The sequence below is a fragment of the Methylobacterium platani genome (assembly GCF_001653715.1).
GTDB classification, from domain to species: Bacteria; Pseudomonadota; Alphaproteobacteria; order Rhizobiales; family Beijerinckiaceae; genus Methylobacterium; species Methylobacterium platani.
The window spans coordinates 1-108,002 of sequence record NZ_LWHQ01000039.1 but is presented as its reverse complement, the minus strand read 5'-3'; the positions used below and the strand labels follow the sequence as shown (position 1 = coordinate 108,002).

117 protein-coding genes and 1 tRNA gene are annotated in these 108,002 nt (G+C 71.4%); 67 read left to right on the top strand and 51 right to left on the bottom strand.

Annotation, left to right across the window (positions count from 1 at the left end; translation table 11 throughout):
* Positions 1-49 precede the first annotated feature (49 nt).
* The 9 genes from A5481_RS20190 (at position 50) to A5481_RS20155 (ending at position 7,046) form a co-directional block, all read left to right on the top strand.
* Positions 50-1,501 (top strand): pyruvate dehydrogenase complex E1 component subunit beta, encoded by a 1,452-nt coding sequence (locus tag A5481_RS20190; protein WP_064504248.1) that lies wholly within the window; start codon positions 50-52, stop codon positions 1,499-1,501.
* 5 nt (positions 1,502-1,506) lie between these two features.
* On the top strand, positions 1,507-1,791 hold the full coding sequence (locus tag A5481_RS20185; RefSeq protein WP_064504246.1) for a DUF5076 domain-containing protein: 285 nt from the start codon (positions 1,507-1,509) through the stop codon (positions 1,789-1,791).
* Positions 1,792-1,799: 8 nt separating this feature from the next.
* Positions 1,800-2,393 carry a Uma2 family endonuclease gene (locus tag A5481_RS20180; protein ID WP_048437679.1) on the top strand — a complete coding sequence of 198 codons (594 nt, stop codon included), beginning with the start codon at positions 1,800-1,802 and terminating at the stop codon, positions 2,391-2,393.
* A gap of 4 nt (positions 2,394-2,397) precedes the next feature.
* Positions 2,398-3,885, top strand: a complete 1,488-nt coding sequence (locus tag A5481_RS20175) for a pyruvate dehydrogenase complex dihydrolipoamide acetyltransferase (protein WP_064504244.1) — start codon at positions 2,398-2,400, stop codon at positions 3,883-3,885.
* A 158-nt stretch (positions 3,886-4,043) separates the two neighbouring features.
* Positions 4,044-4,439, top strand: coding sequence for an endonuclease domain-containing protein (locus A5481_RS20170; protein WP_048435561.1), 396 nt, complete (start codon positions 4,044-4,046; stop codon positions 4,437-4,439).
* On the top strand, positions 4,440-5,879 hold the full coding sequence (gene lpdA / locus A5481_RS20165) for a dihydrolipoyl dehydrogenase (protein ID WP_048435560.1): 1,440 nt from the start codon (positions 4,440-4,442) through the stop codon (positions 5,877-5,879).
* Between the two features lie 65 nt (positions 5,880-5,944).
* Entirely contained in the window at positions 5,945-6,115 is a 171-nt protein-coding gene (locus A5481_RS34715; protein ID WP_167349665.1) for a hypothetical protein, read from the top strand.
* 10 nt (positions 6,116-6,125) lie between these two features.
* Positions 6,126-6,623, top strand: coding sequence for a peptide deformylase (locus A5481_RS20160; protein ID WP_048435559.1), 498 nt, complete (start codon positions 6,126-6,128; stop codon positions 6,621-6,623).
* Positions 6,624-6,761: 138 nt separating this feature from the next.
* Positions 6,762-7,046 (top strand): hypothetical protein, encoded by a 285-nt coding sequence (locus A5481_RS20155; RefSeq protein ID WP_156311967.1) that lies wholly within the window; start codon positions 6,762-6,764, stop codon positions 7,044-7,046.
* Between the two features lie 10 nt (positions 7,047-7,056).
* Here A5481_RS20155 and A5481_RS20150 read toward each other — a convergent pair whose 3' ends face one another.
* Entirely contained in the window at positions 7,057-8,004 is a 948-nt protein-coding gene (locus A5481_RS20150; protein ID WP_245239010.1) for a hypothetical protein, read from the bottom strand.
* A 206-nt stretch (positions 8,005-8,210) separates the two neighbouring features.
* Here A5481_RS20150 and A5481_RS20145 point away from each other — a divergent pair, with 206 nt between their 5' ends.
* The 3 genes from A5481_RS20145 (at position 8,211) to A5481_RS20135 (ending at position 12,104) form a co-directional block, all read left to right on the top strand.
* Positions 8,211-10,208 carry a methyl-accepting chemotaxis protein gene (locus A5481_RS20145; RefSeq protein WP_048435557.1) on the top strand — a complete coding sequence of 666 codons (1,998 nt, stop codon included), beginning with the start codon at positions 8,211-8,213 and terminating at the stop codon, positions 10,206-10,208.
* Between the two features lie 111 nt (positions 10,209-10,319).
* Entirely contained in the window at positions 10,320-10,586 is a 267-nt protein-coding gene (locus tag A5481_RS20140) for a hypothetical protein (protein WP_048435556.1), read from the top strand.
* Positions 10,587-10,706: 120 nt separating this feature from the next.
* The gene (locus A5481_RS20135; RefSeq protein ID WP_048435555.1) at positions 10,707-12,104 is read left to right on the top strand and encodes a leucine-rich repeat-containing protein kinase family protein; all 1,398 of its coding nucleotides are present in this window, start codon (positions 10,707-10,709) and stop codon (positions 12,102-12,104) included.
* Positions 12,105-12,256: 152 nt separating this feature from the next.
* On the opposite strand, the gene A5481_RS20130 is transcribed toward A5481_RS20135, so the two are convergent.
* Positions 12,257-13,168, bottom strand: coding sequence for a manganese catalase family protein (locus A5481_RS20130; RefSeq protein WP_048435554.1), 912 nt, complete (start codon positions 13,166-13,168; stop codon positions 12,257-12,259).
* A 270-nt stretch (positions 13,169-13,438) separates the two neighbouring features.
* On the opposite strand from A5481_RS20130, the gene A5481_RS20125 reads away from it, so the two are divergent.
* On the top strand, positions 13,439-13,903 hold the full coding sequence (locus tag A5481_RS20125; protein ID WP_053082485.1) for a hypothetical protein: 465 nt from the start codon (positions 13,439-13,441) through the stop codon (positions 13,901-13,903).
* A gap of 16 nt (positions 13,904-13,919) precedes the next feature.
* On the opposite strand, the gene A5481_RS20120 is transcribed toward A5481_RS20125, so the two are convergent.
* A complete protein-coding gene (locus A5481_RS20120; RefSeq protein ID WP_082173287.1) occupies positions 13,920-15,311 on the bottom strand; it encodes an MFS transporter in 1,392 nt (463 codons plus the stop codon).
* Between the two features lie 160 nt (positions 15,312-15,471).
* Here A5481_RS20120 and A5481_RS20115 point away from each other — a divergent pair, with 160 nt between their 5' ends.
* Both A5481_RS20115 and A5481_RS20110 read left to right on the top strand, forming a co-directional pair.
* Positions 15,472-16,062, top strand: a complete 591-nt coding sequence (locus A5481_RS20115) for an ABC transporter ATP-binding protein (RefSeq protein WP_048435562.1) — start codon at positions 15,472-15,474, stop codon at positions 16,060-16,062.
* A 10-nt stretch (positions 16,063-16,072) separates the two neighbouring features.
* Entirely contained in the window at positions 16,073-16,873 is an 801-nt protein-coding gene (locus A5481_RS20110) for an ABC transporter permease (protein WP_048435552.1), read from the top strand.
* Positions 16,874-16,878: 5 nt separating this feature from the next.
* On the opposite strand, the gene A5481_RS20105 is transcribed toward A5481_RS20110, so the two are convergent.
* Together A5481_RS20105 and A5481_RS20100 are read right to left on the bottom strand one after the other, a co-directional pair.
* Positions 16,879-17,595, bottom strand: a complete 717-nt coding sequence (locus A5481_RS20105; RefSeq protein ID WP_048435551.1) for a cell wall hydrolase — start codon at positions 17,593-17,595, stop codon at positions 16,879-16,881.
* A 223-nt stretch (positions 17,596-17,818) separates the two neighbouring features.
* Positions 17,819-18,142, bottom strand: a complete 324-nt coding sequence (locus A5481_RS20100) for a YjiS-like domain-containing protein (protein ID WP_048435550.1) — start codon at positions 18,140-18,142, stop codon at positions 17,819-17,821.
* Positions 18,143-18,311: 169 nt separating this feature from the next.
* Here A5481_RS20100 and A5481_RS20095 point away from each other — a divergent pair, with 169 nt between their 5' ends.
* A complete protein-coding gene (locus A5481_RS20095) occupies positions 18,312-19,028 on the top strand; it encodes an ArsR/SmtB family transcription factor (RefSeq protein WP_064504242.1) in 717 nt (238 codons plus the stop codon).
* 4 nt (positions 19,029-19,032) lie between these two features.
* On the opposite strand, the gene A5481_RS20090 is transcribed toward A5481_RS20095, so the two are convergent.
* The 3 genes from A5481_RS20090 to A5481_RS20080 form a co-directional block, all read right to left on the bottom strand.
* On the bottom strand, positions 19,033-19,344 hold the full coding sequence (locus A5481_RS20090) for a hypothetical protein (RefSeq protein ID WP_064504240.1): 312 nt from the start codon (positions 19,342-19,344) through the stop codon (positions 19,033-19,035).
* Between the two features lie 49 nt (positions 19,345-19,393).
* Positions 19,394-20,017, bottom strand: coding sequence for an acyl-homoserine-lactone synthase (locus tag A5481_RS20085; protein ID WP_064504238.1), 624 nt, complete (start codon positions 20,015-20,017; stop codon positions 19,394-19,396).
* A gap of 213 nt (positions 20,018-20,230) precedes the next feature.
* Complete coding sequence (locus A5481_RS20080) at positions 20,231-20,959, bottom strand: autoinducer binding domain-containing protein (RefSeq protein WP_064504237.1); 729 nt, start codon at positions 20,957-20,959, stop codon at positions 20,231-20,233.
* Positions 20,960-21,229: 270 nt separating this feature from the next.
* On the opposite strand from A5481_RS20080, the gene A5481_RS20075 reads away from it, so the two are divergent.
* Positions 21,230-21,706 (top strand): hypothetical protein, encoded by a 477-nt coding sequence (locus A5481_RS20075; RefSeq protein WP_064504235.1) that lies wholly within the window; start codon positions 21,230-21,232, stop codon positions 21,704-21,706.
* A gap of 31 nt (positions 21,707-21,737) precedes the next feature.
* Here the strand turns inward: A5481_RS20075 and A5481_RS20070 are convergent, their stop codons facing one another.
* On the bottom strand, positions 21,738-22,466 hold the full coding sequence (locus tag A5481_RS20070) for a substrate-binding domain-containing protein (RefSeq protein WP_064504233.1): 729 nt from the start codon (positions 22,464-22,466) through the stop codon (positions 21,738-21,740).
* Positions 22,467-22,614: 148 nt separating this feature from the next.
* On the opposite strand from A5481_RS20070, the gene A5481_RS20065 reads away from it, so the two are divergent.
* A complete protein-coding gene (locus tag A5481_RS20065) occupies positions 22,615-23,913 on the top strand; it encodes a solute carrier family 23 protein (protein ID WP_064504230.1) in 1,299 nt (432 codons plus the stop codon).
* Positions 23,914-24,151: 238 nt separating this feature from the next.
* Positions 24,152-25,585 (top strand): adenylate/guanylate cyclase domain-containing protein, encoded by a 1,434-nt coding sequence (locus tag A5481_RS20060; protein ID WP_053082466.1) that lies wholly within the window; start codon positions 24,152-24,154, stop codon positions 25,583-25,585.
* 71 nt (positions 25,586-25,656) lie between these two features.
* On the opposite strand, the gene A5481_RS33750 is transcribed toward A5481_RS20060, so the two are convergent.
* The 5 genes from A5481_RS33750 to A5481_RS20040 all read right to left on the bottom strand — a co-directional run bounded on the left by A5481_RS33750 (position 25,657) and on the right by A5481_RS20040 (position 32,038).
* Entirely contained in the window at positions 25,657-25,923 is a 267-nt protein-coding gene (locus tag A5481_RS33750) for a hypothetical protein (protein ID WP_048435399.1), read from the bottom strand.
* A gap of 775 nt (positions 25,924-26,698) precedes the next feature.
* Positions 26,699-27,676 carry a phosphoribosylaminoimidazolesuccinocarboxamide synthase gene (locus A5481_RS20055; protein ID WP_048435400.1) on the bottom strand — a complete coding sequence of 326 codons (978 nt, stop codon included), beginning with the start codon at positions 27,674-27,676 and terminating at the stop codon, positions 26,699-26,701.
* 14 nt (positions 27,677-27,690) lie between these two features.
* Complete coding sequence (gyrB, locus tag A5481_RS20050; protein ID WP_048435401.1) at positions 27,691-30,126, bottom strand: DNA topoisomerase (ATP-hydrolyzing) subunit B; 2,436 nt, start codon at positions 30,124-30,126, stop codon at positions 27,691-27,693.
* A 297-nt stretch (positions 30,127-30,423) separates the two neighbouring features.
* A complete protein-coding gene (locus A5481_RS20045) occupies positions 30,424-31,386 on the bottom strand; it encodes an aldo/keto reductase (RefSeq protein WP_048435402.1) in 963 nt (320 codons plus the stop codon).
* A gap of 10 nt (positions 31,387-31,396) precedes the next feature.
* A complete protein-coding gene (locus tag A5481_RS20040; protein WP_048435403.1) occupies positions 31,397-32,038 on the bottom strand; it encodes an MBL fold metallo-hydrolase in 642 nt (213 codons plus the stop codon).
* Positions 32,039-32,463: 425 nt separating this feature from the next.
* On the opposite strand from A5481_RS20040, the gene A5481_RS20035 reads away from it, so the two are divergent.
* Positions 32,464-33,252 (top strand): DUF2189 domain-containing protein, encoded by a 789-nt coding sequence (locus tag A5481_RS20035; RefSeq protein WP_048435404.1) that lies wholly within the window; start codon positions 32,464-32,466, stop codon positions 33,250-33,252.
* 3 nt (positions 33,253-33,255) lie between these two features.
* Here the strand turns inward: A5481_RS20035 and A5481_RS20030 are convergent, their stop codons facing one another.
* Both A5481_RS20030 and A5481_RS20025 read right to left on the bottom strand, forming a co-directional pair.
* Positions 33,256-34,476, bottom strand: coding sequence for a serine hydrolase domain-containing protein (locus A5481_RS20030; protein ID WP_048435405.1), 1,221 nt, complete (start codon positions 34,474-34,476; stop codon positions 33,256-33,258).
* Entirely contained in the window at positions 34,466-35,035 is a 570-nt protein-coding gene (locus A5481_RS20025; RefSeq protein WP_053082467.1) for a GNAT family N-acetyltransferase, read from the bottom strand. Before A5481_RS20025 ends, A5481_RS20030 begins: the two co-directional genes overlap by 11 nt.
* Before the next feature lie 121 nt (positions 35,036-35,156).
* Between A5481_RS20025 and A5481_RS20020 the strand changes: the two genes are divergently transcribed.
* A complete protein-coding gene (locus A5481_RS20020; RefSeq protein WP_048435406.1) occupies positions 35,157-36,107 on the top strand; it encodes an NAD(P)H-dependent flavin oxidoreductase in 951 nt (316 codons plus the stop codon).
* Positions 36,108-36,209: 102 nt separating this feature from the next.
* Positions 36,210-37,448: a Zn-dependent hydrolase gene (locus A5481_RS20015; RefSeq protein ID WP_048435407.1), complete on the top strand. Its 1,239-nt coding sequence runs from the start codon at positions 36,210-36,212 to the stop codon at positions 37,446-37,448.
* A gap of 16 nt (positions 37,449-37,464) precedes the next feature.
* Here A5481_RS20015 and A5481_RS20010 read toward each other — a convergent pair whose 3' ends face one another.
* Together A5481_RS20010 and ggt are read right to left on the bottom strand one after the other, a co-directional pair.
* Positions 37,465-39,123 (bottom strand): GMC oxidoreductase, encoded by a 1,659-nt coding sequence (locus tag A5481_RS20010; protein WP_053082468.1) that lies wholly within the window; start codon positions 39,121-39,123, stop codon positions 37,465-37,467.
* 325 nt (positions 39,124-39,448) lie between these two features.
* Positions 39,449-41,185 carry a gamma-glutamyltransferase gene (gene ggt, locus A5481_RS20005; protein WP_048435409.1) on the bottom strand — a complete coding sequence of 579 codons (1,737 nt, stop codon included), beginning with the start codon at positions 41,183-41,185 and terminating at the stop codon, positions 39,449-39,451.
* A 150-nt stretch (positions 41,186-41,335) separates the two neighbouring features.
* Between ggt and A5481_RS20000 the strand changes: the two genes are divergently transcribed.
* The 3 genes from A5481_RS20000 to A5481_RS19990 all read left to right on the top strand — a co-directional run bounded on the left by A5481_RS20000 (position 41,336) and on the right by A5481_RS19990 (position 45,845).
* Entirely contained in the window at positions 41,336-42,304 is a 969-nt protein-coding gene (locus tag A5481_RS20000; protein WP_048435410.1) for an MBL fold metallo-hydrolase, read from the top strand.
* A gap of 154 nt (positions 42,305-42,458) precedes the next feature.
* Positions 42,459-43,229, top strand: coding sequence for an NAD kinase (locus A5481_RS19995; RefSeq protein ID WP_048435411.1), 771 nt, complete (start codon positions 42,459-42,461; stop codon positions 43,227-43,229).
* Between the two features lie 243 nt (positions 43,230-43,472).
* Positions 43,473-45,845 carry a response regulator gene (locus A5481_RS19990; RefSeq protein ID WP_048435412.1) on the top strand — a complete coding sequence of 791 codons (2,373 nt, stop codon included), beginning with the start codon at positions 43,473-43,475 and terminating at the stop codon, positions 45,843-45,845.
* Positions 45,846-45,848: 3 nt separating this feature from the next.
* Here the strand turns inward: A5481_RS19990 and A5481_RS19985 are convergent, their stop codons facing one another.
* From A5481_RS19985 to A5481_RS19975, 3 genes are all read right to left on the bottom strand, one after another.
* On the bottom strand, positions 45,849-46,094 hold the full coding sequence (locus A5481_RS19985; protein ID WP_048435417.1) for a hypothetical protein: 246 nt from the start codon (positions 46,092-46,094) through the stop codon (positions 45,849-45,851).
* An 80-nt stretch (positions 46,095-46,174) separates the two neighbouring features.
* Complete coding sequence (gene speG / locus A5481_RS19980; RefSeq protein ID WP_048435413.1) at positions 46,175-46,729, bottom strand: spermidine N1-acetyltransferase; 555 nt, start codon at positions 46,727-46,729, stop codon at positions 46,175-46,177.
* Between the two features lie 37 nt (positions 46,730-46,766).
* On the bottom strand, positions 46,767-47,081 hold the full coding sequence (locus A5481_RS19975; RefSeq protein WP_048435414.1) for a hypothetical protein: 315 nt from the start codon (positions 47,079-47,081) through the stop codon (positions 46,767-46,769).
* 229 nt (positions 47,082-47,310) lie between these two features.
* Between A5481_RS19975 and A5481_RS19970 the strand changes: the two genes are divergently transcribed.
* Positions 47,311-48,534: a L,D-transpeptidase family protein gene (locus tag A5481_RS19970; protein ID WP_425350192.1), complete on the top strand. Its 1,224-nt coding sequence runs from the start codon at positions 47,311-47,313 to the stop codon at positions 48,532-48,534.
* Between the two features lie 171 nt (positions 48,535-48,705).
* Here A5481_RS19970 and A5481_RS19965 read toward each other — a convergent pair whose 3' ends face one another.
* Positions 48,706-49,971: an OprO/OprP family phosphate-selective porin gene (locus tag A5481_RS19965; RefSeq protein ID WP_048437357.1), complete on the bottom strand. Its 1,266-nt coding sequence runs from the start codon at positions 49,969-49,971 to the stop codon at positions 48,706-48,708.
* A 240-nt stretch (positions 49,972-50,211) separates the two neighbouring features.
* Between A5481_RS19965 and A5481_RS19960 the strand changes: the two genes are divergently transcribed.
* Positions 50,212-51,255 carry a YncE family protein gene (locus A5481_RS19960; protein WP_053082608.1) on the top strand — a complete coding sequence of 348 codons (1,044 nt, stop codon included), beginning with the start codon at positions 50,212-50,214 and terminating at the stop codon, positions 51,253-51,255.
* Between the two features lie 54 nt (positions 51,256-51,309).
* On the opposite strand, the gene A5481_RS35745 is transcribed toward A5481_RS19960, so the two are convergent.
* The 5 genes from A5481_RS35745 to A5481_RS19935 form a co-directional block, all read right to left on the bottom strand.
* Complete coding sequence (locus A5481_RS35745) at positions 51,310-52,431, bottom strand: hypothetical protein (RefSeq protein ID WP_053082607.1); 1,122 nt, start codon at positions 52,429-52,431, stop codon at positions 51,310-51,312.
* Positions 52,432-52,568: 137 nt separating this feature from the next.
* A complete protein-coding gene (locus tag A5481_RS19950; protein WP_082173600.1) occupies positions 52,569-53,846 on the bottom strand; it encodes a DUF3095 domain-containing protein in 1,278 nt (425 codons plus the stop codon).
* A gap of 193 nt (positions 53,847-54,039) precedes the next feature.
* Complete coding sequence (locus A5481_RS19945; protein ID WP_236012505.1) at positions 54,040-54,297, bottom strand: DUF2312 domain-containing protein; 258 nt, start codon at positions 54,295-54,297, stop codon at positions 54,040-54,042.
* 188 nt (positions 54,298-54,485) lie between these two features.
* Positions 54,486-54,791, bottom strand: coding sequence for a DUF1244 domain-containing protein (locus A5481_RS19940; RefSeq protein ID WP_064504226.1), 306 nt, complete (start codon positions 54,789-54,791; stop codon positions 54,486-54,488).
* 69 nt (positions 54,792-54,860) lie between these two features.
* Positions 54,861-55,637 (bottom strand): N-formylglutamate amidohydrolase, encoded by a 777-nt coding sequence (locus A5481_RS19935; RefSeq protein ID WP_064504224.1) that lies wholly within the window; start codon positions 55,635-55,637, stop codon positions 54,861-54,863.
* A gap of 156 nt (positions 55,638-55,793) precedes the next feature.
* Between A5481_RS19935 and A5481_RS19930 the strand changes: the two genes are divergently transcribed.
* The 3 genes from A5481_RS19930 (at position 55,794) to A5481_RS19920 (ending at position 58,538) form a co-directional block, all read left to right on the top strand.
* Positions 55,794-56,738, top strand: a complete 945-nt coding sequence (locus A5481_RS19930; protein WP_064504223.1) for a DMT family transporter — start codon at positions 55,794-55,796, stop codon at positions 56,736-56,738.
* Between the two features lie 74 nt (positions 56,739-56,812).
* A complete protein-coding gene (locus A5481_RS19925) occupies positions 56,813-58,108 on the top strand; it encodes a glycerate kinase type-2 family protein (RefSeq protein ID WP_064504221.1) in 1,296 nt (431 codons plus the stop codon).
* A complete protein-coding gene (locus A5481_RS19920) occupies positions 58,080-58,538 on the top strand; it encodes a DUF1036 domain-containing protein (RefSeq protein ID WP_082984939.1) in 459 nt (152 codons plus the stop codon). Before A5481_RS19925 ends, A5481_RS19920 begins: the two co-directional genes overlap by 29 nt.
* Positions 58,539-58,768: 230 nt before the next feature.
* Here the strand turns inward: A5481_RS19920 and A5481_RS19915 are convergent, their stop codons facing one another.
* The 3 genes from A5481_RS19915 to A5481_RS19905 all read right to left on the bottom strand — a co-directional run bounded on the left by A5481_RS19915 (position 58,769) and on the right by A5481_RS19905 (position 59,721).
* Positions 58,769-58,999 (bottom strand): hypothetical protein, encoded by a 231-nt coding sequence (locus tag A5481_RS19915; RefSeq protein WP_245239294.1) that lies wholly within the window; start codon positions 58,997-58,999, stop codon positions 58,769-58,771.
* 115 nt (positions 59,000-59,114) lie between these two features.
* Positions 59,115-59,426: a BrnA antitoxin family protein gene (locus A5481_RS19910; RefSeq protein WP_064504219.1), complete on the bottom strand. Its 312-nt coding sequence runs from the start codon at positions 59,424-59,426 to the stop codon at positions 59,115-59,117.
* A complete protein-coding gene (locus A5481_RS19905; protein ID WP_425350189.1) occupies positions 59,404-59,721 on the bottom strand; it encodes a BrnT family toxin in 318 nt (105 codons plus the stop codon). The genes A5481_RS19910 and A5481_RS19905 overlap by 23 nt, the downstream gene beginning before the upstream one ends.
* 122 nt (positions 59,722-59,843) lie before the next feature.
* Between A5481_RS19905 and pyk the strand changes: the two genes are divergently transcribed.
* Complete coding sequence (gene pyk, locus A5481_RS19900) at positions 59,844-61,280, top strand: pyruvate kinase (protein WP_064504215.1); 1,437 nt, start codon at positions 59,844-59,846, stop codon at positions 61,278-61,280.
* 48 nt (positions 61,281-61,328) lie between these two features.
* A complete protein-coding gene (locus tag A5481_RS19895; protein ID WP_048432615.1) occupies positions 61,329-61,730 on the top strand; it encodes a hypothetical protein in 402 nt (133 codons plus the stop codon).
* A gap of 7 nt (positions 61,731-61,737) precedes the next feature.
* Here the strand turns inward: A5481_RS19895 and A5481_RS19890 are convergent, their stop codons facing one another.
* The 4 genes from A5481_RS19890 to A5481_RS19875 all read right to left on the bottom strand — a co-directional run bounded on the left by A5481_RS19890 (position 61,738) and on the right by A5481_RS19875 (position 64,135).
* Positions 61,738-62,760: an alpha/beta fold hydrolase gene (locus A5481_RS19890; protein ID WP_048432616.1), complete on the bottom strand. Its 1,023-nt coding sequence runs from the start codon at positions 62,758-62,760 to the stop codon at positions 61,738-61,740.
* Positions 62,761-62,773: 13 nt separating this feature from the next.
* The gene (locus A5481_RS19885) at positions 62,774-63,403 is read right to left on the bottom strand and encodes a tetratricopeptide repeat protein (RefSeq protein WP_197514215.1); all 630 of its coding nucleotides are present in this window, start codon (positions 63,401-63,403) and stop codon (positions 62,774-62,776) included.
* Positions 63,404-63,479: 76 nt separating this feature from the next.
* Positions 63,480-63,605, bottom strand: a complete 126-nt coding sequence (gene ykgO, locus A5481_RS19880) for a type B 50S ribosomal protein L36 (protein ID WP_012334921.1) — start codon at positions 63,603-63,605, stop codon at positions 63,480-63,482.
* 236 nt (positions 63,606-63,841) lie between these two features.
* Positions 63,842-64,135, bottom strand: a complete 294-nt coding sequence (locus A5481_RS19875) for a hypothetical protein (RefSeq protein ID WP_048432618.1) — start codon at positions 64,133-64,135, stop codon at positions 63,842-63,844.
* Between the two features lie 189 nt (positions 64,136-64,324).
* Here A5481_RS19875 and A5481_RS19870 point away from each other — a divergent pair, with 189 nt between their 5' ends.
* The 5 genes from A5481_RS19870 (at position 64,325) to A5481_RS19850 (ending at position 69,935) form a co-directional block, all read left to right on the top strand.
* Positions 64,325-65,857, top strand: coding sequence for a phytoene desaturase family protein (locus A5481_RS19870; RefSeq protein ID WP_048432619.1), 1,533 nt, complete (start codon positions 64,325-64,327; stop codon positions 65,855-65,857).
* A gap of 62 nt (positions 65,858-65,919) precedes the next feature.
* Positions 65,920-66,672 (top strand): lysophospholipid acyltransferase family protein, encoded by a 753-nt coding sequence (locus A5481_RS19865; protein ID WP_245238694.1) that lies wholly within the window; start codon positions 65,920-65,922, stop codon positions 66,670-66,672.
* Positions 66,669-67,784, top strand: a complete 1,116-nt coding sequence (locus A5481_RS19860; RefSeq protein ID WP_048432621.1) for a glycosyltransferase family 2 protein — start codon at positions 66,669-66,671, stop codon at positions 67,782-67,784. The genes A5481_RS19865 and A5481_RS19860 overlap by 4 nt, the downstream gene beginning before the upstream one ends.
* A gap of 18 nt (positions 67,785-67,802) precedes the next feature.
* The gene (locus tag A5481_RS19855; RefSeq protein ID WP_048432622.1) at positions 67,803-69,218 is read left to right on the top strand and encodes an amidase; all 1,416 of its coding nucleotides are present in this window, start codon (positions 67,803-67,805) and stop codon (positions 69,216-69,218) included.
* Between the two features lie 195 nt (positions 69,219-69,413).
* Positions 69,414-69,935: a hypothetical protein gene (locus A5481_RS19850; protein WP_048432623.1), complete on the top strand. Its 522-nt coding sequence runs from the start codon at positions 69,414-69,416 to the stop codon at positions 69,933-69,935.
* A gap of 281 nt (positions 69,936-70,216) precedes the next feature.
* Here A5481_RS19850 and A5481_RS19845 read toward each other — a convergent pair whose 3' ends face one another.
* Genes A5481_RS19845 through A5481_RS19835 form a run of 4 tightly spaced genes read right to left on the bottom strand, consistent with a single transcriptional unit; the run spans position 70,217 to position 71,633 of the window.
* Positions 70,217-70,444, bottom strand: coding sequence for a hypothetical protein (locus tag A5481_RS19845; RefSeq protein ID WP_048432624.1), 228 nt, complete (start codon positions 70,442-70,444; stop codon positions 70,217-70,219).
* Positions 70,445-70,463: 19 nt separating this feature from the next.
* Positions 70,464-70,919, bottom strand: coding sequence for a lysozyme inhibitor LprI family protein (locus A5481_RS19840; protein WP_048432625.1), 456 nt, complete (start codon positions 70,917-70,919; stop codon positions 70,464-70,466).
* Between the two features lies 1 nt (position 70,920).
* Positions 70,921-71,076, bottom strand: a complete 156-nt coding sequence (locus A5481_RS33745) for a hypothetical protein (protein WP_156311744.1) — start codon at positions 71,074-71,076, stop codon at positions 70,921-70,923.
* A gap of 14 nt (positions 71,077-71,090) precedes the next feature.
* Positions 71,091-71,633: a Ros/MucR family transcriptional regulator gene (locus tag A5481_RS19835; protein WP_048432626.1), complete on the bottom strand. Its 543-nt coding sequence runs from the start codon at positions 71,631-71,633 to the stop codon at positions 71,091-71,093.
* A gap of 490 nt (positions 71,634-72,123) precedes the next feature.
* Between A5481_RS19835 and A5481_RS19830 the strand changes: the two genes are divergently transcribed.
* Positions 72,124-72,197: transfer RNA gene (locus tag A5481_RS19830), tRNA-Gln, on the top strand.
* A 99-nt stretch (positions 72,198-72,296) separates the two neighbouring features.
* Here the strand turns inward: A5481_RS19830 and A5481_RS19825 are convergent.
* The 12 genes from A5481_RS19825 to A5481_RS19775 form a co-directional block, all read right to left on the bottom strand.
* A complete protein-coding gene (locus A5481_RS19825; RefSeq protein ID WP_053082270.1) occupies positions 72,297-73,349 on the bottom strand; it encodes a tyrosine-type recombinase/integrase in 1,053 nt (350 codons plus the stop codon).
* A gap of 15 nt (positions 73,350-73,364) precedes the next feature.
* The gene (locus tag A5481_RS19820) at positions 73,365-73,610 is read right to left on the bottom strand and encodes a hypothetical protein (RefSeq protein WP_156311745.1); all 246 of its coding nucleotides are present in this window, start codon (positions 73,608-73,610) and stop codon (positions 73,365-73,367) included.
* Positions 73,611-73,641: 31 nt separating this feature from the next.
* Complete coding sequence (locus A5481_RS19815) at positions 73,642-74,355, bottom strand: hypothetical protein (RefSeq protein ID WP_053082271.1); 714 nt, start codon at positions 74,353-74,355, stop codon at positions 73,642-73,644.
* Complete coding sequence (locus A5481_RS19810) at positions 74,352-74,825, bottom strand: hypothetical protein (RefSeq protein ID WP_048432628.1); 474 nt, start codon at positions 74,823-74,825, stop codon at positions 74,352-74,354. The genes A5481_RS19815 and A5481_RS19810 overlap by 4 nt, the downstream gene beginning before the upstream one ends.
* The gene (locus tag A5481_RS19805; RefSeq protein ID WP_048432629.1) at positions 74,822-75,292 is read right to left on the bottom strand and encodes a hypothetical protein; all 471 of its coding nucleotides are present in this window, start codon (positions 75,290-75,292) and stop codon (positions 74,822-74,824) included. Before A5481_RS19805 ends, A5481_RS19810 begins: the two co-directional genes overlap by 4 nt.
* Positions 75,289-75,669 (bottom strand): hypothetical protein, encoded by a 381-nt coding sequence (locus A5481_RS19800; protein WP_048432630.1) that lies wholly within the window; start codon positions 75,667-75,669, stop codon positions 75,289-75,291. The genes A5481_RS19805 and A5481_RS19800 overlap by 4 nt, the downstream gene beginning before the upstream one ends.
* Positions 75,670-75,672: 3 nt before the next feature.
* Positions 75,673-76,875: a hypothetical protein gene (locus A5481_RS19795; RefSeq protein WP_048432631.1), complete on the bottom strand. Its 1,203-nt coding sequence runs from the start codon at positions 76,873-76,875 to the stop codon at positions 75,673-75,675.
* A gap of 114 nt (positions 76,876-76,989) precedes the next feature.
* A complete protein-coding gene (locus tag A5481_RS19790; protein ID WP_048432632.1) occupies positions 76,990-77,799 on the bottom strand; it encodes a BRO-N domain-containing protein in 810 nt (269 codons plus the stop codon).
* A 181-nt stretch (positions 77,800-77,980) separates the two neighbouring features.
* Positions 77,981-78,640, bottom strand: coding sequence for a helix-turn-helix transcriptional regulator (locus tag A5481_RS32670; RefSeq protein ID WP_082172983.1), 660 nt, complete (start codon positions 78,638-78,640; stop codon positions 77,981-77,983).
* A 410-nt stretch (positions 78,641-79,050) separates the two neighbouring features.
* On the bottom strand, positions 79,051-79,686 hold the full coding sequence (locus A5481_RS32665; protein WP_197514214.1) for a DUF4145 domain-containing protein: 636 nt from the start codon (positions 79,684-79,686) through the stop codon (positions 79,051-79,053).
* Positions 79,687-79,973: 287 nt separating this feature from the next.
* Positions 79,974-80,285, bottom strand: a complete 312-nt coding sequence (locus A5481_RS32660) for a hypothetical protein (RefSeq protein ID WP_082172985.1) — start codon at positions 80,283-80,285, stop codon at positions 79,974-79,976.
* 342 nt (positions 80,286-80,627) lie between these two features.
* The gene (locus A5481_RS19775) at positions 80,628-80,894 is read right to left on the bottom strand and encodes a hypothetical protein (RefSeq protein ID WP_048432634.1); all 267 of its coding nucleotides are present in this window, start codon (positions 80,892-80,894) and stop codon (positions 80,628-80,630) included.
* A gap of 272 nt (positions 80,895-81,166) precedes the next feature.
* Between A5481_RS19775 and A5481_RS19770 the strand changes: the two genes are divergently transcribed.
* The 10 genes from A5481_RS19770 (at position 81,167) to A5481_RS33735 (ending at position 88,290) form a co-directional block, all read left to right on the top strand.
* Positions 81,167-81,526 carry a hypothetical protein gene (locus tag A5481_RS19770; protein WP_156311746.1) on the top strand — a complete coding sequence of 120 codons (360 nt, stop codon included), beginning with the start codon at positions 81,167-81,169 and terminating at the stop codon, positions 81,524-81,526.
* A gap of 3 nt (positions 81,527-81,529) precedes the next feature.
* On the top strand, positions 81,530-81,844 hold the full coding sequence (locus A5481_RS19765; protein ID WP_048432635.1) for a hypothetical protein: 315 nt from the start codon (positions 81,530-81,532) through the stop codon (positions 81,842-81,844).
* Positions 81,844-82,146 carry a hypothetical protein gene (locus A5481_RS19760; RefSeq protein WP_048432636.1) on the top strand — a complete coding sequence of 101 codons (303 nt, stop codon included), beginning with the start codon at positions 81,844-81,846 and terminating at the stop codon, positions 82,144-82,146. Before A5481_RS19765 ends, A5481_RS19760 begins: the two co-directional genes overlap by 1 nt.
* An 86-nt stretch (positions 82,147-82,232) precedes the next feature.
* Positions 82,233-82,496 carry a hypothetical protein gene (locus tag A5481_RS19755; RefSeq protein ID WP_048432637.1) on the top strand — a complete coding sequence of 88 codons (264 nt, stop codon included), beginning with the start codon at positions 82,233-82,235 and terminating at the stop codon, positions 82,494-82,496.
* Positions 82,493-83,134, top strand: coding sequence for a helix-turn-helix domain-containing protein (locus tag A5481_RS19750; protein WP_048432638.1), 642 nt, complete (start codon positions 82,493-82,495; stop codon positions 83,132-83,134). Before A5481_RS19755 ends, A5481_RS19750 begins: the two co-directional genes overlap by 4 nt.
* Positions 83,131-85,383: a DEAD/DEAH box helicase gene (locus tag A5481_RS19745; RefSeq protein ID WP_053082273.1), complete on the top strand. Its 2,253-nt coding sequence runs from the start codon at positions 83,131-83,133 to the stop codon at positions 85,381-85,383. Before A5481_RS19750 ends, A5481_RS19745 begins: the two co-directional genes overlap by 4 nt.
* Entirely contained in the window at positions 85,364-86,290 is a 927-nt protein-coding gene (locus tag A5481_RS19740; protein ID WP_048432639.1) for a DUF7146 domain-containing protein, read from the top strand. The genes A5481_RS19745 and A5481_RS19740 overlap by 20 nt, the downstream gene beginning before the upstream one ends.
* A gap of 35 nt (positions 86,291-86,325) precedes the next feature.
* On the top strand, positions 86,326-86,745 hold the full coding sequence (locus A5481_RS32655; protein ID WP_082172986.1) for a Ros/MucR family transcriptional regulator: 420 nt from the start codon (positions 86,326-86,328) through the stop codon (positions 86,743-86,745).
* A gap of 27 nt (positions 86,746-86,772) precedes the next feature.
* Entirely contained in the window at positions 86,773-87,654 is an 882-nt protein-coding gene (locus tag A5481_RS33740; protein WP_156311747.1) for a transcription termination/antitermination NusG family protein, read from the top strand.
* A gap of 354 nt (positions 87,655-88,008) precedes the next feature.
* The gene (locus tag A5481_RS33735; protein ID WP_156311748.1) at positions 88,009-88,290 is read left to right on the top strand and encodes a hypothetical protein; all 282 of its coding nucleotides are present in this window, start codon (positions 88,009-88,011) and stop codon (positions 88,288-88,290) included.
* Positions 88,291-88,484: 194 nt separating this feature from the next.
* Here the strand turns inward: A5481_RS33735 and A5481_RS19730 are convergent, their stop codons facing one another.
* Positions 88,485-88,784, bottom strand: coding sequence for a hypothetical protein (locus tag A5481_RS19730; protein ID WP_048432662.1), 300 nt, complete (start codon positions 88,782-88,784; stop codon positions 88,485-88,487).
* 322 nt (positions 88,785-89,106) lie between these two features.
* On the opposite strand from A5481_RS19730, the gene A5481_RS19725 reads away from it, so the two are divergent.
* From A5481_RS19725 to A5481_RS19635, 19 genes are all read left to right on the top strand, one after another.
* Positions 89,107-89,739 (top strand): hypothetical protein, encoded by a 633-nt coding sequence (locus A5481_RS19725; protein ID WP_048432641.1) that lies wholly within the window; start codon positions 89,107-89,109, stop codon positions 89,737-89,739.
* A gap of 34 nt (positions 89,740-89,773) precedes the next feature.
* Entirely contained in the window at positions 89,774-91,774 is a 2,001-nt protein-coding gene (locus tag A5481_RS19720) for a phage terminase large subunit family protein (protein WP_245238692.1), read from the top strand.
* A 2-nt stretch (positions 91,775-91,776) separates the two neighbouring features.
* Positions 91,777-92,031, top strand: a complete 255-nt coding sequence (locus A5481_RS19715; RefSeq protein WP_048432643.1) for a phage head-tail joining protein — start codon at positions 91,777-91,779, stop codon at positions 92,029-92,031.
* A 62-nt stretch (positions 92,032-92,093) separates the two neighbouring features.
* Positions 92,094-93,647: a phage portal protein gene (locus A5481_RS19710; RefSeq protein ID WP_048432663.1), complete on the top strand. Its 1,554-nt coding sequence runs from the start codon at positions 92,094-92,096 to the stop codon at positions 93,645-93,647.
* A gap of 11 nt (positions 93,648-93,658) precedes the next feature.
* Positions 93,659-94,810 carry a head maturation protease, ClpP-related gene (locus A5481_RS19705; RefSeq protein WP_048432644.1) on the top strand — a complete coding sequence of 384 codons (1,152 nt, stop codon included), beginning with the start codon at positions 93,659-93,661 and terminating at the stop codon, positions 94,808-94,810.
* A gap of 3 nt (positions 94,811-94,813) precedes the next feature.
* Positions 94,814-95,194 (top strand): head decoration protein, encoded by a 381-nt coding sequence (locus A5481_RS19700; protein ID WP_048432645.1) that lies wholly within the window; start codon positions 94,814-94,816, stop codon positions 95,192-95,194.
* 6 nt (positions 95,195-95,200) lie between these two features.
* Entirely contained in the window at positions 95,201-96,256 is a 1,056-nt protein-coding gene (locus tag A5481_RS19695; protein WP_053082274.1) for a major capsid protein, read from the top strand.
* Positions 96,257-96,381: 125 nt separating this feature from the next.
* Positions 96,382-96,621 (top strand): hypothetical protein, encoded by a 240-nt coding sequence (locus A5481_RS19690; RefSeq protein ID WP_048432665.1) that lies wholly within the window; start codon positions 96,382-96,384, stop codon positions 96,619-96,621.
* Positions 96,618-96,980, top strand: a complete 363-nt coding sequence (locus tag A5481_RS19685) for a head-tail joining protein (RefSeq protein WP_048432646.1) — start codon at positions 96,618-96,620, stop codon at positions 96,978-96,980. Before A5481_RS19690 ends, A5481_RS19685 begins: the two co-directional genes overlap by 4 nt.
* The gene (locus A5481_RS19680) at positions 96,977-97,642 is read left to right on the top strand and encodes a DUF6441 family protein (RefSeq protein ID WP_048432647.1); all 666 of its coding nucleotides are present in this window, start codon (positions 96,977-96,979) and stop codon (positions 97,640-97,642) included. The genes A5481_RS19685 and A5481_RS19680 overlap by 4 nt, the downstream gene beginning before the upstream one ends.
* Positions 97,642-98,076, top strand: coding sequence for a hypothetical protein (locus A5481_RS19675; protein ID WP_048432648.1), 435 nt, complete (start codon positions 97,642-97,644; stop codon positions 98,074-98,076). The genes A5481_RS19680 and A5481_RS19675 overlap by 1 nt, the downstream gene beginning before the upstream one ends.
* 19 nt (positions 98,077-98,095) lie before the next feature.
* On the top strand, positions 98,096-99,037 hold the full coding sequence (locus tag A5481_RS19670) for a phage tail tube protein (RefSeq protein ID WP_048432649.1): 942 nt from the start codon (positions 98,096-98,098) through the stop codon (positions 99,035-99,037).
* 242 nt (positions 99,038-99,279) lie between these two features.
* Positions 99,280-99,696, top strand: coding sequence for a hypothetical protein (locus tag A5481_RS19665; RefSeq protein WP_048432650.1), 417 nt, complete (start codon positions 99,280-99,282; stop codon positions 99,694-99,696).
* A gap of 65 nt (positions 99,697-99,761) precedes the next feature.
* Complete coding sequence (locus A5481_RS19660; protein ID WP_048432651.1) at positions 99,762-99,947, top strand: DUF7697 family protein; 186 nt, start codon at positions 99,762-99,764, stop codon at positions 99,945-99,947.
* On the top strand, positions 99,937-103,893 hold the full coding sequence (locus A5481_RS19655) for a phage tail length tape measure family protein (RefSeq protein ID WP_053082275.1): 3,957 nt from the start codon (positions 99,937-99,939) through the stop codon (positions 103,891-103,893). Before A5481_RS19660 ends, A5481_RS19655 begins: the two co-directional genes overlap by 11 nt.
* Positions 103,893-104,267, top strand: coding sequence for a hypothetical protein (locus A5481_RS19650; RefSeq protein WP_048432652.1), 375 nt, complete (start codon positions 103,893-103,895; stop codon positions 104,265-104,267). Before A5481_RS19655 ends, A5481_RS19650 begins: the two co-directional genes overlap by 1 nt.
* Positions 104,268-104,271: 4 nt before the next feature.
* A complete protein-coding gene (locus A5481_RS19645; RefSeq protein WP_048432653.1) occupies positions 104,272-104,823 on the top strand; it encodes a DUF1833 family protein in 552 nt (183 codons plus the stop codon).
* Positions 104,820-105,218 carry a hypothetical protein gene (locus A5481_RS19640; RefSeq protein WP_053082276.1) on the top strand — a complete coding sequence of 133 codons (399 nt, stop codon included), beginning with the start codon at positions 104,820-104,822 and terminating at the stop codon, positions 105,216-105,218. Before A5481_RS19645 ends, A5481_RS19640 begins: the two co-directional genes overlap by 4 nt.
* Positions 105,219-105,224: 6 nt before the next feature.
* Positions 105,225-108,002: host specificity factor TipJ family phage tail protein (locus A5481_RS19635; protein WP_245298649.1), on the top strand; the 2,778-nt coding region annotated here is incomplete at its 3' end.

Here is a 108,002-nt window from a genome sequence, read left to right as displayed (position 1 = left end):
GCCGGCGCCCGACCCGGTGCGCCCCACTCCCGGATCGACAGAGTACCCCATGGCGACCGACATCCTGATGCCCGCTCTCTCGCCGACGATGGAGCAGGGCAAGCTCGCGAAGTGGCTCAAGAAGGAGGGCGACCCGGTCAAGGCCGGCGACATCCTGGCCGAGATCGAGACCGACAAGGCGACCATGGAGGTCGAGGCGGTCGACGAGGGCGTGCTCGCCAAGATCCTGATCGCCGACGGCACCGACAACGTCGCCGTCAACACCCCGATCGCGGTGCTCGCCGACGAGGGCGAAGATCCGGCGAGCGTCGAGGCCGGCGGGACGAAGCCGAACGGCAAGGGTCGGGAGGAAGGCCAGAAGGCGCCCGCCCCAGATATGCACGCCGAAGGCCAGGCCGAGCGCCCCGCTCCCGCCGCCAAGACCGGCGACGACAAGCCGGTCGAGACGCCCGCCTCGCCGGCGGTGATCACCAATCGCGGCCAGGATCCGGCGATGGCCGAGATCCCCGAGGGCACCGAGATGGTGACCCAGACCGTCCGCGAGGCCCTGCGCGACGCGATGGCCGAGGAGATGCGCCGCGACGACAAGGTCTTCGTGATGGGCGAGGAGGTCGCCGAGTACCAGGGCGCCTACAAGATCACGCAAGGGCTGCTGCAGGAATTCGGCGCGAAGCGCGTCGTCGACACCCCGATCACCGAGCACGGCTTCGCCGGCGTCGGCGTCGGCGCGGCGTTCACGGGCCTGCGCCCCATCGTCGAGTTCATGACCTTCAACTTCGCCATGCAGGCGATCGACCAGATCATCAACTCGGCGGCCAAGACCCTCTACATGTCCGGCGGCCAGCTCGGCTGCCCGATCGTGTTCCGCGGCCCCAACGGCGCGGCGGCCCGGGTCGGCGCCCAGCACAGCCACGACTACGCCGCCTGGTACTCCAACGTCCCGGGCCTGAAGGTCGTGATGCCCTACACCGCCTCCGACGCGAAGGGCCTCCTGAAGAGCGCGATCCGCGATCCGAACCCGGTGGTCTTCCTTGAGAACGAGATCCTGTACGGCCAGTCCTTCCCGGTGCCGAAGCTCGACGACTTCACGGTGCCGATCGGCAAGGCCAAGGTGCACCGTGAAGGCAAGGACGTGACGATCGTCTCGTTCGGCATCGGCATGACCTACGCCCTCAAGGCCGCCCACGAGCTCGCCGAGGCCGGGATCGAGGCCGAGGTGATCGACCTGCGCACCATCCGGCCGATGGATTCCGAGACGGTGGTCGCCTCGGTGAAGAAGACCGGCCGCTGCATCACCGTCGAGGAGGGTTTCCCGCAATCCGGCATCGGCGCCGAGATCGCCGCCCGCCTGATGGTCGACGCCTTCGACTATCTCGACGCGCCGGTCCTGCGCATCACCGGCAAGGACGTGCCGATGCCCTACGCGGCGAACCTGGAAAAGCTCGCCCTGCCGAACGTCGCCGAGGTGATCGAGGCGGCCAAGGCCGTCTGCTACCGGTGAGCGGCATGACCGACGACGCACCCCGCTTCGAGGCCCTCGACATCCCGCCCGACGCCCTGGAGCAGGGCGGCATCGAGGTCCTGCGCGCCGCCGTGGTCGACGGCGCGGTGAGCATCGCGCTGCGCCGCTCCTTCGACGACCCCGCCACCTGGGGGCGCCTGTTCATCGACCTCGCCCGGCAGGCGGCCGTGGTCTACGCCCGCGAGACCGAGATGTCCGAGGAGGAGGCCTTCGCGCGCATCCGCGCCGGGATGGAGGCCGAGAGCCTCGATCCCGAGAGCTTCAACTGAGGCTCCCGATGGCCGAGGCCGCGCCGCGCTGGGCCACCTATGCCGACCTCGAGGCGGTGCCGGACCACCTCGTGGCGGAGATCGTCGATGGGGTGCTGGAGACCCACGCGCATACGCTGCCGCGACTCGGGGCCACCCTCGCGGCTCTGGCCGGCGAGTTGGGGGCGCCGTTCTCTCGCGGACGCGGCGGCCCTGGCGGCTGGCTGTTCATGCCTCGGACCGAATTCCACTTCGGACGGCAGGTCCTGGTACCCGACTATGCCGGCTGGCACCGCGAGCGCCTGTCCGTCGATCCGGACGCCGCCTTCATCGAGACCCCGCCGGACTGGGTCTGCGAGATCATGTTCCCCGCCACCGACCGGCTCGATCGCGGGCGGAAGCGACGGATCTACGCCGAGGCCGGCGTGAGCCATCTCTGGCTGCTCGATCCCACGGACGGCGTGCTCGAAGGCTTCGCCCTCACCGGCGGCCGCTGGCTGCTGCTCAATACCGTGGTGCGCGGCGAGACAGTGACCCTGCCGCCCTTCGACGCCGTCTCCTTCCCCCTCGACGACCTGTTTCCCTTCGACGATCCGGCCGCCCCTCCTCCCGCCGAGACCTGAATCCATGCCGATCAACGTCCTGATGCCCGCCCTCTCGCCGACCATGGAGAAGGGCAACCTCGCCAAGTGGCTCAAGAAGGAGGGCGATACCGTCAAGTCGGGCGACATCCTGGCCGAGATCGAGACCGACAAGGCGACCATGGAGGTCGAGGCGGTCGACGAGGGCGTGCTGGCCAAGATCGTGGTGCCGGAGGGCACCGCCGACGTGCCGGTCAACGACCTGATCGCCCTCATCGCCGGGGAGGGCGAGGATCCGGGTAGCGTCCAGGCCGGCGGCAACGGGCAGGAGAAGACGGCGAAGGCCGAGGCGCCGCCGACCGGCAAAGCGGACGGTGGCAAGGCGGACGGTGGCAAGGTTGAGGGCGGAAAGCCCCGGGCGCCCGTCGGCAACGAGACGCCCGGCGGCGGCACGATGTCCTACGAGCGCGTCGACACAGCGCCGGAGGGCGCGCGGCCGGCAGCGGGCGGCGCCCCGGCCGGGAAGCAGGAAGGAGGGCGGCTGTTCGCCTCGCCGCTCGCCCGCCGCATCGCCAAGCAGGAGGGCCTCGACCTCGGCGCGGTGACCGGCTCCGGCCCGCATGGCCGGATCATCGAGCGCGACGTCCGCGCCGCCATCGAGGGCGGCACGGCCAAGGCCGGTGCGGCGAAGCCGGCGGCCCGGCCGGCCGAGGCGGCGCAGCCCGCCAAGCAGGCCGCCGACGCGAAGCCCGACCAAGCGGCGCCGAAGCCCGCCGCCGCCCCGCCCTCCGGCCTCACCGCCAAGCAGGTGATGGGGATGTTCGAGCCGGGCTCGTTCGAGGAGGTGCCCCTCGACGGCATGCGCAAGACCATCGCCAAGCGCCTGGTCGAGTCGAAGCAGACCGTCCCGCACTTCTACCTGTCCCTCGACGTCGAGCTCGACGCGCTGCTCTCCCTGCGCGAGCAGGTCAATGCGGGGGCCTCCAAGGACAAGGACGGCAAGCCGGCCTTCAAGCTCTCGGTCAACGACTTCGTCATCAAGGCGCTGGCGCTGGCCCTGCAGCGGGTGCCGGCGGCGAATTCCGTCTGGGCCGAGGATCGTACCTTACGGTTCCGCCACTCCGATGTCGGCGTCGCGGTGGCGATCGACGGCGGGCTGTTCACCCCGGTGATCCGTAAGGCCGAGCAGAAGACGCTCTCGACCATCTCGGCCGAGATGAAGGACCTGGCCGCCCGCGCCCGCACCAAGAAGCTCAAGCCCGACGAGTACCAGGGCGGCACCACCGCGGTGTCGAATCTCGGCATGTTCGGCATCAAGTCGTTCGGCGCGGTCATCAACCCGCCCCACGGCACCATCCTGGCGGTCGGCGCCGGCGAGGCCCGGGTGGTGGCGAAGAACGGCGCTCCCGCGGTGGTCCAGGCGATGACGGTGACGCTCTCCTGCGACCACCGGGTGGTCGACGGGGCGCTGGGCGCCGAATTGCTCGCGGCCTTCAAGGGCCTGATCGAGAGCCCGATGGGCATGCTGGTGTAGCACTTTCCCCTCCCCCTTGTGGGGAGGGGTCAGGGGTGGGGGTGGTGCAGGAGGCACCGCCGAGGTCTATCCGGCACCACCCCCACCCCTAGCCCCTCCCCACAAGGGGGAGGGGAAGGCGCTCTACTTTCGTCCCGATCAGGGGAAGTGATTGCTCCATGCCCTGGAACGGATCGCCCGAGCAGTCGGCATCACCGCGGGCAAAAGCGAACGCCAAGGTCATGCGGCACGCCCTCACGCCAGCGGAGAAGCGGTTGTGGTGGCACCTGCGCCACCGGTTGCCGGTCGAGGGATCGCACTTCCGTCGGCAGGTCGCGCTCGGTCCTTACGTCGCCGATTTCTGCTGTCTCGGAGCCCGGCTGATCGTCGAAGTCGACGGCGGCCAGCACGGCTTCCCCGACCAGCAAGCCTACGACGCCGCGCGCAGTGACGCCCTCGAAGCGCGAGGCTTCCGGGTCCTGCGCTTCTCCAACGCGGATGTCGTTCGCGCGATCGACGGCACGCTCGACACGATCATGGCGGCCCTGGCCGCCCCGCCCTCCCCGGAGACCTGAATGTCCGACACCTACGACGTCCTCATCATCGGCGCCGGTCCCGGCGGCTACGTGGCGGCGATCCGGGCCGCCCAGCTCGGCTTCAAGACGGCGGTGGTGGACCGCGAGCACCTGGGCGGCATCTGCCTCAACTGGGGCTGCATCCCCACGAAGGCGCTGCTGCGCTCGGCCGAGATCTACCATTACATGCAGCACGCCAAGGATTACGGCCTGACGGCGGAGAATGTCGGGTTCGACGTCTCGGCCATCGTCAAGCGTTCCCGCGGCGTGTCGGGCCGGCTCAACGGCGGCGTCGGCATGCTGCTCAAGAAGAACAAGGTCGACGTGATCTGGGGCGAGGCCGCGATCGAGGCCGCGCCGAAGGGCAACGAGGCCGGCCGGGTGGTGGTGCGGGAGACCAAGCGCGCGGAAGCCCCGAAGGGCGCCAAGGCCGCGGGCACCTATGGCGCCAAGCACATCGTCGTGGCGACCGGCGCCCGCCCGCGGGCGATCCCCGGCATCGAGCCGGATAAAAAGCAGATCTGGACCTACTACGAGGCGATGGTCCCGGAGCGCATGCCCAAGAGCCTGCTGGTGATGGGCTCGGGCGCGATCGGCATCGAGTTCGCCTCGTTCTACCGCACCATGGGGGCCGAGGTGACGGTGGTGGAATTGCTGCCGCAGATCCTGCCGGTGGAAGACCACGAGATCGCCGCCCACGCCCGCAAGCGCTTCGAGAAGCAGGGCATCAGGATCCTCACCGGCGCCAAGGTGACCAGGGTCGAGAAAGGGGCGGACTCGATCACCGCCACGGTCGAGACCGAGGGCGGCAGGACGCAAGGCATCACCGCCGAGGTCCTGATCTCGGCGGTCGGCGTCGTCGGCAACATCGAGAATCTCGGCCTGGAGAAACTCGGCGTCGGAATCGAGCGCGGCATCGTCGCCACCGACGGGCTCGGGCGGACGAACGTGCCGGGGATCTACGCCATCGGCGACGTCGCCGGCCCGCCGATGCTCGCCCACAAGGCCGAGCACGAGGGCGTGCTCTGCATCGAGACCATCAAGGGCCTGCACACCCACCCGATGGACAAGGGCAAGATCCCGGGCTGCACCTACTGCCAGCCGCAAGTCGCCTCGGTCGGCCTCACCGAGGCCAGGGCCAAGGAGCAGGGCTTCGACGTGCGGGTCGGCCGCTTCCCCTTCGCGGGCAACGGCAAGGCGATCGCGCTCGGCGAGCCCGACGGCCTGGTGAAGACGATCTTCGACCGCAAGACCGGCCAGCTGCTTGGCGCCCACATGGTCGGGGCCGAGGTCACGGAGCTGATCCAGGGCTACGTCGTGGCGATGACCCTCGAGACCACCGAGGAAGAGCTGATGCATACGGTCTTCCCGCATCCGACCCTCTCGGAGATGATGCACGAGAGCGTGCTCGACGCCTACGGGCGGGTGATCCACAGCTAGGCCGGCCTGCGCCGATCCCTCGCGCCGGGCGAGGATCGCCCCGAAGATCTCTCCAAGGATCTGCCATGGACATCGCCGTCTCGGTCATCTCCCTGCTGCTGGTGCTCGTGCTGATCGCCCGGGGGGTGCCGGGCCGCAACCTGCTGGTCGCGCTCGCGATGGCGCTCGCCGTGGTGGTGCTGGTCGTCGGCATCGAGCGGGCCGGCCTGTGGCCCGCCTCGTTCCACACCCGCTAAGGCCGCCCGGATGCCCGCCCGCCCCCTGGTGCTCTACCCCGACCCGCGCCTGCGCCGGCCCGTGCCGCCGGTCGCCGCGTTCGACGCCGCCCTGCGGGCCGTCGCGGACGACCTCGCGGAGACGCTGCTGTCGGTCTCGGCGCTCGGCCTCACCGGGCCCCATATCGGCGCGCCGGTGCGGCTGACGATCATCCGGGCGGGCCTCGACCTCGCGCCGCGGACCTACGTCAACCCGACGCTGGTCTGGACCTCGCCCGAGACCGCCCGCCACCGCGAGGGCAGCGTCTCGATGCCGGGCGTCGACGAGGAGGTCGAGCGCCCGGCCCGGGTGCGGGTGCGCTTCCACGACCTCGAGGGCGAAGCGCACGAGGCCGAGGAGGAGGGCTTTTCCGCTGCCTGCCTGCAGCACGAGATCGATCAGCTCGACGGCCTGTTCTGGATCGAGCGGCTGTCGCGGCTCAAGCGCGAGCGGGTGCTCAAGCGCTACGCCAAGCTGCGGCGCGGGTGAGCGCGGCCGCCCGAAAGCCTTAACCGGCCCCGTCGCAGGGTGGCGCGTCCGCCGCGGCGGAACGGCGGGCCCAGCCTGGCCGTTACCCCGGCAACCCGGCCGCCTTGGCGGCCTCCATGCCTCTCGGAAAGGATGCCGATGCGCCCCCTCCGGACCGTCCTGATCCCGGCCGCCCTGCTGGCGACCACGCTCGCCGCCGTCGCCCAGCCGGGCCCGGCCTACCGCGCCGGCCCGCGCGACATCGACGCCACCGGCACCGTCGGCGGCCGCGCGCCGTGGTCCGCCCCCTGGGTGTACGATACCGGCGGCGACAACGACCGCCGCCCCGAGCTGCCCGCCTACCAGCAGGGCGGCGGCCAGCAGACCGGCGGGCCGGCCCGCAACCTGCTGCCCGACGACGGGCTGCACCTGTTCCCGCGCTGAGCCGGGCTCCCTACTCCGCGTCGGCGGCGGGGTCGCCGGCGCCCGGCCCGGCCGCCCGCCGGCGCATGCTCGCCCGCTCGCCGGCCTCGGCGGCGCACTTGTCGACGTGGATCGCCCGGTTGACCACCTGGAGGTTCGGCAGGCCCCAGTAGCCCAGCAGCGCGGGCCAGGGCCGCGCCCGCTCCTCGCGCCAGATCCGGTAGAGCGGCACCCGGTGGTCGACCTCGGCGGTCCGCAGCAGACGCTTGCCGGACTGGGCGCAGCGGTGGCCCTGGCGGCGCTTCAGCTCCTTCACGTGGTCGGCCGGCGCGATCCAGAACTTCCAGGCCGCGACGCAGGCGGCGTGCCACGCGGCGTTGCGGTTGGGCGTGCCCGTCCCCCACAGGTCGCGGTGCCAGCCGAAGCGGTAGACCGGCTGGCCGCAGACGCAGCAATGCCCCTTCCCCAGGGCGTGCGGCGCCTCGCGGAACGGCGCCGGCGGCACCCGGAAGCTGAACGGCAGGCCCTTCTCGGCCAGGTCCTCGTCCGCGGCGGCGCCGCGGCGGGTGTCGGGGCGCCCCTCGCCGAGGCGCCAGGTCCAGCCCTCGGGCTGGCCCGACCGCGCGGCCAGCGCCCGCGCCAGCCGGTCGGCCCGCAGGATGTGGTGGCGCCAGTAGCTCTCGACGGCGAGGCGCGGCGTCGGGGGCGCCAGCGGCCGCGCCAGGGCGTGGCGCAGCACCGAGGTCGGGAAGATCGCCGGCAGGGACTTTTCCAGCCGCGCCCGGGCGGCGGCGTTGCGCGCCTCCCGCCACGAGGAGGCGGCCGAGGGCGATGCGTCCCCCGGCCCGGTCCCGGGTGCCGCCAGGGCGGGAAGCCGCTCCGCCAGGGTCGGCCTGGCGGCCTTCGCCGCCTTCGCCTTTGCCTCGACCGGTCCCGCCTCGGCCATGTCCGTCTTCACCCTGGCCGCCCGCTTCGCCATGCCGGTCCCGAATCGGCCCGAAGCGGCCGCCGCGAGGGCATAACGCCGGAGCGCCGCCGCACCAACCGGCGATGCGCCCGCCGGCGATGGACCCGCCCGGGCGGCCGGGTCCGGTGCGAGACTATTCCGGACGACGGTCAGCAATCATTAACCGTCCCGCAACGGGTGTCGCGTTAGCCTTTGCCCGCATCGAGGAGATCTCTCCAGTGAAGACGGGTATTCGCACGCGCCTCTACGGCGGGTTCGGGGTGCTGGTGGCGCTCTCCGCCGGGCTGGGTGCCTACGCGCTGAGCAGCGGCCGCGGGACCGCGGCGCGCTACGAGGAGCGCGCGACGCTGGAGCGCGTCGCGCTCCGGGTGTTCTCGGTCAACGGGCTCACCCACCAGCTCGCCGGCCAGGCCGTCACCTACCGCTTCACCCAGGATCCGGAGAGCCTCGCGGCGATGGGCCGGACCCTTGCCAGGGTCGACGAGATCAGTGCCGAGCTCGAGCGCACCGCCATCGACCCCGAGCGCAAGGCCCTCTACGCCGCCATCCTGGCGAATGCGCGCAGCCTCAAGGCCGATGCGGCCCGCCTCGGCGAGCTCGGCGCCCGCATCCGCGACAGCCGCACGAAGCTGTTCTCCGGCGGCGACGCCCTGGCCAAGGCCTCCGCGGCCCTCGTCGCCGCGGTCAAGCTGGACGGCACCAGCGCCGACGTGAGCCGCGCCGCCGCGATCGAGACCGCGGCCCTGCTGGTGCGGGTCGCCAACTGGCGCTTCCTCGCGGTGATGGACGCGGCCGGGCCGGCGACCTTCCAGGCCAATGTCCGCACCGCCGAGACCGCCCTGAAGGCGCTCGCCGACCAAGACGTGCTGGGCTCCTTCACCAAGCCGATCGCCGCCGTGCGCGGGGCGCTCGGGCTCTACAAGGAGCAGTTCGAGGCGACCGCGACGGCGCTCACCGACAGCGCCGCGCTCTACGACCAGGGCTTCCAGCCGAAGATGGCGGCGATCGAGAAGGCCGGCGACACCGCCCGGGGCTCGATCGAGACCGCCGTCGAGGCGATCGCGGCCTCGACCACCGCGGCGGCCGCCGCCGCGCAGGCGCTCCTGGTCGGGCTCATCGTCGCGGTCGTCGCCCTCGGCTTTTGCCTCGCGCTGCTCATCGCCCGCGGCATCCTCCGGCCGATCCGCGGCATGACCGGGGCGATGACCCGGCTGGCGCAGGGCGACCTCGCGGTCGCGGTGCCCTCCCGCGACGCCGTCGACGAGATGGGCGACATGGCCAAGGCCGTCGACGTCTTCCGCGCCAACGCGGCGGCACGCCGGGAGATGGAGGCCCGGGCGCTGGCCGACCAGTCGGACCGCGACCGGCGCGTGGCCGCCGTCGACCGCCTGGTGCGCGGCTTCGAGGCCGACATCGTCGCCTCCCTCGACGTCGTGGCCGCCGCCGCCAGCCAGCTCGACGCCACCGCCCACGCGATGACCGGGGTGGCCGAGGGCACCAACCGGCGCGCCGTCGCGGTGGAGGCCGCCTCCGAGGAGACCGCCGCCAACGTGCAGACCGTGGCGGTCGCCGCCGAGGAGCTGGTGGCCTCGCTCCGGGAGATCGAGCGCCAGGTGACGCGCTCGAACGAGGTCGCGGGCCTCGCCCGGCAGGAGGCCGAGGCGACCGGCGCCGCGATGGGCGACCTCGCCCGCGCCGCCGACGAGATCGGCACCGCCGTCACGATGATCTCGGCCATCGCGGGCCAGACCAACCTGCTGGCGCTCAACGCCACCATCGAGGCGGCCCGGGCCGGCGAGGCGGGGCGCGGCTTCGCGGTGGTGGCCGCCGAGGTCAAGCAGCTCGCCGGGCAGACGACCCGGGCGACCGACGCCATCGCGAGCCAGATCGCCCGGATCCAGGTCGCCGCCGAGCGGGCCGGCGGGGCGATCCGGCAGATCGGCGAGACCATCGTGTCGGTCGACGAGATCTCCGGCGTCATCGCCGCGACGGTGAGCGAGCAGACCGCGACCACCAACGCGATCTCCCGCACCGTCGCCGAGGCCGCCCGCGGCACGCAGGAGGTCTCGGGCACGATCGGCCAGGTGACGGCCTCGGCGAGCGAGACCGGCCACGCCGCCGGCCAGGTGCTGGACGCCGCCCGCAGCCTCTCGGCCCAGTCGATGACCGTGAAGGGCCAGGTCGACCGGTTCCTCGCGGCGATCCGGGCGGCCTGACGCCGCCCGGCGCCGAATGGCCGCGCCCCGGCGCCGGAACCTCGGCCGGGCCGTCGTGGTTCGTCTCGACATCTCGGTCCAGACCAGTCCACGCCACGCAGGAGGCGTCCCATGCGCGCTCTCACGATCCGGGTCTCCGCCGTCGCGGCGGCCCTCGTCCTCGGCACGGCGGGCACGGCGCTCGCCCGCAACAGCGATTCCGGCAGCGGGCTGTCGCCCTACGCCGCGCTGAACGGCAACGACCGCTCGGCCGGCATCAACAACGGCAATTACAGCCAGCCGCGCTACGACCCCTACCTGCGCGCCTACGGCCGGCCGCCGGTGCGGTACTACGAGCGCCGGGTGCCGCCGCCCTACGACTACGGCTACCCCTACTGAGGCGGGCGCGCGGCCCTTGATCCGGCCGCGTTTCCCGGCGACCACCGCCCGGCGACGACGCGGGATGCGCCGCCGGGAGACGACCATGACGACATCACGCTGCGCCCCGGACCCGAGGGCATGACCCCGCAGGAGGTGGCCGCCCCGGGCGGGACCCGTCCGTCGCCGCAAGCCGGAACCCGGCTGGCGGCCCTGCGCCGGGGCGATCTCGCCGGGGCCCGGGAGCTGCGGCTTCTCGGCGGGCCGGACGCGCGTCTCACCGAGGTACCGCCCGAGATCCTCGGCCTCGCCGACACGCTCGAGGTCCTCGATCTCGGCCACAATGCCCTCACCGCCCTGCCCGGCTGGTTCGGCCGCCTGCGCTCCTTGCGGGTCCTGTTCTGCTCCGGCAACCGCTTCGACCGGCTGCCGCCGGTGCTCGGCGAGTGCGCGGCCCTGAGCCAGGTCGGCTTTCGCGGCTCCGGCCTCGCCGAGGTCCCGGCCGAGGCGCTGCCGCCGGCCCTGCGCTGGCTCACCCTCACCGACAACCGCATCGCGACGCTGCCCGACGCGATCGGCGCCCGGCCGAGACTGCAGAAGCTGATGCTCGCCGGCAACCGCCTGCAGGCCCTGCCGGAGAGCCTCGCCGGGGCGGAGAACCTGGAGCTCCTGCGCATCGCCGCCAACCGCTTCGAGGCTCTGCCCGCCTGCCTCGCCGCCCTGCCCCGGCTCGCCTGGCTATCCTGGGCCGGCAACCCGTTCGAGGACCGCGCGGCACCGCCGGCGGCTGCGGCGCCGCCGGCCGCCTGGGGCGACATCGCGGTCGGCCCGCTCCTCGGCGAGGGCGCCTCCGGGCGGGTGATGCGGGCGGTCTGGCGGCCGGACGGCGCGGGCCTGGAGCGGCCGGTCGCCCTCAAGCTGTTCAAGGGGACGATGACCAGCGACGGCCTGCCCGAGCGCGAGATGGCGGCCTGCCTGGCGGCGGGCGCGCATCCGCACCTCACCGGCGGCCTCGGACGACTCGTCGACCATCCGGACGGGACGCAGGGCCTGCTGATGCCGCTGCTGCCGGAAGGATGGCGGGTGCTCGCCGGGCCGCCGAGCCTGGAGACCTGCAGCCGCGACGTCTACGATCCGGCCTCGCGCCCGACGCGGTCGGCCGCCCTGCGCCTCGCCCGGGGCGTCGCCGCCGGGGCCGCCCACCTGCACGCCCGGGGCTTCGGCCACGGCGACCTCTACGGCCACAACGTCCTGTGGGACGGGGGAGCCGGCGCAGCGGTGCTGAGCGATTTCGGCGCCGCCTCGGCCCTGCCGCCGGGGCGGGACGGCGCGTTCCTGCAACGGCTCGACGTGCGGGCCTTCGGGATCCTGGTCGCCGAGCTGCGCGGCCTTGCCGCCCTCGGCGCGTCGCCCGTCGACGATCCTGCCCTCGACGCCCTGGTCGCCGCCTGCACCGGACCCGATCCGGCCGCGCGGCCCGCGATGGCCGAGGTGCTGGCCGCCCTCGACGGGATCGTCGGGGGGTCGGGGCCGGCCTGACCGGCCCCGACCCCCCGGGGTCTTACCGACGCACTCTCGAACGAATCCGTTCGAAGGTGCCGGCTACGCCCGCAAGGTCCCCTTTTCCTCGCGCCGGCGCCGATGCGCCGGACGCCTTCGCATCGACGTGTCGATGCGAAGGCGCGAGGGTATCAGCGGCTCTTCTTGTAGAGCTTGCTGGCGATCTCGAAGATCTCCTCCGGCTTGTAGTTCGGTGCGAAGGCGCCGTAATTGCCGTCGAGCTCCGGGATCTTGCCGCCCTCGGGCGCGCCGTCGACCACCTCGAGGTGGCCCGGCGGATCGCCCGGCAGCGCCACCTCGTCGTTCGACCACACGCCGGCCGATTCGGGGTAGTCCTGCGAGAAAGTGTAGAGCCGGCGGTGGCTGCCCTCCTGCAGGTACTTCTGGCATTCGGGGATGCGGTCGAGGTTGATGTTGGGGGTCGGCAGCATCTGCTCGATCGCCACCCCCGTGAGCTTCTTGAGCGCCAGCGCGTAGGCGTGGGCGTGCACCGAGCCGCGCACGAGCAGGTAGCCGCAGACCTCGCGCCCGGTCGGGTCCTTCAGGGTCTCGTAGACCCTGAGCTTGTGCAGGCGCGCCCCGCATTCGAGGTGGAAGTTGTGCAGGAGGTCGATGATGATGTTCCCGGTCGTGGTGACCATGTCCATGTTCCACGACGCGGCGTTCGAGTTCATCGGCATCGCGCCGCCGCCGTTGCTGAGGAAGCTGCCGGCGAGGCGGATGTCCTGCATGTCGTGGAACGGGGCCTTCGACACGTCGACGTCCGGCGTCGGGTCGCCCGGGCCGTTGTTGAGCATCGCGATGCCGGTCGAGACCAGCTCGACGTGGCCGAGCTCCTCGGTGAAGATGCTCGAAACCAGGCTGTAGAACGGCCGCAGCTTGGACTTGTCGCGAAAATTGAAGCTCTGGAACATGTAGTTGCCGAGCGTCGACATCTCGCCGTACTTGCCCCCGAGCAGCTCCTGCAGCGCGGCGGCGGCGTTCGGGTCGGGCCTCTTGGGCTGCGGCAGCTCGGCCTGCAGGCGGTCGATCCTCATGAACATGGGCACGGCACCTTTCTGTCCGGGATACTCCCCGCATCCATCGGGGATAGTCCCGGGGAGCATCGATCTGAGCCGTGTCGGGTTCCCGTGCCGGGGGGCGGCCGGGCGCATCGGTCGCAGGGGCGTCGGGCCGGGCGGGACCTTCCGTGCCGCAGAGTGCCGAGGCGTGTGGGAAGCGGTGCAATGGCGCTTGACCGCGGCCGCCCGTCGGGCGCCCCTAGGGAATCGCGGTCCGAATCCCGGAAACCGGACCCACAGATCCCGGACGCCATGGCCACCCCGATCGACACCGGTACCATCCTGACCCTGCTGCGGCGCGCCACCGAGACGGTGCGCGCCACGACCGCCCGCGCCGTCGCGGCCGAGGCCCGGGCCGATCGGCTCGGCCGCGAGGTCGGCGCCCTGCTGGGCCGGGTCGAGGAGGCGCTGCGAGCCGCCTCCGCCGAGGCGGCGGAGGCGCGTCAGGCCGCCGCCGAGGCAAATCAGGCCGCCGCCGAGGCGCAGGCTCGAGCCGGCGCCGCCGAGGCCGGTCTGTCGGCCGAGCGGGCACGGGTGCGGCGGCTGGAGCAGCGCCTGGCCGAGGTGATGGCCGACACGGCGGCCGCCCGCGAGGCCGCCGCCGCCGCGGAAGCCGGCCGCGAGGCGGCGGAGGCCCGCCTCGCCCGCATCCGCGCGGCGCTCGTCGACGAGGCGGCGGTGTCGCTCGACGCGGAGCGCCCGGCGGCCCTGCACTGAGGCCGCCGGTCTTCCCTCACCCCGCCTTCGACAGCGGATCGGCGATGCTCTCCAGCGACTTGCCCTCCGCGTCGACCCCCAGCTTCCACTCGGTCACCGCGGCGAGCACCAGGAGCAAAGCCGCCCCGGCATAGCCCCCGGCGAGCGCCCAGTGCTGGCCGGATTCGATCAGATGGGTGAAGAGCCACGGCGCCATCACGCCGCCGGCGCCGGTGCCGAGGGCGTAGAACACCGCGATGGCGAGCGCCCGGGTCTCGAGCGGGAAGATCTCGCTCGCCGTGAGGTAGGCGGAGCTCGCCGCCGCCGAGGCGACGAAGAAGATCGCGATCCACGCGAAGGTCTGGGTCCAGGCGGTGAAGAGGTCGAGGCCGAACACGACCGCGGTCGCCATCAGCAGCACGCCGCTCAGCGCGAAGGTGCCGGCGATCATCCGGCGCCGGCCGATCGTGTCGAAGAAGTGGCCGAGCAGCAGCGGTCCGAGGAAGTTGCCGATGGCGAGCGGCACCAGGAACACGCCGGCCTTGTTCTCCGGCACGCCGTAGAACTTCGCCAGCACCAGCCCGTAGGTGAAGAACACCGCGTTGAACAGGAAGGCCTGGGCCACCATCAGCACGAGCGCCAGGATGCTGCGGCCGCGGTGCTTGTGGACCATCGAGGCGAAGATCTCGCCGAAGCCGAAGCTCGTCTTCGGGTGGACCTCGAGGATGCCCTCGGCCTTGGGGAGCTTTTTGCCGGTCTCGGCCTCGACCGTGCGCTCGATCTCCGCCACCGTGCGCTCGGCCTCCTCCTCGCGGCCGTGGGTGACGAGCCAGCGCGGGCTCTCGGGCACGTAGCGGCGCAGGAACAGGATGCCGAGGCCGAGCACGCCGCCGATGCCGAAGCCGAGCCGCCAGCCGAAATCCGGGTCGAGGAGGTTCGGATCGAGGAGCAGCAGCGAGGCCCCGGCGCCGGCCGCGGCGCCGACCCAGAAGCTGCCGTTGACGATGAGGTCGACCCGGCCGCGATACTTGGCCGGGATCAGCTCGTCGATCGCCGAGTTGATCGCCGCGTACTCGCCGCCGATGCCGAGCCCGGTGACGAGGCGAAACAGCGCGAAGCTCCAGAAATCCCAGGCCAGCGCGCTCGCGATGACGCCCGCGACATAGATCATCAGCGTGGCGTAGAAGACGAGGCGGCGCCCGAACCGGTCGGTGAGCCAGCCGAAGACCAGGGCGCCGACCACGGCGCCGACGACGTAGAACGAGGCCGCCCCGCCGATCTGCTGCAGGGTGAGGCCGAGCGCCCGCTTGTCCTGCAGCACCGGGCCGATCGCCCCGACGATGGTGACCTCGAGCCCGTCGAGCACCCAGGTGATGCCGAGCGCGACGACCAGCAGCAGGTGGAAGCGGCTCCACGGCAGCCGGTCCATCCGGGCCGGCACGTCGGTGCGCACGGTCCCCGTCCCGGCGCCCCGCGCCGCTCCCGCTGCTGCCGCCACGTCCCATCCTCCCGCATCGTCCGTGGGAGGGTGAACCGCAGCGCGGCCGTTGCGTTCCGTGAACGTCTCCGGCACGCTCCCGGCGCCGTCCATGCTCCGCATCGAATCCCTCCGCCGCGACCGTTTCGGGCCCTTCGACCTCGCGCTGGCACCGGGCGAGGCCTGCGCGGTCACCGGACCGTCGGGGGCGGGCAAGAGCGTGCTGCTGCGCATGATCGCCGATCTCGATCCGTCCGAGGGCCGGGTCAGCCTCGACGGGATCGACCGGGACGCGATCGCGGCGCCGCTCTGGCGCCGGTGCGTCACCTATCTCGCCGCCGAACCGGGCTGGTGGGCCGAGACCGTCGCCGGGCACTTCTCGGCCGATGCGCCGCAGCGCCTCGCCGGCGAGCGGGCGGCGCTGCGGCTGCCGCCGGAGGTGTTCGGCTGGCCGGTGGCGCGGCTCTCCACCGGCGAGCGCCAGCGCCTCGCCCTGCTGCGGGCGCTCGCCGGCGGGCCGCGGGTGCTGCTCCTCGACGAGCCGACCGCCTCCCTCGATCCCGACAGCGTGCGCGGCGCCGAGGCGGTGATCGCGGCGCGGCGCGCCGCCGGGCTGATCGTCGTCCTCGTCTCGCACGACCCCGCCCAGGTGGCGCGCCTGACCACGCGCCGGCTCGCGGTGGCGGGCGGGCGCCCCGCATGATCCGGCCCTCATGACCCCCGCGCTCGGCCCCCTGACGCCCGGCCCTCTCGACCTCGCCCTCGGGGCGGGCTTCGTCCTCCTCAATGCCGGCCTGTCGGCGGCCCTCGGGCTCGGGCTCGCCCGCACGATGCTGGTGGCCTCCTGCCGGCTGGTGGCGCAGCTCACCCTGGTCGGGCTGGTGTTGCGCACGGTGTTCGGCCTCGGCGCGCCGGGTCCGGTGGTCGGGGTGGTGGCCGTGATGGCGCTCGCCGCCGCCTACGAGATCGGCGCCCGGCAGGAGCGGCCCCTGCGCGGGCCCTGGCGCTACGCGCTCGGCGGCCTCGTCTCGGCCGGGGCGACGGTCGTCGCCGTCGCGGTCGGCCTCGCGGCGTTGCGCCCGCATCCGTGGTGGGACCCGCACGCCCTGATCCCGCTCGCCGGCATCGTGCTGGGCTCGGCGATGAGCGGGATCGCGATCGGGCTCAACGGCTTCACCGGGGCGGTGCGGCGGGAGCGGGCGGGAATCGAGGCGCGGCTCGCGCTCGGCGCCACCCGGGACGAGGCCCTGGCGCCGCTCGTCCGCAGCGCGATCCGGGCCGGGCTGATCCCGGTGCTCAACCAGATGGCGGCGGCGGGGCTGATCACCCTGCCGGGAATGATGACGGGCCAGATCCTCGCAGGGCAGGACCCGCAGGGGGCGGCGGCCTCCCAGATCCTGATCCTGTTCCTGCTGGCGGGAGCGACGGGCCTCGGGGTGACGGGCGCGGTCCTCGCGGCGTCGCGCCGGCTCACCGATGCCCGGCACCGCCTGCGGCTCGACCGGCTGGCCTGATCCGGTCAGCCCGGGCTGCGGCCGGTCTCGGCGGCGGCGACGCGGCAGACGTTGCGGGCGGGGCCGAGTTCGGCGAGCGGGGTCTGCTGGGTGCTGCGCGCGACACGGACCGGCTGCGAGGTCCAGCGGGCGCTGCCGGCCGAGCCGGACTGGACTTGAGCGAGCTGGGTCGCGGCGGACGGGCTGCGGCGCGCCGTCGTGCCCTCGCGGTCGTGCCACGGGCGCTTCTCGTAGAAGGCGTTGCCGCCGGCGAGCGCCACGTAGTGCATGTTGCGGTAGGAGAAGGTGTAGCCGGCGGTGTGGAAGAACATCGCGCCGCCGACCTTCTCGTGGCGCTCGCCGGCCAGGATCGCGTCGGCGACCTGCACGGCCTTCTCGCGCTCACGATCGCGCATCGGCTTGTGCAGCACGCCGGCGGCGAACTGGCGCTTCTGGCCGACGACGCCGCAGATCGAGTTCGGGTAGGCCGGCGCCTCGAGCCGGTTCATCACCACGGTGCCGACCGCGAGCAGGCCCTCCTCGCTCGAGCGGTTGGACTCGAAATACATCGCCCGGGCGAGGCAATCCCGGTCGGCGCCGGTGACGGCGGCGAGCTGCTTGCGGTCCGGAAGGCTTCCCGTCGTCTCGATCCCACCCGGCATCATTCCGCAGGCCCCGAGCTGGGGCGCCGTGGCGAGGACCGCGAGGGCGGCGGTGATGGGGAAAGTCCGGTTGCGCGTCATGCAGGCCCCTCTCGTGCACTGGCCGGGCGCGACCGGTACGGCCGCGCTCGAGGTCAAGCTTGGGGCGGAATGTGGCGAAGGCGGGGCACGGATACGGTTCGTAAACCAATCCGCGAGCGTGGCAGTAAGATAACGAGGGCGTGATGCAACCGGGAAACACCGCCGGCGCATCGCCCCACCACCGTGCGGCGTGCGCGGAGATGACGGCGCGATCACGGCCCGATCATGGCCAGTCGATGGCACCGTGGCCGGTGGACGACGTCGCCGCGCGCCCGGTCCCGGCGCGGTCCTGGCAGTCGTCCGGCGACGAGGCGGGTCCAGCCGTCCCGGTGGAAGCGGCCGACGACAGCGGCAGGAAGTCGAATCCGGCGCCGGAGACCTCGCGCCGCAGTCCCAGGTCGCGCAGCAACCTGTCGTCGAGGTCGGCCAATCTGGTGCGGTCGCGGGCCTGCCGCAGGAATCGCGCGACCGCGCCCTCCCCGGGCGGGCCGCCCCAGGGTGCGGGCGGGCGGCGGAGGGCGAGGAGGCGGCGAATCAGCGGCGGCATGGCGAGGGTCGTCCCGTGGCGGTCGGGACGACCCTCGCTCCGATGCCGGGCGCCGTGGTTCGGCCTCGGCCGAACCGTCGGACGTCACGCTTCGGCCCTGGCCGAAGCGTTCGCGGCCCGTCCGGTCTACAAGGGCGATCCGGACAGGCAGACGCCCGGGGAGACCGCCATGGTGACCGTCACCGCGCTGGCCCGCATCGCCGCCCTGGTGGGCGATCCGGCCCGCGCCGGCATGCTGGCCGCGCTGATGGACGGGCGCGTGCTCACCGCGGCGGAGCTCGCCCGCGCGGCGAGCGTCACGCCGCAGACCGCGAGCGGCCACCTCGCGCAGCTCACGCAGGCCGGGCTCCTCGCGGTGGCGCGCCAGGGGCGCCACCGCTACCACCGCCTCGCCTCGCCGGCGGTGGCGCGGATGCTGGAGGGGGTGATGGCGGTGGCGGCCGGGCCGCCCGCCCCGCCCCGAGCGCCGGCGATCCGCCTCCCCCGGGACGCGGCGTTGCGCGAGGCCCGCACCTGCTACGACCACCTCGCCGGCCGCCTCGCGGTCGCGATGGCGGAGTCCCTGGTGGCGCGGGGCGCGGTCGAGCTCGGGGAGGACGGCGGCGCCGTCACCCCGGCGGGGGAGGCCGTCCTCGCCGGCCTCGGGATCGATCTCGCGGCGGCCGCGTCCGGCCGGCGGATGTTCTGCCGCCCCTGCCTCGACTGGAGCGAGCGCCGGCCGCACATCGCCGGCGCCCTCGGGGCGGCCCTGCTCGCGACCTGCCTCGAGCGGGGCTGGCTGCGCCGCACCGAGGGCAGCCGGGCGGTGGCGGTGACGCCCGGCGGGCGCCTCGCCCTGCGACGGGCCTTCGGCGACGGGGTGGGCTGCGCTTGCGGACCGGACTGAACCGTCACGCCGCCGGCAGGGCCTCGCCCAGAGGTCCGTCCAAGGGGCCGTCTCCCCCGGCCCGCGACGGCAGGGTGACGCTGCCGCGGCCGTGGCGGCGGCGGTCCGTCGCCTCCTGCATCAGCGCGTGGGCGTAGTCCGTCAGGGTGTGGCCGAGATCGGCCAGGCTGTCGGCGGTGCTCTCCTGGAGGTTGGTGGCATGGCAGGCCACGTCCACCAGACCCTCCATCCTCTCGACGACCTCGCCGAGGGCGCGCACCAGGGGCGGCAGGAGGTCGGCCATCTCATCGATCGTCGGCGGGGGGCGGCGGCTCATGATCTCTCTCATTCTCGGTCTCCCTCACGGGTGTTGCGCGGCGGCCGTCTCAGGCCATCAGGTAGGCCGGCGAGGTCGGGGCCAGGACCGAGGCGGCGGTCCCGCGGGTCTCGTGCAGCTTGCGCAGGGTGCGGGCGTCGAAGCGCGCCTCCACGGCGATGATCCGCTCGCCGTCGATCTCCGCCGGCACGCCGAGGGGTACCGCCCGGAAGTGGAGCTGGAGGACGTGCAGCAGGTAGACGATCGGCATCTGGGCGAGGAAGCCGGTCACCCCGTTCTCCAGGCCCCACTCGACGATGCCGGTCATCACCTCGAGGGAGACCGGGTGGGTCTTGCCGCGGGTGCGGCGGCTCGGCGCCACAGCCTGGCGGGTCCATTCCCAGATCTGCGGGCCGGACGGCCGGTCGCCCTCGCACAGATGCGGCAGCACGTCCGAGAGCAGGTGCGGCCGGGTCGTCGGCAGCAGCCGGCTGTAGCCGATCACCTCGCCGTCCTCGATCGCCAGGAAATGGGCGGCGTGGGGCGTGTCGAACTGGTCGATCTCGCGCCCGTCCGGGCGGCGCAGGGCGGTCCAGCCCTTCTCCTCGACGAAGACGCGGTGGCGCAGGCGCCAGACCTCCTCCATCTCGGCGGCGTAACGATCCCGGTTGGCGGCAGTGACGACGTGGATCATGGGAATGGGCTCCTGTCTCGGAACCCTTTGTCCATGGTCTGACGACCCCGCCGTACTGGGGAATTCCCTAGCCCGGGCGCTGCTTGTAAGAGCTTATACCGTCAGCGCCTTCGAACGGATCCGTTCGAAGGCGCTGGATGAGCCCAAACGGGCGTCCGGCGCTGATACCCTCGCGCCCTGGCATCGACACGTCGATGCCAGGGCGCGAGGGTATCAGGTGATCAATCCGCGCCGGAGCGCCACCGCCACCGACTGGGTGCTGTTGAGCGTGCCGAGCTTGGTCCGCGCCGAGCGCAGGTGGTGCTCGACGCCCTTGGAAGAAATCGACAGGATCTCGCCGACCTCCCAGTTCGTCTTGCCCTCGGCCACCCATTGCAGCACCTCGCGCTCGCGCGGCGACAGGCGGATCTCGGCGCCGGCCTCCGAGCGCAGCAGCACGAGCTGGGCGAAGGCGTAGGTCGCCACGAGCTGCAGCGTGCCGAGATCCTCCGGCGAGACCTCGATCCGCCCGCCCGAGAAGCTGAACCCCGCGAGCTGCCCGTCCAGGGTCAGGAGCGGCACGGTGACCCCGGCGCGCAGGCCGTGCTCGCCGGCCTCGTTCATCACGCGCAGGGCCGCCGGGTCGTCGCGGTAGCGCGGGGCGATCTCCGACCAGGCGAAAGGCGTGCTCGTCCCGGCAAGGTGGCGCACCGTGGCGTCGCGGAAGAGGTAGCCGCGGGACAGGTAGCGCGCCTTCCAGTCCGACGGCATCGCGTCGAGGAGGGCGTGCTCGTATTGCTGGCGCGGCTTCGCGCCGACGATCGGCAGGGTTCCGGCCAGCGCGTGCTCGATCCCGAACCGGTCGAGGAGCTTCAGCAGCAGCTCGGAGACGTCCTGCGCGCTCGCGGTCCGGTCGAGGGAGCGCAGGAAGGCGAGGGTCAGGTCGAGGCGCTTGCGGCTCATGCAACCTGCCTAGCGCGGCAGGAGGGCGACGAAATCCCTGATTGCAGCCTCGGACACAATGACATGTTGACGCAGGGGGGCTCCGGGGCGGCCGGGGGCCGTCCGCACCCGCCCCAAGGGGAGTGGCTCGACCTTCCGGCAGGTCCCCCAGCGTTTCGGCGAGCGGTCGGCGCGTGTCGCAAGACGATCCGCCGGACAGACCTTGAATCGCGCCCGGCCTCCCGCCATCTGCCGGTTGCGCCTGCGGTTGGGCGCCCTTCGGAGAAGATCATGCCGCACCACGACACCACCGCCCTCTCGGGCACGATCCAGCACGTCTTCGCGCACCGCTTCACCCTGGAGGCGGACGGCGCGGTTCATCTCGCCGATCTCGGGCCCAAGGGCGCCGAGGCGTTTCCCCTCGCCGCCGGCCTGCACGTGACCCTCGAGGGCGAGCGCCGCCCCTCCGAGATCAAGGTCGCGCGGATCGCCGCTCCGGGGCGGGACCCGGTCGAGATCCACCACAAGAAGCCGCACCATCCGGGCAAGCCCGGCCCCGACGCGGCGGTCGATCCCGCCGCCGCCCTCGCCGCCGTGACGGCGGCGGGCTGGACGCCCGCGGGCGAGACGCGGCGCAAGCCGAGGCATGTCGAGGTGCTGGCGCGCCGGGGCGACGGTCCCTGGGCCGAGCTGCACGTCGACGCCTCCGGGACGATCACCCAGGAAAAGGCGCCCGATTCCGGGAAGTGGGGCTCGGCCCTCGCCTGATCCAGGCCGGGCGCGCGCCGACCGCGCGCCCTCACGCCTTCCAGCGGACCGGCTCCATCCCGGTCCGCCGGATCGCCGCCGCGGCCTCATCCGAGGCGAGGTGGGCGATCAGCCCGCGCGCCGGCGCGAGGGCGGCGGAGCCCGCGACGATCGCCGCCGTGAAGGTCTGGACCAGCTGGACCTCGTCGGGCAGCGGCCCGACCACCGCGATTCCCGGCACGTCGACGAGCTCGCTCACCGGCCCGAGGGCGAGGTCGGCCTCGCCCGCCGCCAGGGCGGCGGCGGAATCGGTGCCGCGGGGCAGCATCGTCACCCGCACCGCCCCGGCGAGGCCGAGCCGCGGAAACACGCTGTCGCGGATGAACAGGCCGCTGGTGCTGCCCGGCATCACGACGTGGCGGGCCTGCGCCAGGGTGCGGGTCAGCCCTGCGACGGTGTCGATCGGAGGTCTCGGCGCGCCCGTCCGCACCGCGGCGGCGAGCGGCGCGGTGGCGAGCTCCACCGCCGAGCCGTCCGCGATCCGGCCGTCCTGCGTCAGCTCGTGCAGGCCCTCGTTGGAGAGGATCACCACGTCGACCCGGGCACCATGCGCGAGCTGGTGGCGGATCGTCCGCGGTCCCTGCCCCTGCGAGGCGCCCGACAGGGTCCGGACCGCGAGCCCGGTCGCCCGCTCGAAATCCGGCAGCACCGCCCGGTAGGCCAGCGCGAAGCCGCCCGAGATCATCACGGTGAGGTCGGCGGTCTGGTCCGAAGGGGTCATCGCGGTCGCTCCCGGTGGGGGCCGGATCCTTGTGCGCGACGGCCCGTCGGCGCAAGCCCGGCCACGAACCGCACCCCGCCGCTATTCCCGGACCCGCATCCGATCCTCTAAGGCCCTCCCGGGACACACGGATCAATGGGGGGACACGATGGAACCGGCGGAACGGATCGAGGAGCGGGGCTTTCCGCGCTGGCGGCTCGCCCGCGGGGCGGTGGTGCTGCCGGACGAGCGCCCGCCGCTGGGCCAGGCGGTGGTGCTGGCGCTCCAGCACGTGGTGGCGATGTTCGGCTCCACCGCGCTCGCCCCGCTGCTGATGGGCTTCGACCCCAATCTCGCGATCCTGTTCTCCGGCATCGCCACGCTGCTGTTCTTCGTCGTGGTCGGCGGCCGGGTGCCGAGCTATCTCGGCTCGAGCTTCGCCTTCATCGCGGTGGTAATCGCGGCTACCGGCTATTCCGGCAGCGGCCCGAACCCGAACCTGCCCGTCGCCCTCGGGGGCATCGTGGCGGCGGGCGCGGTCTACGCCCTGATCGGGATCGTGGTGATGCGGGCGGGGGACGCCTGGATCGGCCGGCTGATGCCGCCCGCCGTCACCGGGGCGATCGTCGGGGCGATCGGCCTCAACCTCGCGCCGATCGGCGTGAAGGGCATCTCGGGGTCGGGCCTCGACATCGGGGTCGGGCTGTTCACGATCCTGGCAGTCGGCCTCTCCGCCTCGTACCTGCCGGGCGCGGCGCGGCGCCTGCCGCTCCTCATCGGGGCTCTCGCCGCCACCCTGCTCTACGGCGTGCTGGCCAACGGCTTCGGCCTCGCCAAGCCCCTGGACGTCGCGCGGATCGCCGACGCGCCGTGGTTCGGCTGGCCGCACTTCACGACCCCGGTCTTCGAGCCCTCGGCGATCTGGCTGATCGCGCCGGTCGCCCTGGTGCTGGTCGCCGAGAATCTCGGCCACGTGAAGGCGATCGGGGCGATGACCGGGCGCAACCTCGACCCTTGGCTCGGCCGCGCCTTCCTGGGCGACGGGCTCGCCACGATGCTGTCGGGGTCCTTCGGCGGCACCGGCGTGACGACCTATGCCGAGAACATGGGCGTGATGGCGGTGACCCGGATCTACTCGACCCTGGTCTTCGCCGTCGCGGGCGTGGTCGCGATCCTGTTCGGGCTGTCGCCGAAGTTCGGCGCCGCGATCCTGCTGATCCCCGGCCCGGTGATCGGCGGCCTGTCGGTGGTGGTGTTCGGGCTCATCACCGCCGCGGCGGGGCGGATCTTCGTCGAGAACCGGGTCGATTTCTCGCGCACCCGGATCCTGCTCACCGTCGGCACCGCGCTGGTGCTCGGCGCCGGCGACTTCACGGTCGGCCTCGGCAGCTTCAAGCTCGGCGGCATCGGCACCGCCACGGCGGCGGCGATCCTGCTCTACCACCTCCTGCGCGACGAGCCGGCCTGACCTGGTCGGGCCGGCAAGGCCCTCACCTGCCAGGGCCCTCACCTGCCAGGGCCTTCACCTGCCAAGGCCCTCACCTGCCAAGGCCCTGACTTGCATTGCAGGTCCGTCCACGACCCGTCCGCCAGCTTCGAGGAAAGCTCGTGGACGGGCGGGATCAGTCCAGCCGAGTAGCCGTACGATCGCGACCATGCTCTAATCAGGCCTTCTCCCCTCGATCCCGGGGCGTCAGGAGGCCGGCATGCAGCCAGGACTGCGCGCCCAGCACGGTTTGCCCGGCGCGGCGGCGCGGCTCATCCGTCCGTCGGCCGGCTCCGCGGCGGATCTGCTGGCCGATCCGCTGGCCGCCCCGCTCGCGGGCGACCTCGTCGACGGGCTGATGCGCCGCCACGAGGTCGCCGCCGAGCGGCTGATCGGCTGGCTGCGCGTCGGGATCGGCGCCTGCGTCTTCGTCACGGTGATCGTCGCGAGCGAATTGCTGCACGATCTGGCGGGCGTGTCGCTCGGGGTGTTCCAGCGCAACGCCTGGATCGCCGCCCTCGGCTTCCTCGGCGTGGGGGCCGTCAGCATCCTGCTCGCGGTGCCGCAGCGCTGGCATCACGGCTACGCCTACCTGTTCATGGGGCTCGACGTCGGGTTGGTGCTCGCCATCACGGTCCTCGCCCTCGGCGAGCGCGGCCTGCCCGGCAACGCGGTACCCTCCGCGCCGATCGCCTGGGCGATCCCCCTGGTCCTGGCGGTGGGCGCCCTGCGCTACGACGTGAAGGTCCAGCTCGCCGCCATCGCGCTCCTCGCCCTCGGCCTCGTCGGGATCGCGGCCGGGCTCGAGCATCCGCTGGTCCTGGATCCGGCCGCCGCCGGACGGCCGGCCTGGACCCAGCTGTTCTCGATGCCGGTCAACGTGATGCGCCTGACGCTGCTGCTGCTCGCCGGCGCGGCCACGGCCTTCGGCATCGTGCGCTCGCGCCGGCTGCTGACCTCGGCGGTCCGGGACGCGGTCGGGCGCGCCAGCCTCTCGCGCTTCCTGCCGGCGGAGATCGCCCCTCGCCTCGCGGCGGGCGACGCCGCCCTGCGCCGCGGCCGCCGCCAGCGGGCGGTCATCGCCTTCGTCGACATCCGCGACTCGACCGGGATGGCGGAGGGCATGGATCCGGAGGGCCTGTCGCGGTTCTTCACCGCCTTCCGCACCCGGATCCTGGCCTGCGTGCGCCGGCACCACGGCTTCGTCGACAAGTTCATCGGCGACGGCGCCCTGATCCTGTTCGGGGTGCCGGACGAGGGCGGCGACGACGCGGCCCGGGCGCTCGCCTTCGCGCAGGACCTCGTCGGCATCGTCGAGGCCTGGAACGAGAGCCGGGAATGGCCCCGGGCGGTACGGATCGGCATCGGCATCCATGTCGGCGAGGTTTTCTGCGGCATCGTCGGCGACGAGGAGCGGATGGAGTTCACGGTGCTGGGCGATGCGGTGAACGTCGCCTCGCGCCTCGAACAGGCGACCAAGCGCTACGGCGCGGTCGTGCTCGCCTCCGAGGCCGCCGTCGCCGGCTCGTCGGATCCCGCCGCGTGGCGGGAGGTCGGCCGCGAGCCGCTCGCCGGCCGCACCCAGCCGATCGCGATCTTCGCGCCCGTGCTGCCGGCCGGGACGGGGCCGGATCGCGGATCCGGCGAAGACTGAAGTCCCGGAACGAGGAAGGCCCCGCGACGGCGGGGCCTTCCTGTCTCCGTCGTCTTATCGCTCCGGTGCGGTCAGCCGTGCCGGGGCCGCAGCCGCACCGCCTGGGCCAGGCGGATCAGCTCGCGCGCGCTCAGGCCGCGGCTGGCCTGCGCGGACCAGATCTCCCCCACGGGCCGGATCTCGCGAACAGGCTCGGCCGCTTCGGGGGCCGGCCGGCCGTGCCCGCGGTCCCTGCCCTGTGCCGCGTCCTGCGCCGCGCCGCTGCGCGTCGCGCAGGACCGATCGGCCCGGCGGGGCCGTCCGTCGACGAACCGGTAGGCTCTCGCTGCCGTTCTCATGCGTGCTCCCAGGCGAACCCTCAAGCGAACCGGCGCATGGTTAGCGAAGCGTGACGGTTTCCGACATTCTTGAAGTGGTGCGGCGGTGCGCTAGCGGGCCCGGCGCGCCGGCTTTTCGGGCGCTGGCAAGGGCACTCGGGCAAGGGCACTCGGGCAAGGGGCGAATGTGTGGGCCATCAGCCGACGACGCGGTTCCTGTTCCCCGCTGCGCCGACCCTCCCGCGACCACCCGGCCCACTGAGCCTCACAGGCTGGCGGGGAGAACTGGTCCACCGCCAACTCGTCGTCGCGAGCTCCCTCACGGTCCAGCCTGCCGGCGGAGCCGGAGCGCCACAGGATACGTCCACGAGGGAGAAGGGTCGTCTAACAGGTCGCCGGGCGGGAACAAGAGGCGGTTTGCCGCCGCGTCCGGCCGTCGCCCCCTCCGCCATGCCCGGCAAGCATGGCCGTCGTGCAAGCCGGCCGATTGCCGTGTGCGCTGCAACATGAGAAAACGTTTTCGCACCGCAGCGATGGCGTCGCGGCGGTGCAGCCCTCTTTGGGCGTTTCCTCCCTAGACTTCGGGCCGCCTCGCAAGGGCGGCCTTTTTTCTGTCCGCCGACCGGCCTCCGCCGCGCCGCTCCCCCCGGGCACGCCGATGCGTCGTGCGAGCCGGGACGGCACCGTCATCCGGCATGTTTCCGCGCCGTGGCCCCGGTCGACCGGGTGCGCTGCACCATGCCGGGCCGTCGATGCGCGCCCCCCGCGGGCAACCCCGCGGCGACGGGCTTTTCGCTCACCGCCCGAGATACGCCGCCACGTTGCGCCGGATGCGCGCCAGCGGCGGCTCGCTCGTGTCCGGCAGAGCGAAGGGCTCGCCCGTGATGGTCTCGAAGGCGCTGACATAGGTGGCGGCGGTCTGCAGCACCACCTCGGGCGGGATCGCCGGGACGGGATCGCGGTAGGGGTCGCAGCGGGCCGCGACCCAGTTGCGGACCACGTCCTTGTCGAAGCTCTCCGGCAGGGTGCCGGCCTCGAGATGCGCGGGGTAGCTCCCGGCGAACCAGTAGCGGCTGCTGTCGGGCGTGTGGATCTCGTCGGCGAGCACGATCCGGCCCTCGGCATCCGTGCCGAACTCGTACTTGGTGTCGGCGAGGATCAGGCCGCGCTCCGCCGCCATCGCCTGGCCGCGGGCGAACAGCGCGAGCGCCGCCTCCGACAGGGTGTGCCACTGGTCCTTCGTCAGCAGCCCCCGCTCCAGGATCTCCGTGCCTGAGAGCGGCGCGTCGTGGTCGCCGTGGCCGGCCTTGGTGGTCGGCGTGATGATCGGCTGCGGCAACGGCTGGTGCGGGCGCATCCCGTCCGGCAGACGGTGGCCGTACATCTCGCGCTGCCCGGTCTTGTAGAGGGTCAGGATCGAGGTGCCGGTGCTGCCCGCGAGGTAGCCGCGCACCACGATCTCGACCGGCAGGATCGAGAGCCGCCGGCCCACCACCACGTTCGGGTCGGGATAGGCCAGCACGTGGTTGTCGCAGATGTCCCGCGTCGCCTCGAACCAGTAGCGCGCGGTCTGGGTCAGGACCTGGCCTTTCAGCGGGATCGCGGCGAGCTCCCGGTCGAAGGCGCTCAGGCGGTCGGAGGTGATCAGGATCCGCCGCCCGTCGGGCAGGTCGTAATTGTCCCGCACCTTGCCGCGGTAGTGACCCGGCAGTTCCGGCAGGGTCGCCTCGGGCAGGATGTAGTCGGTGAAGGGCGCGAGCGCGGCCGCCTTCATGGTCGTGCTCCTCATCAGACGTCGAGATTGGCCACGTTGAGCGCGTTCTCCTGAATGAACTCCCGGCGCGGCTCGACCACGTCGCCCATCAGCTTGACGAACAGGTCGTCGGCATCGGTCGTGTCCTTGACCTTCACCTGGAGCAGCGAGCGCACGTCGCGGTCGAGCGTCGTCTCCCAGAGCTGCTGGGCGGTCATCTCGCCGAGGCCCTTGTAGCGCTGCAGCTGCAGGCCCTTGCGGCCGAGCGCCATCATGCCCTCGAACAGGGCCACCGGGCCGTAGAGCGTGGTCTGGTCGCCCCGGCGCACCAGGGTGACGGGGGCGCCGTAGATCTGGCTGAGGTTCTCGGCCCGCTCGTCGAGGCGGCGCGCCTCCTGCGAGGAGATCAGCGCCTCGTCGAGCACCGCGACCTGGCGCACGCCGCGGAGCGTCCGCGACAGCACGTAGCCGCCGTCACGCGCCTCGCCCTCCCAGCCCTGCTCGATCTCGTCGGCGATGGCGTTGAGGCGCCGGGCGATCTCGTCGGCCACCACCTCGGCCTCGGCCGGGTCGCCGGCGACCGAGGGGCGCAGCGCGCCGGCGATCGCCGCCTGCTCGACCACGACGCGGTCGTAGCGCGAATGCATCCCGTGCAGCACCTGGCGCACGCCGCGCGCCTCGTCGACCAGCGTCTTGAGCTGCTGGCCGCCGAACTCGGTGCCGGTGGCGAGCTTGAGCACCGCCCCCTCGACGCCGCCGTCGATCAGGTAATCCTCGAGCGCCCGGTCGTCCTTGAGGTAGATCGCGGTCTTGCCCTTCTGGGCTTTGTAGAGCGGCGGCTGGGCGATGTAGAGGTGGCCGCGGTCGATCAGCTCCGGCATCTGGCGGAAGAAGAACGTCAGCAGCAGGGTGCGGATGTGCGAGCCGTCGACGTCCGCATCGGTCATGATGATGATGCGGTGGTAGCGCAGCTTGTCGGGGTTGAAGGCGTGGGCGCCGTCCCGGCCGATCCCAGTGCCGAGCGCGGTGATCAGCGTGCCGATTTCCTGGCTCGACAGCATCTTGTCGAGCCGCGCCCGCTCGACGTTGAGGATCTTGCCGCGCAGCGGCAGCACCGCCTGGAAGGTGCGGTCGCGGCCCTGCTTGGCCGAGCCGCCGGCGGAATCACCCTCGACCAGCAGGATCTCGCATTTCGAGGGGTCGCGCTCCTGGCAATCGGCCAGCTTGCCGGGCAGCGAGGCGATGTCGAGGGCGCCCTTGCGGGTGGTGAGGTCGCGGGCCTTGCGGGCCGCCTCGCGGGCGGCCGCCGCGAGCGCCACCTTGGCGGCGATGATGCGTCCCTCGTTCGGATGCTCCTCGAGCCAGTTGCCGAGGGTCTCGTTCAGCACGCCCTCGACGGCGGGGCGCACCTCCGAGGAGACGAGCTTGTCCTTGGTCTGGGACGAGAATTTCGGGTCCGGCACCTTGACCGAGACCACCGCCGTCAGCCCCTCGCGGCAATCGTCGCCGGTGAGGGACACCTTCTCGCGCTTCGTCACCCCGCTCGAATCGGCGTAGCCGGTGATCTGCCGCGTCAGCGCCGCCCGGAAGCCGGCCAGATGGGTGCCGCCGTCCCGCTGCGGGATGTTGTTGGTGAAGCAGAGCACGTTCTCGTGGTAGCTGTCGTTCCACCACAGGGCGACCTCGACGCCGATGCCGTCGCGCTCGTGCCGCAGGACGATCGGGGCTTCGATCAGGGCGGGCTTCGCCCGGTCGAGGTAGCGCACGAAGGCCTCGACGCCGCCGTCGTAGACGAGTTCGTCGCGCTTGTGCTCCGCGTGGCGGGCATCGGTCAGCACGATGCGCACGCCGGAATTGAGGAATGCGAGCTCGCGCAGACGCTTCTCGAGGGTAGCGTAGTCGAACTCGACCTGCGTGAAGGTCTCGGTCGAGGGCAGGAAGCTGACCTCGGTGCCGCGCCGGTCGCCGGCCGGCCCCGCCACCGCGAGGGGCGAGACCGCGTCGCCGTGGCGGAACTCCATCGCGTGCTCCTGGCCGGCGCGCCAGATGCGCAGGCGCAGCCAGGTCGAGAGGGCGTTCACCACCGAGACGCCGACGCCGTGCAGGCCGCCCGAGACCTTGTAGGAATTCTGGTCGAACTTACCGCCCGCGTGCAGCTGGGTCATGATGACCTCGGCCGCCGAGACGCCCTCCTCCGGGTGGATGTCGGTCGGGATGCCGCGGCCGTTGTCCGAGACCGTGCAGGAGCCGTCCGGGTTGAGGGTGACGGTGACGAGGGTCGCGTGGCCGGCCAGAGCCTCGTCGATGGCGTTGTCGACGACCTCGTACACCATGTGGTGCAGGCCCGAGCCGTCGTCGGTGTCGCCGATATACATGCCCGGACGCTTGCGCACCGCGTCGAGGCCCTTGAGGACCTTGATCGAGTCGGCGCCGTAGGTGTCGGGGGTCAGATCGCGGGCGGGTTCGGCCATGTCGGTTCCTGGTGCGGGCGGGCGCGCGTCGCGGGTGGCGCGGCCGGCGCCGGCGCCGGTTCTCGCTCCGGCGCCGTCTGGTCTCTCGTGTCTCAAGGGGCGCGGTCCGTGGACGGGACGGCCCGGCAGATCCCTGATGTAAGCATTCCGCCTTGAAATTGCATCGGTTTTCGGCGCCGAAAGACGCGCATTTCCGGTGCCCGGCGGGAGTGGGCGGCCGTCCCGTCCACTCCCGCCGGATCATAACCGAGGTTACGTTTCGCCGCACCCCGTTAAGGATCCGCCAACGGCCGCCTGTCAGCCCTTGAGCGACCCCCGGCTCGCCGCCTCCAGCCGCGCGACCGCGTCCGGGTCGAGGGCGAGCCGCACGCCCCCCAGCAGCTCGTCGAGCTGCGCCACCGAGGTGGCGCTGGCGATCGGCGCGGTGAGGCCGGGCCGCGCGATCAGCCAGGCGAGGGAGACCTGGGCCGGGGTGGCGCCGTGCGTGCGGGCCACGTCGTCGAGGAGGTCGAGGAAGGCGAGCCCGCGCGGGTTGAGGTAGGGCGCGACCCGGGCCTCGCGGGCCCGACCCGCGGCGGCGCCGGCCTGCCGGTACTTGCCGGTGAGGAAACCGGCCGCGAGGGAGAAGTACGAGATCACCCCGATCCCCTCCTCCCGGCACAGGGGCTCCAGCTCGGCCTCGTACTCCGCCCGGTCGGCCAGGCTGTAGCCGGGCTGCAGGCACTCGTAACGCGGCAGGTTCTCGCGGGCCGCGACGGCCAGAGCCTCGCGCAGGCGGGCGGCCGTGTAGTTCGAGGCCCCGACCGCCCGCACCTTGCCGGTGCGGATCAGCCGGTCGTAGGCCGAGAGCGTCTCCGCGAGCGGCGTGTCCGCGTCGTCGGCGTGGGACTGGTAGAGGTCGATCCGGTCGGTCCCGAGGCGGCGTAAGGAGGCCTCGACGGCCGTCTCGATGTACGAGGCCTTCAGGCCCTTGCGCCCGTCACCCATGTCCATGCCGACCTTGGTGGCGATGGTCATGCGGTCGCGGGTCCCCCGGGCCTTGAGCCAGCGCCCGATCACCTCCTCCGATTCGCCGCCCCGGTGGCCCGGCGCCCAGCGCGAATAGACGTCGGCGGTGTCGACGAAGGTGAAGCCGGTCTCGAGCAGGCGGTCGAGGAGCGCGAAGGAGGTCGCCTCGTCGGCGGTCCAGCCGAAGACGTTGCCGCCGAAGCAGAAGGGCGGGACCGAGAGGCCGGAGCGGCCGAGGGGGCGCAGGTCCATGGGGGCGATCCTACTGAAGGAAGGGATTCGACAGCCGCTCCTGGCCGATCGTGCCGGTCGGGCCGTGGCCGGGGATGAAGGCGACGTCGTCGCCGAGCGGCAGGAGCTTGTCCTTGATCGAGGCGATGAGCGCCGCGTGGTCGCCCCCCGGCAGGTCGGTGCGGCCGACCGAGCCGCGGAACAGCACGTCGCCGACCTGTGCGAACCGGGCGTCGCGGCTCACCAGCACGACGCTGCCCGGCGAATGGCCGGGGCAGTGCAGCACGTCGAAGGTCAGCTCGCCGACCGTGACGGTGTCGCCCTCGGCGAGCCAGCGGTCGGGCGTGACGACCTTGGCGCCGTCGATGCCGTAGGCCGCCCCGGTCTCGGGCAGGCTGTCGAGGAGCGGCTTGTCGGCGCGGTGCGGCCCCTCGACCGGGACGCCCAGGGCGTCGCGCAGGTCGGCCGCTCCGCCGGCATGGTCGATATGGCCGTGGGTGAGCAGGATCTTCTCGACCGTGACCCCGGCCTTGGCGATCGCCGCCCGGATCCGGTCGAGGTCGCCGCCCGGATCGATCACCGCCGCCCGCTTCGTCGCCTCGCACCACAGGAGGGTGCAGTTCTGCTGGAACGGCGTCACCGGGATGATCGCGGCGCGGGGCGTGCTCGGCATGGTCGGCCTTGGGTGAGAGAAGGTGGCTTCTTCTAGCGTGGAAGCGGGCGGTGCGGCACCCCGGGGGCGCCGCCCCCCGCGACGCAGGCTCCCGGGCGGCGGCACGGTGCGGCGGGAGATCCGGCGGCCTCGCCCCTCCCGGGAGCAGGACCGGCGCCCGACCGGCTCTCCGGGCCCGGGTCCCGGCGGCGTCGCGCGATCGTGCGCGGGTTCCCCCGCAGGTTCCCCTTGGCGGGCGGGCCCGGCCCGCGCTACCGTCGCGCGGTGCGGCGGGAGCCTCCCGCCCGGTGCGAGTAGTGCAGGTTTGATGCGACCGATCTGTCCGGTGCCCGCGCGGGCCGGACCGGGCGCCTGAGGACCGCCGACAGACGGCCCGAACGCGGCCCGGCCCTCCCGTCGCGGGTGCCTCCCCCGGAGGACACGCGATGACGAGTTCGTTCCCCCTGTCCCACGGCTTCTCCGCCGCCCGCCCCGCCGTGCGGCGGATCGGCGTCCAGGACCTCAAGGCGGCCCTGTCGCGGGGCGTCGACGACTTCCTGGCGATGCCGACCCACGTGCTGTTCGTGGTGCTGATCTACCCCATCGCCGGCGTGGTCATCGCGGCGGCGACGTTCGAGCAGGACCTGATCCCGATCCTGTTCCCGCTGGCCGCCGGCTTCGCGCTGATCGGGCCGTTCGCGGCCCTCGGCCTCTACGAGATGAGCCGGCGGCGGGAATGGGGCCTGCCGTCGACCCTGGCGGATGCCTACGCCCCCCTGCACGGCCGCTCGGCCAGGGCGGTGACGGCGGTCGGCATGGTGCTGGCGCTGATCTTCCTCGCCTGGCTCTCCGCCGCCATGGGGCTGTACTGGGCCCTCTACGGCGGGGTCACCGAGCCCTCGCTGCTCGCCTTCCTCGACGACGTGCTCACCACGCCCCGGGGCTGGACCCTGATCGTCGCCGGCAACCTCGTCGGGGCCGCCTTCTCGCTCCTGGCGCTGGCGGTCAGCGCGGTCTCGATCCCGCTCATCATCGACAAGGACACCGATGCGGGGACGGCGATCGAGACCTCGCTGGCGCTGATGCGCGAGAATCCCGGCCCGATGCTCGCCTGGGGCGCCATCGTGGCCGGGATGCTCGTGCTGGGCATGGTGTCGCTGTTCGTCGGCCTCGCGGTGGTGCTGCCGGTGCTCGGCCACGCCACCTGGCACCTCTACCGCCGGGCGGTGGGCTGACGCTCAGCCGGTGATGGCGGCGTAGGTGAGCACCCGCAGCTCGCGCCGGATCGGCCAGGTCGAGGACGGCATGAGCTGCGTCAGCATGATGACGAACAGGTCCTCGGCGGGGTCGATCCAGAACGCCGTCGAGGCCGCTCCGCCCCAGGCGACCTCGCCCGGGGTGCCGAGGATCTGGGCCTTGGCCGGATCGAGCATCACCGAGAAGCCGAGCCCGAAGCCGATGCCGCTGTAGCTCGATTCCGAGAAGCGCGGCTGGCCCATGTCGGCGAGGTCGCCGCGCAGGTGGTTGGCTCTCATCAGCTCGACCGTCTTGCGGCCGAGAAGCCGCACGCCGTCGAGCGCGCCGCCGCCGAGGATGAAGCGGCAGAACCGGGCGTAGTCGGCGGCCGTCGAGACGAGGCCGCCGCCGCCCGACGGCACGGTGCGGGCCTTCGCGTAGCGGCCGTCCCGGGCGTCGTCGATCAGGGTCAGCCGGCCGCCCTCGCCGAGCGCGTAGTTCGAGGCGAAGCGAGAGATCTTGTCGGCCGGGACGTGGAAATCGGTGTCGACCATGCCGAGCGGCCGGATGATCCGCTCGCGCAGGAAGTCGTCGAAGGGGATCCCCGAGATCACCGCCACCAGGTGGCCGAGCACGTCGGTGGCGATGCTATAGTTCCACTCCGCGCCGGGCTGGGCGAGCAGCGGCAGGGTAGCTGCCTTCGCCACCACCTCGGCGAGCGAGGTCTCGGCGGTCTGGAAGTCGACGCCCTCCTCCCGGTACATCCGGTCGACCAGCGTCGCGTCCATGAAGCCGTAGGACAGCCCCGCGGTGTGGGTCAGGAGATCGCGGAAGGTGATGTCGCGCTCGGCCGGCACCGTCTCGGGCTTGAGGCGGCTGCCGCCGACGAGCACCCGCATGTCCCGGAATTCCGGCAGGTAGCGGGTAATGGGGTCGTCGAGCTGGAACCGGCCCTCCTCGTACAGCATCAGGATCGCCGTCGAGGTCAGCGGCTTCGTCATCGAGTAGATGCGCACGATGGTATCGTGCTCCATCGGCAGGGCGCGGGCGAGGTCGCGCAGGCCCTCCTGGCGGGAGAACACCACCTGGCCGCGCCGGGCCACGGTCACCGACAGGCCCGGCAGCTTGCCGGCCTCGACGTAGCCCCGCATCCACGGGACGAGCCGTTCCAGCCGCTCCGACGAGAGGCCGACCGCCTCGGGGGTTCCGATCTCAGGCTGCACGCGGCGACTCCGGGTCGTGAGGATGGGTGGGTTCTAACGCGGGTTCGGGATGCGGGGAATCGTCCGCGAGGACGAGTTCCATCAGCACCTCGTCGTGGTAGCGCTCCCCGATCTTCAGCGCCCGGCGCTCGCGGCCATAGGCACGAAAGCCGAGGGAGTCGTAGAGCCGCAGGGCCGCGCCGTTCCCGGCCTCGACCGTCAGCCGCAGGGCCTCGACCCGCGGGCGGGCCTCCGCGACGAGCCGGCCCAGGAGGGCGGCGCCCAGGCCGAGGCCCCGCGCCGCGGGACGGATGTAGACCGCGACCACGTCGCCCTTGTGCCGCAATTTCGCACCCTCGTTCAGCGCCAGGGTGACGGCGCCGACGAGCGCTCCGTCCCGGAACGCGCCGAGCGTGATCCCGTGCTCCAGCCGCGCCCCGAACCAGTCCGGCCCGTGCCCGGCCACCTCTTCGAACGCCGTGCCGAAGGAGGCGGGGTGCCGTTCCAGCGCCTCCAGGCGCAGCGATCGGTAGGCCGGGCCGTCGGCAGCCCCCAGGCGGCGGATCTCGAAGGTGTCCATGGTCGGCATCCGGGCCCCAGGGCGCCATCACCGTCAAGGCCCGTTGACCGCAACCCGGACCCGATGCGATGCCGGAGCCCAACGATAGCGCTTCGACGCGATCCCGGGAGCCACGCCGCCGATGTCCCTGCCCGACAGCCTCCGCCACGCCCTCGCCCTGCCGGTGATCGCCTCGCCGATGTTCATCGTCTCGGGGCCGGAGCTGGTCATCGCCCAGTGCGTGAACGGCATCGTCGGCTCGTTCCCGGCGCTCAACGCCCGGCCGAAGGAAGCCCTCGACGAGTGGCTGACCCGGATCACGGACGCGCTCGGCCAGGCCAAGGCCGCCGATCCCGACCGGATCGTCGCGCCGTACGCCGTCAACCAGATCGTCCACGCCTCGAACGACCGGCTCGAGCACGATCTCATGGTCTGCGGCAAGCACCGGGTGCCGATCATCATCACGTCGCTGCGCGCGCCCGACGCCGTGGTCTCGGCGGTCCACGGCTGGGGCGGCCTCGTCTTCCACGACGTCACCACCGTGCGCCACGCCGAGAAGGCGCTGGAAGCGGGCGTCGACGGCCTGATCCTGGTCTGCGCCGGGGCAGGCGGACATGCCGGAACGCTCTCGCCCTTCGCGCTGGTGAGCGAGGTGCGGCGCTTCTACGGAGGACCGCTGATCCTGTCGGGCGCGATCACCACCGGCGACTCGATCCTCGCCGCCCAGGCGATGGGCGCGGACCTCGCCTATATGGGCACCCGCTTCATCGCCACGCAGGAGGCCAACGCCGCCCCGGCCTACAAGGAGATGATCGTCGGCACGAAGGCGGCCGACGTACTGTACACCCCCTACTTCACCGGCGTGCCGGGCAACTACCTCACGCCCAGCGTCACCGCCGCCGGCCTCGACCCCAACGCCCTGCCGGAGGTCGACAAGACCAAGATGAATTTCGGCTCGGGCACCACCAAGGCGTGGCGCGACATCTGGGGCGCCGGCCAGGGCGTCGGCACCATCGACGACGCGCCGGCCACCGCCGTGGTGATCGACCGGCTGAAGGCGGAATACGCGGCGGCCCGCGCGCGGCTCGGCTGACGCCCCGCCCGGACATCCCACCCCCGCGCCCGGCGCCCGGCCGTCCGGCACGGCCCTCGCATCCGGGCGCGCGTGACTTCCCCGCGTAGCGTGAGGCCCGCGATGACCACCAACCTCTCCGTGAACGGCTCCCGGCTCTGGGACACCCTGATGGTGTCGGCCGGCATCGGCACCGGGCCCCGCGGGGGCTTGCGGCGCCTGACCCTGACCGAGCCGGACCGGGTGGTGCGCGACCAGCTTAAAAGCTGGGCTGCGGCGGGCGGCTATCCGCTGACCGTCGACGGCCTCGGCAACATGGTGCTCAGGCGGGCGGGCACCGAGCCCGGCCTGCCGCCGGTGGTGATCGGCAGCCACCTCGACACGCAATGGGCCGGCGGGCGCTTCGACGGCATCCTCGGCGTGCTCGCGGGGCTCGAGGTCCTGCGCACCCTCGACGATCTCGGCATCGCGACGAAGCGGACCATCGAGGTGGTGAACTGGACCAACGAGGAGGGCGCGCGGTTCTCGCCGCCGATGCTGTGCTCGCTCGCCTGGTCCGGCCAGGCGACGCCGGACTGGGTCGAGAACCGGCGCGACCGCGACGGCATCCGCTTCGGCGACGCCCTCGACGGCATCGGCTATCGCGGCCCCGAACCCGTCGGCGGCCGCACCATCGACGCCTATTTCGAGCTCCACATCGAGCAGGGCCCGGCCCTCGACCGGGCGGGCGTGCCGGTCGGCATCGTCACCGGCGGCTATCCGAGCTGCGGCATGCGCATCGCCGTCGAGGGCGCCACCGCCCATACCGGCCCGACCCCGATGGGCGAGCGCCACAACGCCCTCGTCGGCGCCGCCATGGTGGCGGTGGCGGTCAACGACATCGGCTGGGCGCATGCCGACACCGACGCCAAGGCCACCGCCGCCCGCCTCGACCTGGTGCCGAACCTGCCCGGTACGCTCTCGGAATACGCGGAACTCTTCATCGACATGCGGGCGCCCGAGCGCGAGACGCTCGAGACCATGAAGGCCGCTTTACGCGCCGCCCTGCCCGATTGCGCCGCCCGCTCGCTCACCCAGATCTCCGTCGCCGAGGAATGGGGCTTCGGGGTCTTCTCCTTCGACGACGGGCTGATCGGCCTGTTGCGCGACACCGCGGAGCGCCTCGCCATCCCGACCATGGACCTGCGCTCCCAGGCCGGCCACGACGCCTACCACGTCGCCCGGGTCGCGCCGGCCTGCATGATCTTCACCCCCTGCCGGGACGGCATCACCCACAACGAGGCCGAGGACATCGCCCTCGAACCGACCCTGCCGGGCGTGAACCTCCTGCTCCACGCCGCCCTGGCGCGGGCCAACCGGTAGGCCCCGTCGGGGCGCGTCAGGCCGCGGATTGCAGGACCTCGATCCGCGCCTTCTCGGCGGCGATGTGGTGGGCGAGGCGGACCGCGAGCGTGATCACCGTCAGGGTCGGGCTCGCCTGGCCCGAGCGCGGCAGCACGGCGGCGCTGGCCACGTACAGGTTGGGCGCGTCGAACGCCCGCAGGTTGCGGTCGACGACGCCGCGTCCCGGCCGGTCGGCCATCCGGGCCGTGCCGATCTGGTGGGTGCCGTGCCCGAAGAGCCGCATCACCGCCTCGACGTTCCGCTCCGCCGGCTGGCGGTACTCGAGGTGGCCGAAGCCGGTCCGGGCGAGCCAGCCGGCGAGCAGCTCGTGCGATCGCACGATCGACCGGGCGTCGTTCTCGTGGACCCGGTAGTCGATGTGCAGGCGCGGCAACCCGGCGGCGTCGGTCCGGTCGTCGAGCCGCACGCGGCTCTCGGCCCAGGGCGACTGCTCGGAGTGGTAGGACAGGCCGTAGCGCCGGCCGGAATTGCGCACGAACAGCCCGGGCAGCCGGGTCGCCGCGCCGTAGCGCTGCCAGGCGACGCGCGCCCCCGCCCCCAGCGCCCCCGGCAGGTTGCGGCAGACGTTGCGCAGGTGCGGCCAGCGGGCGACCGATCTCGGGACGTGGCGCAGCCGCAGGGCCTCCGGCAGCAGGGCGCGGCCGACGGGGTCGAAGGACAGGGCCAGGAAGGTCAGCGACAGCAGCGGGTCGCGGTGGGCCGCGTCGGCCATCCGCGGGATGACCGGCCAGAACGCGACGTTCAGGAGGCCGTGCTCGGCCTGGAGCGCCGGGCTCGGCACGAAGCGGCGGCGCACGTACCAGCCCTCGCGGTCGCGCTCGAAGGCGAAGGCGGCGTCGAGGGCGTCCGACGCGAAGGTGATGTCGGCGATCTCGCCGATCACGTGGCCCATGTAGTGGCGGCCGAGCGGCCCGTCCGGCCCGCCGAACAGGGCCGGCCGGCGCCGCTGCAGGCTGAGCAGGAGGCGCGTGGTCTCGAGGCCGCCCGCCGCCAGGACGAGGCGCGAGACCGGCACCGTCATCCGCTCGCCGGAGGGCCGCACCACCACCACCGCGCGGGCGGCCCCCGCCTCGGTGAACAGCACGTCGACCACCGTCGCGTGCAGCCGGATGTCGATCCCCGGGTCCGACGCGAGCATGTCGGCATGGGAGACCTGCAGCCGCGGCCGGCCGCTCCAGCGCTCCAGGCTCTCGAACGTGAAGGCGTCGTCGTCGGCCCGGATGCCGGGGATCGGGGCCTCGAAGACCGGTTCGCCGCAGGAGGCGAGCCGGCAGGCCGTCGGCAGGAAGGGCGTGAGATCCGAGAGCGTGATCGGCCAGTCGGGCATGCCGAGCCGGGGGCGGAAGTCGACCGGATCGAACGGCAGGCAGCGCCCGCCCCAGAGGTTCGAGGTGCCGCCGAAGCGGCGGGCCACCGCGATGCTCATGTCGTCGTGGCGGGCCGGGTCGGCGAGGTCGGCGCCGGAGAGGGCCTGGGCGAGCTGCTCGGGCCGCTTGCCGCCCGATTCCAGCACCAGGGCGGAGAGGCCGAACCGTCGCAGCTCCAGCGCGAGGGACAGGCCGGCCGGGCCGGACCCGATGATGCAGACGTCGTGACGGGAATTCTCAAGTCCTTCGCAGTGGTCTGCGATCATGGTCATTGCTCCAACGATGAACAATGCCTGCCGTTCACGACGAGAGGTCCGGCAAAGCTGTCTGATGCGGCTGACTTTTTCGATTTTAGCCGCTTGAAAAAATAATATAAGACAGCGATGAGCGGGCAAATGGGAGAGAGGCGAATGTCTATCTTAGGCGATCGTCACCTCGAATGAAGCGGGCATCTGGTCGAAAGCATGACTTGCCGGCATCGGACAGCCTACGGAGGAAGGCGTAGATCGGTCCGGGTCGGGGCCGGAGGCCGGCCCACTCGCGCGCATCGCGGACGGTCGTGCCCGCCCGCGATGCGCCGGTGGCCTCCGCTCAGTAGCCCTGCGCGCTCCCGGTATTCCGGCGCGGATCGTTGGCGCCGTAGTAGCGGAAGGCGCCGACCGGCTGGCCGCCCAAGGTCGGCGCGCCGATCAGGATCGCCGCGAGGTGGTTCGCCGGCTGGGCCTGGCCGAACTTGTGGCCCATGCCCTCGAGGATCCGGCGGGTGTCCGGCGACAGGGCGAAGCGCTCGACATTGGTGATATCGGGCATCCACTGGTTGTGGAGGCGCGGCGCGTCGGCGGCCTCCTGCACGTTCATGCCGTAATCGATCACGTTGAGGATGCTGTGCAGAACCACCGTGATGATCCGGCTGCCGCCGGGCGTGCCGGTCACGAAGACCGGCTTGCCGTCCCGGGTGACGATGGTCGGGCTCATCGAGCTCAAGGGCGTCTTGCCGGGCGCGACGGCGTTCGCCTCGCCCTGGAGCAGGCCGTAGATGTTCGGCACGCCGACCTTGGCGGTGAAGTCGTCCATCTCGTTGTTGAGCAGAACGCCCGTTCCCTCCGGCATGATCCGCGCGCCGAACCAGTCGTTGAGGGTGTAGGTCACCGAGACGGCGTTGCCGGCGGAATCGACGATCGAGTAGTGGGTGGTGTTGCTGCCCTCGTGCGGCGGCACGCCGGGCTTCAGCTCGGCCGAGACCCCGGCCTTCTGCGGGTCGATCGCGGCGCGGATCTTGGCGGCGTAGGACTTGTCGGTCAGCCGCGCGACCGGGTTCTTCACGAAGTCGGGGTCGCCGAGGTAGCTGTTGCGGTCGAGGTAGCTGTGGCGCATCGCCTCGATCTCGTAATGGACCGCCTGCGCCGAGCCCCAGCCGAGCTTGGCGAGGTCGTAGCCCTCGAGGATGTTCAGCATCTCGCAGATCACCACCCCGCCGGAGCTCGGCGGCGGGGCCGAGATCACCCGGTAGCCGCGGTAGTCGCACTCGATCGGCGGCAATTCGCGGGTGGCGTAGCGGTCGAGGTCGGCCTGGACGATGAGCCCTCCCTTCGCCCGGCTCGCCCCGGTCAGGGCGTTGGCGACCGCGCCCTTGTAGAACCCGTCCCTGCCCTGCCGGCTGATCGCCCGCAGCGTCCCGGCGAGGTCGGTCTGGACGAGGGTCTCGCCGACGGCGTAAGCGCGCCCCCGGTTCAGGAAGATCTTTGCGGAAGCCGGGTCCTTGCCGAAATCCTCGGTGCCGGTCGCCAGCATGTCGACGTCGCCCTGGTCGAGGGTGAAGCCCTCCTCGGCGAAGCGGATCGCCGGGGCCATCAGCTCGGTGCGGGGCTTCGTGCCGTATGTCTCGCGCGCATATTCGAGGCCGGCGACCGTGCCGGGGACGCCGACCGCCAGGAAGCTCTTGGTGCTCGCGCCCTTGACGACGTTCCCGTCCTTGTCGAGGAACATGTCGCGGGTGGCGGCGAGCGGCGCCTTCTCGCGGAAATCCAGGAAGGTCCGGCTGCCGTCGGCGCGCTGGATCGTCATGAAGCCGCCGCCGCCGAGATTGCCGGCGGCCGGGTAGACCACCGCCAGCGCGTAGCCGACCGCGACCGCCGCATCGATGGCGTTGCCGCCCTGCTTGAGCACGTCGACGCCGACCTGCGTCGCGTAGTGCTGTGCGGTCACGACCATGCCGTGCTCGGCGGCGACCGGCGCCCGCGAGGCGGCGCGGGCCGGTCCCGGCGGGACCATGACGACGAGGAACGCGGTGAGGAACGTGGTGCCGATCGCGGCGATCCGGTAGCGCATGGCGGCGTGAGGCCCTTCGTTGAGTCGCCCGCCACGGTACACGACGACGGCGCGCGGCTGTATTGCGCGCGTGACGTATCCGTGCGGGACCCATCCCCTTCCGCCGCGCGCGCACTAGCTGCGCAGGGCAGACGCACCAGGGAGGCCCCGATGTCGATGTCCCGCCGCACCCTCATGGCCGGAGGCGTCCTCGCCGGCCCCGTCCTCGCGAGCGCGCCGGGCCTCGCCGGCGGCGCCGCCGCGCCCGCCGCCGACCTGCCGGGGGTCTACCGCTACGGGATCGGCGAGACGGCGGTGACCGCCCTGCACGAGGGCGGGGTGAAGCGCCCGCTCGATGCCGGTTTCGTGCGCAACGCGCCCCTGCCCGAGGTGCAGGGCGCCCTCGCCCGGGCCTTCCTGCCGACCGAGACCCTGCCGATCACCTTCACGCCGCTCCTCCTCGCCCTCGGGGGCAAGCGGGTGCTGGTCGATGCCGGCTTCGCCGATAACGGCCCGCCCGGCACCGGCGGGACCTTGCGCGGGCTCGCGCTCGCCGGGATCGAGCCGGGCGCGATCGACGCGGTGGTGATCAGCCACTTCCACCCCGACCACATCCTCGGCCTCAAGCGCAAGGACGGCAGCCCGACCTTCCCGAACGCCCAGGTCCTGGTGCCGGAGGCCGAATGGCGCTTCTGGATGGACGACGGCCGGATGGCGAACCCGCCCGAGGCCCTGAAGGCCACCCTCGGCGCCGCGCAGAAGACCTTTGGCAGCGGCCTCGAGATCGAGCGCTACGCCTGGGACAAGGAGGTGCTGCCGGGCCTCACGGCGCTGGGCACGCCCGGCCACACCCCGGGCCACACCTCGTTCCGGCTCGATTCCGGCGGGCGCCGGCTCCTGATCGCCTCCGACATCACCAACCACCCGGCCCTGTTCGTGCGCCACCCCGACTGGTCGGCGCTGTTCGACATGGATGCCGATCAAGCCCGCGCCACCCGCCACCGGATGCTGGCGCTGATGGCCGACGAGCGGATGCCGGTGGCGTTCTACCACGCCCCCTTCCCGGCCGCCGGCCACATCGCGAGGGCGGGCGGGGCCTACGAGTTCGTGCCGCTGCAATGGGGGGTGGACCTCGCCTGAGGCCGGCGCCCCGCCCGCCTCGGGGACGGTGGTGTAGACGAGACGCGGACCCGCCGTGCTATGCCTCTCCCGACGCGGGCGGCGACGGCCCGGCGGCCGTTCGCGTCGGGAGAGGCGCGGCGGAGCTCATCGTTCGGCGGTCGGGACATCCCACATGGCGCGGCGCTTCAAACAGATCGCCTTCATCGCGAGCCCGACGCCCGACGCCCGCGAGGCGGCCGAGCTCCTGATGCAGCGCTACGACCACGTGCCGCCCGAGGAGGCCGACGTGGTGGTGGGGTTGGGCGGCGACGGGCTGATGCTGCAGGCGCTGCACCGCTTCATGGGCTCGGGCAAGCCGGTCTACGGCATGAACCGCGGCACCGTCGGCTTCCTGATGAACGAGTTCCACCTCGACGACCTGATCGAGCGCCTGGAGGTCGCCCAGCGCAGCGTGGTCCACCCGCTGCTGATGGTCGCCACCGACGTGCTCGGCCTCACCCACACGGCGCGGGCGGTCAACGAGGTCTACATGCTGCGCCAGACCCACCAGACCGCCAAGCTGAAGATCTCGATCGACGGCCAGGTCCGCCTGCCCGAGCTGATCGCCGACGGGGTGCTGGCGGCCACCCCCGTCGGCTCCACCGCCTACAACCTCTCGGTCGGCGGGCCGATCCTGCCGATCTCGTCCCAGCTCATCGCGCTGACCCCGATCTCCGCCTTCCGGCCGCGGCGCCAGGGCAGCGTGCTGCTGCCGAGCCACGCCCGCATCCGCATCGAGGTGAAGGACCCGGAATACCGCCCGGTCGCCGCCGTGGCCGACCACACCGAGTTCCGCCGCGTCGCCCGGGTCGAGACCCAGCTCGACCGCTCGACCGACCTCGTCATGCTGCACGATCCCGGCCAGGGCATGGACGAGCGGATCCTGCGCGAGCAGTTCGGCTGATCCGGCCCGAAGCATCTTTCGGCGCGGCGGACACCGGTTCGTCGCGAAAAATGCGGCGAAATCAAAGAACTGGAGCAGGACTCGATCGCGTTGCGATCGAGTCCTGCTCCAAGGGCATCGGGGCGCACTGGAAGCCGGCCCGGAGGCGCATAGATCCGTCGCCGGGCCCGGTGTCAGGCCCTGCCACGGAGCCGCCCGGATGCCCGACCGCCTGCCCTCGCCCCCGTCCCGGGTCTGCATCCGATGAGCGAGGCGACCCTGCGGGAGGACGATTACCGCAACCTCGCCGAGTCGCTGCCGCAGCTCGCCTGGATCGCCGAGGCCGACGGCCAGATCTTCTGGTACAATCAGCGCTGGTACGACTACACCGGCACCACCCTCGACGCGATGCGGGGCTGGGGCTGGCGCGCCGTCCACCACCCCGACCACCTCGAGCGGGTCGAGGCGCGTTTCCGCCGCGCCTTCGCCACCGGCGAGCCGTGGGAGGACACCTTCCCGCTGAAAGGCGCCGACGGGGTCTATCGCTGGTTCCTGTCCCGGGCCCGGCCGTTCCGCGACGCCTCCGGGCAGATCGTGCGCTGGTACGGCACCAACACCGACATCAGCCGCAGGCGCGCCACCGAGGAGCGCCTGCGCCACGCCCAGGAGCGCTTCCGCGCCCTCGTCGACAGCGCCGCGGCGATCATCTGGTCGGCGGACGCCAACGGCGAGCTCTCGATCGGCCAGTGGCGCTGGACCGCCTATACCGGCCAGAGCGACGAAGAATGCCAGGGCTGGGGCTGGCTCGAGGCGGTGCATCCGGACGACCGCGCCCGGGCCGCCGATGCCTGGTCCCGCGCCGTCGAGGCCCGCTCGCCGTTCGAGATCGAGTACCGGATGCGCCGGCGCGACGGCGCCTGGCGCCACATGGAGGTGCGCGCCGCCCCCGTCACCGCCGAGGACGGCGCCGTGCGCGAGTGGGTCGGCATGCATGTCGACATCACCGACCGCAAGGAGGCCGAGGCCGAGATCGACCGCGCCCGCCACGCCGCGGAGGCCGCCAACCGCGCCAAAAGCCAGTTCATCGCCAACATGAGCCACGAGCTGCGTACCCCGCTCTCGGCGGTGATCGGCTACTCGGAGATGCTGGCCGAGGAGCTGGAGGATCTGGGCCAGGCCGAATTGCTGCCGGATCTTCGCAAGATCGAGGCGTCGGCGCGCCACCTGCTCGGGCTCATCAACGACGTCCTCGACATCTCGAAGATCGAGGCCGGGCGCATGACCGTGGCGGCGGAGGACTTCGCCGTCCGCGCCATGCTCGACGACGTGGTGGCGGCGACCGAGTCGCTGATCCCGAAGAAGCGCAACCGCCTGGTGCTCGATCTGCCCGACGATCTCGGCGCGATGCGCCAGGACCAGGGCAAGGTGCGCCAGTGCCTGGTCAACCTCATCGGCAACGCATCGAAGTTCACGGAAGCCGGCACCATCACCCTGTCGGCCCGGCGGGAGACGGATGACGGGACCGACTGGCTGACCTTCGCGGTCGCCGATACCGGCATCGGGCTGACCGAGGAGCAGGCCGGCCGGCTGTTCGAGCGCTTCGCCCAGGCCGACGAATCGACCACCCGGCAGTTCGGCGGCACGGGCTTGGGCCTTGCCATCACCCGCGCCTTCTGCCGTCGCATGGGCGGCGAGATCGCCGTCGCCTCGACCTACGGCGAGGGCGCGACCTTCACCATCCGGCTGCCGGCGGTCCTGACGGCGCAGGACGAGGAGCCCTCGCCGGAGGAGGTGCGGGCGCTGGTCGAGGCGAAGGCGGAGGCCGCGCGCCACGACGTGGTGCTCCTCGTCGACGACGACCCGGCGGCCCGCGAGCTGCTCTCCCGCTTCCTCGAGCGCGAGGGCTTTCGCGTGCGCACCGCCAGCGACGGCAAGGCGGGCCTGGCGCTCGCCCGGGCGCTGCGGCCGCGGGCGATCCTCCTCGACATCGAGATGCCCCGGATGGACGGCTGGTCGGTGCTGCACGCCATCCGCAGCGACGCCGACCTCGCCGCGACCCCGGTGATCATGACCTCGGTCGTCAACGAGCAGGGCCTCGGCCGGGCGCTCGGGGCCACCGACTACCTCGTCAAGCCGATCGACTGGGACCACCTCAAGGGCCTGATGGAGCGCTACCGCCCGGCGGATTCCCCCGGCACGGTGCTGCTCGTCGACGACGATGCCGACGCCCGCGAGCGCCTGCGCCGCAGCCTCGCCCGCGACGGCTGGACCGTGCGCGAGGCGGAGAACGGCGCCGTCGGCCTGACCCGCCTCGACGAGGGCCGGCCCTCGCTGATCCTCCTCGACCTGATGATGCCGGTGATGGACGGCTTCGCCTTCCTGACGCAGCTGCGCGCCCGGCCCGACGGCGGCGACGTGCCGGTGGTGGTGCTCACCGCCAAGGACATCACCCCGGCCGAGAAGGAACGGCTGGGCCGCGACACCGAGCGGGTGATCGTCAAGGGCAGCGTGTCCCTCGCCGAGATCGGGCGGATGCTGCGCACGATGTATGCCGAGCGCGTGCCGGACGCGGTGCCGGCCTCGATGCAGGGCCTGATCGACGAACTGGCGGCGCGGACGGGGCCGGAGGGGGGGTGAGGCTCAGCCCCGCCCGCGCCCCGGCCCGGTCCCCTCGTCCCACACGCTCCAGCGGAACACCTCGGTGCCGGCGCCGTCGACGATGCGCACCGCCTCGGCGGCCGGCCCCGAGCGCTGGGGCACCCGGGCGCGGCGGAACAGGCGCAGCGCCCGCTCGCGGGCGACGTCGAGGCCCGCGGTGCGGATCGAGGCGCGCTGGACCGGCGCATCCTCGGGGCCGACGATCTCGATGTGGTAGGTTTCGCGCAGCAAGGCTCTGGGGGCTCCCGGTCGGCCCCCTCAATAGGGGAGCCGGGCCGGGATGCACCAGGGGTGAACCGTCGCGGTCGTCAGGTCTTCAGCACCGGCTCGTTCACGTCGCCGCCGCCGCGCCGGGCGAGGTAGGCGGGCTGGAACATGCACATCCGCACCGCGTCGCGGTACTTGCCGTTGACGAAGAACTCGTCGCGCAAGGTTCCCTCGGTCTCGAAGCCGCAGGCCTCGTAGATGCCGATGGCGCGCCGGTTGTCCTTGTCGACGTGCAGGTAGAGCTTGTGGATGTTGAGCACCTTGAAGGCGTAGTCCATCGCGATCTGGGTCGCCCGCAGGGCGTAGCCGCGGCCCTGGAACGACGGATGGATCGCGATCTGGAACTCGCAGGAGCGGTGCAGGTGGTTGATCTCGACGAGCTCGACCAGCCCGGCGCGCTCGTTCTCTGGAGTGGCGATGATGAAGCGCCGCTCGGTCTGGTTGTGGATGTTGCGCTCGTAGAGCTGCGCCAGCTCGGCGAAGGACTCGTAGGCCTCCTCGAACCAGTAGCGCATGATGCTGTCGTTGTTGTTGAGCTGGTGCACGAAGAGCAGGTCCTCGCGTTCCAGCGGTCGCAGCTTGATGGTCGGGGCCATGGTCGTCCGAAAAGGGTGCCCGCGGGAGGCCGGAACCTTACTCCTCCGGCGCCCTCCCGTCACCCGCCGACAGGGCGGCGACGGCCGCCGCGAGGCGATCCCAGCCCTCGGCCAGGCGCGTCACCTCGACGGTCAGCCGCTCGAGCGCCGCGGCGGCCTCGGCGCCCTCCGGCGTCGCCCGCACCTCGGCCGAGACCGGCGCCTCCCGCAGGGCGGCGAGCTGGTTGCGCAGCTGCCCCCGCAGGGCGGCGAGGCGCCGCCTGCCGGCCTCCCCCGGCAGCGGCCCGTCCGCTGCCGCGTCGGGCGCGTCCTCGTCCACCAGCCGCAGCCAGCGGGGTCCGGTCTCGGGCATCGCAGCCTCCGTCTTCCGGTGAGGGGCCGATGCTGCGCGCCAGGCGCGAACAAGCCGTTAACGAAACCTTGAGAATGCCGCCCTCGCGAAGACGAGGCCGGGCAGGCGCGGAAAATTCACGCTCCGTCAGCAATCTCGACAGTATTTCCCGGGCAGGATCCCGCGCGAAAACCGCCACATTGCGGTGGCAGGCGTGGTCCGGGCGAGGATGGAGCGGCGGCGGATGGGCATGCGGGGGAGGACGATCCTGTGCCTGGCGGCGTGGCTCGCCGCCGCGCCCGCGACGGCCGCCCCGAAGCACCTCGCGCCGGTGCCGTCCCCCACCCTCGCGGTGATGGCGGCGCGCGGCATGGCGCCCTCGGCGCCGGTGCTGCTGCGGGCCTACAAGCAGGAATCCGAGATCGAGGTGTGGAAGCGGGCGGCGGACGGCCGCTTCGCCCTGCTCAAGACCTTCCCGATCTGCCGCTGGTCGGGCCAGCTCGGCCCCAAGACCCGGGCCGGCGACCGCCAGGTGCCGGAGGGGTTCTACGCGGTGGCGGCCCGGCAGCTGAACCCGAACTCGGCCTATTACCTCTCCTTCGACGTCGGCTATCCCAACGCCTACGACCGGGCCCATGGCGGCACCGGCTCGGCCCTGATGGTGCACGGCACCTGCTCGTCGGCCGGCTGCTTCGCCATGACCGACCGGCAGGTCGGCGAGATCTACGCGCTGGTGCGCGACGCGCTCGCCGGCGGGCAGGCGGCGTTCCAGTTCCAGGCCTTCCCGTTCCGGATGACCGCCCGCGCCCTGGCGCGCCACCGCACCGACCGGAACATCGCCTTCTGGCGCCAGCTCAAGGAGGGCTCGGACCGGTTCGAGGCGACCGGCCGCGAGCCGCTGGTCGGCGTCGAGGGCGGGCGCTACGTCTTCTCGCCCTATCCCGACCCGGCGGTCGAGGCCCTGGCGGCGGTGCGGCGCACCGAGGAGGAGGCCCGCATCCAGGCGCTGGTCGCCGACGGCACGGAGGCCGTGCGCACCACCTACGCCGATGGCGGCCAGCATCCGAGCTTCACCGCCCTGATCAAGCGTGCCTCGGCCTTCGCCGCCCTGGCCCCGGTCGGCGCGGCCACGGTGACGAGCGCCACCGCCTACAGCGCCGAGGGCGGCCAGGCCGCCGTCCCCTTCCAGGCGAGCCCCGTCCCGGCCTTCGTCGTGCCGGCCGGCCTCGGCGACGTCAGCCGGCCCGAGGCCCTGGCGCTCGCCGGGCGCGAGGTGGTGCTGATCCCGGCCCGCCGCCGCCCGCCCCCGCCGATCCACCCGATCCAGGTCGCGGCGGCCTTCGTGCCGCTGCCGGTGATCGAGACCGAGCCGTCGCCGTTCTCGCGCCTGCGCCTCGCCGAGGAGCCGTCCCGGCTCACCCTCGCGGCCTCGGCGGAGCCGAGCCGGCCGCGCTTCCTGGCGGCCAGGTTCTGACCGCCGGTTCGCGGCGATGCCGTAGCGCCTGTTCGATCGGGCTTCCTGTTCGATCGGGCTTGCCGAATCGACGTCCTCCATCGTCGTCCCGGGTTCTCGGCTGCGCCGGGCCCCGGGACGACGAAGGAGGATGTCACGCTCGTCGAGCGGCTTGCGGCATCGATGCCTGTTCTACCAGTACAACTGCGCCCGCCCGATGAACGCATCCGCGTCGATGGTGCGGCGGTTGAAGTTCAGGCTCGCCGGCGAGGGTGAGGTGTGGGAGCGGACGTAGTCGAACACGAAGCGGATGTTGCGGTCCGGGTACCAGTTGATGCCGGCGGTGAAGTCCTGCTCGATGCCGCCGCGGATCGCGCGGTCCTGGAGGTCGATCGCGCTGTAGCGCAGGCCGAGCTCGAACACCCCGGTGCCGCCGCGGCTGACGCGCTGCGCCTCCTCGACCTGCACGCCGCCGAACACCGCGTACTCGGTGGCGTAGTTGGGGGCGAGCACGTAGCGACGGCCCTTGCCGTTGAGGAGCAGGCCCGCCTGGATGTAGCCGCCCTGGAAGCTCAAGGACGGCGCCCCGCCTGAGCGGCCGATCTCGGTCAGGATGTACTCGGCCTGGAGCCGGAACGGCCCGATCTGCCACGCCGCCTCGAGCCCGACGCGGCCGATGCTCGCCGCGTCGCGGATGCTGCCGGTATTGACGAATTGCCGGGCGAACAGGAACGCCTCGGAGCGGCTCGACAGGGTGAGCGCGCTGCCGTCGTCGGGCAGCGAGCGGTAGCTGCCGGCGAGCCCGACATGCAGGACGTCGTACCCGTCGTCGCTGAGGTAGGGCGCGTAGGTGACGCGAATGGTCGAGGCGACGCCCTGCGCGCCGATGCCCGCATTGTTGATGTTGCCGCCGAACACGCTCGTCACCGCGGTCCAGTTCTTGCCGTGGGTGCCGACCGCGAAGCCGAAATTGCGCGCCGGGGCGAAGGCGTCGGCGAGCGAGCGCTCGGTGAACAGGGTGTTGTTGTCGGAGATCAGCTGGTCGAGGCTGAACGGCTCCTTCATGTTGCCGAGCGCGATGATGACGTCCTTGAAGCCCTTGTAGGCGACGACCGCGTCGTTGATCGGCCGGTTCGGCTCGGCGAAATCGTACTGGAAGGCGAGTTCGAGTTCCTTGCCCAGGGTCAGGGTGCTCTCGATCCAGGAGCGGCGCACGGCGATCGGCGTGTCGAACACCGTGCCGAAGCCGCGCTGCTGCACCCGCCCGGTGCCGAAATCGAGCTGCAGGCGCCCGCCGATCCGCAGGGTCGCGGCATCGTCGGGAAACTTCAGGGTGATGCCCTTCTCGTCGATGCTCAGGCGCTCGCCGAACGGGCCGGGCATGCCCTCGACCGCGGCGGCCGGGAGGCTCGCGGAGACCAGGAGGGCGGCGGACAGCCAGGAGCGGGTGGAGGGCATGACCGGATCCTCGCGACGGATGCGCCCGTACCTGCCCGTTCCCGCGTGACGGTGCTGCGACCTTCGGCGGGGCCGGCGACGATCGCCGGCGGCTGTGGCCGGGCGGCCACGCCGCCGCGCAGGCGAACCCACGCCGCCGCGCAGGCGAACCCACGCCGCCGCGCAGGCAATCCCACGCCGCCGCGCAGGCGAACCGTTACGTCGGCGCCGGGTTGTGTCGGGGACGATCGAGGACCCTTCATGCCCCCCGCCATCGACCGCCGCACCTGTCTCTCCGGCCTCGCCGCCCTCGCCCTGACGGCGCGATCCGCCCGGGCCGAGACCGCCGGGCAACCCCAGGCCACCGGTCAGGCCGGCCGCTCCGACACCCTCCTGGTGATGGAGAAGGGCGACCGCGCCCTGAGCTTCTACGAGCTCGCCAGCGGCCGGCGCACCGGCCGCGTCGAGCTGCCCGGGGAGTACCCGCACGAATTCGTCGTCGACCGGGCCGGCGCCCGCGCCTACGTCGCCCTCTACGGCGCCAAGTCCTCGACCACGCCGGGCCCCGGCGGCGACGCGGTCCACGTCGTCGATCTCGCCGCGCGGAGCCTCGCCCGCACCATCGCCTGCGCGCCGTTCCGGCGCCTGCACGGGATCCGGCTCGACGCGAAGGACCACCTGTTCGTGCTGAGCGAGGACCGGGACGTGCTGCTCGGCTTCGACGCGCCGGAGCGGGCCGAGCGGCCGGACCGGGCGGTGACGACCGGCGGCATCAAGGGCCACCTGTTCTCGCTGTCGCGCGACGGCGAGACGGCCTACGTCGCCAACATCCTGTCGAACACCGTGAGCCGGGTCAGGCCGTTGGCGCCGGCGGAGGCGCCGCGCCTCGCCGCGACCGGTCTCTGGCCGGAGGGCAACGCGCTCTCCCCCGACGAGGCGACCCTCTACGTCGCCAACCGGCGCAGCGCGACGCTGACCGCGCTCGCCACCGAGGCCATGACGGTGACCCGGAGCCTGCCGACGCGGGGGGACGTGGTGCGGGTCGATTGCGGGAAGGAGGGCGACCTGATCCTGGCGAACTACGCCGAGAAGAGCCTGTCCCTCCTCGATCCCGCCCTGAAGGAGATGGCGGTGGTGCCGCTCGCGGGGGCGCCGGTGGCGCTCGCCCGCCATCCGTCGAGCCCGCTCGCCTTCGCGGCCCTGGAGGACGACCGGATCGCGGTCGTCGACCTCGAGGGGCGGCGCGTCCAGGGCATGCTGCCCACCGGGCGCGAGCCGGACGTGATGGTGGTGCTGCCCGGCTGAACCGGGCCCCGCAGGGGTCCGGTACCAGGCTGTCGGGGCCGGCGTGCGGGGGCGTTACGCCGCCCGCATCGGCCGCTTCGGCGGCTCGAACACCGTCGCGTAGTGGGTGCGGCACCAGCGCTTGCCGGTGAGCACCCGGCAGCCGCAGACGCGCTTGGTCTCGATCGCGGTGCCGTCGCCGTCGGCCCAGAGCGGGTAGGTGCAGTCGAGGAGGCCGGCCTTGAGGAACAGCACGCCCTCGCCGCCATCGGCCGCGGCCGCCGGCACCCGGCGGGACATCGGCAGGGCGACGACGCTGCCGGTCTCGGCCGCCTCGGGTGCCGCCACCGGGGCCGGCTCCGCCTGGACGATCGGAGCTTGGACGATCGGGGCTTGGGCGATCGAGGCTTGGGCGATCGGCGCGGCCGGACGGGCGGGCGCCTCGACGGGACGCGGCATCGCGGCCGGGGCCCGCGGCGCCTCCGCCGCGACCGGCGGCCTCACCGCCGGGGCCGCCTTCGCCACGGGGGCGGCGGGCTTGCGGACGGGGGCCGGTGCCTTGTTGGCGGCGAGGAAGGCCCGCGTGGCCTCCTCGAGGGCGCGCGCGCTCATCACCGGCGCTTCCGTGCGGGCCTCGACGCGGGGCGCCGGCTTCTCGGCCTGGGGGGCCGCGGCGCGGGGCTGGGGCGCCGCCGCCGGCTTGGCAGTCACGGGCTTGGCAGCCACCGGCTTGACCGGTTCGGCCTTGCCGGCCAGCGCGGCCTCGGCGGTCAAGCGCGAGGGCAGCACCTTGGGCGCCGGCGCCGGCTTCGCGGCGGCGGTCTCGGCGGTGAGGATCCGGGAAGGCAGGATCCGGGGCGCCGGAGCCTTCTCGGGCTCGGCCTTCGCCGGGGCGGCGGCGACAGGATTGGCGACCGGCGCCGCCGCCGGCCGGGCCGGGATGACCTTGGCGACGGTCTCCGCCGGGACGACCGGCCTGGTCACGGGAACCGCCGGCTTGATCACCGAGGCGGCAGGCTTGTCGGCCCGGGCCGCCGCGGCGGCCTGCTGGCGCGCCAGGGCGGCCTGCGCCACCCGGCCGATCACGTCGGCGACCGTCGTCCCGACCACGCCGGCGATCTCCGCCGGATCCCGTCCCTCGATCCACAGCGCGACCGCCTTCTCGGTCGCCTCAGCCGTCCACACCGCGTCGTTCATTTCCAAAGGGGCTCTGTTCCAGTTCGAATCGGAAAGGCGGGATATACGGTGAGTCGCGTCACCAAGTCCCTTCTCTTGACGCAAGGGTGGGATGCGACCGATCGCCTGCCCGCGCGGGCCGGGGCCACGCTCCCGCCTCAAACCGCCGCGCGGGCCGATTCGCCGCCGGATTCCCCGGCCGCGCGGCCGCGCACGGGGTCCCGGCCCGTCTGCCTGGCCGGATCCTCGGCCGGAATCGCGACTGGAATCGTGACTGGAATCTTGGCCTTGAGCGCCTGGGCCGCGCGGGCGTAGCCGCCATCCTCGCCGTCGACGAAGTGGACGTGGTCGCGCAAGGCCGCGACCGGGGTGATGCAGGTGGTGAGCGCCGCCGCCTGGCGATGGAGGCCGAACCGCACCAGGCCCGCCGCCTCGGCCGCCTGCAGCCGCGCCTCGATCCGCGCCGCGAGGTCGGGGCCGCAATCGATCGTCATGCGCAGGCCGTCGTCGTATTTCCGGAAATCGGCGTTCGCCACCAGCTCGTCGAGGTAGCGCGGGGCCGAGAACCCGCCGAGTCGCAGGCCGAAGCGGAAGATCAGGTGGGCAAGCAGCGTCCGGCCGAGCACCTGGAGCCGGCGCAGGGCGAGCGAGCCCCGGAGCGGGCCATGGGCCCGGACCTCGTGGGCGAACCCGGCCGGCGGCCAGCGCAAGGGCGGCGCGCCGGGCGGAAGCGGATGGCCCTTGCCCGGCGCCTCGGCGGCGAGCCGCACCACGTCGGCGATCGCCGCCCGGGCCGCGTCCCGGTCGGCGCCCTCGGCCGCGACCACAAGGATCGACAGGATCAGGCCGTTGCGTGCCCGGGCCGGCTCGAACCGGCAGGTCAGCCCGCCGAGGTCGGGCTGGGCTCCCTCGGGCGCGGCCGCTATGGCGTGGAGCCCCTGCTTCAGGGCGCGTTCCGCGAAGGCGAGGCCGCCGCCCATGAACATCGCGTAGGCGACGTCCGGCGAGGGCGCGTAGCGGGCGACTTCCACCGCGTGGCCGGCGGCCCGGATCGCCGAGACCGGCACCAGGGCGGCGCGCAGGGACAGCCCCATCGCGTCCCGGGCCCAGGTCACCGTCGCGGCGAGCGCGGTCCGTGCCGCCTCGGCCTCGCCGGGCGCGACCAGCACGCTCGCCCCGTCGCCCCCGAACACGAACGGCAGATCGCGCCGCCCCAGGGCGTTGCGCAGGGCCGCGATCACCGCCGCCCCGACATAGTTCACCGCCCGGTAGCGCCCCGCCGCGATGGCGCCGGTGGAATCGACCACGTCGGTGACCGCCACCCACCAGCCGTCCGGCACCGGGCGGTACTGGGCGTCGTCGAGGACGCTGAGGAAGTCGGTGGCCGGAATCAGGTCGGCGTAGCGGAAGCCGTCGGCGGGCCCCGGGGGCGTCATCGTCTCCATCCGTGCCAAACGTCCGGGGCCGGGGCGCCGGTTCCGCGCGCGGGCGGGGGTTGGGGGTTAGCCGACGAAAGCCGGGGGATCGTCCCTGGCTCGCCGCAGACGGCGACGCACGGGGATGAGGCGCGGGAGACCCCNNGGGGTCTCCCGCGCCTCATCCGATGAAGGTGGTGGAGAGGGGCGTGGCCTACGCCATGCCCAGCGCCTGCATGTACAGCTCCAGGATCGCCTCTTCCTCCTGGCGCTCCGAATGGTCCTTCTTGCGCAGGCGCAGGATGGTGCGGACCGCCTTGACGTCGAAGCCGCGGCCCTTGAGCTCCAGCATCACGTCCTTGATGTCGCCCTGGAGGCCGGCCTTCTCCTCCTCCAGGCGCTCGATGCGCTCGATGAACTGCTTGAGCTCCTCGGCGGCGACGCCCGACGAGGCGACGTCGGCGTCCGGCATGCTGTGCGCGTTCATTCACGGTCTCCTGGCCGATGGGTCTGTCGTGCCGCCGCGGGCGGACGCGGCCATCAGGCACCCCAACCCACTTACGGATGGCGGCCTTCGCGGCTCGCCCTCCCGGATCTTGATAGATGCGCAACCTTACCGAGTTCTTGCACCGGGTCCTTGCGCGCGCCGGCCCGATCCCGTCAGTGCGTCTCGGCCTTGGCGGCGAACGCCGCCGCCTGCTCCGGGGTCGCCTCGCTCTGGTGGCGCGCCTTCCACTCGTCGTAGGGCATGCCGTAGACGTGCTCGCGGCTCTGGTCCTTGCCGAGGGCCAGGCCGCGGGCATCCGCCGCGTCCTTGAGCCAGTTCGACAGGCAGTTGCGGCAGAAGCCCGCGAGGTTCATCAGGTCGATGTTCTGCACGTCGGTGCGCCCCTGCAGGTGCGACACCAGCCGGCGGAAGACCGCGGCCTCGAGCTCGGTGCGGGTGGTCTCGTCGATGCCGTCCATCGGGGTCTCCTTCGAACAATCTCGTGCGAACGATCGTAGGGCGAGAGGTCGGGGCGGGTGGCCGCCCGGTCAAGCACGGGCGACCAACGGCCCCAGGAGCGCCGCGAACCGCGCCGCCCACTCCTCGGCCCCGGCCGCGTCGCCGATCAGGTCCTGGCGGATCTCGATCAAGGCGTTCGGCAGCCCCCGCGCCATCGCGTGGCGGTCGATCGTGTCGCCGGGAAGGCCGCCGCCGTAGGGCTGGTTGTCGCCGACCGTGAACCCGGCCGGGTCGGCGCGGAGCCCCGCGATCAGCGGGCCGGCGAGGCGGTCGTCCCGGTCCCACAGGATGCCGACCTGCCACGGCCGCGCCACGCCGCGCCAGGCCGGGGTGAAGCTGTGCACGGTGACGATGGCGGGCGGCGCCCCGGCGGCGAAGGCGGCGGCCACCGCGGCGTCGATCGCCCGGTCGTAGGGGTCGTAGAAGCGGGCGAGCCGCTCGGCGACGCCGGCGGGCCCGATCCGCGCGTTGCCGGGCACGATCGCCCCGTCCGAGAGGCGCATCACCAGGGTCGGGTCGGTGCGGCCGCGATTGGGATCGATGATGAGGCGCGAGAAGGTGGTCAGCAGCGCCGGCGCCCCGAGCCGGCGGGCGAGCGCGCGCGTCACGGCCGCCGCCCCGATGTCGTAGGCGATGTGGCGCTCGAAATGGGGCGCGGCGACGCCGAGCCGATCGAGGTCCGGCGGCACCGCGTTCGAGGCGTGGTCGCACAGGAGGACGAGGCCGCAGGCCGGGTCGCCGGGAATCGCCTCGACGGGCTGGGGCGGATGGGCAAGGGGGGGGTGGGACGCTGTGGCGGCGGTCATCGGGGGCTGCGCTGGTGTCGGTCCGCCCCCTCATACCCAAATGGCGGGGCCGCCTCCATCGTCTCCGCACGGTGACGCCGGCCGCGTCTTGCCCTACCACCGGCGTCGGATCCCCGCGCCGGGCCCGCGAAGGTCTCGCCCCCGAAGGCTCTGCCGATGTCCCGCACGCCCCTGCCCGATCTCGCCGCCTCCGGCCCCGCCGGCGATTCCCTGCCATCCGGTCTCGGTCCCGCCTTCGCCGCCCTCGTCGCCGGCGCGGTGGCGATGGGCCTGTCGCCGGTCCTGGTGCGCTTCGTCAGCCCGGAGGTCGGGCCCTTCGCCAGCGCCTTCTGGCGCGTCGCCCTGGCGCTGCCGGTGCTGTGGGCCTGGATGCGGTGGGAGGAGGCGCGGGCGCCGCACCTGCGCCGCGGCCTCACCGCCTCGGCCGTGCTCGCCGGCCTCGCCTTCTCGGGCGACCTCCTGTTCTGGCACCTCGCCATCCTGGGTACCACGGTGGCGAACGCCACCTTCTTCGCCACCACCGCGCCGGTCTTCGTGGTGCTGTTCGCCTGGGCCGGCCTGCGCCGCCGGCCCGCCGGCCGCACGCTGCTCGGCCTCCTCGTCTGCCTCATGGGCGGCGCCACCCTGGTCGGGCAGTCGGTGCAGGTCGATCCCGCCCGCCTCGCCGGCGACCGGGACGGGGTGGTCACCGCCTTGTTCTTCGCCCTCTACTTCCTGACGGTGGAGCGCGCCCGGGCCCAGGGCCTGGGGGCCGCCCGCGTCACCTTTACGGCGTCCTGCATCACCGCCCTGGTGCTCCTCGGCGCGGTCGCCCTCATCGAGACCCGGCCGGTGCTGCCGCACAGCCTCGGGGCGGCCGGCGGCCTCGTGGCGCTGGCGCTCGTCAGCCATGCCGGCGGCCAGGGCCTGCTCTCGGTCGCGCTCGGGCGCCTGCCCGCCGGCTTCTCCTCCCTGGTGATCTTCCTGGAGGCGGTGGCCGCGGCGATCCTGGCCTGGCTCCTGCTCGGCGAGGCCCTCGGGGCCCTGCAGGTGCTCGGCGGCGGGCTGATCCTGGCCGGCATCGCGGTCGCGCGGCCAAGGCGCTCCGCCCGAACGGCCTAGCTCTAACAGCTTAGAACGAGGCCGGCACGAAGCCGGTCCGAAGCACGACCATACTCTTCGCAAGGAGCCGCCTCGTGACCGACGCCCCCGTTCCGGAGACCCGCGCCCTGCTGCTGCGCCTGCTCGATGCGGGCGTTACGGCCGCCCATCCGCGCGGCTGCCTGGTGCCGCACCTGCCCCCCGCGCCGGCCGGGCGCCTGGTGATCCTCGGCGCCGGCAAGGCCGGGGCCAGCATGGCGGCGCTCGCCGAGCGGCACTACCGGGCGCAAGGGGTCGACCCGTCCCGCATCGACGGCCTCGCGGTGGCCCGCCACGGCTACGGCGAGCCGGCGGGCGTGATCGAGGTGGTGGAGGCCGGCCACCCGGTGCCGGACGAGGCCGGCATCGCGGCGACGCAGCGCGCGCTCGACCTCGCGGCCGCCGCCGGCCCGGACGACCTCGTGCTGGTGCTCCTCTCCGGCGGCGGCTCGGCGAACTGGATCGCCCCGGCCGGCGCCCTGACGCTCTCCGAGAAGCAGGGCATCACCCGGGCGCTCCTGCGCTCGGGCGCGGCGATCGACGAGATCAACTGCGTGCGCAAGCACCTCTCGCGCATCAAGGGCGGGCGGCTGGCGAAGGCCGCCGGCCGGGCCGGCCGGCTCCTGACGCTCGCCATCTCCGACGTGCCCCGCGACGACCCGGCGGTGATCGCCTCGGGGCCGACGGTACCGGATCCGACCACGCTGTCCGACGCCCGGGCGATCTGCGCCCGCCGCTCCATCCCCCTGCCGCCCTCCGCCGAGGCCTTGCTGAACGACCCCGCCAACGAGAGCCCGAAGCCCGGCGATCCCGCCTTCGCCCGCAGCGAGTTCCGGATCATCGCCCGGCCGGTCGACGCCCTCGACGCGGCCGCCGCGGCGGCGGCCGAGGCCGGCTACGAGCCGGTGCTGCTCGGGGCCGACCTCGAGGGCGAGGCGCGCGAGGTCGCGGCGGCGCACGCGGCGCTCGCCCGCGAGATGGCGGCTGCGGGGCGCAAGGTAGCGCTGCTCTCCGGCGGCGAGCTGACCGTGACGATCCGCGGCGAGGGCCAGGGCGGTCCGAACCAGGAATACGCCCTCGCCCTCGCGCTGGCGCTCGACGGCGCGCCCGGAATCTCCGCCCTCTCGGCCGATACCGACGGCACCGACGGCGGCCGCGGCGAGGCCACCGACCCGGCCGGGGCGACGATCGACCCCACGACGCTCGCCCGTGCGGCAGCGGCGGGGCTCGACGCGCGGGCAAGCTTGGGGGAGAACGACTCGACCCCGTTCTTCGACCGGATCGGCGACCTCGTCCGGCCCGGGCCCACCCGCACCAACGTCAATGACCTCCGCATCATCCTGGTTGGCTGACTTCCCCTCCCTCCGCCGCGCCGCGCTGCTCTCGGTCCCGCTCCTCGCCCTGCTGGGCGCCGGGCCGGCGCGGGCGGACCTGCGGATGTGCAACATGACCGGCAGCCGCATCGGCATCGCGCTCGGCTACCGGGATTCCGGCGGCTGGGTGACGGAGGGCTGGTGGAACCTCTCGGCCAAGGGCTGCGAGACCCTGCTCAAGGGGGCGCTCGCCGCCCGCTTCTACTACGTCTTCGCGGTCGACTACGACCGCGGCGGCGAGTGGAGCGGCCGCTCGCTGATGTGCACCCGCGACCGCGAGTTCACCATCCGGGGCGTCGAGGATTGCCTCGCCCGCGGCTACGACCGCAACGGCTTCTTCGAGGTCGATACCGGCGAGCAGAAGAGCTGGACGATCCAGCTGACGGATCCGGGGCGGGCGGGGCCGTGAGGACGGCTCGCGGGTCGTGCGTTCTGCCGCTCGGCTGGCCCTGACGGCGTTTCGCGCTCGTCGAGGCGCATCGCATCGTCGCCCATGGCGTGGATGGCGAGGGGAAGCCCACGGAGGCGCAGACGGTCAGAGAACCGGTCAGCCCGCGTGCCGGGCCCGGTAGGCGACGCCGCAGCCGACGGCGAGCGCCATCGGCGGCGTGACGATGAAGGCGACGATCTGGATGTCGGTCACGGCTTGAGCCCCTTCGGAACGGTGCGAGCCAGAAGGTGGAGGCCGACGCTGCACCCCAGGACGATCGCGACGCCCCCGACGAGTGTCAACGCGGAGGGACCGCCCACCGCGCCCGAGACGCCGAAGGTCGCCGCCGCCACGGGCGCGATGACGCCGGCCGTGAACAAGCCGCCCGCTGCCGTATTCAGGTAGGTCGCCGTCAGCTTCGTGCGCTCGTTGTGGATCATGCTCATTCGCGACACGGGTTCTGTGCGGCGGGGCGCAGTCTCAGGTGGTTCCTGCGCGTGTGATCGAGGCGCGCGGAGCGCGTTTCCCCGATGCCGCCGGGAGGGGCCATCGACCTCACGCCGCCCGCAGCTTCCGCGCCGCCTCGGCCAGCACCTCGTTCATCCGGGTCTGCCAGCCCGGCCCCGTCGCCTTGAAGGTCTCGATCACCTCCGGGTCGAGGCGCAGGCTGACGAGCTGCTTGGGCCGCTCGGCTCTTGGCCGGCCGCCGCGGCTCGGGAGGGCCGCGTAGATCTCGGGAGGAAGAACCTCGCGGGCCGGGCGCAGCTGGGCCAGCTCCTCGTCCGTCAGCTCGGGAGAATCGACGTCGTCCCAATCCTCCTGGGTGTAGGCCGGAGGCGCCGGGTCAGTCTTCGAGGTGCCGGGCATAGGCGTTCCTTTCCTTGGGGCTCGCATGGCGCAGGCTCACGAGGGACAAAGCCTCGCTGCCGAGCGGCGACACGACCGCGAGGACGACGATCTGGTCGTTCCAACGACCGATGAGGTTCAGACGCGGCCGTCCGACGAGGCTCGGGCGGGTCGGCACGGTCATCGCACCCTCGCGGTGGAAGCATCGCTCGAAATCGGCGAAGTCGAAGCCGTGCTTCGCGAGGTTCGCCTGCCGCTTCGATTCGTCGAACACGATCTTCATGGTTTTTGTATCTACAAAAATCGAGTCGGGCAAGGTGGAGCACAGCCTACCCTAATCCGTCCCCCGCCCCCTGCCCCGGCCCCAAATCGCCAATTGACCCGAGCGCGCCGACCGGCTTTGCGTAGCGCGATCTCTCCCATCCGGACGACACCCCCATGAAGCGCGCCCGCCGCACCAAGATCGTCGCGACCCTCGGCCCGGCCTCCGAGGATCCGGCGGTGATCGAGGCGCTGTTCGCGGCCGGCGCCGACGTCTTTCGCATCAACATGAGCCACCTCCCCCGCGAGCGCCTGAGCGAGCGGGTGGCGACGATCCGGGGCATCGAGCAGAAGCTGAAGCGGCCGATCGCCGTGCTGGTCGACCTCCAGGGCCCGAAGCTCCGGGTCGGGCGCTTCGCCGAGGATGCGGCGACGATCGAGAACGGGCAGAGCTTCGTCCTCGACGACGACCCGGCGCCGGGCGACGCGACCCGGGTCCACCTGCCCCATCCCGAGATCCTCTCGGCGCTCGAGCCCGGCCACGCGGTCATCGTCGACGACGGCAAGCTGCGCCTCGTCGTGACCGAGGTCGAACCCGGCCGGGCGGTGACCCGGGTGGTGACCGGCGGCCGGATCTCGAACCGCAAGGGCGTGTCGCTCCCCGACACCACGATTCCCGTCGCGGCGATGACCGAGAAGGACCGCCTCGACCTCGATGCCGGCCTCGCCGCCGGCGCCGACTGGATCGCGGTGTCGTTCGTGCAGCGCCCGGAGGACGTCGTCGAGGTCAAGGCGGTGGCGCAGGGGCGCGCCCTGGTGATGGCCAAGATCGAGAAGCCGCAGGCGGTGGCGGCCCTCGACGCGATCATGGCGGTGGCCGACGGGCTGATGGTCGCCCGCGGCGATCTCGGGGTCGAGATGCCGCTGGAGCAGGTGCCGGGCGTGCAGAAGCGCATCACCCGCGGCGCGCGCCGCCTCGGCAAGCCGGTGGTGGTGGCGACCCAGATGCTCGAATCGATGATCTCCGCGCCCGTGCCGACCCGGGCCGAGGTCTCGGACGTGGCGACCGCGGTCTACGAGGGGGCCGACGCCGTGATGCTCTCGGCCGAGAGCGCGTCCGGGGATTTTCCGGTCGAGGCGGTCTCGACCATGAACCGCATCGCCGAGCAGGTCGAGCAGGACGGGATCTACTGGTCGATCATCGCGGCCCAGCGCAACCAGCCGGAATCGACCGCCTCCGACGCCATCGCGGCCGCCGCCCACCAGATCGCCGATACGCTCGGGCTCAAGGCCGTGATGGCCTGGACCGCGTCGGGCTCGACGGCCCTGCGGCTGGCCCGCGCCCGGCCCGACGCCACCGTGATCGCGCTGACCCCGAAGCGCGAGACGGCGCGGCGGCTCGCGCTCGCCTGGGGCACCCACCCGATCGTCACCAACGACGCCAGCGACATCGACGACATGTCGTTCCGCGCCTGCAAGTTCGCGGTGCGGGAGAATTTCGCGGGGGTGGGCGACCGGGTGATCGTGGTGGCGGGCCTGCCCTTCGGCACGCCGGGCGCGACGAACCTCGTGCGGATCGCCACGGTCACGCCGGAGCACGCGGCGAAGGCGTGAGCGCCGGTGTGCCGCTATCCTGGATCGGCTGCGACGACGGAGGCCGAGATGTCAGCCACCCTGCTGCGGAACCGGGATATCCCCGCCCGGACGCCACCGGACGATGTCGCCGAGGACGTGGACGTCGAGATGACCAATCTCGGCCGGAAGCATACCAATATCCCGGGGGTAATCTCCGTCTCGTCGCGCCTCGGCGCCCACGGCCCGCGGGTGAAGTGGTATGCCGACACGCCGAAGGGCAACGCACCCTGCGTCATCGTCTCGATCGGGCCCGACCCGGTGGTGCGCGACGACTTCATCGGTACCGTCCAGTCCCGTCAGGCCGCCGACCTGGTCCGGGCTTGGGTGCGGCTCAACCACGCCGAGCTGCTGGATTTCTGGAACACCGGAACCGGCTGGGACATCGACGAGCTGACGGATTTTACCCGCCGGCTCAGGCCGCTGCCGTGAGGGGGGCTTACTCCGCCCCTACCCTCTCCCGCGCCGCCAGCGCCTCGATCTCCGCCACCACCGTGTCGGCGGCGACGTATTGGAGCATGTGCCCGACGCCCGGCAGCACCACGAGCTTGGCGCCGGGCACCGCGCGGGCGAGCGCCCGCGCGTGCACGTCGGTCTTCACCACCGGGTCGATGTCCCCGGCGACGATCACGGTCGGCGCGGTGATCGAGGAGTAGCGCGGGCTCTGGCGCTCCAGGAAGGCGTAGAGCCCGTCGAGGTCGCGCAGGTTGGCGGCGAAGGTCGAGGGGCGCAGGACAAGCGGCACCCGGGCGCCGTCGAGATAGCCCGCGGGCAGCCCCTGCGGGCGGAACACCGCCTCGGCGAACCGGTCGAGATACGTGTATCCGAGGGGGGCGGCGACCGTGTAGGTGGCGAGCGTGAGGAGCATCCGCCCGGGGAGCGAGCGGTACCAGCCGGCATAGCCGCCGACCGACCCGCCCGGCCAGGGGTGGCTCACGGGCGCGAGCAGCGCCAGGCCGGCGACCCGCTCGGGGTAGTCGAGGGCGATGGCCGTGGCGAGCGCGCCGGACCAGGAATGGCCGACGATCAGGGCCGGGCCGACCTTCAGGCTCGCCAGGGCCTCGCTGATCAGCCGGGCCTGTACCGCCGGCGAGGCGGCGTCCGGGGCGATGCGGTCGCTGTAGCCGAAGCCGGGCCGGTCGACGGAGAGCACCCGGAACCCGTCGCCGGCGAGCCGCCGGCCGATCGCCAGCATCGGGTCCATGGCGTTGGCCGAGGCGCCGTGCAGCAGCACCACCGTGCCGCGGCTCAAGGCCCCCTCGCCGGGGCCGGCCTCGATCACCGCGAGGTGCCCGCCCTCGACCGCGACCCGCCGGCCCGCCGGGGGATAGCGCGCCTCGACCACCAGGGTGATGATCCAGGTCGCCAGCAATCCCGCGGCGACGAGCGTCAGCACGGTGCCGGCCGCGAGGCCGGCGATCAGGGTCAGCACGCGGGAGATCCGTCTCTTGCGCCGGCGCATCACGCCCGGTCGGTCACAGGTCGCGGCCGTCGACGTCGGGAGCGAGGCGCTCGATCGCCTCGTGCACCTTGCCCATGCGGGGATAGATCGCCTCGGCGCGGCGGAAGGCGGCGAGCGCCCGGGTCTTGTCGTCGCTCGCCATGTAGATGTGGGCGAGGGCCGCCCAGGCCTCGAAGTGGCGCGGTTCGAGGGTCAGGGTCTTGTGCAGGTCGGCGAGCGCGCTCGCCTGATCCTCGAGCAGGTAGAAGGCGGTGGCGCGCCGGCTCCAGCCCTCGGCCCAGCCCGGCTCCAGCACGGTGACCCGGTCGAGGAGCTCCACCGCCAGCGGATAATCCTTGGCCTGCATCGCCTCCGCCGCCCGGCTCGCCAGCAGGTCGACGGTGTCGCTGCCGGAGCGGTCGAGGCGGCGCTCGATCAGCTGGGCGATTCCGCGGGCCTCGGCATCGTCCTTGGCCGCCTTCAGCCGGGCGTAGAGGTCGTCGAGGGTGACGGGCGCCCGCGGCGCCTCCTTGGCCGCGTCCTTGCGCGGAGCGTCCGGCGGGGCCGCCGCGACCGCGACTGCGGGGGCGATCGCCGAAACGACGAAAGCCGGCGCTCCGAGGAGGCCGGCCATCAGGCGGATCGAAGGAGAGAGACGGCGCATGCCGGCACTGTCCGGCGCCGGCACGGTCCCGTCAACGCGATGGCTTGCCGCGGTCCGCGCCAAGCCGCCCGCGTCCTCAGCCCTGGCGGGCCTTGTAGCGCTTCTGGGTCTTGTTGATGACGTAGACCCGGCCCTTGCGGCGCACGAGCTGGTTGTCACGGTGCCGGCCGCGGAGCGACTTCAGCGAGTTGCGGATCTTCATCGGTCTGGTCTCACGTCGGTGCGCCGGAACGCCCGGGCGCGGATGGGAAAGCGGGCTCGCGGCGAACGTCCGGGACGAGACCCGTCTTGGACGAACGCCGACGCCGGGCGATGCGGAGCACCGCCCGTGCGGAGGCGCGTGACTTACCCGGCGGGGGCCTGAAAAGTCAACCGGACCGGGGCGAAATCGTCGCGGCGCCAGGTCTTCCTGGCGCCGAGTCTTCCTTCAAGCCTGCCTCAGGGCCGGGCGAAGGGCGCGTCCGGGGTCGCGGCCGGCGAGCCGGGGGCGAGCGGCTCGTCGTCGCCGATCACGCTGGTGGTGCCGCCGGGCGGTCCGTCCCAGCCGACGACCCCCATCGGGTTGCTCGGCGTGACGTTCGGGTTCGGGCGCAAGGGGCGGACGCTGCCGGTCGACAGCGGATCCGCTTGGGTCGCGCGCGGGCTGACGGTGATGTCGAGGGCTTCCTGCGCGAAGGCCGGGCCAGCGAGGCCGAGGCCGAGGAGGCCGACGAGGGCGAGGGTCGTCTTCATGGCGGGGGATCTCCGGTGCGGGGTGACCGCTCTTCAGCAGGGTCAACCCGCCGGGTCCGGGTCCGGGTTCCTGACCGCGCGGCATGCCTGCGGCGCGGCAACGTGGACCGCTCGCCGCGCGTTGACCCCACTGCACCCGAGCCTAGCTTGTCCGGAACGGGCGCTTACGCCCGCTCGGGAGAGGCTGTGATGGCGGGGTCCTCGGTCGCGGTGGTCGGCGGCGGGTTGGGCGGTCTGGCGGCGGCCTGCGTGGCCGCCTCGCGCGGGCACGACGTCACCCTCTACGACAAGAATCCCTGGATCGGCGGCAAGGCGGCGGTGCTGCACGAGGGCGGCTTCCGCTTCGACATGGGGCCGACCATCCTGACGGTGCCCCGCGTGCTGGAGCGCATCTTCGCCGAATCCGGCCGCTCCGTGCACGACTACATGGACCTGCGCCGGCTCGATCCGCAATGGCGCTGCTTCTTCGACGACGGCAGCCGCATCGACCTGATGGAGAACGTCTCGACCATGGCGGCCGAGATGGACCGCTTCGCCCCCGGCCAGGGGGCCGGCGAGGGCTACCGGCGCTTCCTCGCCCTGTCCGAGCACCTGCACGGCGTCTCGGAACGGTTCTTCTTCTGGAAGCCGGTGCAGGACCTGTTCGACACGATCGACATCCGCGCCAATCTCAATCCCGGCACCCTGCGCGACGTGCTCTCCCTGCGCATGCACGCCTCGGTCGCCGGCACCATCCGGGGCAAGGTGCGCGACGCCCGCCTCGCCCAGATGCTCGATCACTTCGTGCAATATGTCGGCTCCTCGCCCTACGGTGCGCCGGCGGTGCTCTGCGCCATCGCCCACATGCAGACCGCCGACGGGGTCTGGTACCCGATGGGCGGCACGCGGGCGGTGGCCGAGGGGCTGATGAAGCTCGCCGGCGATCTCGGCGCGACGCTCAAGGCCGACAGCGAGGTCGAGGGCGTCGCCATCGAGAACGGCGCCGTGAAGGGCGTGCGGGTCGGGGGCGGCGTGGTGCCCTACGATCGTGTCATCTCCAACATGGACGCGGTGCGCACCTACCGCGAGCTCGTCGGCGGCGAGGTCGGGCGCGCTTACGAGAAGCGCAGCTTCGAGCCGGCCTGCTCGGGCGTGGTGCTCTATCTCGGCCTCAACAAGCGCTACGACCACCTCGCCCACCACGACTTCGTGTTCTCGCGCGACCCCGAGGAGGAGTTCGACGCGATCTACCGCAAGGGCGAGCCGGCGCCGGACCCGACCGCTTATATCGCGGCCCCCAGCATCACCGACCCGTCGGTGGCGCCCGAGGGCGGCGAGGCGCTCTACGTGCTGGTCCATACGCCCTACCTTCGTCCGCACCACGACTGGTCGAAGATGCTGCCGGCCTACCGGCAGAAGATCCTCGACAAGCTGAAGCGTACCGCCGGCATGCCGGACATCGAGGAGCGCATCGTCGTCGAGCGCCACCTGACCCCGGCCGACATCCATTCGCGCTACAAGGTGCTCAACGGCGCGATCTACGGCCTCGCCTCGCACGGCCGGATCATGGGGGCGTTCAAGCCCGGCAACCGCTCGCGGGAGGTGCGCGGCCTCTACCTCGCCGGCGGCGCCGCCCATCCGGGGCCCGGGATGCCGATGGTGATGATGTCGGGCTGGATCGCCGCCGACGCCCTCGACCAGGACGCCCGCGGCGGCACCGAGGATCTGAAGGCCGCCTCGTGAGCGGGCGGGCTGCCCTGCCGCCGGATCCGGTCGCGGCCCGCTCCCCCCTGATCTGGCGCTTCATGGGCGTGTACTTCGCCCGCTACGTGAGGCGCCACCTCAACGCCGTGCGGCTGGCGCAATGGGGCCGGCCCCCGGCTCCGGACCGTGCCGTCGCCGGCCCGGTGGTGGTCTATTCCAACCATCCGGCCTGGTGGGACGCGGCGCTGATCATCCTGCTGGCGCAGCGCTTCTTCCCCGACGACGAGAGCTACGCGCCGTTCGACGCCGCGATGCTCGCCCGCTACCGCATCTTCGCCCGCATGGGCGCCTTCGGGGTCGATCTCGAGTCGCCCCGGGGCGCGGCCGCGTTCCTGGCCGCATCGCGAAAAGTCCTCGAGCGGCCGGGGCGGGTCATGTGGATCACCGCGCAGGGGCGCTTCAGCGACGTGCGCGAGCGGCCGCTGGCCTTGCGCCCCGGCGTCGCGCGGCTGGCCGAGCTCGCGCCCGAGGCCCTGTTCGTGCCTCTCGCCCTCGATTACGCCTTCTGGGAGGAGCGCGGGGCGGAGGCCTGCGCCGCCTTCGGGCCGGGCATTCCGGCCCGCGACCTCCTCGCCCTGCCCCGCCCGGACCGCCTCGCCCGCCTGGAGGCCGACCTGACCGCGACCCTCGACCGCCTCGCCCTCGACGTGCGGAGCCGCGACCCCGCCCGCTTCGCCTCCCTGCTCGACGGGCGCCGCGGCGTCGGCGGCGTCTACGAGGCCTGGCACCGGGTGAGCGCGGCGCTCACCGGGCGCCGCTTCGTGGCGGGCCACCGCGAGGGGCGGGCGCCATGACGATCCTGGCGGCTCTCGCCCTCGCCCTGGCCCTGCTGCCGGCGGTGCTCACGCTCGCCAACCTGCTGGCCCTGCGGACGAGGCCCGCGGCGCCGGCGCCCGGCGGGCCGGTCTCGATCCTGATTCCGGCCCGCAACGAGGCCGGCAATATCGGCCCGACCCTGGCCGCGGCGCTGGCCAGCACCGGCGTTCCGATCGAGGTCATCGTCGCCGACGACCACTCGACCGACGCGACGGCGGCGATCGTCGCCGAGATCGCCGCCCGCGATGCGCGTCTTCGCCTGATCCCGGTGCCCCCCCTGCCCCCGGGCTGGACCGGCAAGAACCACGCCTGCCACGTCCTCGGGGAGGCGGCGACCGGGCGCCACCTGCTGTTCATCGACGCCGACGTGCGGCTCGCGCCCCACGGTGCCGCTTCCCTGGCCGGCGCGGCCGAGGCGGCGGGCGCGGCGCTCGTCAGCGGCGTGCCCCGGCAGGTCACCGGCACGATCGGCGAGCGCGTGACCGTGCCGATGATCAATCTCCTGCTGCTCGGCTACCTGCCGATCCCGCTGATGCGCCGTCTCGCCGATCCCGCCCTCGGGGCGGCCTGCGGCCAGCTCGTGCTGGTGGAGGCGCAGGCCTACCGCCGGGTCGGCGGCCACGGGGCGATCCGCGCGAGCCTGCACGACGGCGTGCGCCTGCCCCGGGTCCTGCGCCGCGCCGGCCTGACCACCGACCTCGTGGCGGCCGCCGATCTCGCGACCTGCCGGATGTACACCGATTTCCGCCAGTCCTGGGCCGGCTTCTCGAAGAACGCCCACGAGGGGATGGCGACGCCCCGCGCCCTGCCGGTCTGGACCCTGCTGCTCGGCGGCGGCCACGTCCTGCCCCCGCTCCTCGTCCTCGCCGCCCTCCTCGGCGCCGGCAGCCTGCCGCTCGCGGCCGCCGCCCTCGCCTTCTCCCTGGTCACGCGGACGGCGATCACGCTGTTCAGCCGCGAGGACCCCTGGACGATCCCGCTCCATCCCCTCACCGTGGCGTTGGCGCTGGCCTTGCAATGGAACGCGCTCCTGCGCCCGGCCCGGGCCGGGGTCGCCACCTGGAAGGGGCGCACCTATCCGGCCGGGTGAGCTCACGAGGGAGACAGCATGACCGAGATCCGCGACCTCGACGGTACCGCGACGCTCGCCGCCTACCGCGACCGCAGCCTCTCGCCGCGCGAGGCGGTGTCGGACGCCCTGGCGCGCATCGACCGGTACGGCCCGGATCTCGACGCCTTCGTGCTGGTCGACCGCGACGGCGCGATGCAGGCCGCCGCGGCCTCCGAGGCGCGCTGGGCCCGGGGCGAGCCCCGCGGTCCCCTCGACGGCCTCGCCTTCACGGTCAAGGACAACATCGCCTGGGCCGGCCATCCGATGCGCCGCGGCTCGCTCACCACCTCCGACACGCCCGCCGCCGAGAACGCCCCGATCGTCGACCGCCTGCTCGAGGCCGGCGCCGTCCCGCTCGGCAAGACGACGATGCCGGAATACGGCTGGAAGGGGCTGGGCGACTCGACCCATACCGGGCCCACCCGCAACCCCTGGGACACGGGCACCACCACCGGCGGCTCCTCGGCCGGGGCCGCGGCGGCGGCGGCGCTCAATCTCGGGCTCCTCCACATCGGCACCGACGGGGCGGGCTCGATCCGCATCCCGGCCGCGTTCTGCGGCGTCTACGGCCTGAAGCCCAGCTTCGGCCGGGTGCCGGCCTTCCCGCCCTCGCCGTTCGGGCCCGTCGCCCATCTCGGCCCCCTCACCCGGACCGTCCGCGATTCCGCCCTGATGATGCAGGCGATCGCCCGGCCCGATCCGCGCGACATGGCGGCCTCGCTCGTCGAGCCGCCGGACTACACGGCCGGCCTCGAGGACGGCGTGCGCGGCCTGCGCATCGCCTGGAGCCCGCGTCTCGGCTTCGCCGCCTCGGTCGATCCCGAGGTGGCGCGCCTGACCGAGGCGGCGGCACGAGCCTTCGCGGATCTCGGCGCGACCGTCGAGGAGGCCGATCCGGGCTTCTCCGATCCGGTCGAGACGCTGAACGGCATCTGGCTCGTCGGCGCCTGGTGCGTGCTGCGGGGGATTCCGGAGGAGAAGCGGCACCTCGTCGAGCCGGCCTTGCGGGCGGCCGCCGAGCGCGGGCGCGGGATCGCGGCGCCGGACTTCGTCGCCGCCCTCAACGCGCGGGGCGCCCTGTTCACCGCCATGGCGCGCTTCCACCGGACCTACGACCTGCTCCTGACCCCCTCCCTCGCCGTGCCGGCCTTCGCGGTCGGCCATCTCACCCCGCCGGACGGACGCTACGGCGACGACTGGCTCAACTGGACGCCGTTCTCCTACCCCTTCAACCTCACCGGCCAGCCAGCCGCGAGCGTGCCCTGCGGGCTGACGGCGGCAGGCCTGCCGGTCGGCCTGCAGATCGTCGGCCCGATGGGGGCCGATGCCCGGGTCCTCGCCGCCTCGCGCGCCTTCGAGGCGGCCCGGCCCTGGCCGGTCCTCGCCGCGCCGCGGGTGACCCACGCCGGGTAAGGCGAGCGGAACGGGATCGAGGCGCGGCCGGCGCCGGACGAGTGCCGGCCGCCGGTCGTGAGGAAGGGGCCGGACGCGCCCGCCTCACGAAGTCGCGAGGGATGCCTGCGCGACGAAAGGGCTCCGAACCGCCCTACTCCGCCGACGTTGTTCGGCCCTGAGGAAACCCTTTCTTCACGAACAGGAGATGGTGCCATGAGGCATCTCGTTCTTGCGTCCGCGCTCGCCGCCGGCGCTCTCGCCTTGTCCACGGCCGGGGCCGATGCCCGCGGCTTCGGCGGCGGCGGCTTCCATGGGGGCGGCTTCCACGGCGGCGGTTTCGGCGGCTTTGCCCGTGGCGGCTTCGGCGGGGCCGGATCCCGGGGCGGCGCCCTCGGCGGCGGCTTCCGGGGCACGGGCCTCGGCGGCGGCTATCGCGGCGTCGGCCTCGGCGGCGGGTACCGCGGCGGCTTCGGCGGCTATCGCGGCGCCGGGTTCGGCGGCTATCGCGGCGGGTATGGCGGCTATCGCGGCTACGGCTATCGCGGCGGCTACGGGCGCGGCGTCGGCTACGGGCTGGCGGGCGTCGGCCTCGGCCTCGGTCTGGGCTACGGCCTCTCGAATGTCGGCTATTACGGCGGTGGATACGGCTACGGTGCCACCTATGGCGGCTGCGGCCCCTACGCCTACTACGACGACGTCTACGGGACCTGCGCCTCCTACGGCTACGGCTACTGAGGCCGCCCGCGGATCCTCCGCGATCCGACAGCCGGCCGGGCGGACCGCCCGGCCGGCCCGGGGCTCACGGGAGCGACTCATGGCTGACCCCCGGCCGATCCGCCCGAACCCGGCGGCAAGGCCGATCCCGGCACGGGCGAGAACCTCCGCCCGCGCTGCGCCGGCACCGGGACGGTGATCGGGCCGATCGGCGGGGCCTGAACGCGCCTCTCGGGCCGCCGGGCCCCGAGCGCCCCGTCAGGGCGCCGGACAGCGCCCGTCAGGGCGCCGGACAGCGCCCGTCAGGGCGCCAGGATGATCTCGGCCAGCGCCAGCGCCTTGGCCAGCGCCGCTTCGGTCTTCGGCGTCGGCGGGGCCGGCGCCTCGGCCTCGCGCCGCAGCGCCTGCAGCACCGCCGCCCGCGCGTCGGGATCGCGCTCCGCCCGTTCGCGCAGCAGGGCGGTCACGATCAGCTCGAGGGCGCCCAGGCGCGCCTCGACGTCGTCCTCGAAGGCCAGCGGCGCGCTCATCGGCAATCCCCTCGGTGGCTCACGGCGCCCGCTCCCGGACCTCGTCGATCCGCGCCGCGAGGAGGCGGATCTTGCACGACGAGGCGAGCTGCCCCGCCGCCGAGCCGCCATGGTAGTCGAAGTCGTAGAGGCTGTCGCAGTGGCGTCGGAGATACTCCTCCCAGGCTCCCTGCGCGGCCAGGAAGGCCTTGCGCCAGGCCTCGGCATCCTCGCGGCCGGCCAGGCTGCCGGGGCTCGGCGCCCGGGTGGCGACCGCCGCGATGGCGGCGAGCTTGCGCTCCACCGCCGCGTCGAGCCGCACCCGCAGCGCCTTCGCGGCATCGTCGAGGCAGGCGCCCTTCTGGTATTCCGGGCGGGCCTTGCCGGTGCAGGGCCGGATCGCCGCCGCGGCCGAGACGGGCTTGTCCGGCGCGCCGGCCGCGGGCGCCGCCGCGACGGCGAGCGCGAGGCCCGCCGCGCACAGAACGCGCCGCATCTCAGCCGATCCCCCAGAAGCCCGCCCCGAACAGCTCGCGGCCGGCCAGCACCAGGCCGACCGCCGCGATCGCGACGGCGGTCAGGGCCAGCAGGACCCGCTCGCGCGACGGCAGGCGCCGTCCGCGCACGGGCCGCCAGGGATTGGCAAGGCCCATCCTACTCGCCCATCCTACTCGGCCGCGGCCTTGCGCGCGCGCCGGCGCGGCGCGGGCTTCTCCTCCGCCGCGGCGGGAGCGGGCTCCGGCTCGGCCGCCGTGACGTGGGCCGCAGCGACTTGGTCAGCAGCGACTTGGGCCGCCGCATCGCGCCGCCGCTGGCCCAGCCCCAGGCTCTTGGCGAGCGCCGAGCGCTGGGCGGCGTAGCTCGCCGCGACCATCGGGTAATCGTGCGGCAGGCCGAACTTCTGGCGGTAATCGGCCGGGGTCAGGCCCTGCGAGGTGAGGTGGCGCTTGAGCGAGCGGTAGGGCTTGCCGTCGACGAAGCTGATCAGGTGATCGGGCGTGACCGACTTGCGGATCTGCGCCGCCGTCGCCCGGGTCTCCTCGACCGCCGGCACCGGCGGCTGGCTGAGCGCCGCCAGGGAGGCGTGCACCGACGCGATCAATCCCGGCAGCTCGGCGATCTGCAGATTGTTGTTCGCGACATAGGACGAGACGATATCGGCCGCGAGGCCGACGAACTCAGACTGCTGCTCGAGGTTGACGTCCGACACGAGGTTCCATCCCGATCTGAGCAACCCGGCACGATCCGAGTCGTCCCGGCATATCGGGAAAATCATCGCTTCATCAAGTGAAACCGTGCAGTTTTCAAGGAAATCCTGTGTATCGCGTCCGCACTATGGCTTGGCCGTCCCGGATTTCTTGGCGGCGCCGGCGGTCGCTTCGTTGGTGACGCGGCCCGTGCCGCGCCCGTTGCACCGCACCCGTCCCCGTCTCAGCCTTCAGGCGCGAACGGCGAGACCGGAGCGGCCGATCGGCCGCCGGTCGAAACCTTCCGGACGACCGGCCCGGCGACGCGCGAGTTCCGCTCCCGAAGCCGGCCCTCCCCGCCCACGATCCCGCCGCTCCGCCGATCCGCGGCGGCCGCGCAAGAAAGCCTTGACCGGCCCGGCGAACCGGCCTATCTGCACCTCACCCGAGGCGGTGACGTGCCACCCCGGACGGACGGATAACTCCTCTGGTCCTTCGCACGCAGCGCCTCGTTGGGGGATAGTTTAACGGTAGAACAGCGGACTCTGACTCCGTTAGTCGTGGTTCGAATCCACGTCCCCCAGCCACCTTATTCTTCAGGCACTTAGCGATTAAATCGTCCCCATCCGTGGGCCCCTCGTCGCTGTTCTAGACACATGCTCTAGACACCTGACCTAGGGACCTGTTCAGCGATCGGGCGCTCCGCCCTCCCCGTCAGGGCCCTCCTTCTCCCCATACAGATCGTCGATCACGCGCTTGTTCGAGCGCCGCATGTCCGCGCTCCGGGCATAGGTCGGGACCGCGTAGGTTGTCCTCTGACCCAGGATGTCGGCGATCTCGCGCTCGGTCTTGCCGAGCTCGCGCAGGTCCGTCGCCACCGAGTGCCGGAGCCCGTGAGGTGTCAGCCCGGGCTTGACCTTCCCTTCCTTCTCCAGGCGCAGCCGCACCCGGCGCCAGCTCGCGTGAAACCCGCCCTCTGACCACGGCGATCCGTCCGAGCTGCAGAACAGGTGCGTGGCGTGCTCCGGCTGCGCCTCGAGGATCCGGGCCAGCGGCTCCGGGCACGGCACCGTGACCTCCACCGCTCCCTTGCCGGTGACGAACGAGATCATTCCGTCCTGGTAGGCATCGCGCCGCATCCCGCGCACGTCGCCGAGCCGCACGCCGAGGTAACGCATCATCGCGAACGGGCCCCGCAACGGCGCCGGCACCTCGGCGAGCACCACGTCGCGCTCCGCCGAGGTCCAGGGCCGGTTCAGGCTCTTCTCGCCAGTCGCCTTGCGCACCTTCTCGACGTGATCGACCGGGTTCTCCTTCAGCAGCCCCAGCCCGATCCCGATGCCGCAGGCCCGCGAGAGCACCTGCACGACGTAGTTCGCGAATCGCCGCTTGTGCTTCGCATAGGCCTTGTTGCGCAGACCGACCATGAACGGCCGATCCAGCCGGTCGAGAGGCATCGCCCGCAGCGGCTCGAGGAAGTCGAACACCTTGTCGTAGTCGGCCCGGGTACGCTGTTTCAGGCGGGTGAATTCCGGTGCGGCGCGGTACTGGTCGATCAGGTGGCCGAAGGTGCCGTCCTGCACCTTCTTCTCGCGCCACGCGCGCTCCGCCTTGTCGAGTTCGACGGCGAAAGCGGGGGTGCCCCACTCCGCCTTGATGGGCGTTCCGCTCGCGCGGTGATACGCATAGGTCTTTCCGGCCTTCGGCTCGAAGAACCGCTTCACGCCGCGCAGCGGCATCCGAGTGGTCATGGCTTAGAGCTTGGCGAGCCAGTCCTGGGTGTCGGCCTTCGCGGTGCGCCCGCCGGCCATGTCGATCCACTCGTCCAGTGCGAGGACGTCGTAGCGCAGCAGGCGACGATCTATCCGATCGCCCAGCGCGATCGGCGTGACGGGACAGGCCCGCTCGAACACCGGGACCGTGCAGCGGCAGTAGTCCGCCGCCTCGGTCAGCGTCAGGAGGCGCCGGCTCATGCCCGGGATCGCGGACTGCGTCCTCATCGGATGCGATGCTCTTCAGGTTCGGGGTTCATCACTGCGCGCTCGCCGTCATGGAGGCCTGTGCGACCGCTCGTGGAATCAGGCAGACAAGCTGTTGGTTCGATGGAGCTTTCGACGTCGGGAAGCCTGAAATCAAGGTTGTGGATTCACTCCCCCTCAGGGCGGTTGCGAGGTGCTGCAGGTACTGACCACCCGCGCACATCGGCTCGAACTCCTCGCTCTCCCGGGCATAGAATTCAGCCAGGGCGAACAGCCCGGCCCGGGTGGTGGGTGTGACCGTTGTCAGCGCCTCGAAGGCTGCGGAGCTTGCATCGGCTGCAGCGTTGGCGTGCCGCATCTGCACGTCGTCGTTCTCGTCGAGGCCCGACAGCGCGGCGGAGTGGGCCGCCTCCGCGGCCTCGGCAGTGGCGATGGCCCGGTGGATCGGATCTTGGCTTAGCGTTTCCGTCGGCCAACACGCGCAGGCGAGCATCGTGAGATCGGCGACGCGGACCGCGGCGGCCCCGTAGGTCGGCTGGTGGGCGTCGGCGAACTCGGCCTCGTCGGCAAGCCACCAGCGGAGATGCTCGAGGAGCTTCAGCGCGCCGGTGGCCGTGGTGCACGCTGTCGTGACCAGGAGGTCACCAGCCCCTCGGTATCCCTCCTCGGCGAGGATAGAGGCCTCGCCCTCGGGCGCGACCTGGAATGCGTCGTAGGCAGCGCAGTGTGCGGTAATCGCCGCGAGAATGGGATCGGGCGACGTCATGCCCGGCCCCCTTCCGGTACGCCGTCCATGAACAGGTCGGGCTTCAGTTCTGCCGCTCGCGCCCAGACCTCCGTCACGACCTCGTGGCTCAGTAGCTGCTGGGCGGCGAGGATGAAGGCACGCCGCCGGCCGTCCTTGGCGGAGGTGGCGGCCAGGGTGTCGGCGGCATGCGCTTGATCCCGCTCGGCCCGCCGCAGTGTGCCGATCCGCTCCTGTAGCCGAGGGCGAATCCGGCGCTTGCGTTTGTGCGCAGTGGTGGCGCGCCGGCGCCACTCCGGGTCCCCGCCGCGCAGATCGGCGACGGACAGCTGGTCTTCGATCCGGGCAATCTCGCCGTCGAGGACCGCCAGCAGTTGCCGCCCCTCCTCGGCGGTCGGGATGTCGTCGAGGTGGATGACGCGCCCCTCGATCAGCAGGACGTCGATCCCGACGAGGCCGCGGGTGGGCGGAATGCGACCGATCGCGTTCATGCCCGTGCCTCCACCAGGAAGTCGGCATCATCCGGCGCAGCCTTGCCGGCCTGGGCCCAGGCGGGCAGCGAGCCGCTGCCGGTCCAGGCCGCTCGGTCACGGTCATCGTAGTCCGGCTCGTCGCCGAAGCCGATAAACCCCGGCGGCAGCTTCTCCTGGGTGGCGCTGAGGATGGCGCAGGCGGCCGCAACATCGGTGTCGCCCTCGACGGAGGTCCCCTCAAGCGACAGCGCCAGGGCCAAGCCGAAGACGCGCAGGCCGTCCAGCGTCTCAGGAGCGGGCAAGGCGAAGATGCGAGCGACCTCCCGACGCTTTGCGCTGTTCACCGCCTGCGCCGCATGATGGGCGGAAGAGGTGGGATTCGAACTCCCCTCGATCGGCCGGGCAGCCACGAACCAGGCATACGCGGTCAGGAGGCGGTGCCGGCAGGCAACGTGCGGATCGGCGTTGGTCTCAGAGGCGTTCACGACAGCACCCCTTCGTTCGAGATGGTCAGGCGGCCAGCGCGGTAGTCCTCGACCCAAGCCGGGTTCTCGCCGGCCGGGCCGAACAGCGTCGGCAGGGCGGCGGCGACGTCGTCGTAGATCCGGTTCAGCAGACGCTCGGCCCGCTCGATGGCGGTGCTGCGCTCGCCATCATCCGTGAGCACGCGGTCCTCCTCGGCGTAGGCGGCTCCCGAGAGGAAGTCCTGGAACACGAGGTCGACCAGCGTGGTGCCGAGGGCGTCCCGGGTCTCGGGCGGTAGGCCGGCCCACGCGGTGGCCGGATGGAGCGGAGGGAGGGCGAGCCCGGTGGGGCCGGCAGCGCGAGGCTGCCGGATCTGGAGAGCGATGGCGCTCGGCATCGGTCAGACCGTCCAGTCGCGTGCGATGTCGACCAGCAGCGCGTTGTCGTGGATGCGCGCGTTGCACCGGAATTCCTGTTGCGTGCGGACCATCAGGATTTCGTCGCGCTGCTCTTCGTCCTCCGGCTTCCGGCTCACGATTTCTTGCTCAAGCCGGTGCATGATCCAAGAAGCGCGCTCTTCCTCGAACCTTGCAATCTTGCCCAAATCCGTCAGGTGACGGAGACGATCTGTCCCTCGTTCGAAGCTGTACGGGCGTTGTTCAACACCTTCCCACGAAAATCTTGCGACTTGATACGCCTCGAACAGCCCTGAAAGCTGGAACACGTCGAGGGCTGACAGGTCGATTTGTTCGGCCGAGAGGCGGGCGAGGTCGACGTTGTCAGTCTTCGAGCGTGCTTCGGCAGTGGCTACGGGGTCGGCGCTGGCGGCCTCAAGCCGGAGGGACATCACACCGGCGCGCAAAGCATCAAGCGCGGCAAGCGCCTCCGCTTCCGTGTCGGGGTTGGATTGGCGCATCACGTCCGGCAGGTAGGAGGCGAGGGCCGCGAAGCCGGCCGGGGTGGTCGGGCGGGTCGTTAGGATCGCGCGGAAGGCATCGCGCTCGCGCAGGCGGGCCGTGGCGCCAATCGTCTCCGCTGCTTCGTATTCCGGCGTACCGGCGAGCGTATCGCTCCAGGCGAGCATGAGCAGGTGCCAGGCGGCATAGGCGGCGCGGTGCGCATCGATCGCTGCGAGGATCGGATCCTCGACACGTTCGGCCTTGCGCCCGACGTGGCGCATCGCTTCCGGCTCCCGGGCGTGCTCGCCGAGGCGGATGTTCCGGTAGGCAACCGCGAGCGGATGATCCCGACCGCTGATGACGCCGTCCCCGAGGGAGTGCATCTGCCGCGAGATGACGGCCGCGGCGTAGGCGGCGCGGTCCGCGTCCGACTGCAACGGCGTGTGCAGCAGCGCCCGGAAAGCCTCCTCCTCGGCCTGCCGCCGCTCGGACAGGTCCGGCAGGCCGTAGGCCTCGGTGTAGAGGGCATAGCCGTAGGCCATCTCGTGCGCGTCGAGGAGCGCGGTCAGTTCCTTCGACGGCGTGCCGGCTCCAACAAGTGCCAGCGGGGTGTAGCGCTCCGGCTGGGCCGGAGACGACACCGGCAGGTGCTCCGGCGAGAATGAAACGTGAACGCCTTCGGGCATACCGGGGACGTGAAGCATGGCAGCCTCCTGATGGGTCTGGCTGTGTGGGAAGAATGCGGGCGTGATGACCCGCGGGGTGACCCGTCCGGGCCGGCTCTCAGCCGACGAGGGCGGGAACTGGGAAGAAGAGGATCAGGCTACGGGCGCGTCGGCCGCAGTAGCCTCGCGCAGGGCGGCGACGATGTCGGCCGACCACTTAAGCTGGCGCACCGGCGTGCCGTCCGAATGCTTCTTGCTCGTGTCGAGGAAGACGGCGAAGCGCTCGCCCGCGGCGGTCGGAACCCAGTAGGGCCGATCCTTGGCGTCGCGCCGCCCCTCCTGGAAGCCGCGCTCGGCTAGCATGTTGTTGGTCGCGATGGCCGAGAGGCCGCCGATTTCCTTGCCGAGGTCGGTCGGGGTGAGAAGCGGGGCCTGCTGCGGCGCCAGGAGATGGGTCGCGCCCATCAGTGCCAGCGGATCGATGCCGGTGGTGGTCCGCGTCGCGCGGTTGGCTGCCAAAGCCGCTTGGTTGCGGTCGAGGCCGATCAGCTCGCCGATGGTGAAGTAGGAGCGGAAGGCGGTGGCGACCCCGGGCGCATCGGAGGGCTCGGCCGGCGCGTATGTGCCGGTCCGGCGGAGGCTCGGCAGCACGTCATGGAAGACCCAGCGCTGGAAGCGGGTAATGGCCTGCCGGATCTCGGCCGGGACAGAGTTCGTCGCCCGGCGCTGGAGGATGGCTCGATACAGGCCCGCCTCGCTGATGATGGCGACCGTCTGCTCGCCTCCAAGGGTACCCACCGTGTGGGTACCCTTCTCGTCATCGTCGAGCGTGCGGGTCAGCTTCTCAGCGTCCCGCTGACCGAGGATCGCCGCAGCGTCGGTGGCGACGAACCAGCTCTCGCCGTTCCGGTCGACCAAGCGCAGCGGCTTAGTCTCGAAATCGAAGGTGGTGAGCGCTCCCATCTCTCAACCCTCCATCTGTCGGGTGAGCGCATGGTCGGCGCACCGGAGTGCGGCCACGGCGAGGATGGGGACGAAGGGTGTGAGGTTGGGCAGCACGGGCGGCCTCCAGCGCCTCAACAGGAGGCGACAGAGAAATATAGCCATGCGGCTAAATCACCGTCAAGCACTCATAGCCGATCGGCTATGAATCTGGGACCCACTCCGGTGCCACCGGCCCTCCTTCGTCAAATACAGCAGCGTTGAATAGTGCCATCGATATAAAACCTAATTCCTCAATAATAATATCTTTTACAACGCTGCCTCCAACCACATTTACGTCGTATGTACCAATATTTTTCCCTCTCGAAAGAAACCCTAGAATCAATCCACTCCTGTCCTTGGCTCCAACAAGACACATTCTGCTGATAAAATCGTCTGCAGCGTCGTTGTCCTGCCATGTGACTTGAACAACGTCTCCTGTTTGAAAGAATGGAAAGCCGGCATCATCTTCAATAACAAACCAACTAGTTTCAGCTCTAGTGAACAGATCAATTTCTATATCAAGCGGATGCTCATATCTTTTTCCCTCCGCAGTGCTATAGAAATATCCTATTCCACCATTTTGCACATAGCCTGATACAAATATGTTTCTCCTGGTAATCTTATTCTTGTATATATCAAATTCACCAACGCCGAGAGCTTTGCCGATCCGAGCAGCCCACTCGTAAGTGAGCGCAATCTTTCCTCTTTCGAGTTTGGATATTGTAATCCAATGCGCTCCGACCGCTTCAGCGAGCTGCTGTTGCGTCATGCGCTTCTGCTTGCGGAGTTCCGCGATGCGATTCGGGGTTTCGGTGCTCATATAGCCAATTGGGCTAAATCCGCGGCTGGGTCCATATGTGGCAACGCTATGTCGCCCTTGACGCTATCATAGCCGATCGGCTATATCCGTAGTTGCGATGAGTAGCATTCTGTCACCCCGCGAATGGCGCGTTTCGCAAGGGCTGTCCCTTGCGGAGGCAGGTAGGCGAGCGGGCTCGGGAGGCATCAATCCCTCTCGCTCTTGGCAACGTTGGGAAAGAGGGGAGCGGTCTCCTCCTGCTTCCGTGATCGCTGAAGTAGAGCGCCTAAGTGAAGGTCGCGTCCGGGCAGTGGCGTGGGTTTATATCCGATCGCAGTACATAGAGACGTCGAGAGGGGCGAGATGAAGATGGGAATCTCCCCCGCGATCCAGAATGTGAGTGCGCCATGATACGCGCGCCTCGCATCCGCTCAGGCTCCATCGGCAGGCTCGGTCAACTTCCGCCTGATTTCGATCTCTTTAGGCAGCGTCACAGCGTAGCGAAGGAAGGCATCAGTGAAGTTGCGCGTCATTTCCATGTCAGTTTCAGTCATTGGCCCGTCGTCATGTACGGCTTCATTTCGAATGATGCGAACAGTTGTCGCCCAATCGCCTATTGTCGTCGGCAGGACATGGCGGCTGACAAGAGATTTGATGCGCTCGTTCAATGTGCCCTTGGCTTCGAAATGACGCTTGAGGGCAGCGTCCAGCGTCTGTCCGTACATAATCACGGCCATGTCCGCGTGGCGCTTGGCGTACGCATGTTCAGCCTGGACAAGCAACTGCTCCACTCGTGCGTCCAGATGCTCAGGAATGCGCGGTTTTTGCGGTTCAGGCCAAGCTTCGGCGACGTACATAGCGAAATGATCGCTGCTGCGTGTGTTTCCAGAAAAATCTACAATGATATTGTTAGCATCAGTGTGAGTTATTTCTTTCGTAAAACCAAATTTGATTGCCGTTGGTTCATGGCATTTGGGGCATATGGCAGCCCCGCTCGCGAAACGCTTTCTCAGGAGGTTCCCTTCTCCTGGTCGCAAAGGCGGCAGAAATATTCCGAATACTCTCATGGCCGGCATTTCAGTACCACAGTGAGAGCAGGGGTATATTACGATGCCCACTGAGCTTTCCTCCACGCAACGACACATGATTAACGCCGAACGGCAAGTTCGTGAGGCCCTGTCGTATCACAGTTCTGGCGAACGCCTTTCCGAACTTATGAGGGTTTGGCGCATGACAGCCCCTACTGAGCGCGACGCGCTTTTCGCCGTACTGGCAGCTCGACACACGCTCATCTCCAACCTTGACGGGGAAAACCCGTGATAATCCGCTCCCTCCTCTCCTGGCTGGATCAGCGTCACCCCTTCGGCATTCGCCCGCTTGGATCGTGCATCCGCTTTTCGCTGTGGCCGCAGGCCTCGCAAGTGTGGGTTCTCATCTGCACGCCCATGTCCCCAAAGGTGCGGTGCAGATCGACCTTGGTGATCTTCAGCGGTTTTTCGCAAAGCGGGCATGGGTCTGCAACTGGCACAGGGTTTTTTGCCTGTTCTTCCAAAACTGAGACACGTTCTTCTAGGGCCTTCACCTGCTTTGGAAGCGCTGACACTGTCTTCCAAATCGGTATTTGATCGAGGAGCTTGATGATGTCTCCGACTGAAATCCCGATCATATTTGAACCCCATAAGATCCTCAGGGATGACCAAGGCCTCACCTCGTGGCGCCCCGTCCTGACGAGCTTGAGTGTGCACGGCGTCGCGCAAGATCACAACGCGCGGCACCTTGTCGTGCGCGAGGATGGCGAGGAGCGATACCGCTTTCGCCTTGGTCGGGAGGATGCCGATCATCTGGCCCGCCTTCTCACCGGGGGGACGGCGTCGTGATCCGCCTCCTGTCCTGGCTGGATCGGCGGATCGATGCGCGATGTTCCGCGCATCGCGGTCGCGGCGCCGGACGGTGCGCGCGAATCGTTCGCCGCCCGGCGCTCGCACTTCTGAACAACCTCGTGTCGGGGTCAGGCCATGCCTCCCTTCCACGCCCTGGTCTGCTCGGTCAGCTTCGCCACCACTTCGTGCAGCAGCACCATCGCGGCCCGGATCAGATCGACTGTCGGCACGCTGTGGGCCAGCAGCCAGACCGTGATGTCGAATCCTCTGCCCTCCCGCTCGACCCGGAAGGTGATCACGTAGGTCTCCGGGCCGAAGGGGTCGTCGTCCTCGAACTCGACGCGCGTCAGTTCGATCGTGAAGTCCTGATCGGGGTCGGTCTCGCGTCCGGTCATGGCCGGCTCCTTTCATCGATGCCGGCGGCGGGATTGGAGCGCGCTTCGCTCCCAGGGCGCGTGCCGGCGTCGGCGCTGGCGCGCCCGTTCCTTGTGTTTGCGTCTCGTCTCGGCGGCCCGCGCCGCGCCCGGTCCTGCCAGGGTGGTGCGCGGCGTGGCCTCCGTCTCCGTCAACTCATCCTCGGGGCATCTCCTCATCTGGCACCTCCGTCACGACCCGGATCGTGGCGGAGGTGGATTGGGAGATGTCCCAAAAGTCTTGGGAGCAGCGCGTGACCGCGTTCCTGCTTGAGGCGGCCGAGGGCCTGCGCGAGATCGCGCAGCCGGTCGGCAACGACAGCATCAAGGTTCAGATTGGCCGTGCCGCTCGGCGGGCCGGGCTCTCGTACTGGCGGGCCTTCGACCTCTGGTACCGCAAGGCCCGGTGCGTCCAGGCCGCGGAGATCGAGGCGATCCGAGCGGCGCGTGCGGCCCGCACTCGGGAGAGATCAGATGAGTACGCCTCGTTGGCAGCAGACTTCGAAGCGCTGGCGGAACGCATGTCCCGCCTCTCTGCGGGATCGGCTCGGGCGGATGCTGCTGCGTTCCGGGCGGTGGCTCGCCGCACTCGGCGTCTGGCTGATGGAGAGTGACCCGTGACCGCTCCTGCCCCTGCTCTCGCCCCTGACGCGCCGGATGCCGGGTTCGCCCCGGCCCGCGACTATCGGGACCGGCTGTTCCGGGCCTGGGTCGACGCCAAGCGGATCGCCGCCGACAGCGACGACCCGGCCGACCACGCCGCGGTCGGTACGGCCTACACCACGTTCATGCGGGCTCACCTCGCCCGCGACGAGCGTGACCACCTGGCGCTCGAGGATGAGGTCTCCCGCTTGACGACCGAGAACCTGCGGCTGCGGGGTGCGATCCTCGCTGCGGCCGCGGCAGTCGCCCTGCCCGAGGCCGCCGAGTGATGGCCGAGGACAAAGCCATCACCATCCTGGCGAGCGATCGGCCGATCTCGGGCTCCCGGCTCGACCAGCTGATCCGCTGGTATGACGCCCAGGCCCGATCGGAAGATCGGCTCGCCGACGAACTCGCTGGCACTGACCTGACCGAGGCCGCCGCGCGGAACCGGTCCCGGGCCCGCGCCCACCGTGACACGGTCCTGGCGCTCTCGCTGCTGCAGCCGACACCCGAGCCACCGGCCCCCGAGTTCCGGGGCCACCTGACCCCCAGGGAGCGGCCGAGGGCGCAGGTGCGCGCCCCGCCGTGACCGCCCGCGCCTGAGGGCGCCCCTACCCGTCCCATCCGCCGAAACCTGCAACCGACCGCATCAGCGGTTCTCGGAACGGTCTCGCCATGCCCGAACTCAAGACACAGCTTCGCGCCGACCCGAGCCTCTACGCCGCCGCCGACGCGGCGCTGTATGCCCTCCGCCAGGATTTGGTCCGTCGGGCCCGCGAGGCGGGCGACTACCGGATGGTGGTCGATTTCGGCGACTGCCTGCTCCGCTACGGCGGCTCCACCATTGCCAAGGCCTCGAGCATGCCGGCCGCCGCCGAGCATGCCTACCGTGTGGCCGATGATCTGGTCGCCGCCTCCATGCAGGGAGGCGACCAATGAGCGTCGTCGCAGCCAGATGGGCCAAGCGCCAGCGCGTGCGCACCACCTGCCGGGTCGTCCTCAACGCCCTGGCCGACTACGCCGACAAGGCGGGCCGGTGCTGGCCTTCGCAGGCCACGCTGGCCGTCGAGACCGGCCTTGCGGTCCGTACCATCCGCCTCGTCCTGGCCGAATTGACCGCCGCCGGGATCATCGCCCGGACGCACCGCGGCAATGGCATGGGCGGGCGCGCCACGGACCTGATCGTCCTCAGCCTCGAGGGGGACTTCGACCTCGTCGCGGTGCCGGTCGAGCCTCTGGACGAGCCCGAACCGGCCCACTCCGCAGCCTGCGATTTACCGGCAGACGATGCCGCTAAGTCCGGGGACAGTTACCGGCATATCAAGGACGGGTTAGCGGCATCTCACGGTCGGGTTAGCGGCACCACGTGCCGGGGAAAGAACCTACCAAGAACTACCATGAACCTTATTCCTAGCCGTGAGAAGAGGTTTCAGGATGTGGAGCAGGTAGGCGCGACCCGCCGCCCCGGACCCCCCTTCGACCCGTTTGGCGACGACGCTTTTGGCCCAAGCTCCCCCCTCGGCTTGGACAGCCCGGCCTGGGATGACCTCGACGTCGCCGCAGGGAGCGACCGATGAGCCGGCAGCTTCGCCCCCATCAGGTCGCGATCATCGACCGCCTCCGGGCCTCGCTCCGCAGCGGCCGGCGCCGCCCCATGGTCCAAGCTCCAACAGGTGCGGGCAAGACCGTCGTGGGTGCGGCGCTGGTGAAGGGCTCCCTGGCGAAGGGCAAGCGGATCCTGTTCGTTGTTCCTGCTTTGTCCCTCATCGATCAGACCGTCCGGTCGTTTTTCAGCGAGGGGATCCACGACGTGGGGGTGATCCAGGGCAGCCACCCGATGACCGACGCGAGCAAGCCGGTGCAGGTCGCGTCGATCCAGACCCTGCAGCGCCGGGCAATCCCGCCGTTCGACATCGTCGTGGTCGACGAGGCGCATCGCTGGTTTGAGATGCTGGGCGTGTGGATGGCCGATCCGGCCTGGCAGCGTGTCCCGTTCGTCGGCCTCTCGGCGACGCCGTGGACGAAGGGCCTGGGCAAATTCTACGACGACCTGATCCAGGTCACGACCACCGGCGAGTTGATCGAGGCCGGGTACCTCTCGCCCTTCCGGGTCTACGCCCCGTCGCACCCCGATCTTTCCGACGTCCGCACGGTCGCCGGGGACTACCACGAGGGCGACCTGGGCGAGGCGATGAACCAGGCCAGCCTCGTCGCCGACGTCGTCCAGACTTGGCTCCGGCGGGGTGAGAACCGCCCGACCTTCATCTTCGCCGTTGATCGGCCGCACGCCAAGCACCTCCAGGCGCAGTTCCAGGCGGCCGGTGTAGCGACGGGCTACATCGACGCCTACACCGGCAGCGAGGAGCGCGAATCGCTGTTCCGGCAGTTCACCCGCGGCGAGCTGAAGGCCATCGCGAGTGTCGGGTGCCTGACCACCGGCGTGGACCTCGACGTGCGCTGCATCGTGCTGGCGCGGCCGACCAAGTCCGAGATGCTGTTCGTCCAGATCATCGGGCGCGGCCTGCGGACGGCGCCGGGCAAGGCCGATTGCATTGCTCGCAGCGCTCTCATCCTGACGGATCGCGGCGAGGTGCCGATCGAGCAGGTGACGCTCGCTGATCGTGTCTGGGACGGCGTGGCCTTCGTCCAGCATGCCGGGGCCGTCTGCAAGGGCGTGCAGCCCGTGATCACGTACGATGGCCTTACCGCAACCCCCGACCACGAGGTGATGACCGATGATGGCTGGCTCCCGCTCGCGGAGGCGCATCGTCGACGCCTCCGGATCGCTCGCACCGCTGTGGGTGGGTACCCGGTTTGGTTCGCTGGTGATCGCGTCGGTGGCGACGGAAGGCAAGGCTTCGGACCTGCGGGTCGAGGTGCGCTGCGACCGGTGCGGAATGACGCACATGGGGCGCTTTCACAACCTGCGGAAACGCCCTGGAACGCAGGCATGCCCGCATTGCAATGGCAGGGAGACGGTCACGGTACCGGGATGGCTGTATCGGCGCTGCCAAGCGCAGCAGGATCGCTGCAACAATCCGCGATCCACCTCCTTCGAGCGGTACGGCGGGCGTGGGATCGAATTTCGGTTCGCTGGTCCGAACGAGGCCGCGCGCTGGATCGAAGAGAATCTGGGCATCGCGGATCGCACGATGCAAATCGACCGGATCAACAACAATGGGCATTACGAACCCGGAAATCTCCGATGGGCGACATCCAAGGAGAACATGCAGAACCAGAGACCCAAGAGGCGGAGGTCTGGGACATACTCAACGCAGGTCCAAGGCAGCGATTCACCGCGAATGGTCTTCTAGTACACAACTGTATTATTTTAGACCACTCGGACACGCACCTGCGGCTCGGGTTCGTGACCGACATCCACCACGACCGGCTCGACGATGGCCGGGAGCGGCAGAAGCGCGACGCGAGGGAGCGTCCGGAGCCTCTGCCGAAGGAGTGCTCTGCCTGCAGCTTCCTCAAGCCGCCGAAGGTTCACGTCTGCCCTGCCTGCGGCTTCAAGCCGGAGAAGCAGAGCGAGATCCAGTGCGAGGACGGCGAGCTCGTCGAGGTGCGGCCGCTCAAGGCGAGGGCCAAGACGCTCGAGAAGGCTGACCTGTTCGGGCAGCTCAAGCTCGTGGGCCGGCGCCGGGGCTACTCGGCCGGCTGGGCTTCGAACCAGTTCCGCGAACTGACGGGCGTCTGGCCCAACCACTACCGCGACGCCCCGGAGGTCGAACCCACCCCCGAGATCCTGAGCTGGGTCAAATCGCGCGCGATCGCCTTCGCCAGGAAGCGGGAGGTCCACCATGTCCAGGCCGCTGAGTGAACGCGCCAGTGGCCGGTGGTCCGAACTCCTGCCGCTCCTCGGGGTGGATCGGAAGTACCTCACCGCGAAGCAAGGCCCCTGCCCGCTCTGCAACGGCAGGACCCGGTTTCGCTTCGACGACCTCGAAGGTCGCGGCACCTGGATCTGCAACCACTGCGGGCCCGGCGACGGCCCGACGTTGGCGATACGGGTGCTGGGCATCTCGTTCAGGGAGGTGGCCGAGCGCGTCGATGCCCTCATCGGCACGGTCCCAGCGCGCCCGGTGCGGGCAAAGCGCTCCCCCGACGACTGCCGGGAGCGGCTGAACCGCCTGTGGCGGTCCTCGAAGCCGGTGCAGCCGGGCGACCCTGTCGCACGATACCTCGCGCGGCGCGTCGGCCTGGCGACCGTCCCGGCTTGCCTGCGCACGGTCCGCCGCCTTCGCTACCAGGACGAGACGCCCTCCTGGCACCCGGCCATGCTCGCCATGGTCACCGGGCCTGACGGCGCACCGGCCACGATCCACCGGACCTATCTAACTGAGGACGGCAGGAAGGCCCCTGTCGAGGACCCGCGCCGTATGATGCCCGGTACCATCCCGGCCGGCGCCGCGATTCGCCTCTTCGACCCCGGCCCGGTCCTGGGGATCGCCGAGGGGATCGAAACCGCATGCGCCGCAGCATCCCTGTTCGGCATTCCGTGCTGGGCCGCGATCAACTCCACCCTTCTCGCGAAGTGGGAGCCACCACTGAATGTCGATCAGGTTGTCATTTTTGGAGACACAGATGCCGCTTACGCAGGACAGGCCGCGGCATACGCGCTCGCTCATCGACTTTCCCGCACATTTTCCAGTGTGAGAGTTGAAATGCCTCGCGAGGTTGGTAGGGATTGGTGCGACATCTTAGCGGACGAACTGGCCGCCGCTTGATTCATCATACCGTGACCCAGTGCAGGAATATTTTCATGAGCGACAACGGTGCCCCCTTGGAGGATTTTGTCAGCCTCGCTGCCGACATCGTGTCAGCTTATGTGGCGAAGAACAGCGTGCCTCCGGGTGAGTTGGCGGATCTGATCGCCTCGACATACGCGGCGTTGGCGAAACTGGCCGCGCCGTCGAAGCCAGAGCCAGTGAAGCTTGAGCCGCCGGTGCCGATCAGGAAGAGCGTCACCCCGGATTACCTGATCAGTCTTGAGGATGGTCGCCAGTACAAATCGCTGAAAAGGCATTTGACGAGCCGTGGTCTCACCCCCGACGATTACCGTCAGAAATGGGGACTGCCGCGCGATTACCCGATGGTTGCTGCTAATTATGCAGCTTCCCGCTCCGAACTTGCCAAAAGCAGCGGCCTCGGCCAATCCCGGCGTAAGGCGCGCCCTGCCTGATCTGCGATCCAAGCAATCGCGTAATGCATGATCACACGGCGGAAGGACGAGCCTGATCGGCGCCGTTTCCGCACCAGCCTCGACACGTACCCATGGCGCACCGGTCATCTCATGGCCGGTGTTTTCGACGACGGCAAAGCGGGCGACTTCACGGCCGTGGAACTCGGGCTCATCACCGGGCCGGTCACCCAACCTTTGCCGTCTCTTACAGCCAGTTTCGAGATGGGAGCGTGTCATGATCAAGAAGCAGCAAACCGTTCTTCACGAGGTCGGGCTGACGAGCGAGGCGGCCTGATGTCCCGCCGCTCAATCGCTTTTGCCCAAGCTGCCGGTGAAGCGACCGACGCGCCCCTGCTGCCGGCCGAGCCGGCCCTGCGCCTCGGTGCCCGCTGCCGGTGGCCGCGGGACAGCCGTCGGGAAACAGCCGTGGCCCAGGCCGCCGGCGAGCCCAACCCGGTCCGCTGGCACGCCGCCGTGACCAATCCGGGGTGCGAGGTCATGGTGCGCGACGCCATGGCCCGCAGGGGCGTGGACACGGTGCTGCCGATGCTCCGGTTCTGGCGGGTGCGGCATCGCAAGCGGATCATCGCCGAGCGTCCACTGATGGCCCGCATCGTGGTGTTCGGGCTCGATCGCACGACACAGCACATCGCCGGCATCTACGGCCTGGAGCGGATCGTCAGGGGGGCGTCGGATCGGTGGGCGGTTCTGAGCCTGGACGAGGTTCAAGATCTGCGTCTGCGCATCCTCCGGGGCGAGTTCGACGCCACGCTGAGGCAAACTGATCCGCAGATGGAGGTGCCGCCACTGATCCGTCACCTCGTTTCGATCGGCGCCCTACCCTACTCAGCCACCTGCACCCATAAGGCCGCGCGGAACTTGGGCTTGAAATTCAAGGATGTAGCGTGATATCGGGAGGTGTCCGCACGGCAGTGGCTTCGCACCTGCTGTGCGTTAGCTTTGGCGGCGGTGCATTCGTCGGGTGCACAAGATGTGCCCTGGTTGAACCCCCAGCCAATCAGGGGATCTGCAGATTGGACCCCGGCATACGGAGGTGCACAGCACCATGGCGAGGCGGCCAGCGTAGCTATCCCCGTTCGTTAGTTTCCTTCGGCCCTACTGGAAGCCGTGCATGGGACAGGCCGGGCGCGTGTCATCTACATCCCGCCTCCCCCCAGCTTCACGGCTTGCCAACCATGGGGAAGCAACGCCGAGAACCTTGAGCCGCCTCGCCGCTTGTCCCGTCGGAAGGGACAGACGCAGATGTTCTTCATCGCAATGGCAGCGTTCGGGACAGGGATGGCCGCAGGGGCGTGGCTGATAGGTGAAAGCCTCACCGCAATAGCAGCCGGGATGGGACTTGCGGGCACTATCAGCGGCCTTGGCGCTCGCTTGTTGCTGACGATTGCTACTCGCGAGTGTCAGTCGCTCAAGGATGATGGCCAAGAGGAAGCCATCTCAGTTTGCCAGTTTTTCCCTTTTGCCCGTTCCATGCTACCGCCCTTGGGTCGCTTCGAGTATCGCCCCCGCGACCTCACGCGATAGGCAGGCCGGGCCGGCGCAGTCTGAACAGCTTCCCGTTGTGCCCTGGCCTGCCGCCCGCATCACTCATTCCTCCCAAGGCGCGAAACCGTAAGTTCTTCGCCCACACCGCTACTGCGCCTAAGGTGTCAGGGTCTCTGACCGGCCATTCCATGCCGCAGACCGCCTGGCATGGAATGACCGCACAAGATGCCCTTTCAGGAGACCTTCTCACCGTGGAAGGTCTTTATGGAATCCATGACCTTGTCGGCGTTCGCGTCATCGACGTGGACCGAAACCCTCACCTTCCCGTGAAGCGCGGGCTCACCGTCCGTATCGGCCTTCAGGTGACCCTTCTCGACATCCGCTCGTGCCGCCTCCGTCCCGGCCGTGTTCTCGCTTGAGGCCGGTCCGATGCTGACGGCCTTACGGTCAAGGTCGTGCTCCTGCACGATGTGCTCGACTGCCATCTCGGCATCGCGTCTCGATTTGAAATCGGCAGTGATGGTCTTCGACATGGGGAACTCCCGGGGTTCGTGGATGCAGGTCGGCAACAAGCCCCCGGAGGGAAAGTTCAGCCCGACACCTCGCTCGGTCAGGCCCACCACGACAGCAGCTCGTCCTGGGGTGGGTCGAGCGGCAGCGGGTCGTGCTCCTCGTCCTCGGACAGTGGCTGGTCGAGCGGCGGTAGGTCGGACTGACCCCGCCCCGAAGTGCCAGGGCCCCTGGGGGGTATGGACCTATACGGGTGGTCGGGGCCCCCGAGTTTCCTAGCGCCAGGACCCCAAAACCCGTGAACGGTGTACGGTGAACGCCCCAAGTGAACGCCCCGCCGCGACGATGACCCAAGCCGAGTTCGCCCGGCACCGCGGCGTCTCGAAGGCGATCGTCACGAAGTGGAAGGGGCAGGGACTGCTGGCTCTGGCCGCGGACGGCCGGGTCGAGGTCGAGGCCACCGAATGGAACCTCGACCAGCGCCCCGCCATCAATCGGGGCGGCACGACACACCGCCCGATCCGCGCCATCCCGCGAGCCGAGCCCGATCCTCGGGAGCGCCAGGCATCGCGGCCGAGCAAGGCGGACCATCGGGGCTGCGTCCCGCAGCCGAGCCGGCTCGAGCCGGACGGCAACGACGAGCCCCCGGAGTTCGACCCGGAGAACCCGAACCTCTCGCTCGCCGCGGCCGCGCAGCGGAAGGAGAACCATCTCGGCCTGCTCCGCCGGCAGGAATACCTGACCAAGCAGGGCAAGCTGGTCGACCGCGCCGAGGCCGAGGCCGCTTTCTTCGATGAGGCTCGGGCGATGCGGGACGCTTGGCTCGCCTGGCCGGCCCGGGTCGGCATCGAGATGGCGGACGCGCTGAAGGTCGATGCCCGGACGCTGACCCAGGTCCTCGCCACCTATGTCCAACAGCACCTCGCCGAGCTTGGCGAGCCCAGCAGCCCCAATCTCGGCTCCCCCGAGCCCGGCTGATACGGCCAGCCTACGCCGGTCCTGGCGGCGCGGCATGACCCCACCGCCGAACCTCGACGTAGTGCAGTGGGCGGAGCGGTACCGGAAGCTCAGCAAGGAGAGCTCGAACGGCGGCAAGTTCTTCGTGTCGCGGGTGGAGGTCGCCCGCGGCCCGATGCTCTGGGCCACCGAGCCCGGGGTCAGCAAGATCACGCTGATGGCGTGCACCCAGCTTCTGAAGACGACGCTCATCGAGAACGTCATCGGCCGCTTCGCCCACGTCGATCCCTGCCCGATGCTCGGGGTGTTCCCGAAGGACGACGCGGCCGAGACCTTTTCGAAGGACCGGCTGGCGCCGATGATCCGGGACACGAAGGTGCTGACCGACCTGTTCGGCGAGGCCAAGTCCCGGGACGCCGGCGCGACCCTGTCGCACAAGCAGTTCCCGGGCGGGCACATCACCCTGGTGGGCGCGAACAGCCCGACCAACCTCGCGATGCGGCCGATCCGGCTCCTGGTCTGCGACGAGATCGACAAGTACCCCCTCTCCGCCGGTGGAGAGGGGCCGCCGATCGACCTCGCCGAGGAGCGGCAAGCCGAGTTCAAGGCGAACAGCCTGACGGTGGTGGCCTGCTCGCCGACGATCGCCGGGCGCTCGGCCATCGAAGCGAGCTACGAGGAGAGCGACCAGCGCAAGGCCTTCGTCCGCTGCCCGCACCCGGGCTGCGGCGCTTGGCAGTCGCTGGAATGGGAGCGGGTCCGGTTCGAGAAGGACGAAGCTGGAAAGATCCGCTCCGAGACGGCGCGGTACGAGTGCGAGGCCTGCGACCAGCCGTGGACCGAGGCCCAGCGCCTGGCCGCGCTGAAGCGCATCGAGTGGCGGCAGACCCGGCCCTTCACCTGCTGCGGTGAGCCGCAGACGCCGGAGCGGTGGGCGCCCCTGGCGCACGGCGTGCGGCGGGCGCTCTGCCGCCACTGCGGCGCGCAGGCGGTGCCGAACGAGCATGCTGGCGGCGTCGCCTCGAAACTCTATGCGCCCAAGCAGACGATCCGGGAGACGGTGGCGAAGTTCGCCCGGGCGCTGCGACGGGGGCCGGAGACGTTGCGGACGTTCTTCAACACGCAGCTCGCCCGCACATGGAAGGAAGGCGCCGACGCGCCGGACTGGCACGACGTCTACGCCCGGCGCGACACCTACCTGTCGGGCACGGTCTGCCGGGCCGCGCTGATCCTGTTCGCCGGGGTCGACGTCCAGAAGGACCGCCTCGAGGTCGGGGTCTGGGGCTTCGGGCGGAACCGGGAGCGGTGGCTGGTCGAGCATCGGGTGCTGCCCGGACCGACGAACCGCCCGGAGGTCTGGGCCGACCTGGAAGCCATGTTCGAGGAGACATGGCAGCACGAGGCCGGCGCCGAGATGGCGGTGCGGGACTGGGGCATCGATTCGAGCGGCTTCACCGCCGAGGTCTACGCATTCGTCCGCTCCCAGGGCGGGCGCGGCAACGTGCACGCGGTCGATGGCCAGGACAGCTATGCGTCGGCCTTCCTCGGCGTGGGGGCGAAGGACACCACCCCCGCCGGCAAGAAGCTGCGGCGCGGGCTGAGGACGATCCGGGTGGGCGCGTCGTTCGCCAAGCAAGAAATCATGGGCTGCCTCGCGCTGCAGCGTCCGGCCGAGGGCAACCCCTTCCCGGCCGGCTTCGTCCACCTGCCGCGCGACGTGCCAGAGGATCAGGTCAAGCAGCTGACCGCCGAGGAACTGGTCACCCACGTCACGCGCGGCCGCACCAGGCGCGAGTGGGTGCCGATCGGCGGCCGGCGCAACGAGGTGCTGGACTGCGCGAACTACGCCCGCGGCCTCGCCGCGATGCGCGGGTGGGACCGGTGGCGGGAACTGCACTGGCGCGACCTCGAGGCGGCGCTGGGCATCGAGCGGGTCCGCCCAGCGGCCGAGGAAGCACCGCTGACGCCCGCGGTCGCTGCCGGCACCCTGGCCGCTCGGAACCTGCAACGACGCGCCGTCCGGCGCAGCCGGGTCAACAACCGGCCCACGAGGTGAGCATGGCCGACACGCCGGAACTGCAACTCGCGAAGCTCCGCGCCCAACTGGTGAAGCTCGACGCGGCGATGGCGAGCGGCGTGCTCACCGTCGAGGGAGCCGACAACACTGGCCGGGTGACCTATCGCATCTACGCCGAGATGAAGCAGGCGCGGCGCGACCTCGTGCAGCGCATCAACGCGCTGGTGGTCGCAACCGGCGGCACGGTCACGCGGCGCGCCAGCCAGGTCGTGATGACGGGGCGCAGCGGGTGGTGAGCGCCACGCCGCCCGTCCGGTTCCGGGTCAAGGGCACCGGCCAGTACGTCGCGCCGGTCGCCATGGACCTCGACGGCGAGCCAGCCGGTACGATCGAGGCCCCGGCCTACGACGTCGCGGGCGGGCGCGGCCGGCGCTCCCGCGCCTGGCGGGTCGGCAGCTACGGCCCGAACAGCGCGATCACCTACGCACTCGACGAGCTGCGGCGGAAGAGCCGCGACCAGACCCGGCGCAACCCCTACGCCGGCGCCGCGGTCGACCGGCTGGTGTCGAACATCGTCGGCACCGGCATCGTGCCGCGTTCCACCGCGGCCCGCTCGACCGAAGGGCTGTCGAAGGCCGAGGCCCGCCGAATCAAGAAGGAGGATGCTGCGTTCCGGGCCGGGCTGCAGGCGCTATTCCTGGCCTGGACCGACGAGGCCGACAGCATCGGCGCCCACGACTTCTACGGCCTGCAGGCCATCGCGGTGCGCGGCATGGTCGAGGGCGGCGAGAGCTTCACCCGCTTGCGTACCCGGCTGCTCTCGGACGGGTTGTCGGTGCCGCTGCAGCTGCAGGTCCTTGAGGGCGACCACTGCCCGCACCTCAAGACCGAGCCCGGCAACAACGTTCGGCAGGGCATCCGCTACAACGCGATCGGCCGGCGCCAGAGCTACTTCCTCTATCGGGAGCACCCCGGCGATGGCGTCATGGTGCCGGCTGGCCTCGAACTCGCCGAGGTGCCGGCGACCGACGTGGCGCATCTCTACCGGGCGATGCGCCCCGGGCAGGACCGCGGCGAACCCTGGCTCGCCCGGGCGCTGCGCACGCTTTACGACCTCGACGGCTACCTGGACGCCGAGCTCGTCCGCAAGAAGAACGCGGCGCGCCTCGTCGGATTCATCAAGCGCGTCATGGACGAGGGGGCGGACAGCCCGGCCGGCTCCGGGCCGCTCGGCACGGACGGCGCTGACGACGATGGTGCCGTGTCGCTGGAGTTCGAGCCCGGCACCCTGCAGGTGCTGGCCGACGGCGAGGAGGTGCAGTTCTCCGACCCGAAGGACGTCGGGCCGAACTTCGACATGTTCGTCCGCGAGGCCAAGCGGCAGATCGCGGCAGCCTGCGGCCTGCTCTACGAGATCCTGAGCGGCGACTACAGCACGCTCGACGATCGCACGCTGCGCGCCGCACTCAACGACTTCCGCCGCGGCGTCGAGGCGCTGCAGCACCATCAGGTCGTGTTCCAGTTCTGCCGCCCGATCTGGCGCCGGTGGATCGACCTCGCGATCATGTCGGGCGCGATGAAGCTGCCGGCCGGCATGCCGCGCGCCGCGGCCTACGCCGCCAACTGGGTGCCCCAGGCCTGGCCGTACATCCACCCGGTGCAGGACGTCGAGGGCAAGACGAAGGAGATCCAGGCAGGCCTCTCCTCGCGCGCCCGCAAGGTCGCCGAGGGCGGTTTCGACGCCGAGACCATCGACGCCGAGAATCAGGCGGACAACGAGCGGGCCGACGAAATGGGCCTCGCCTACACCAGCGACGGGCGGAACGCGGTCGACACCGCGCCGGCCGGGGAAGCGGCGCCGCCGGCTGACCCCGTGCCGCAGCCCAAGACCAAGCTCAAGCCCACAACCTGACAGGATCCGATATGGCCGTGCTGGTCAACGGGAACGAGATCGTGCTCTCGGGCACGGTCGGCGACCTCTATTGGGACGAGTGCTTCACCGCGTCCGACGTCATCGTGGCCCTGGCCCAGGTCGGGCGCGGCGCGGACGTCACGATCCGCCTCAACAGCGGCGGTGGAATCGCCACCGAGGGCGCGGCGATCCACTCTGCGCTCGCGGCGCACACCGGCCGTAAGACGATCGTCGTGGAAGGCATCGCAGCCTCGGCGGCCTCCGTCATCGCGATGGCCGGCGACGAGATCGTCATGGCGCTCGGCGCCCTGATGATGGTGCACGATCCCTCTGGCTTCACCTTCGGCACCGTGTCGGATCACGAGGCCTCCGTCCGCAGCCTGACCGCGCTCGCGACGGCGATGGCCGGCATCTACGCCGACCGCACCGGGCACACCGCCGACGAGGCGCGCGCCGACATGCGGGCCGAGATCTGGATGACCCCCGAGGAGGCGGTCGAGCGCGGCTATGCGGACCGCGTCCAGGCCAAGGCCGCCAACGACGATGCGGCGCCGGCCGAGCCGACCGCCTTCGACTACCGCCTCTTCACCCATCCGCCGGAGCGCCTTGTCGCCCTGGCCGATCAGCGCGCGTGGACGAACCGTGTCCGTGCGACCGCCGCGGCGCCCGCCGCCCCACCCCGTCAGAAGGAGAAGCTGATGGCGACCGAGAAGGCGGGCAACGAGCCCGCCGCCACCACCAAGTCCTCACCCCCGCCGGCGGCTACCCCGACCGCCACGGTATCCCGTTCCGACGCGGCCGAGATCGCCAAGCTCTGCGTGGACGGCGGCGTGCCCGCAATGGCGTCGACCCTTCTGGCCGAGGGCGTGACGATCGATCAGGCCAAGGCCCGGATCGGCGCCGCCGGCGAGATCAAGAACCTCGTCGCACTCGCCCGCCGCAAGGATCCGACCCTGCCGGGCGACCTCGACGCAACGATGCTCGCCGAGGGCAAGACCGTGGAGCAGGCCCGGGCCGCGCTCTTCGACAAGCTGGTGGCGGCCGAGGAGAAGACCTCGATCTCGTCCCACCCCCCGGCGCCCCAGGGCAACGCCGGCCTCACCGCCTCCGCCAGCAGCATGGAGCGCGAGCTCCGCCGTGCCGGCATCAAGAAGGACGCCTGATCCATGGCTCTCCTCGAGACCGCAATCGTCGCCTCCGACTGGCTGAAGCACGAGGACGGCTCCTACCGCAGCCGCGACACGGCCGTGATCGCCTCGGGCTCCGGCAAGCTCGCCTCCGGCACCGTCCTCGGCAAGGTCGCGGCCACCGGCAAGTACGTGCCGGCCGCGGCCTCCGGTTCCGACGGCTCGCAGACCGCCGTCGCGGTGCTGCTGTTCCCGGTCGACGCCACCAGCGCCGACGCCAAGGCGGTGATCGTGTCCCGGCACGCCATCGCGAGCCACGCCGGCCTCACCTACGGGGCCACCATCAACGATGCCACGAAGCGCGCAGCGGCGAACGCCCAGCTGAACGCGGTCGGCATCATCGTCCGCCAGGGGGCCTGACCCGCGATGCCCACGATCCTCGACATCTTCAACCAGGACGCCTTCTCGGCGTCGGCCCTGACCGGCAACGTCACCCTGGTGCCGAACAGCTACGGGCGCATCAACGAGCTCGGGCTGTTCACGCCCGAGCCGATCGCCACCACCTCGGTGACCCTCTTCATCGAGAACGGCGTGCTCACCCTGCTGCCGACCCGACCGCGCGGCGGTCCGGCGTCCCTCGGCACCCGCGGCAAGCAGAAGCCGAAGGCCTTCTACGTGCCGCACATCCCGCACGACGACAGCGTGCTGGCGACCGACGTCCAGAACATGCTGGCGCTCTCGCCGAACGGCGTCGCCGGCCTGGAAACCGTGCTCGGCTTCGTGAATCGCAAGCTCATCACGATGCGTCGCAAGCACGCGATCACGCTGGAGAACCTGCGGATCGGGGCGCTCAAGGGCGTGGTGCGCGATTCCGACGGCTCGGTCATTGTGAACTACTTCACCGAGTTCGGCATCACCGAGCAGGTCGTGGATTTCACCCTCGGCACCGCCTCCACCGACGTGCTCGGCAAGTGCCAGGACGTCACCGGCTACATGGAGGACAATCTCCTCGGCGAGACCATGACCGGCGTGCACGCGCTCGCCTCGCCCGAGTGGTTCCGCAAGTTCGTCTCGCACGCCAGCGTGAAGGAGGCCTTCAAGTACTACCAGTCGGGGCCGCAGATCCTGCGCGAAGACGTCCGCAAGGGCTTCACCTTCGGCGGGATAACCTTCGAGGAATACCGCGGCTCGGCCTCCTACGTGCAGGAGGACGGGACCACCAGCGTGCCGCAGCGGTTCATCCCGGCCGGCGACGTGCGGTTCTTCCCGCTCGGCACCACCGACACCTTCACGAACTACTGGGCGCCGCCCGATTTCTGGTCGGAGGTGAACCTAGCGCCGGCGATCGGCGACGCCGAGGTGTTCGTGGCGCCGCTCGAGCCGAAGAAGTTCGGCAAGGGCATGGACATGCACACCGAGTCCAACCCGCTCCCGCTCGTGAAGCGCCCGGCCCTGCTGGTGCGCGGCACCACCTCGAACTGAGGCGCGGCATGCGGTCCATCCGCATGCTTGTCGCCGACGAGGTCGACCACTGGCCGCCCGGGATCCCGGGCGGCCCCATCGTCCTGACGCCTGCGCAGCAGGCCTTCATCGAGAGGAGACGCGCCATGCGGCTGCGCGAGAAGGGCAAGACGGACGGCGAGATCGTCGCCATGGGATGGGACGAGGCGCAGGCGGCGCTCGCCGCCGGCACCCACGAAGTCGCTGAGGGCTCGGATACCGGCGCCGGCGGCGATGCCCCCGCGGCCGAGGCCGAGGGCACCGCGGGCGCGGATCAGGGCAAGCAGGGTGGCGACGCTTCGAAGGCCAAGACCGAGGCCGACAAGGCGCAGCGCGCCGCGCGATGAGCGTCCTGTCGATGGCGGTGGACGCCCTGTTCGATGACCCGAACCTCAGCCGCGACGCCGTGTGGCGGGCGAACGGTGCCGGCGATGGCCTGCACGTTCGCATCCGCCGGCGCTCGCCGGAGGCGATCATCGGTGTGGGCGACAACCGCTTCGACCTCGACGCCATGCTGGTCGACGTCCGCCTGTCCGAGGTCCCCAGCCCGGCCAAGGGCGACACATTCGAGGTGGAGGCGGAAGACGGCGAGCCCGGCGGCCTGTTCGAGGTCATTGGGCTCGCCACGATCGACAGCCATCGCCTGGTGCGTACCTGCGAGGTGGCGCCGATCGCCGAGGACGATCCGGAGGATGAGGAGCCGTGAGGCTAACCGCCCAGGCGCCGGATATCCGCGGCGCCCTGGCCGGCACCGAGGTGCAGATCGCCCGCTCGGTCACCGCCGGCATGCGGCAGGTCACCGACGGGCTGAAGGAGGATCTGCGCGCCGAGGTGCGTGATGCCGGGCTCGGTCCGCGCCTCGCCAATACTTGGCGCGGCCAGACCTTCCCGAAGGCCGGCGAGAGCGCGGATGCCGCCGCCTACGTCTCGTCGAACGCCCCGAAGCTGATCGACGCCTTCGACCGCGGTGTGACGATCAAGGGCAAGGGCGGCCAGTACCTTGCGATCCCGACGCCTGATGCCGGCGTCCGGCAGCTGTCGAAGCGCCGGACGAAGGGCTCAACCGATAACACCCTGTCGCCGTCGGCGTGGGAGCGGGAGACCGGTGTGAAGCTGCGCTTCATCCCGACCCGCAGCGGCGGCGTGCTGGTCGCCGACGCCTTCTATCGCCGGCAGGCAGCACGCTTCCAGCGCCGCAAGAGCTTCCGGGCGATCCGCGAGGCGGGTCCTGAGAAGGGGCGCAAGTTCGTGGTGATCTTCGTCCTGGTGCGCCAGGTGAAGCTCCGCAAACGGCTCGACATCGACACGACGGCGAGGGCCTGGGCCGAGCGCGTGCCTGGGGCCATTGCCGCCAACTGGAGCGCCTGATGCCGAGCAAACGCGAGCGGGTGATCCAGGCCGTCACCGACCTGCTGAAGGGCGCTCTGCCGAAGGCCTCGCATTTCCGCAACGAGGTGAAGCCCGAGGCTATCCCGGCTAACGGCTTCGTCAACGTGGACGACGGCGACCCGGGCGAGCCCGAGGTCACGCTGAACCCCACCACCTGGATCTACGAGCATAGCATCCCGGTCGACGTCGCGGCGCTCAAGAGCCGGACCGTCAGCGCCGAGTTGCGCCTGGACGCCATGCTGCAGGCGATCGGCGCAGCCGTGGCAGCGGATCGGACCCTCGGCGGTCTCTGCGACTACCTGATGGTGCAGGCCGCCACCACCGAACCCCTGACGGCGGAAGGCGCGGCCGTCTCGCGCCTGGCGCTGGTCGAGATCGTCGCCGTCTACGGCACCACCGATCCCTTGAACTAAACCACCACAGGAGAGAACCATGGCTCGCGCCCGCGGAGCGAACGCCATCATGGCGGCTGCCTTCGAGACCACCTACGGCGTCCCGCCCGTCAGCGGCTTCCGCAAGCTACCCTTCGTCTCGTCGAACCTCGGCGAGGAACAGGGTCTGATCGCGAGCGACCTGCTCGGTTACGGCCGCGAGCCGCTGCCGCCGACCCGCGACGTCGTCAACAACGACGGCGACGTGGTCGTGCCGATCGACCTGCGCAACTTCGGCAACTGGTTGAAGCTGTTCATGGGCGCGCCCTCGAGCACCGACGCCAGCGGCGTGCGAACCCACGTCTTCACCTCCGGCGCCGTCGCGCTGCCGTCGATGACGGTGGAAGTCGGCCTGCCGGAGGTGCCGAGCTACGGTCAGAACTTCGGTGTGCGCGGCAACACGCTCCGGGTGCAGATGCAGCGCTCCGGCCTGCTCACCGCGACGCTCGGGCTGATCGCTCAAGGGGAGAACAAGCTGGGCGCGTCGGCCGCCGGCACGCTTGCCGAGTCCTCGGTCGAGCGGTTCAGCCCGTTCCAGGGCGCCATCACCCGCGGCGGCCAGCCGCTCGGCTCGGTCGTCTCGGCGGACTTCACCTACTCGAACAACCTCGACAAGGTCGAGGTGATCCGCGGCGACGGCCGCATCGAGGATGCCGACCCCGGCATGGTCATGATGTCCGGGAACGTCACGGTCCGGTTCGCGAACACCATCCTCCTCGACCAAGCGACCGCCGGCACGCCAGTGGAGCTGACCTTCGGATGGGTCACCGACGCGGCCCGCTCGCTCGTGTTCACGGCGCACGCCGTCTACCTGCCGCGCGCCAAGACCCCGGTGACGGGTCCGAACGGGGTGCAAGCCACCTTCGCGTGGCAGGCGGCCAAGGACATGACGCTCGGCAAGACCGTCACCGCCACGCTCATCAACAACGTCGCGACATACTGAGCGCGGCCCGTACCGCGCTCCGGTCGGCGAATCTCTTGCCCTCTGGGGTTGGCCCTCGCTACAACGACATGCCTCCGCGACGCGGGGATGGATCGCACGGGAGGTGTCCGCACCTGCCGTGCGTTAGCTTTGCTCGCTACGCTGAGCGAAATCCCCCGCGGGCCTGGGGATCGTTGCGAGATTGCCGGCAGGCAAGATGATCGCAGGGCGGCGCCCGATCATTTCTTTCTCCGCGAGGAATAATGCTCAAGCTTTCTCAGCCCGGCGAGCCGTTCTGGCTCGACGTTCTGCCCGGCGTCCGTGTCCGCTTCCGGCCGATCACCGTCGCCTCGATGCTCGTCGCCCGCGAGGCGGTCGGCAAGGTCTTCCGCGACGAAGATCAGGACGACGTCGGCGCGCGCGCCAACATCGCCCTCGTGCGTGAGCTCGCCCGCCGCGGCATCGTGGAGTGGGAGGGTATCGGCGATGCCGGTGGTCAGCCGATCCCGGTCACCCGCGAGGCCGTCGATCTCCTGATGGAGAACTGGCCGGCCTACGACGCGATCGACAACCTCTACGTCGCGCCGGCCCTCGCGAGAGACGCGGAAAAAAACGTATCGTCGAGCTCGTCCGCTGGCACTTCGGTGGAGGCGCCAAATACTGCGACGCCTGTGGCGTAGAATGCGACGCCTGCCCGTACCGCGAGCACGCGCCCGCAACGGATGACGGCCTGACAGCCTGGGCCGTGATCCGCCGCTGCGGCGGACAGGTCCGAGCCGGCATTGGCGCCCCCTACGCCCTCGACTTCGGCGCCGTGCTGGCGCTGGCCGACGCCATGGGCGCGACCTCCGCGCTCCTCGCCGACGTCCTGCCACACGTCGAGCCCGTCATCGTGAAGGCCTACCAGGAGCAGAGCGAGAATGCCGACTAGCGTCGCCATCCGCCTCGGCGTCGAGGGTGGAGCCGAGGTCAAGCGCGTCCTCACCGAGACCGGTCAGGACGGCCAGGCCGCATTCCAGAAGATCGCCGCCGCCAGCGATGCGGCCGGCGCGGCCGTCGATCGGCAGACCGCCAAGTTCCAGCGGCTGGCGGCGGCCGCTCGCGAGGCGGAGACGCAGGCCCGGGCGCAGGCGAACATCAACGCCGTGCTCGGCGTCGGCCAGGGCTCGACCGGGGCCGCGCGCGACTCGGCCTCCGTGTTCGAGTTGCAGGCCAGGGCCGCCGACGAGGCGGCGCGGCGGGCGGAGGTGCTGTCGCGCGAGGTCGCGACGCTGCAGAGCCGGTTCGACCCGATGGCGGCGGCTGGCGCCCGCTACTCGGCCGCGCTGGCGGACATCGCCCGGGCGGAGGAGATCGGCGCCCTCTCGGCCAACAAGGCGGCGGCGGCGCGCCTCGCGGCGGTGCGCTCGTTCGAGGACAGCACCCAGCGCCTCGATCGCGCCGGCCTCGCCCAGAAGAACAGCGCCCAGGCGATGGTCAATGGCCAGACGATCGTGCCGAATCGCGGCGCGGACGTCGCGGCCTACGGCGACGAGCTCGACCGTCTGCGGGCCAAGTACAGCCCGCTGTTCGCCGCTCAGCGCGAGTACCTGGGCCAGCTTGCCGAGATCCGGCAAGCGGTACGGACTGGCGCACTGACGCAGGCCGAGGGCGCCGCCGCAATCGAGCGGACGAAGTCCGGCTTCGCCGAGCAGGTCAGGGCGAGCAAGAACGGTGGGTCAAGTGCGCAGCGCGATGCGGCGCTGCTGAACATCGCGTTCCAGGGCAAGGATGCGTTCGAGCAGGTGCTGGCCGGGACATCGGTTACCCGCGCCGCGATGATGCAGTTGCCGACCGCCGCGGGTATCGCGGCGCAAGGTGGGCTGTCCGCTAAGGACGTCGTCACCGGCATTGCCGGTAAGGTCGGCGACCTTGCCACCAGCTCCGCGAGAGCGGTGGCCGGTCTGGGCCTGATGGGCGGCGCGATCGGCGTCGTGACCACGGCGGCGGTCGCCGGCACGGCCGCGGTGCTGTCCTACCAGAGCTCGATGCGTGAGACGGAACGCGCGCTGGCCGGTACCGGCCGAGCCTCCGGCGCGAATGCCGTGCTGATCAATGCGGCGGCACAGGCGGCCGCGGCATCGGGCGAGGTGTCGGTCCGGCAGGCCCGGCAGTTCTCGGCCGAGTATGCCAGCACGGGGCGCGTCGGCGTCGAGATGTATGCCAGCCTCGCCCGTACCGTGCGGGACTACGCGGCCAGCACCAACCAGGACGCGGCCGACGCCAACGGCGACCTCGCCAAGGCCTTCGGCAACCCGGACTTGGTCCGCGGCCTCGACGCCCTGAACGAGAAGCTGGGCTTCCTGGACGATCGCACCCGGGAGACGGTCCGACGGCTGGCCGAGCAGGGCGACCGCCTCGCCGCCCAGCGCGTCGGGTTTGACGCCTATGCCGCTGCCTTGACCAAGGCTTCGGAGTTGACTGGCACCTTCGGTGACAAAACCTCGGCGTTCGGCCGCGTGTTCGGCAACGTCTGGGACATGGTCGGCGAGAAGCTGGACAAGGTGCTCACCGGCGGCACCCTGGACGAGCGGATCAAGGATCTTCAGGCTCAACTTGAGCAGACCGAACGCATGCGCGGTCGGCTCTTCGGCCTGTTCGACTACAGGGTGGACGCGCCAGCCAACGACCTGCGGACGCAGATCGCGCGCCTGCGCGGGGTCCAGAGCGGCCAGGCGGAGCAGACCGCCCGGGCGCAGACCGCACAGCGGTCGCGCGAGATCGGCGACATCGTCCGGTCGTTGGACCCCGAGCGGGCGCAGTTCGAGCAGATGCAGGACCGCGTGGAGCGCCTGCGCCGCACCATCTCGGATCCGGTGCGCTTCGGGCTTGACGGCTCTATGCTGGGGCAGGCGATTGCCCAATTCGAGCGGCTGCAGAACCTCACCCGGAATACCCGCGAGGACCTGGAGCGCTTCGGCTCGGTCGAGGCGGCCAACGCGGCGCGCGCCGCCCGGAACGACAATGCGAACGTCGGCCTGAACTCGGTCGACAAGGCAATCGTGGAGCGCAACCAGCGCCTCGATGCGGAGCTGCGGGCCAAGAGCCTCGATACCCTCCCGACCCGGGAGGAGGTCAACCGCCAGTACGCCGAGCGCGCCCGCGCCCCCGGCCTGGATGTTCCCGAACTCGCTTCCCTGCAGGCGGAGCGCGAAACTCGCCTGCGGTCGATCACCGAGCGCGAGACGCTGATCGCGACGGCCAAGACCGAAATCGATACGATGAAGAAGACCGCCGAGGAGGCCGCTAAGCGGACTTCTGCGAGCAGCGATTTCATCTCGGCGATGATCAATGTGGAGAGCCGCGGCAGCACCACCGCTCGCAATCCCATGTCGACGGCCACCGGCCTGGGCCAGTTCATCGAGAGCACGTGGCTCCGGCTCTTCCCGAAGGTCTTTCCGGAGCGCGCTGCCGGCATGGGCCGTGACGAGATCCTGTCTCGCCGGACCGACCGGGAGGACAGCATCGCCCTCATCCAGGCGCTCGCGGCCGAGAACCGCCGGGCGCTTGAGCGCGCAGATCTGCCCACCAACAACCGGAACCAGTACCTCGCGTGGTTCCTCGGGTCGCCCACTGCGGTCAAGGCGCTTCGGGCGGATCCCGATGCCCCCATTTCTTCAGTCGCGCCGGCCGACGCGATCGCGGCCAATCGCAAGGTGCTCGAGGGCCGCAGCGTCGGCCAGGTGCTCAACTGGGCCGACCGGACCATCAACCAGAACGCGCCCGGGGTCCGCAACACCGAGCGCGACGCCTTCATCCTCCGCTCTCAGGTCACCGCGACCGACCAGACGACCGAGGCGGAGACCCGGCGCGCCAAGGTGCAGGAGCTTCTGTCGGACGCGATCTCGCGCGGCACCGAGATCGGCCGGCAGTTCACGACCGCCCAGGAGCTGATGGCGGCGAAGAGCGACAAGCTGACGGACACCGCCCGCAACGAGCGGCAAGCCATGCTCGACGTCGCTGACGCCTATGCGAAGGCCTCGGCGAGCCTGGAGAACAGCCGTATCGGCAAGGACATCCTGTTCGAGCGCGCACAGCTCGGGCGCACGGCCTCGGAGCAGGCCGTGTACTCGCGCCTCCGCGGTACCGGCCTCGGGATGGATTCAGCCGAGGCCGAGGGGCTGCGCTTGAACGAGAGCATCCGGCAGACGCAGGCCGCGATGTCGAGCCTGGCGAGCATGGGCAATACGCTCATCGACCCGCTCGTGGACAGCACCCGCTCGTGGTCGGACTCCTTCCTCGACCTGTCGAAGAACATCTCGCGGGCGGCGCTTCAGGCGGCGCTGTTCGGCCAGGGCCCGCTCGCCAGCTTCTTCAACATGCAGGGCCAGGGCGGCGGGCCGGGTGGTCTCTTCGGCAGCCTCTTCGGGGCGGCCAAGGGTGCCGGCGGTGTCGACGTCGGTGCGACGTCCTGGATGCCGAAGTTCGCGGATGGTGGTTGGACCGGATCCGGCGCTCGCCTCGAGGCGGCCGGCATCGTCCACAAGGGCGAGTACGTCTTCGACCAAGACGCGGTGCGCCGGATCGGCCTCGACAATCTGCGGGCGATGCACCGCGGCGGGCCGGGCTACGCCGATGGCGGTTATGTCAGCCGTTCCGGCGGCTTCACCATGCCCAGCGCCGACCCTGCGGGAAGCGCTGGAAGTGGCCCGCCGGCGATCAACTTCATCACCCCGCCGGGCATGCAGCTGGAGGCGGACGGTCCGCCGCAACGCCGCGCCGATGGGTCCTACGACCAGCTGCTGCGCACCGTTGAGAGCGGACTTGCCGGCCGTGCCCGCAACAGCCGCGGCCCGTTCCAGCAGGCCGCCGGTGGCGCCTGGGCAAGGTCGGGCTGATGGCGCTCCCGACTTGGCCTGCTGGCCTCCCGCCGCTGCGGGGACTTGCCTCCTCGGCTGGGTCCGACAGCCTGCACCCGGAGGCGCAGTCGACGCAGTTCGACGACGGGCCAGACCGCACCCGCCGTCGAACGTTGTTCGTCACGACGCCTCTCGCGATGCAGCTGCGCCTTTCGCCGGCGCAGTTCGTGGCATTCAAGGCGTTCCACCTGAACGACTTGAACACAGGCGCCCGGCGTTTTACGGCGCCAGTGCTCCTTCCGGACATGAGCATCGGCACCCGCACCTGCCAGATCAGGGGCAAGGTCGCGTGGTCGGCGCCGAAGAAGTTCGAGTACCTCGTCTCCTTCACCCTCGTCGTCCAGGACTGGTGACCCCGTGACCGTAAGCGCAGCCCTGCGCGAGGCCTACGCCTCCGGCGACACCGAGGGCATCATCGTCACCACCGTCGAAGTCGATCACGCCTCGCTCGACGCGGCGATCTATCTTGCCCAGAACGTCGATAGCGAACTCGGCGAGCCCGGCGAGACGATCCTGCTGCCGCTGTTCGAGGGCGGCCCGAAGATCCCGCACCTGCTCTGTGCCTTCGCGCTGATCCCGCCCGGCGCCGACCAGGACGGCCCGACCGACGGCCGGCTTCAGATCGACAACGTCTCGGACCTGCTCCACGAGCTGATGCAGGGCGTGATCGGCTACAACGAGGCGATCACGATCGCCTTCCGCCAGTACCGGGTCTTGCCCGGCCGGCTCGACGCGGTGACCGGCCCCGACGACGACACCCTGACGGGCCTCGAGATGGTCGCGTTCGACATCACCGCCGACCGGGCCGAGGGCACGATCGCCTGGCCGGACGGCCGGCAGCAGAACGTCCCGACGGGCCCGCACGCCTTCTTCAACCGCGACGAGTACCCGGGGCTGTTCACGACGTGAGCGAGCGCGCTGACTTCCTCCGGAGCGTCCGCGGCCGGGCCTACGACCGCGAGGCGTTCAATTGCTGGCACCTAGCGTCCCTGGTGCAGGCCGCCCTCTTCGGCCGGCTCCTACCGATCGCCGATCCGGCGCTGGTGGCGGACACGCGCGAGCGGGCGCGGGTGCTGGCCTCGCACCCGACCCGGGCGGAGTGGCGCGAGGTCGCCGTGCCGGTCGACGGCGCCCTGGTGCTGATGGGCAAGGCCGCCGGCGCCGAGACCCATGCCGGCACGTGGCTCGCCGAGGATGGCGGGCTGATCCTGCACACCGACGAGCCGCACGGCGTGGCTCTGGATCCACCGCTCGAGCTGGCGCAGGCGCGCCGGTGGCGGCTCACCTACCTGATCCCGGTCTAATCCCGCATGACCCTCGTCGTCACCGCCAACGTCCTCGGCCACGTCCGCGGCGAGCCCGTCCGGCTGCCGAACCGGCGCCGTCGGCTCTCCACGATCGTCGCCCGGCACAAGCCGGCCGGGCGGGACGTCGTCGTGTCGATCCACCGGAAGGGGGCGCAGGCCTACCGGCCGACCGACAGCAGCGTCCGCCTGCGCGCGCAGTGGAAGAGCACGCTCGTCGGCCCGCACGACGTGGTTCTGCTCACGGTCGCGCCGCTCGGCAAGGGGCTCGCCTCGATCGGCCTCGCCATCGCGTCGATCGCGCTGATCGCGATCGCGCCCTATGCCGCGCCGGCCATCGCGGCGGCGGCGACCGGCGTGGCCGTGGCGAGCACGGCGGCCACCTTTGCCGTCCAGGCCGGGCTCGTGATCGGCGGCATCGCGCTCGGCTACGCCGCCCAGGCGGCCAAGGGCGCCGGGAAGAGTCAGAGGCAGGCCGAGCTCTACAGCCTCTCGGGCGGCGGGAACGTGCCGAAGCCGGGCAGCCGGCGCCCGCTGCTCTACGGCCGCTGCTGGTCCGCGCCGCCGCTCAGCCAGGGGGATTATTTCCTCTACGACGGCGACACGATGGTGCTGACCAAGCGGATGACGCTCGGCATCGGCAAGTTCCAGGTCCACCGGATCCGCGTCGGCGACGCGCTGTTCTGGGACGAGACCACCGGCCTCCAGGCGCCGTTCAGCAGCACCGCGACCGGCAACCTCGGGACCGCGGTCGAGATCCTGTACGAGCAGGCCTCGCAGATCGCGTCCGGCGACGTCATCACCTCGACCAGCGTCTCGGGGCAGGAGCTGCCGCGGCCGGGCGGGAATCCGGCGCGCACGCCCTGGTTCCGGCTCACCCCGCAGGGCGTGGTCGCGGACGCGGCGCTGCTGTCCTGGACCTACCCGGCCGTCTACCGGGTGTCGACCTCCGGGCGCCAGGTCGGCACGGTCGCGGGCGTGGTCTTCTTCGGCCGGAAGATCGACCCCAACACGGGCGCCATCCTCGGCCCCGAGTTCGAGATCCAGCGCAGCACGGAGCTATCCGACACCTTCTCGCCGACGCCGCTCCGGCGCAGCGCCTATTTCCGCCTGCCCGAGCCCGGCAGCACCTACGAGATCTGCGGGCAGAACGCCTACCCCGATCCGGTCGGGTTCGAGCAGCAGAACCGCGCCACCTGGGACGGCATGTCGGCCTACCGGGACGACTATCGCATCCGGCCCGAGACCACCGAGATCGTCCTGCGGATCCGCGCCGGGAAGGGGCTGACCGTTACGGCCTACTCGGACATCATGGTCGACGCGACCCGCATCGTGCCGGTGTGGGACGGCAGCGCCTGGACCGAGCAGGCGACGCGCAAGGCGGTCTGGGCCTACTGCGACCTCGTCCGGTCGACCTACGGCCTCGCCCAGCCCGGCGGCGTCGATGCGGCGAAGGCGCTCTATTACGCCAACCTGCTGACCGCGAACGACACCTACGACGGCCTCCTGCCGGAGGTGAGTTCGTTCTGGGAGGCCGCGGGCCAGATCCTGCTCCCGCTCCGCGCCGACCCGGTGAAGATCGGCGCGGTGCACTCGTTCGTCCGCGACGAGAGCCGGGCCGAGCCGCGCCACATCCTCACCCGCCGCCAGATCGTGCGGGACTCGTCCGGCGCCACCTACAAGACCAAGGTGGAGGGCGGCGACGTCATCGTGGAGTTCGACCGCGACGGCGACCCGAAGCGGCCGGACGAGGTGCGCTACAGCTACGGCCCACCGACCCGGACCCCGAAGCGCTACAAGGTCGCCGGCATCGTCGACGGGCTGCACGCGCTGAAGCACGCGACCTGGCTCGCCGCCGTCGCGGTGTTCCGCGGCGCCGAGCGCAAAATTCAGACCGAATGGGACGGCCGCCTCGTCTACCCGGGCGACCACATCCTCTCCGACCTGTGGTTCCTGCGCGGGAAGAGCGCCTACGGTGTCGCCTCGGCCAACGGCAACCTGCTCACCCTCGACGTCACGGCGAACGTCCCGACCGCCTACGGCTACGGCTCCATCCGCACCCGCCAGGGGCGGGAGTGGGGCATCCTGCGCATGCGCGGCGTCGGCGCCCGCGGCCTCGAGCTGCACCCGGACGACGTCGCCGCGCTGTCGGCGCAGACCGGCCTCGGCCTCGCCGATGTGCTCGCCCGCGACACGCAGGACCCGACCACGGTGGTGCTCGGCGAGCTCGTCGAGCTGCAGGAGACCTACGTCGCCCGCTCGGCCATCCCGAGCGACCCGGACCACGTCCAGATCGAGATAGTCAAGGACGATGCCCGGGTGTGGCAGCTCCTCGACGAGCAGACGATCGCGCCGGCGCCGGTCGGCACTGACCCTCTCGCCGAGCCGCTGATGCCGACGATCTCGGTCCTGCACGCCCGCTGCCAGCGGGTGGAGACCGGCATCGAGGTCGTGTGGGGCGTCTCGGTCACCTACGGCGCCCGGGCCTACGAGGTCGAGATCAGCTACGACGGCGGCGCCACCTGGGAGGTGCTGTCGGCCCTCGGCCCCGCCTCGAGCGGCCGCGCGACGATGCGCCAGACCGAGCAGCCGGTGACGGTGCGCGCCCGCGCCTACGGCCGGACCGGACTGCACGGCGACTGGATCGAGACGACGTTCACGACGATGGCGCCGGTCGTCGATGGCGGGCTGGTGACGGACGATTCGCTCGGCATCGAGAAGATGAGCGCGCAGCTCAGGCGCGAGATCGGGGCGATCAGCGACCTGGGCCGCGGCACGCTGGCG

What these genes read in the sequence shown, in the direction of transcription:
- A5481_RS20190 (WP_064504248.1), top strand. Translation starts at nt 50, where the DNA reads ATGGCGACCGACATCCTGATGCCCGCTCTCTCGCCGACGATGGAGCAG.
- A5481_RS20185 (WP_064504246.1), top strand. Translation starts at nt 1,507, where the DNA reads ATGACCGACGACGCACCCCGCTTCGAGGCCCTCGACATCCCGCCCGAC.
- A5481_RS20180 (WP_048437679.1), top strand. Translation starts at nt 1,800, where the DNA reads ATGGCCGAGGCCGCGCCGCGCTGGGCCACCTATGCCGACCTCGAGGCG.
- A5481_RS20175 (WP_064504244.1), top strand. Translation starts at nt 2,398, where the DNA reads ATGCCGATCAACGTCCTGATGCCCGCCCTCTCGCCGACCATGGAGAAG.
- A5481_RS20170 (WP_048435561.1), top strand. Translation starts at nt 4,044, where the DNA reads ATGCCCTGGAACGGATCGCCCGAGCAGTCGGCATCACCGCGGGCAAAA.
- lpdA (WP_048435560.1), top strand. Translation starts at nt 4,440, where the DNA reads ATGTCCGACACCTACGACGTCCTCATCATCGGCGCCGGTCCCGGCGGC.
- A5481_RS34715 (WP_167349665.1), top strand. Translation starts at nt 5,945, where the DNA reads ATGGACATCGCCGTCTCGGTCATCTCCCTGCTGCTGGTGCTCGTGCTG.
- A5481_RS20160 (WP_048435559.1), top strand. Translation starts at nt 6,126, where the DNA reads ATGCCCGCCCGCCCCCTGGTGCTCTACCCCGACCCGCGCCTGCGCCGG.
- A5481_RS20155 (WP_156311967.1), top strand. Translation starts at nt 6,762, where the DNA reads ATGCGCCCCCTCCGGACCGTCCTGATCCCGGCCGCCCTGCTGGCGACC.
- A5481_RS20150 (WP_245239010.1), bottom strand. Translation starts at nt 8,004, where the DNA reads ATGGCGAAGCGGGCGGCCAGGGTGAAGACGGACATGGCCGAGGCGGGA.
- A5481_RS20140 (WP_048435556.1), top strand. Translation starts at nt 10,320, where the DNA reads ATGCGCGCTCTCACGATCCGGGTCTCCGCCGTCGCGGCGGCCCTCGTC.
- A5481_RS20135 (WP_048435555.1), top strand. Translation starts at nt 10,707, where the DNA reads ATGACCCCGCAGGAGGTGGCCGCCCCGGGCGGGACCCGTCCGTCGCCG.
- A5481_RS20130 (WP_048435554.1), bottom strand. Translation starts at nt 13,168, where the DNA reads ATGTTCATGAGGATCGACCGCCTGCAGGCCGAGCTGCCGCAGCCCAAG.
- A5481_RS20125 (WP_053082485.1), top strand. Translation starts at nt 13,439, where the DNA reads ATGGCCACCCCGATCGACACCGGTACCATCCTGACCCTGCTGCGGCGC.
- A5481_RS20120 (WP_082173287.1), bottom strand. Translation starts at nt 15,311, where the DNA reads ATGGACCGGCTGCCGTGGAGCCGCTTCCACCTGCTGCTGGTCGTCGCG.
- A5481_RS20115 (WP_048435562.1), top strand. Translation starts at nt 15,472, where the DNA reads ATGCTCCGCATCGAATCCCTCCGCCGCGACCGTTTCGGGCCCTTCGAC.
- A5481_RS20110 (WP_048435552.1), top strand. Translation starts at nt 16,073, where the DNA reads ATGACCCCCGCGCTCGGCCCCCTGACGCCCGGCCCTCTCGACCTCGCC.
- A5481_RS20105 (WP_048435551.1), bottom strand. Translation starts at nt 17,595, where the DNA reads ATGACGCGCAACCGGACTTTCCCCATCACCGCCGCCCTCGCGGTCCTC.
- A5481_RS20100 (WP_048435550.1), bottom strand. Translation starts at nt 18,142, where the DNA reads ATGCCGCCGCTGATTCGCCGCCTCCTCGCCCTCCGCCGCCCGCCCGCA.
- A5481_RS20095 (WP_064504242.1), top strand. Translation starts at nt 18,312, where the DNA reads ATGGTGACCGTCACCGCGCTGGCCCGCATCGCCGCCCTGGTGGGCGAT.
- A5481_RS20090 (WP_064504240.1), bottom strand. Translation starts at nt 19,344, where the DNA reads ATGAGCCGCCGCCCCCCGCCGACGATCGATGAGATGGCCGACCTCCTG.
- A5481_RS20085 (WP_064504238.1), bottom strand. Translation starts at nt 20,017, where the DNA reads ATGATCCACGTCGTCACTGCCGCCAACCGGGATCGTTACGCCGCCGAG.
- A5481_RS20080 (WP_064504237.1), bottom strand. Translation starts at nt 20,959, where the DNA reads ATGAGCCGCAAGCGCCTCGACCTGACCCTCGCCTTCCTGCGCTCCCTC.
- A5481_RS20075 (WP_064504235.1), top strand. Translation starts at nt 21,230, where the DNA reads ATGCCGCACCACGACACCACCGCCCTCTCGGGCACGATCCAGCACGTC.
- A5481_RS20070 (WP_064504233.1), bottom strand. Translation starts at nt 22,466, where the DNA reads ATGACCCCTTCGGACCAGACCGCCGACCTCACCGTGATGATCTCGGGC.
- A5481_RS20065 (WP_064504230.1), top strand. Translation starts at nt 22,615, where the DNA reads ATGGAACCGGCGGAACGGATCGAGGAGCGGGGCTTTCCGCGCTGGCGG.
- A5481_RS20060 (WP_053082466.1), top strand. Translation starts at nt 24,152, where the DNA reads ATGCAGCCAGGACTGCGCGCCCAGCACGGTTTGCCCGGCGCGGCGGCG.
- A5481_RS33750 (WP_048435399.1), bottom strand. Translation starts at nt 25,923, where the DNA reads ATGAGAACGGCAGCGAGAGCCTACCGGTTCGTCGACGGACGGCCCCGC.
- A5481_RS20055 (WP_048435400.1), bottom strand. Translation starts at nt 27,676, where the DNA reads ATGAAGGCGGCCGCGCTCGCGCCCTTCACCGACTACATCCTGCCCGAG.
- gyrB (WP_048435401.1), bottom strand. Translation starts at nt 30,126, where the DNA reads ATGGCCGAACCCGCCCGCGATCTGACCCCCGACACCTACGGCGCCGAC.
- A5481_RS20045 (WP_048435402.1), bottom strand. Translation starts at nt 31,386, where the DNA reads ATGGACCTGCGCCCCCTCGGCCGCTCCGGCCTCTCGGTCCCGCCCTTC.
- A5481_RS20040 (WP_048435403.1), bottom strand. Translation starts at nt 32,038, where the DNA reads ATGCCGAGCACGCCCCGCGCCGCGATCATCCCGGTGACGCCGTTCCAG.
- A5481_RS20035 (WP_048435404.1), top strand. Translation starts at nt 32,464, where the DNA reads ATGACGAGTTCGTTCCCCCTGTCCCACGGCTTCTCCGCCGCCCGCCCC.
- A5481_RS20025 (WP_053082467.1), bottom strand. Translation starts at nt 35,035, where the DNA reads ATGGACACCTTCGAGATCCGCCGCCTGGGGGCTGCCGACGGCCCGGCC.
- A5481_RS20020 (WP_048435406.1), top strand. Translation starts at nt 35,157, where the DNA reads ATGTCCCTGCCCGACAGCCTCCGCCACGCCCTCGCCCTGCCGGTGATC.
- A5481_RS20015 (WP_048435407.1), top strand. Translation starts at nt 36,210, where the DNA reads ATGACCACCAACCTCTCCGTGAACGGCTCCCGGCTCTGGGACACCCTG.
- A5481_RS20010 (WP_053082468.1), bottom strand. Translation starts at nt 39,123, where the DNA reads ATGATCGCAGACCACTGCGAAGGACTTGAGAATTCCCGTCACGACGTC.
- ggt (WP_048435409.1), bottom strand. Translation starts at nt 41,185, where the DNA reads ATGCGCTACCGGATCGCCGCGATCGGCACCACGTTCCTCACCGCGTTC.
- A5481_RS20000 (WP_048435410.1), top strand. Translation starts at nt 41,336, where the DNA reads ATGTCGATGTCCCGCCGCACCCTCATGGCCGGAGGCGTCCTCGCCGGC.
- A5481_RS19995 (WP_048435411.1), top strand. Translation starts at nt 42,459, where the DNA reads ATGGCGCGGCGCTTCAAACAGATCGCCTTCATCGCGAGCCCGACGCCC.
- A5481_RS19990 (WP_048435412.1), top strand. Translation starts at nt 43,473, where the DNA reads ATGAGCGAGGCGACCCTGCGGGAGGACGATTACCGCAACCTCGCCGAG.
- speG (WP_048435413.1), bottom strand. Translation starts at nt 46,729, where the DNA reads ATGGCCCCGACCATCAAGCTGCGACCGCTGGAACGCGAGGACCTGCTC.
- A5481_RS19975 (WP_048435414.1), bottom strand. Translation starts at nt 47,081, where the DNA reads ATGCCCGAGACCGGACCCCGCTGGCTGCGGCTGGTGGACGAGGACGCG.
- A5481_RS19970 (WP_425350192.1), top strand. Translation starts at nt 47,311, where the DNA reads ATGCGGGGGAGGACGATCCTGTGCCTGGCGGCGTGGCTCGCCGCCGCG.
- A5481_RS19965 (WP_048437357.1), bottom strand. Translation starts at nt 49,971, where the DNA reads ATGCCCTCCACCCGCTCCTGGCTGTCCGCCGCCCTCCTGGTCTCCGCG.
- A5481_RS19960 (WP_053082608.1), top strand. Translation starts at nt 50,212, where the DNA reads ATGCCCCCCGCCATCGACCGCCGCACCTGTCTCTCCGGCCTCGCCGCC.
- A5481_RS35745 (WP_053082607.1), bottom strand. Translation starts at nt 52,431, where the DNA reads ATGAACGACGCGGTGTGGACGGCTGAGGCGACCGAGAAGGCGGTCGCG.
- A5481_RS19950 (WP_082173600.1), bottom strand. Translation starts at nt 53,846, where the DNA reads ATGACGCCCCCGGGGCCCGCCGACGGCTTCCGCTACGCCGACCTGATT.
- A5481_RS19945 (WP_236012505.1), bottom strand. Translation starts at nt 54,297, where the DNA reads ATGCCGGACGCCGACGTCGCCTCGTCGGGCGTCGCCGCCGAGGAGCTC.
- A5481_RS19940 (WP_064504226.1), bottom strand. Translation starts at nt 54,791, where the DNA reads ATGGACGGCATCGACGAGACCACCCGCACCGAGCTCGAGGCCGCGGTC.
- A5481_RS19935 (WP_064504224.1), bottom strand. Translation starts at nt 55,637, where the DNA reads ATGACCGCCGCCACAGCGTCCCACCCCCCCCTTGCCCATCCGCCCCAG.
- A5481_RS19930 (WP_064504223.1), top strand. Translation starts at nt 55,794, where the DNA reads ATGTCCCGCACGCCCCTGCCCGATCTCGCCGCCTCCGGCCCCGCCGGC.
- A5481_RS19920 (WP_082984939.1), top strand. Translation starts at nt 58,080, where the DNA reads ATGACCTCCGCATCATCCTGGTTGGCTGACTTCCCCTCCCTCCGCCGC.
- A5481_RS19915 (WP_245239294.1), bottom strand. Translation starts at nt 58,999, where the DNA reads ATGATCCACAACGAGCGCACGAAGCTGACGGCGACCTACCTGAATACG.
- A5481_RS19910 (WP_064504219.1), bottom strand. Translation starts at nt 59,426, where the DNA reads ATGCCCGGCACCTCGAAGACTGACCCGGCGCCTCCGGCCTACACCCAG.
- pyk (WP_064504215.1), top strand. Translation starts at nt 59,844, where the DNA reads ATGAAGCGCGCCCGCCGCACCAAGATCGTCGCGACCCTCGGCCCGGCC.
- A5481_RS19895 (WP_048432615.1), top strand. Translation starts at nt 61,329, where the DNA reads ATGTCAGCCACCCTGCTGCGGAACCGGGATATCCCCGCCCGGACGCCA.
- A5481_RS19890 (WP_048432616.1), bottom strand. Translation starts at nt 62,760, where the DNA reads ATGCGCCGGCGCAAGAGACGGATCTCCCGCGTGCTGACCCTGATCGCC.
- A5481_RS19885 (WP_197514215.1), bottom strand. Translation starts at nt 63,403, where the DNA reads ATGCGCCGTCTCTCTCCTTCGATCCGCCTGATGGCCGGCCTCCTCGGA.
- ykgO (WP_012334921.1), bottom strand. Translation starts at nt 63,605, where the DNA reads ATGAAGATCCGCAACTCGCTGAAGTCGCTCCGCGGCCGGCACCGTGAC.
- A5481_RS19875 (WP_048432618.1), bottom strand. Translation starts at nt 64,135, where the DNA reads ATGAAGACGACCCTCGCCCTCGTCGGCCTCCTCGGCCTCGGCCTCGCT.
- A5481_RS19870 (WP_048432619.1), top strand. Translation starts at nt 64,325, where the DNA reads ATGGCGGGGTCCTCGGTCGCGGTGGTCGGCGGCGGGTTGGGCGGTCTG.
- A5481_RS19865 (WP_245238694.1), top strand. Translation starts at nt 65,920, where the DNA reads ATGGGCGTGTACTTCGCCCGCTACGTGAGGCGCCACCTCAACGCCGTG.
- A5481_RS19860 (WP_048432621.1), top strand. Translation starts at nt 66,669, where the DNA reads ATGACGATCCTGGCGGCTCTCGCCCTCGCCCTGGCCCTGCTGCCGGCG.
- A5481_RS19855 (WP_048432622.1), top strand. Translation starts at nt 67,803, where the DNA reads ATGACCGAGATCCGCGACCTCGACGGTACCGCGACGCTCGCCGCCTAC.
- A5481_RS19850 (WP_048432623.1), top strand. Translation starts at nt 69,414, where the DNA reads ATGAGGCATCTCGTTCTTGCGTCCGCGCTCGCCGCCGGCGCTCTCGCC.
- A5481_RS19845 (WP_048432624.1), bottom strand. Translation starts at nt 70,444, where the DNA reads ATGAGCGCGCCGCTGGCCTTCGAGGACGACGTCGAGGCGCGCCTGGGC.
- A5481_RS19840 (WP_048432625.1), bottom strand. Translation starts at nt 70,919, where the DNA reads ATGCGGCGCGTTCTGTGCGCGGCGGGCCTCGCGCTCGCCGTCGCGGCG.
- A5481_RS33745 (WP_156311744.1), bottom strand. Translation starts at nt 71,076, where the DNA reads ATGGGCCTTGCCAATCCCTGGCGGCCCGTGCGCGGACGGCGCCTGCCG.
- A5481_RS19825 (WP_053082270.1), bottom strand. Translation starts at nt 73,349, where the DNA reads ATGCCGCTGCGCGGCGTGAAGCGGTTCTTCGAGCCGAAGGCCGGAAAG.
- A5481_RS19820 (WP_156311745.1), bottom strand. Translation starts at nt 73,610, where the DNA reads ATGAGGACGCAGTCCGCGATCCCGGGCATGAGCCGGCGCCTCCTGACG.
- A5481_RS19815 (WP_053082271.1), bottom strand. Translation starts at nt 74,355, where the DNA reads ATGACGTCGCCCGATCCCATTCTCGCGGCGATTACCGCACACTGCGCT.
- A5481_RS19810 (WP_048432628.1), bottom strand. Translation starts at nt 74,825, where the DNA reads ATGAACGCGATCGGTCGCATTCCGCCCACCCGCGGCCTCGTCGGGATC.
- A5481_RS19800 (WP_048432630.1), bottom strand. Translation starts at nt 75,669, where the DNA reads ATGCCGAGCGCCATCGCTCTCCAGATCCGGCAGCCTCGCGCTGCCGGC.
- A5481_RS19795 (WP_048432631.1), bottom strand. Translation starts at nt 76,875, where the DNA reads ATGCTTCACGTCCCCGGTATGCCCGAAGGCGTTCACGTTTCATTCTCG.
- A5481_RS19790 (WP_048432632.1), bottom strand. Translation starts at nt 77,799, where the DNA reads ATGGGAGCGCTCACCACCTTCGATTTCGAGACTAAGCCGCTGCGCTTG.
- A5481_RS32670 (WP_082172983.1), bottom strand. Translation starts at nt 78,640, where the DNA reads ATGAGCACCGAAACCCCGAATCGCATCGCGGAACTCCGCAAGCAGAAG.
- A5481_RS32665 (WP_197514214.1), bottom strand. Translation starts at nt 79,686, where the DNA reads ATGAGAGTATTCGGAATATTTCTGCCGCCTTTGCGACCAGGAGAAGGG.
- A5481_RS32660 (WP_082172985.1), bottom strand. Translation starts at nt 80,285, where the DNA reads ATGATCGGGATTTCAGTCGGAGACATCATCAAGCTCCTCGATCAAATA.
- A5481_RS19775 (WP_048432634.1), bottom strand. Translation starts at nt 80,894, where the DNA reads ATGACCGGACGCGAGACCGACCCCGATCAGGACTTCACGATCGAACTG.
- A5481_RS19760 (WP_048432636.1), top strand. Translation starts at nt 81,844, where the DNA reads ATGGCCGAGGACAAAGCCATCACCATCCTGGCGAGCGATCGGCCGATC.
- A5481_RS19755 (WP_048432637.1), top strand. Translation starts at nt 82,233, where the DNA reads ATGCCCGAACTCAAGACACAGCTTCGCGCCGACCCGAGCCTCTACGCC.
- A5481_RS19750 (WP_048432638.1), top strand. Translation starts at nt 82,493, where the DNA reads ATGAGCGTCGTCGCAGCCAGATGGGCCAAGCGCCAGCGCGTGCGCACC.
- A5481_RS19745 (WP_053082273.1), top strand. Translation starts at nt 83,131, where the DNA reads ATGAGCCGGCAGCTTCGCCCCCATCAGGTCGCGATCATCGACCGCCTC.
- A5481_RS19740 (WP_048432639.1), top strand. Translation starts at nt 85,364, where the DNA reads ATGTCCAGGCCGCTGAGTGAACGCGCCAGTGGCCGGTGGTCCGAACTC.
- A5481_RS32655 (WP_082172986.1), top strand. Translation starts at nt 86,326, where the DNA reads ATGAGCGACAACGGTGCCCCCTTGGAGGATTTTGTCAGCCTCGCTGCC.
- A5481_RS33740 (WP_156311747.1), top strand. Translation starts at nt 86,773, where the DNA reads ATGATCACACGGCGGAAGGACGAGCCTGATCGGCGCCGTTTCCGCACC.
- A5481_RS33735 (WP_156311748.1), top strand. Translation starts at nt 88,009, where the DNA reads ATGTTCTTCATCGCAATGGCAGCGTTCGGGACAGGGATGGCCGCAGGG.
- A5481_RS19730 (WP_048432662.1), bottom strand. Translation starts at nt 88,784, where the DNA reads ATGTCGAAGACCATCACTGCCGATTTCAAATCGAGACGCGATGCCGAG.
- A5481_RS19725 (WP_048432641.1), top strand. Translation starts at nt 89,107, where the DNA reads ATGACCCAAGCCGAGTTCGCCCGGCACCGCGGCGTCTCGAAGGCGATC.
- A5481_RS19720 (WP_245238692.1), top strand. Translation starts at nt 89,774, where the DNA reads ATGACCCCACCGCCGAACCTCGACGTAGTGCAGTGGGCGGAGCGGTAC.
- A5481_RS19715 (WP_048432643.1), top strand. Translation starts at nt 91,777, where the DNA reads ATGGCCGACACGCCGGAACTGCAACTCGCGAAGCTCCGCGCCCAACTG.
- A5481_RS19710 (WP_048432663.1), top strand. Translation starts at nt 92,094, where the DNA reads ATGGACCTCGACGGCGAGCCAGCCGGTACGATCGAGGCCCCGGCCTAC.
- A5481_RS19705 (WP_048432644.1), top strand. Translation starts at nt 93,659, where the DNA reads ATGGCCGTGCTGGTCAACGGGAACGAGATCGTGCTCTCGGGCACGGTC.
- A5481_RS19700 (WP_048432645.1), top strand. Translation starts at nt 94,814, where the DNA reads ATGGCTCTCCTCGAGACCGCAATCGTCGCCTCCGACTGGCTGAAGCAC.
- A5481_RS19695 (WP_053082274.1), top strand. Translation starts at nt 95,201, where the DNA reads ATGCCCACGATCCTCGACATCTTCAACCAGGACGCCTTCTCGGCGTCG.
- A5481_RS19690 (WP_048432665.1), top strand. Translation starts at nt 96,382, where the DNA reads ATGCGGCTGCGCGAGAAGGGCAAGACGGACGGCGAGATCGTCGCCATG.
- A5481_RS19685 (WP_048432646.1), top strand. Translation starts at nt 96,618, where the DNA reads ATGAGCGTCCTGTCGATGGCGGTGGACGCCCTGTTCGATGACCCGAAC.
- A5481_RS19675 (WP_048432648.1), top strand. Translation starts at nt 97,642, where the DNA reads ATGCCGAGCAAACGCGAGCGGGTGATCCAGGCCGTCACCGACCTGCTG.
- A5481_RS19670 (WP_048432649.1), top strand. Translation starts at nt 98,096, where the DNA reads ATGGCTCGCGCCCGCGGAGCGAACGCCATCATGGCGGCTGCCTTCGAG.
- A5481_RS19665 (WP_048432650.1), top strand. Translation starts at nt 99,280, where the DNA reads ATGCTCAAGCTTTCTCAGCCCGGCGAGCCGTTCTGGCTCGACGTTCTG.
- A5481_RS19655 (WP_053082275.1), top strand. Translation starts at nt 99,937, where the DNA reads ATGCCGACTAGCGTCGCCATCCGCCTCGGCGTCGAGGGTGGAGCCGAG.
- A5481_RS19650 (WP_048432652.1), top strand. Translation starts at nt 103,893, where the DNA reads ATGGCGCTCCCGACTTGGCCTGCTGGCCTCCCGCCGCTGCGGGGACTT.